104 protein-coding genes (1 of these 104 running past the window's edge) are annotated in these 97,626 nt (G+C 69.1%); 66 read left to right on the top strand and 38 right to left on the bottom strand.

What is annotated here, in order from left to right; all coding sequences use genetic code 11:
* The 3 genes from infB to A5756_RS08795 all read left to right on the top strand — a co-directional run.
* Positions 1 to 2,426 (top strand): translation initiation factor IF-2 (gene infB / locus A5756_RS08805; protein ID WP_066950682.1); only part of this gene is annotated, 2,426 nt, incomplete at its 5' end.
* Positions 2,426 to 2,893: a 30S ribosome-binding factor RbfA gene (rbfA, locus tag A5756_RS08800; protein WP_066950570.1), complete on the top strand. Its 468-nt coding sequence runs from the start codon at positions 2,426 to 2,428 to the stop codon at positions 2,891 to 2,893. The genes infB and rbfA, both read left to right, overlap by 1 nt.
* Positions 2,868 to 3,878: a bifunctional oligoribonuclease/PAP phosphatase NrnA gene (locus tag A5756_RS08795; protein WP_156659344.1), complete on the top strand. Its 1,011-nt coding sequence runs from the start codon at positions 2,868 to 2,870 to the stop codon at positions 3,876 to 3,878. Before rbfA ends, A5756_RS08795 begins: the two co-directional genes overlap by 26 nt.
* On the opposite strand, the gene A5756_RS08790 is transcribed toward A5756_RS08795, so the two are convergent.
* Genes A5756_RS08790 through A5756_RS08780 form a run of 3 tightly spaced genes read right to left on the bottom strand, consistent with a single transcriptional unit; the run spans position 3,875 to position 5,629 of the window.
* Complete coding sequence (locus A5756_RS08790; RefSeq protein WP_066950565.1) at positions 3,875 to 4,468, bottom strand: hypothetical protein; 594 nt, start codon at positions 4,466 to 4,468, stop codon at positions 3,875 to 3,877. The two genes, A5756_RS08795 and A5756_RS08790, sit on opposite strands and share 4 nt — an antisense overlap.
* Positions 4,469 to 4,490: 22 nt before the next feature.
* Positions 4,491 to 4,862: a hypothetical protein gene (locus A5756_RS08785; protein WP_066950563.1), complete on the bottom strand. Its 372-nt coding sequence runs from the start codon at positions 4,860 to 4,862 to the stop codon at positions 4,491 to 4,493.
* A 17-nt stretch (positions 4,863 to 4,879) separates the two neighbouring features.
* Complete coding sequence (locus A5756_RS08780; RefSeq protein ID WP_066950560.1) at positions 4,880 to 5,629, bottom strand: enoyl-CoA hydratase; 750 nt, start codon at positions 5,627 to 5,629, stop codon at positions 4,880 to 4,882.
* Positions 5,630 to 5,673: 44 nt separating this feature from the next.
* Here A5756_RS08780 and A5756_RS08775 point away from each other — a divergent pair, with 44 nt between their 5' ends.
* Positions 5,674 to 5,943 (top strand): DUF2277 family protein, encoded by a 270-nt coding sequence (locus A5756_RS08775; RefSeq protein ID WP_066950557.1) that lies wholly within the window; start codon positions 5,674 to 5,676, stop codon positions 5,941 to 5,943.
* Positions 5,940 to 6,500, top strand: a complete 561-nt coding sequence (locus A5756_RS08770) for a DUF1802 family protein (protein ID WP_066950555.1) — start codon at positions 5,940 to 5,942, stop codon at positions 6,498 to 6,500. The genes A5756_RS08775 and A5756_RS08770 overlap by 4 nt, the downstream gene beginning before the upstream one ends.
* Here the strand turns inward: A5756_RS08770 and A5756_RS08765 are convergent.
* Positions 6,459 to 8,177, bottom strand: a complete 1,719-nt coding sequence (locus A5756_RS08765; RefSeq protein WP_066950552.1) for a CocE/NonD family hydrolase — start codon at positions 8,175 to 8,177, stop codon at positions 6,459 to 6,461. The genes A5756_RS08770 and A5756_RS08765 overlap by 42 nt on opposite strands.
* Positions 8,178 to 8,205: 28 nt before the next feature.
* Positions 8,206 to 8,790 (bottom strand): DUF3558 domain-containing protein, encoded by a 585-nt coding sequence (locus A5756_RS08760; RefSeq protein ID WP_066950550.1) that lies wholly within the window; start codon positions 8,788 to 8,790, stop codon positions 8,206 to 8,208.
* A 148-nt stretch (positions 8,791 to 8,938) separates the two neighbouring features.
* Here A5756_RS08760 and A5756_RS08755 point away from each other — a divergent pair, with 148 nt between their 5' ends.
* From A5756_RS08755 to A5756_RS08740, 4 genes are all read left to right on the top strand, one after another.
* A complete protein-coding gene (locus A5756_RS08755) occupies positions 8,939 to 9,916 on the top strand; it encodes a metallophosphoesterase (protein WP_066950548.1) in 978 nt (325 codons plus the stop codon).
* Positions 9,913 to 10,590, top strand: coding sequence for a 4'-phosphopantetheinyl transferase (locus A5756_RS08750; protein WP_066950545.1), 678 nt, complete (start codon positions 9,913 to 9,915; stop codon positions 10,588 to 10,590). The genes A5756_RS08755 and A5756_RS08750 overlap by 4 nt, the downstream gene beginning before the upstream one ends.
* Positions 10,587 to 11,486, top strand: a complete 900-nt coding sequence (gene truB, locus A5756_RS08745; RefSeq protein ID WP_066950542.1) for a tRNA pseudouridine(55) synthase TruB — start codon at positions 10,587 to 10,589, stop codon at positions 11,484 to 11,486. The genes A5756_RS08750 and truB overlap by 4 nt, the downstream gene beginning before the upstream one ends.
* 79 nt (positions 11,487 to 11,565) lie before the next feature.
* Complete coding sequence (locus A5756_RS08740) at positions 11,566 to 12,756, top strand: lipid-transfer protein (protein ID WP_066950538.1); 1,191 nt, start codon at positions 11,566 to 11,568, stop codon at positions 12,754 to 12,756.
* A 51-nt stretch (positions 12,757 to 12,807) separates the two neighbouring features.
* On the opposite strand, the gene mntR is transcribed toward A5756_RS08740, so the two are convergent.
* The gene (gene mntR / locus A5756_RS08735; RefSeq protein WP_066950535.1) at positions 12,808 to 13,500 is read right to left on the bottom strand and encodes a manganese-binding transcriptional regulator MntR; all 693 of its coding nucleotides are present in this window, start codon (positions 13,498 to 13,500) and stop codon (positions 12,808 to 12,810) included.
* A gap of 101 nt (positions 13,501 to 13,601) precedes the next feature.
* On the opposite strand from mntR, the gene A5756_RS08730 reads away from it, so the two are divergent.
* Positions 13,602 to 14,579 carry a bifunctional riboflavin kinase/FAD synthetase gene (locus A5756_RS08730; protein WP_066950532.1) on the top strand — a complete coding sequence of 326 codons (978 nt, stop codon included), beginning with the start codon at positions 13,602 to 13,604 and terminating at the stop codon, positions 14,577 to 14,579.
* Between the two features lie 12 nt (positions 14,580 to 14,591).
* Here the strand turns inward: A5756_RS08730 and A5756_RS08725 are convergent, their stop codons facing one another.
* Both A5756_RS08725 and A5756_RS08720 read right to left on the bottom strand, forming a co-directional pair.
* A complete protein-coding gene (locus A5756_RS08725) occupies positions 14,592 to 15,077 on the bottom strand; it encodes an SRPBCC domain-containing protein (RefSeq protein WP_066950529.1) in 486 nt (161 codons plus the stop codon).
* A gap of 3 nt (positions 15,078 to 15,080) precedes the next feature.
* Entirely contained in the window at positions 15,081 to 15,422 is a 342-nt protein-coding gene (locus A5756_RS08720) for a helix-turn-helix transcriptional regulator (protein WP_066950526.1), read from the bottom strand.
* A gap of 167 nt (positions 15,423 to 15,589) precedes the next feature.
* Here A5756_RS08720 and rpsO point away from each other — a divergent pair, with 167 nt between their 5' ends.
* The 4 genes from rpsO (at position 15,590) to A5756_RS08700 (ending at position 20,825) form a co-directional block, all read left to right on the top strand.
* Entirely contained in the window at positions 15,590 to 15,859 is a 270-nt protein-coding gene (gene rpsO / locus A5756_RS08715; RefSeq protein WP_066950523.1) for a 30S ribosomal protein S15, read from the top strand.
* A 311-nt stretch (positions 15,860 to 16,170) separates the two neighbouring features.
* Entirely contained in the window at positions 16,171 to 18,435 is a 2,265-nt protein-coding gene (locus A5756_RS08710; RefSeq protein WP_197505397.1) for a polyribonucleotide nucleotidyltransferase, read from the top strand.
* Complete coding sequence (locus tag A5756_RS08705; RefSeq protein ID WP_066950674.1) at positions 18,413 to 19,795, top strand: pitrilysin family protein; 1,383 nt, start codon at positions 18,413 to 18,415, stop codon at positions 19,793 to 19,795. Before A5756_RS08710 ends, A5756_RS08705 begins: the two co-directional genes overlap by 23 nt.
* Positions 19,796 to 19,799: 4 nt before the next feature.
* Positions 19,800 to 20,825: a nitronate monooxygenase gene (locus tag A5756_RS08700; RefSeq protein WP_066950508.1), complete on the top strand. Its 1,026-nt coding sequence runs from the start codon at positions 19,800 to 19,802 to the stop codon at positions 20,823 to 20,825.
* Here A5756_RS08700 and ald read toward each other — a convergent pair.
* Positions 20,822 to 21,937 (bottom strand): alanine dehydrogenase, encoded by a 1,116-nt coding sequence (gene ald, locus A5756_RS08695; protein WP_066950505.1) that lies wholly within the window; start codon positions 21,935 to 21,937, stop codon positions 20,822 to 20,824. The genes A5756_RS08700 and ald overlap by 4 nt on opposite strands.
* Before the next feature lie 100 nt (positions 21,938 to 22,037).
* Between ald and A5756_RS08690 the strand changes: the two genes are divergently transcribed.
* Both A5756_RS08690 and A5756_RS08685 read left to right on the top strand, forming a co-directional pair.
* The gene (locus A5756_RS08690; RefSeq protein WP_066950502.1) at positions 22,038 to 22,499 is read left to right on the top strand and encodes an SRPBCC family protein; all 462 of its coding nucleotides are present in this window, start codon (positions 22,038 to 22,040) and stop codon (positions 22,497 to 22,499) included.
* A gap of 9 nt (positions 22,500 to 22,508) precedes the next feature.
* Positions 22,509 to 23,969 (top strand): NAD(P)/FAD-dependent oxidoreductase, encoded by a 1,461-nt coding sequence (locus A5756_RS08685; RefSeq protein WP_066950500.1) that lies wholly within the window; start codon positions 22,509 to 22,511, stop codon positions 23,967 to 23,969.
* Here the strand turns inward: A5756_RS08685 and A5756_RS08680 are convergent.
* Together A5756_RS08680 and A5756_RS08675 are read right to left on the bottom strand one after the other, a co-directional pair.
* Positions 23,956 to 24,405, bottom strand: coding sequence for a GNAT family N-acetyltransferase (locus A5756_RS08680; RefSeq protein ID WP_082960008.1), 450 nt, complete (start codon positions 24,403 to 24,405; stop codon positions 23,956 to 23,958). The genes A5756_RS08685 and A5756_RS08680 overlap by 14 nt on opposite strands.
* A gap of 59 nt (positions 24,406 to 24,464) precedes the next feature.
* Positions 24,465 to 25,040 (bottom strand): TetR/AcrR family transcriptional regulator, encoded by a 576-nt coding sequence (locus A5756_RS08675; protein WP_369817318.1) that lies wholly within the window; start codon positions 25,038 to 25,040, stop codon positions 24,465 to 24,467.
* Positions 25,041 to 25,208: 168 nt separating this feature from the next.
* Between A5756_RS08675 and A5756_RS08670 the strand changes: the two genes are divergently transcribed.
* Together A5756_RS08670 and A5756_RS08665 are read left to right on the top strand one after the other, a co-directional pair.
* On the top strand, positions 25,209 to 26,216 hold the full coding sequence (locus A5756_RS08670) for a Rieske 2Fe-2S domain-containing protein (RefSeq protein WP_066950495.1): 1,008 nt from the start codon (positions 25,209 to 25,211) through the stop codon (positions 26,214 to 26,216).
* On the top strand, positions 26,213 to 27,295 hold the full coding sequence (locus A5756_RS08665) for a dihydrodipicolinate reductase (RefSeq protein WP_066950492.1): 1,083 nt from the start codon (positions 26,213 to 26,215) through the stop codon (positions 27,293 to 27,295). The genes A5756_RS08670 and A5756_RS08665 overlap by 4 nt, the downstream gene beginning before the upstream one ends.
* Before the next feature lies 1 nt (position 27,296).
* On the opposite strand, the gene A5756_RS08660 is transcribed toward A5756_RS08665, so the two are convergent.
* Positions 27,297 to 28,643 carry an HNH endonuclease signature motif containing protein gene (locus A5756_RS08660; RefSeq protein ID WP_066950489.1) on the bottom strand — a complete coding sequence of 449 codons (1,347 nt, stop codon included), beginning with the start codon at positions 28,641 to 28,643 and terminating at the stop codon, positions 27,297 to 27,299.
* A gap of 103 nt (positions 28,644 to 28,746) precedes the next feature.
* Between A5756_RS08660 and dapB the strand changes: the two genes are divergently transcribed.
* Genes dapB through A5756_RS08645 form a run of 3 tightly spaced genes read left to right on the top strand, consistent with a single transcriptional unit; the run spans position 28,747 to position 30,399 of the window.
* Complete coding sequence (gene dapB, locus A5756_RS08655; RefSeq protein WP_066950665.1) at positions 28,747 to 29,484, top strand: 4-hydroxy-tetrahydrodipicolinate reductase; 738 nt, start codon at positions 28,747 to 28,749, stop codon at positions 29,482 to 29,484.
* Positions 29,485 to 29,491: 7 nt separating this feature from the next.
* Entirely contained in the window at positions 29,492 to 29,947 is a 456-nt protein-coding gene (locus A5756_RS08650) for a hypothetical protein (RefSeq protein WP_066950487.1), read from the top strand.
* Positions 29,944 to 30,399 (top strand): flavodoxin family protein, encoded by a 456-nt coding sequence (locus tag A5756_RS08645; RefSeq protein ID WP_066950485.1) that lies wholly within the window; start codon positions 29,944 to 29,946, stop codon positions 30,397 to 30,399. Before A5756_RS08650 ends, A5756_RS08645 begins: the two co-directional genes overlap by 4 nt.
* 5 nt (positions 30,400 to 30,404) lie before the next feature.
* Here the strand turns inward: A5756_RS08645 and A5756_RS08640 are convergent, their stop codons facing one another.
* Positions 30,405 to 31,238 carry a thioesterase family protein gene (locus A5756_RS08640; RefSeq protein WP_082960006.1) on the bottom strand — a complete coding sequence of 278 codons (834 nt, stop codon included), beginning with the start codon at positions 31,236 to 31,238 and terminating at the stop codon, positions 30,405 to 30,407.
* A gap of 39 nt (positions 31,239 to 31,277) precedes the next feature.
* Between A5756_RS08640 and A5756_RS08635 the strand changes: the two genes are divergently transcribed.
* Positions 31,278 to 32,813 carry a class I adenylate-forming enzyme family protein gene (locus A5756_RS08635; RefSeq protein WP_197505750.1) on the top strand — a complete coding sequence of 512 codons (1,536 nt, stop codon included), beginning with the start codon at positions 31,278 to 31,280 and terminating at the stop codon, positions 32,811 to 32,813.
* Positions 32,810 to 36,049 (top strand): carboxyl transferase domain-containing protein, encoded by a 3,240-nt coding sequence (locus A5756_RS08630; protein ID WP_066950478.1) that lies wholly within the window; start codon positions 32,810 to 32,812, stop codon positions 36,047 to 36,049. The genes A5756_RS08635 and A5756_RS08630 overlap by 4 nt, the downstream gene beginning before the upstream one ends.
* Here the strand turns inward: A5756_RS08630 and A5756_RS08625 are convergent, their stop codons facing one another.
* Positions 36,050 to 36,397: a PE-PGRS family protein gene (locus tag A5756_RS08625; RefSeq protein WP_066950657.1), complete on the bottom strand. Its 348-nt coding sequence runs from the start codon at positions 36,395 to 36,397 to the stop codon at positions 36,050 to 36,052.
* Between the two features lie 89 nt (positions 36,398 to 36,486).
* Here A5756_RS08625 and A5756_RS08620 point away from each other — a divergent pair, with 89 nt between their 5' ends.
* The 4 genes from A5756_RS08620 (at position 36,487) to A5756_RS08605 (ending at position 40,950) form a co-directional block, all read left to right on the top strand.
* Positions 36,487 to 37,257, top strand: coding sequence for an SDR family oxidoreductase (locus A5756_RS08620; protein ID WP_066950475.1), 771 nt, complete (start codon positions 36,487 to 36,489; stop codon positions 37,255 to 37,257).
* 2 nt (positions 37,258 to 37,259) lie between these two features.
* Positions 37,260 to 38,453 carry an acyl-CoA dehydrogenase family protein gene (locus A5756_RS08615; protein ID WP_066950472.1) on the top strand — a complete coding sequence of 398 codons (1,194 nt, stop codon included), beginning with the start codon at positions 37,260 to 37,262 and terminating at the stop codon, positions 38,451 to 38,453.
* On the top strand, positions 38,450 to 39,541 hold the full coding sequence (locus A5756_RS08610; RefSeq protein ID WP_066950468.1) for an acyl-CoA dehydrogenase family protein: 1,092 nt from the start codon (positions 38,450 to 38,452) through the stop codon (positions 39,539 to 39,541). Before A5756_RS08615 ends, A5756_RS08610 begins: the two co-directional genes overlap by 4 nt.
* A gap of 194 nt (positions 39,542 to 39,735) precedes the next feature.
* Positions 39,736 to 40,950 (top strand): glycosyltransferase, encoded by a 1,215-nt coding sequence (locus A5756_RS08605; protein ID WP_066950653.1) that lies wholly within the window; start codon positions 39,736 to 39,738, stop codon positions 40,948 to 40,950.
* Here A5756_RS08605 and A5756_RS08600 read toward each other — a convergent pair.
* A complete protein-coding gene (locus tag A5756_RS08600) occupies positions 40,939 to 41,688 on the bottom strand; it encodes a dienelactone hydrolase family protein (RefSeq protein WP_066950465.1) in 750 nt (249 codons plus the stop codon). The two genes, A5756_RS08605 and A5756_RS08600, sit on opposite strands and share 12 nt — an antisense overlap.
* A 42-nt stretch (positions 41,689 to 41,730) precedes the next feature.
* On the opposite strand from A5756_RS08600, the gene A5756_RS08595 reads away from it, so the two are divergent.
* From A5756_RS08595 to A5756_RS08555, 9 genes are all read left to right on the top strand, one after another.
* Positions 41,731 to 42,531, top strand: a complete 801-nt coding sequence (locus A5756_RS08595; protein ID WP_066950462.1) for a thymidylate synthase — start codon at positions 41,731 to 41,733, stop codon at positions 42,529 to 42,531.
* Positions 42,528 to 43,025 (top strand): dihydrofolate reductase, encoded by a 498-nt coding sequence (locus tag A5756_RS08590; RefSeq protein WP_066950459.1) that lies wholly within the window; start codon positions 42,528 to 42,530, stop codon positions 43,023 to 43,025. The genes A5756_RS08595 and A5756_RS08590 overlap by 4 nt, the downstream gene beginning before the upstream one ends.
* An 86-nt stretch (positions 43,026 to 43,111) precedes the next feature.
* Entirely contained in the window at positions 43,112 to 43,813 is a 702-nt protein-coding gene (locus A5756_RS08585) for a DivIVA domain-containing protein (protein ID WP_066950456.1), read from the top strand.
* Between the two features lie 18 nt (positions 43,814 to 43,831).
* A complete protein-coding gene (locus A5756_RS08580) occupies positions 43,832 to 45,079 on the top strand; it encodes a winged helix-turn-helix domain-containing protein (RefSeq protein ID WP_197505402.1) in 1,248 nt (415 codons plus the stop codon).
* Positions 45,079 to 46,452: a type I restriction-modification system subunit M gene (locus A5756_RS08575; protein ID WP_066950453.1), complete on the top strand. Its 1,374-nt coding sequence runs from the start codon at positions 45,079 to 45,081 to the stop codon at positions 46,450 to 46,452. Before A5756_RS08580 ends, A5756_RS08575 begins: the two co-directional genes overlap by 1 nt.
* Positions 46,449 to 47,510 (top strand): restriction endonuclease subunit S, encoded by a 1,062-nt coding sequence (locus A5756_RS08570; protein WP_066950450.1) that lies wholly within the window; start codon positions 46,449 to 46,451, stop codon positions 47,508 to 47,510. Before A5756_RS08575 ends, A5756_RS08570 begins: the two co-directional genes overlap by 4 nt.
* Before the next feature lie 10 nt (positions 47,511 to 47,520).
* Positions 47,521 to 48,273 carry an FAD-dependent thymidylate synthase gene (gene thyX, locus A5756_RS08565; RefSeq protein WP_066950644.1) on the top strand — a complete coding sequence of 251 codons (753 nt, stop codon included), beginning with the start codon at positions 47,521 to 47,523 and terminating at the stop codon, positions 48,271 to 48,273.
* A gap of 81 nt (positions 48,274 to 48,354) precedes the next feature.
* Complete coding sequence (gene dapA, locus A5756_RS08560; RefSeq protein WP_066950447.1) at positions 48,355 to 49,257, top strand: 4-hydroxy-tetrahydrodipicolinate synthase; 903 nt, start codon at positions 48,355 to 48,357, stop codon at positions 49,255 to 49,257.
* Positions 49,258 to 49,276: 19 nt separating this feature from the next.
* Entirely contained in the window at positions 49,277 to 50,953 is a 1,677-nt protein-coding gene (locus A5756_RS08555) for a ribonuclease J (RefSeq protein ID WP_066950444.1), read from the top strand.
* Positions 50,954 to 50,959: 6 nt separating this feature from the next.
* On the opposite strand, the gene A5756_RS08550 is transcribed toward A5756_RS08555, so the two are convergent.
* From A5756_RS08550 to A5756_RS08540, 3 genes are read right to left on the bottom strand one after another with little or no spacing between them, the layout of a single operon-like run.
* Positions 50,960 to 51,832: an SAM-dependent methyltransferase gene (locus tag A5756_RS08550; protein WP_066950441.1), complete on the bottom strand. Its 873-nt coding sequence runs from the start codon at positions 51,830 to 51,832 to the stop codon at positions 50,960 to 50,962.
* 4 nt (positions 51,833 to 51,836) lie between these two features.
* On the bottom strand, positions 51,837 to 52,658 hold the full coding sequence (locus A5756_RS08545; protein ID WP_066950641.1) for a mycofactocin-coupled SDR family oxidoreductase: 822 nt from the start codon (positions 52,656 to 52,658) through the stop codon (positions 51,837 to 51,839).
* The gene (locus A5756_RS08540; protein ID WP_066950438.1) at positions 52,655 to 52,969 is read right to left on the bottom strand and encodes a putative quinol monooxygenase; all 315 of its coding nucleotides are present in this window, start codon (positions 52,967 to 52,969) and stop codon (positions 52,655 to 52,657) included. Before A5756_RS08540 ends, A5756_RS08545 begins: the two co-directional genes overlap by 4 nt.
* Positions 52,970 to 53,146: 177 nt before the next feature.
* Between A5756_RS08540 and A5756_RS08535 the strand changes: the two genes are divergently transcribed.
* On the top strand, positions 53,147 to 55,627 hold the full coding sequence (locus tag A5756_RS08535; protein ID WP_156659342.1) for a DNA translocase FtsK: 2,481 nt from the start codon (positions 53,147 to 53,149) through the stop codon (positions 55,625 to 55,627).
* A gap of 10 nt (positions 55,628 to 55,637) precedes the next feature.
* On the opposite strand, the gene A5756_RS08530 is transcribed toward A5756_RS08535, so the two are convergent.
* Positions 55,638 to 56,153, bottom strand: coding sequence for an amino-acid N-acetyltransferase (locus A5756_RS08530; RefSeq protein ID WP_197505395.1), 516 nt, complete (start codon positions 56,151 to 56,153; stop codon positions 55,638 to 55,640).
* A 56-nt stretch (positions 56,154 to 56,209) separates the two neighbouring features.
* Between A5756_RS08530 and pgsA the strand changes: the two genes are divergently transcribed.
* From pgsA to A5756_RS08510, 4 genes are all read left to right on the top strand, one after another.
* Complete coding sequence (pgsA, locus tag A5756_RS08525; protein WP_066950429.1) at positions 56,210 to 56,809, top strand: CDP-diacylglycerol--glycerol-3-phosphate 3-phosphatidyltransferase; 600 nt, start codon at positions 56,210 to 56,212, stop codon at positions 56,807 to 56,809.
* 114 nt (positions 56,810 to 56,923) lie between these two features.
* On the top strand, positions 56,924 to 57,262 hold the full coding sequence (gene clgR, locus A5756_RS08520) for a transcriptional regulator ClgR (RefSeq protein ID WP_066950425.1): 339 nt from the start codon (positions 56,924 to 56,926) through the stop codon (positions 57,260 to 57,262).
* A 127-nt stretch (positions 57,263 to 57,389) separates the two neighbouring features.
* The gene (gene pspA / locus A5756_RS08515; RefSeq protein ID WP_066950423.1) at positions 57,390 to 58,220 is read left to right on the top strand and encodes a phage shock protein PspA; all 831 of its coding nucleotides are present in this window, start codon (positions 57,390 to 57,392) and stop codon (positions 58,218 to 58,220) included.
* A 10-nt stretch (positions 58,221 to 58,230) separates the two neighbouring features.
* A complete protein-coding gene (locus A5756_RS08510) occupies positions 58,231 to 59,040 on the top strand; it encodes a hypothetical protein (RefSeq protein ID WP_066950419.1) in 810 nt (269 codons plus the stop codon).
* A 4-nt stretch (positions 59,041 to 59,044) separates the two neighbouring features.
* Here A5756_RS08510 and A5756_RS08505 read toward each other — a convergent pair whose 3' ends face one another.
* Positions 59,045 to 59,476 (bottom strand): limonene-1,2-epoxide hydrolase family protein, encoded by a 432-nt coding sequence (locus A5756_RS08505; protein WP_066950415.1) that lies wholly within the window; start codon positions 59,474 to 59,476, stop codon positions 59,045 to 59,047.
* 53 nt (positions 59,477 to 59,529) lie between these two features.
* On the opposite strand from A5756_RS08505, the gene A5756_RS08500 reads away from it, so the two are divergent.
* From A5756_RS08500 to A5756_RS08490, 3 genes are read left to right on the top strand one after another with little or no spacing between them, the layout of a single operon-like run.
* On the top strand, positions 59,530 to 60,696 hold the full coding sequence (locus tag A5756_RS08500; RefSeq protein WP_066950411.1) for a glycosyltransferase: 1,167 nt from the start codon (positions 59,530 to 59,532) through the stop codon (positions 60,694 to 60,696).
* A 32-nt stretch (positions 60,697 to 60,728) separates the two neighbouring features.
* Positions 60,729 to 60,992, top strand: coding sequence for a hypothetical protein (locus A5756_RS08495; RefSeq protein ID WP_066950408.1), 264 nt, complete (start codon positions 60,729 to 60,731; stop codon positions 60,990 to 60,992).
* A gap of 19 nt (positions 60,993 to 61,011) precedes the next feature.
* Entirely contained in the window at positions 61,012 to 61,230 is a 219-nt protein-coding gene (locus A5756_RS08490; RefSeq protein WP_197505401.1) for a DUF3046 domain-containing protein, read from the top strand.
* A 14-nt stretch (positions 61,231 to 61,244) separates the two neighbouring features.
* Here the strand turns inward: A5756_RS08490 and A5756_RS08485 are convergent, their stop codons facing one another.
* Both A5756_RS08485 and A5756_RS08480 read right to left on the bottom strand, forming a co-directional pair.
* The gene (locus tag A5756_RS08485; RefSeq protein ID WP_066950636.1) at positions 61,245 to 61,871 is read right to left on the bottom strand and encodes a flavodoxin family protein; all 627 of its coding nucleotides are present in this window, start codon (positions 61,869 to 61,871) and stop codon (positions 61,245 to 61,247) included.
* Positions 61,872 to 61,915: 44 nt separating this feature from the next.
* Positions 61,916 to 62,578 (bottom strand): (2Fe-2S)-binding protein, encoded by a 663-nt coding sequence (locus tag A5756_RS08480; protein ID WP_066950399.1) that lies wholly within the window; start codon positions 62,576 to 62,578, stop codon positions 61,916 to 61,918.
* Positions 62,579 to 62,910: 332 nt separating this feature from the next.
* Between A5756_RS08480 and recA the strand changes: the two genes are divergently transcribed.
* The 4 genes from recA (at position 62,911) to A5756_RS08460 (ending at position 66,619) form a co-directional block, all read left to right on the top strand.
* The gene (gene recA, locus A5756_RS08475; protein WP_066950396.1) at positions 62,911 to 63,951 is read left to right on the top strand and encodes a recombinase RecA; all 1,041 of its coding nucleotides are present in this window, start codon (positions 62,911 to 62,913) and stop codon (positions 63,949 to 63,951) included.
* Entirely contained in the window at positions 63,917 to 64,429 is a 513-nt protein-coding gene (recX, locus tag A5756_RS08470; RefSeq protein ID WP_066950393.1) for a recombination regulator RecX, read from the top strand. The genes recA and recX overlap by 35 nt, the downstream gene beginning before the upstream one ends.
* Before the next feature lie 61 nt (positions 64,430 to 64,490).
* A complete protein-coding gene (gene miaB, locus A5756_RS08465; RefSeq protein ID WP_197505751.1) occupies positions 64,491 to 65,996 on the top strand; it encodes a tRNA (N6-isopentenyl adenosine(37)-C2)-methylthiotransferase MiaB in 1,506 nt (501 codons plus the stop codon).
* Complete coding sequence (locus A5756_RS08460) at positions 65,993 to 66,619, top strand: hypothetical protein (protein ID WP_066950386.1); 627 nt, start codon at positions 65,993 to 65,995, stop codon at positions 66,617 to 66,619. The genes miaB and A5756_RS08460 overlap by 4 nt, the downstream gene beginning before the upstream one ends.
* On the opposite strand, the gene A5756_RS08455 is transcribed toward A5756_RS08460, so the two are convergent.
* Positions 66,616 to 67,977 carry a DUF349 domain-containing protein gene (locus A5756_RS08455; RefSeq protein ID WP_066950382.1) on the bottom strand — a complete coding sequence of 454 codons (1,362 nt, stop codon included), beginning with the start codon at positions 67,975 to 67,977 and terminating at the stop codon, positions 66,616 to 66,618. The two genes, A5756_RS08460 and A5756_RS08455, sit on opposite strands and share 4 nt — an antisense overlap.
* A 234-nt stretch (positions 67,978 to 68,211) precedes the next feature.
* On the opposite strand from A5756_RS08455, the gene A5756_RS08450 reads away from it, so the two are divergent.
* The 8 genes from A5756_RS08450 (at position 68,212) to A5756_RS08415 (ending at position 78,348) form a co-directional block, all read left to right on the top strand.
* On the top strand, positions 68,212 to 69,114 hold the full coding sequence (locus A5756_RS08450; protein ID WP_066950379.1) for a DMT family transporter: 903 nt from the start codon (positions 68,212 to 68,214) through the stop codon (positions 69,112 to 69,114).
* A 204-nt stretch (positions 69,115 to 69,318) separates the two neighbouring features.
* Positions 69,319 to 70,287 carry a DMT family transporter gene (locus A5756_RS08445; RefSeq protein ID WP_066950375.1) on the top strand — a complete coding sequence of 323 codons (969 nt, stop codon included), beginning with the start codon at positions 69,319 to 69,321 and terminating at the stop codon, positions 70,285 to 70,287.
* Positions 70,288 to 70,320: 33 nt separating this feature from the next.
* Positions 70,321 to 71,010, top strand: a complete 690-nt coding sequence (locus A5756_RS08440; RefSeq protein ID WP_066950372.1) for a hypothetical protein — start codon at positions 70,321 to 70,323, stop codon at positions 71,008 to 71,010.
* 7 nt (positions 71,011 to 71,017) lie between these two features.
* Entirely contained in the window at positions 71,018 to 71,950 is a 933-nt protein-coding gene (gene miaA / locus A5756_RS08435) for a tRNA (adenosine(37)-N6)-dimethylallyltransferase MiaA (RefSeq protein ID WP_066950631.1), read from the top strand.
* A gap of 22 nt (positions 71,951 to 71,972) precedes the next feature.
* Complete coding sequence (dapF, locus tag A5756_RS08430) at positions 71,973 to 72,839, top strand: diaminopimelate epimerase (RefSeq protein WP_066950627.1); 867 nt, start codon at positions 71,973 to 71,975, stop codon at positions 72,837 to 72,839.
* 52 nt (positions 72,840 to 72,891) lie between these two features.
* The gene (hflX, locus tag A5756_RS08425) at positions 72,892 to 74,319 is read left to right on the top strand and encodes a GTPase HflX (protein ID WP_066950368.1); all 1,428 of its coding nucleotides are present in this window, start codon (positions 72,892 to 72,894) and stop codon (positions 74,317 to 74,319) included.
* Positions 74,320 to 74,412: 93 nt separating this feature from the next.
* Positions 74,413 to 75,573 carry an acyl-CoA dehydrogenase family protein gene (locus A5756_RS08420; RefSeq protein ID WP_066950365.1) on the top strand — a complete coding sequence of 387 codons (1,161 nt, stop codon included), beginning with the start codon at positions 74,413 to 74,415 and terminating at the stop codon, positions 75,571 to 75,573.
* A 582-nt stretch (positions 75,574 to 76,155) separates the two neighbouring features.
* Positions 76,156 to 78,348: an LGFP repeat-containing protein gene (locus A5756_RS08415; RefSeq protein ID WP_066950362.1), complete on the top strand. Its 2,193-nt coding sequence runs from the start codon at positions 76,156 to 76,158 to the stop codon at positions 78,346 to 78,348.
* 23 nt (positions 78,349 to 78,371) lie between these two features.
* On the opposite strand, the gene lexA is transcribed toward A5756_RS08415, so the two are convergent.
* A complete protein-coding gene (gene lexA, locus A5756_RS08410; RefSeq protein WP_066950360.1) occupies positions 78,372 to 79,070 on the bottom strand; it encodes a transcriptional repressor LexA in 699 nt (232 codons plus the stop codon).
* Positions 79,071 to 79,360: 290 nt separating this feature from the next.
* On the opposite strand from lexA, the gene A5756_RS08405 reads away from it, so the two are divergent.
* From A5756_RS08405 to A5756_RS08395, 3 genes are all read left to right on the top strand, one after another.
* The gene (locus A5756_RS08405; RefSeq protein WP_066950357.1) at positions 79,361 to 79,855 is read left to right on the top strand and encodes a LysM peptidoglycan-binding domain-containing protein; all 495 of its coding nucleotides are present in this window, start codon (positions 79,361 to 79,363) and stop codon (positions 79,853 to 79,855) included.
* A 103-nt stretch (positions 79,856 to 79,958) separates the two neighbouring features.
* Positions 79,959 to 80,423, top strand: a complete 465-nt coding sequence (nrdR, locus tag A5756_RS08400) for a transcriptional regulator NrdR (RefSeq protein ID WP_046184812.1) — start codon at positions 79,959 to 79,961, stop codon at positions 80,421 to 80,423.
* Positions 80,424 to 80,461: 38 nt separating this feature from the next.
* On the top strand, positions 80,462 to 80,944 hold the full coding sequence (locus A5756_RS08395; RefSeq protein WP_066950354.1) for a peroxynitrite isomerase: 483 nt from the start codon (positions 80,462 to 80,464) through the stop codon (positions 80,942 to 80,944).
* Between the two features lie 13 nt (positions 80,945 to 80,957).
* Here A5756_RS08395 and A5756_RS08390 read toward each other — a convergent pair whose 3' ends face one another.
* From A5756_RS08390 to A5756_RS08380, 3 genes are read right to left on the bottom strand one after another with little or no spacing between them, the layout of a single operon-like run.
* Positions 80,958 to 81,644, bottom strand: a complete 687-nt coding sequence (locus A5756_RS08390; RefSeq protein WP_066950351.1) for a PhzF family phenazine biosynthesis protein — start codon at positions 81,642 to 81,644, stop codon at positions 80,958 to 80,960.
* A 36-nt stretch (positions 81,645 to 81,680) separates the two neighbouring features.
* A complete protein-coding gene (locus A5756_RS08385; RefSeq protein ID WP_066950348.1) occupies positions 81,681 to 82,712 on the bottom strand; it encodes an alpha/beta fold hydrolase in 1,032 nt (343 codons plus the stop codon).
* Positions 82,713 to 82,757: 45 nt separating this feature from the next.
* The gene (locus A5756_RS08380; protein WP_066950344.1) at positions 82,758 to 83,732 is read right to left on the bottom strand and encodes a proteasome assembly chaperone family protein; all 975 of its coding nucleotides are present in this window, start codon (positions 83,730 to 83,732) and stop codon (positions 82,758 to 82,760) included.
* 198 nt (positions 83,733 to 83,930) lie between these two features.
* Here A5756_RS08380 and A5756_RS08375 point away from each other — a divergent pair, with 198 nt between their 5' ends.
* Positions 83,931 to 84,770: a serine protease gene (locus A5756_RS08375; RefSeq protein WP_066950342.1), complete on the top strand. Its 840-nt coding sequence runs from the start codon at positions 83,931 to 83,933 to the stop codon at positions 84,768 to 84,770.
* Here A5756_RS08375 and sthA read toward each other — a convergent pair.
* On the bottom strand, positions 84,767 to 86,182 hold the full coding sequence (gene sthA, locus A5756_RS08370; RefSeq protein ID WP_066950339.1) for a Si-specific NAD(P)(+) transhydrogenase: 1,416 nt from the start codon (positions 86,180 to 86,182) through the stop codon (positions 84,767 to 84,769). The two genes, A5756_RS08375 and sthA, sit on opposite strands and share 4 nt — an antisense overlap.
* Before the next feature lie 111 nt (positions 86,183 to 86,293).
* Here sthA and A5756_RS08365 point away from each other — a divergent pair, with 111 nt between their 5' ends.
* Positions 86,294 to 87,352 carry a DUF4192 domain-containing protein gene (locus tag A5756_RS08365; protein ID WP_066950623.1) on the top strand — a complete coding sequence of 353 codons (1,059 nt, stop codon included), beginning with the start codon at positions 86,294 to 86,296 and terminating at the stop codon, positions 87,350 to 87,352.
* A gap of 8 nt (positions 87,353 to 87,360) precedes the next feature.
* Here the strand turns inward: A5756_RS08365 and ideR are convergent, their stop codons facing one another.
* The 3 genes from ideR to A5756_RS08350 all read right to left on the bottom strand — a co-directional run bounded on the left by ideR (position 87,361) and on the right by A5756_RS08350 (position 89,688).
* The gene (gene ideR / locus A5756_RS08360) at positions 87,361 to 88,050 is read right to left on the bottom strand and encodes an iron-dependent transcriptional regulator IdeR (RefSeq protein ID WP_066950336.1); all 690 of its coding nucleotides are present in this window, start codon (positions 88,048 to 88,050) and stop codon (positions 87,361 to 87,363) included.
* A 126-nt stretch (positions 88,051 to 88,176) separates the two neighbouring features.
* Complete coding sequence (sigB, locus tag A5756_RS08355) at positions 88,177 to 89,166, bottom strand: sigma-70 family RNA polymerase sigma factor SigB (protein ID WP_082948083.1); 990 nt, start codon at positions 89,164 to 89,166, stop codon at positions 88,177 to 88,179.
* Positions 89,167 to 89,274: 108 nt separating this feature from the next.
* The gene (locus A5756_RS08350) at positions 89,275 to 89,688 is read right to left on the bottom strand and encodes a DUF3099 domain-containing protein (protein ID WP_369817315.1); all 414 of its coding nucleotides are present in this window, start codon (positions 89,686 to 89,688) and stop codon (positions 89,275 to 89,277) included.
* A 45-nt stretch (positions 89,689 to 89,733) separates the two neighbouring features.
* Between A5756_RS08350 and A5756_RS08345 the strand changes: the two genes are divergently transcribed.
* Entirely contained in the window at positions 89,734 to 89,973 is a 240-nt protein-coding gene (locus tag A5756_RS08345) for a DUF3039 domain-containing protein (RefSeq protein ID WP_066950325.1), read from the top strand.
* Here the strand turns inward: A5756_RS08345 and A5756_RS08340 are convergent.
* Positions 89,970 to 90,965, bottom strand: coding sequence for a YihY/virulence factor BrkB family protein (locus A5756_RS08340; RefSeq protein WP_066950322.1), 996 nt, complete (start codon positions 90,963 to 90,965; stop codon positions 89,970 to 89,972). The two genes, A5756_RS08345 and A5756_RS08340, sit on opposite strands and share 4 nt — an antisense overlap.
* Positions 90,966 to 91,030: 65 nt before the next feature.
* The gene (locus tag A5756_RS25360; RefSeq protein WP_082960005.1) at positions 91,031 to 91,216 is read right to left on the bottom strand and encodes a hypothetical protein; all 186 of its coding nucleotides are present in this window, start codon (positions 91,214 to 91,216) and stop codon (positions 91,031 to 91,033) included.
* A 136-nt stretch (positions 91,217 to 91,352) separates the two neighbouring features.
* Here A5756_RS25360 and A5756_RS25355 point away from each other — a divergent pair, with 136 nt between their 5' ends.
* The gene (locus A5756_RS25355; protein WP_067789657.1) at positions 91,353 to 91,709 is read left to right on the top strand and encodes a DUF952 domain-containing protein; all 357 of its coding nucleotides are present in this window, start codon (positions 91,353 to 91,355) and stop codon (positions 91,707 to 91,709) included.
* On the opposite strand, the gene A5756_RS08335 is transcribed toward A5756_RS25355, so the two are convergent.
* The 3 genes from A5756_RS08335 to ppgK all read right to left on the bottom strand — a co-directional run bounded on the left by A5756_RS08335 (position 91,658) and on the right by ppgK (position 94,667).
* Positions 91,658 to 92,071, bottom strand: a complete 414-nt coding sequence (locus A5756_RS08335) for a RidA family protein (RefSeq protein WP_066950319.1) — start codon at positions 92,069 to 92,071, stop codon at positions 91,658 to 91,660. The two genes, A5756_RS25355 and A5756_RS08335, sit on opposite strands and share 52 nt — an antisense overlap.
* 101 nt (positions 92,072 to 92,172) lie before the next feature.
* A complete protein-coding gene (locus tag A5756_RS08330) occupies positions 92,173 to 93,681 on the bottom strand; it encodes an RNA polymerase sigma factor (RefSeq protein ID WP_082948085.1) in 1,509 nt (502 codons plus the stop codon).
* 176 nt (positions 93,682 to 93,857) lie between these two features.
* Positions 93,858 to 94,667, bottom strand: a complete 810-nt coding sequence (gene ppgK, locus A5756_RS08325) for a polyphosphate--glucose phosphotransferase (RefSeq protein ID WP_066950316.1) — start codon at positions 94,665 to 94,667, stop codon at positions 93,858 to 93,860.
* A 103-nt stretch (positions 94,668 to 94,770) separates the two neighbouring features.
* Here ppgK and A5756_RS08320 point away from each other — a divergent pair, with 103 nt between their 5' ends.
* Positions 94,771 to 95,649, top strand: coding sequence for an inositol monophosphatase family protein (locus A5756_RS08320; RefSeq protein WP_066950313.1), 879 nt, complete (start codon positions 94,771 to 94,773; stop codon positions 95,647 to 95,649).
* An 8-nt stretch (positions 95,650 to 95,657) separates the two neighbouring features.
* On the opposite strand, the gene cei is transcribed toward A5756_RS08320, so the two are convergent.
* A complete protein-coding gene (gene cei / locus A5756_RS08315; RefSeq protein ID WP_066950310.1) occupies positions 95,658 to 96,311 on the bottom strand; it encodes an envelope integrity protein Cei in 654 nt (217 codons plus the stop codon).
* Between the two features lie 193 nt (positions 96,312 to 96,504).
* On the opposite strand from cei, the gene A5756_RS08310 reads away from it, so the two are divergent.
* A complete protein-coding gene (locus tag A5756_RS08310; protein WP_007171590.1) occupies positions 96,505 to 96,807 on the top strand; it encodes a DUF4193 domain-containing protein in 303 nt (100 codons plus the stop codon).
* A gap of 13 nt (positions 96,808 to 96,820) precedes the next feature.
* On the opposite strand, the gene A5756_RS08305 is transcribed toward A5756_RS08310, so the two are convergent.
* Positions 96,821 to 97,306: a DUF3093 domain-containing protein gene (locus A5756_RS08305; RefSeq protein WP_066950306.1), complete on the bottom strand. Its 486-nt coding sequence runs from the start codon at positions 97,304 to 97,306 to the stop codon at positions 96,821 to 96,823.
* 25 nt (positions 97,307 to 97,331) lie between these two features.
* Here A5756_RS08305 and dut point away from each other — a divergent pair, with 25 nt between their 5' ends.
* Positions 97,332 to 97,626: the 5' portion of a dUTP diphosphatase gene (gene dut / locus A5756_RS08300; RefSeq protein ID WP_066950303.1), read on the top strand. It continues 170 nt past the right edge of the window; only the first 295 of its 465 coding nucleotides appear in the window; its start codon is at positions 97,332 to 97,334; its stop codon lies beyond the right edge, outside the window.

Genomic DNA, 97,626 nt, shown 5'->3' with positions numbered 1-97,626 from the left:
CCCCCCCCCCCCCCCCCCCCCCCCCGCGCCCCGGGGGGGGGGGGGGGGGGGCGCCCCCCCCCCCGCCCGGCGGGCCCCCCCCCCCGCCCGGCCCCCACCCCGGCATGACGCCGGGTCCGCGCCCGGGTCCGGCGCCGAAGCCCGGCGTCCGCACCCCGCGCGTCGGCAACAACCCGTTCTCTTCCGCGCAGCCCGTCGACCGGCCGATCCCGCGCCCGGTGCCCCGCCCCGGGGCGCCCCGGCCCGGGGGCACGCGCCCCGGCGCCTCGCCCGGCAACATGCCGCCCCGTCCCGGCGGTGCCGCAGGTCAGGGCCGCCCGGCCCGGCCCGGTGCCCCGCGACCCGGCGGTGGCCGGCCCGGCGGTCCCGGCGGCCGTGACGGCGGCGGCGGCAACTACCGCGGCGGCGGCGGCGGAGTCGGCGCCCCGCCCGGGGGTGGCGGCGCGGGAGGTTTCCGCGGCCGTCCCGGTGGCGGTGGCGGCGGCGGTCGTCCCGGTCAGCGCGGCGGCGCCGCCGGCGCTTTCGGCCGTCCCGGCGGTGCGCCCCGGCGCGGCCGCAAGTCCAAGCGGGCGAAACGCGCCGAGTACGAGAACATGCAGGCGCCGGTCGTCGGCGGCGTGCGGTTGCCGCACGGCAACGGCGAGACCATCCGGCTGGCCCGCGGCGCGTCGCTCTCCGACTTCGCCGACAAGATCAACGCCAACCCGGCCTCGCTGGTGCAGGCGCTGTTCAACCTCGGCGAGATGGTGACCGCCACCCAATCCGTCGGTGACGAGACGCTCGAGCTGCTGGGCAGCGAGATGAACTATGTCGTCCAGGTGGTCAGCCCGGAGGACGAGGACCGCGAGCTGCTGGAATCCTTCGACCTGACCTATGGCGAGGACGAGGGCACCGAGGAAGACCTGCAGACCCGGCCGCCGGTGGTGACCGTGATGGGTCACGTCGACCACGGTAAAACCCGGCTGCTGGACACCATCCGGAACGCCAGTGTGCGCGAGGCCGAGGCCGGGGGCATCACCCAGCACATCGGCGCGTACCAGGTGTCCGTCGACCTCGACGGCACCGAGCGGCCGATCACCTTCATCGACACCCCGGGTCACGAGGCGTTCACCGCCATGCGTGCCCGCGGCGCGAAGGCCACCGACATCGCGATCCTGGTGGTCGCCGCCGACGACGGCGTGATGCCGCAGACGGTGGAGGCCATCAACCACGCGCAGGCGGCCGACGTGCCGATCGTCGTGGCGGTCAACAAGATCGACAAGGAGGGCGCCGACCCGGCGAAGATCCGCGGCCAGCTCACCGAATACGGCTTGGTGGCAGAAGATTTCGGCGGCGACACCATGTTCGTCGACATCTCCGCCAAGGAAGGCACCAACATCAAGGCGCTCGAAGAGGCGGTGCTGCTGACCGCCGACGCCGCCTTGGACCTGCGGGCCAACCCCGACATGGAGGCCCAGGGTGTGGCGATCGAGGCGCACCTGGACCGCGGCCGCGGCCCCGTCGCCACGGTGCTGGTGCAGCGGGGGACGCTGCGCGTCGGCGACTCGGTGGTGGCCGGCGACGCATACGGTCGCGTCCGCCGCATGGTCGACGAGCACGGCGACGACGTCGAGGAGGCGCTGCCGTCGCGGCCGGTGCAGGTCATCGGCTTCACGTCGGTGCCCGGCGCCGGTGACAACTTCCTGGTCGTCGACGAGGACCGCATCGCCCGCCAGATCGCCGACCGGCGCAGCGCGCGCAAGCGCAACGCGCTGGCGGCGCGGTCGCGCAAGCGGATCAGCCTGGAGGACCTGGACTCGGCGCTGAAGGAAACCAGCCAGCTGAACCTGATCCTCAAGGGCGACAACGCCGGTACGGTCGAGGCGCTCGAGGAGGCCCTGATGGGCATCCAGGTCGACGACGAGGTGGAGCTGCGCGTCATCGACCGCGGCGTCGGTGGCATCACCGAAACCAACGTCAACCTGGCGTCGGCGTCGGACGCGGTGATCATCGGCTTCAACGTGCGCGCCGAAGGCAAGGCGACGGAGCTGGCCAACCGCGAGGGCGTCGAGATCCGGTACTACTCGGTCATCTACCAGGCGATCGACGACATCGAGAAGGCCCTGCGCGGCATGCTCAAGCCGATCTACGAGGAGAAGGAGCTGGGTCGCGCCGAGATCCGTGCGATCTTCCGGTCCTCGAAGGTGGGCATCATCGCAGGCTGCATGATCAGCTCCGGGGTGGTGCGGCGCAACGCGAAGGCCCGCCTGTTGCGGGACAACGTCGTGGTCACCGAGAACCTCACGATCAACTCGCTGCGACGGGAGAAGGACGACGTGACCGAGGTCCGCGAGGGCTTCGAGTGCGGTATGACCCTGGGCTACTCCGACATCAAGGAAGGCGACATCATCGAGTCTTACGAGCTCGTCGAGAAGGAGCGCGCCTGATGGCCGACCCGGCCCGGGCGCGCCGATTGGCCAAACGCATCAACACGATTGTCGCCTCGGCGATCGAGTTCGAGATCAAGGATCCGGGCCTGGACGGGGTGACCATCGTCGACACGAAGGTCACCGCCGACCTGCACGACGCGACGGTGTTCTATACCGTGATGGGCCGCACCCTGGACGACGAGCCGGACTACGCCGCCGCGGCGGCCGCACTGGAACGGGCCAAAGGCGCGCTGCGCACTCTGGTGGGGGCGGGCACCGGCGTGCGCTTCACGCCCACGCTGACCTTCACCCGCGACACCACGTTGGACACCGTGGCGCGGATGGACGAGTTGCTGGCGCAGGCCCGCGCCGCGGACGCCGATCTGGCGCGGGTTCGCTCCGGGGCCAAGCCGGCCGGGGAGGCCGATCCCTACCGGGGGTCTAGTGACGAGGACGCCGGTGACGACGACCGACGCGAAGACTGAGCTGGCCCGCGCCGCGGGAGCCGGGGTGCGCATCGACGCCCGCGGCGCGGTCGAATTGCTTTCCGGCGCCGCGACTATCGCGGTGGTCGCCCATGTCCACCCCGACGCCGACACCATCGGCGCGGGCCTGGCGCTGGCTCTGGTGCTGGACAAGTGCGGCAAAAGCGTCGAGGTCGGTTTCGCCGAGCCGGCGATGCTGCCGGAGTCGCTGTCGTCGTTGCCCGGTTGTCACCTGCTGGTCGGTGCTGACGCGATGCGGCGCGACGTCGATCTGGTTGTCACCGTTGATGTTCCGAGCGTCAAGCGGCTGGGCGCGCTGAGCGACCTGGCAGGTCCCGGCCGCGAGTCGCTGGTGATCGACCACCACGCCTCCAACGAGCTGTTCGGGACCGCGAACTTCGTTGACGTGTCGGCGGATTCGACCACGATGATGATCGCCGACATCCTCGACGCGTGGGACAAGCCGATCGAACCGGACGTCGCGCACTGCATCTACGCCGGGCTGACGACCGACACCGGGTCGTTCCGCTGGGCGACCCCCCGCGCGCTCCGGCTGGCGGCCCGGCTGGTGGAGACCGGAGTCGACAACGCCGCCGTCAGCCGAACGCTGATGGACAGCCATCCCTTCACCTGGCTGCCACTGCTGTCACGCGTGCTGGGCTCGGCGCACCTGCTGCCCGAGGCGGCCGGTGGTCGTGGTCTGGTGTATGCCATTGTCGGACACCAGGATTGGGTCACTTCACGCCCCGAGGAAGTCGAAAGCATCGTCGACATCGTGCGCACCACGCAGCAGGCCGAAGTGGCCGCGGTGTTCAAGGAGGTCGACCCGCAGCAGTGGTCGGTGTCGATGCGCGCCAAAGCCGACGTGGACCTGGCGGCGGTCGCGTCCGCGTTCGGCGGCGGCGGCCACCGGCTGGCCGCCGGCTATTCGACGAGCGGGCCGATCGACGACGCGGTCGCGTCGCTGCGTGCGGCCCTGGGCTAGAACGCCCAGCTGCCCGCCCGCTGCAGCACGAACCCGTGGTCTCCACTGGTGGTGTCCAGGCAGGCGACGAGGTTGTCGGCTCCGACGGCGCACGTGACGTTCAGGTAGGTCAGCTTCTGTCCCGCTCCCAGCAACTTGCCGCCCGGCGGCAGGGCGGCCGGGTTGCCGTCGCATCCGCCGTAGGACATGCGGCTCAACTGGTAGCCCGGTCCCTTGAACTCGGCGGAACCCACCAGGCAATCGCCCGGGTGCGGGCGCCCGCCGAGAACGGGAACGTCGTCGATGCCGGGCATGTCGCCCTTGCACTTGATGTCCTGTGACGGCTGCGGCGCAGGCGCCGGGCCGCCATAGAAGTCACACACCAGGCTGTATGGGGTGGAGAAGCTGATCCGCGGCGGGGTGCTCGGGCCACTGCTGATGACGTAGCCGTCCGCCGGGACGGGCGTGAAACCGTCCAGGTTGGGAAATCCCGCCGGCGGCTGCGCGGCCGCGCGCGGCGCTATGCCCGCCACCGTGATCGCCATTGTGACCGCCGCGAGCGCCACGGCGCACGCGAGCAACCTCCCGAGGACGTCCACGACCAAACGCATCAGCTGATCGTATTGGTTGCCGTCAGTTCACCCACAAGCCAGCGGCGATGAGAAGTGAAACAACGCCGATGACCAGGCCCAACGCCGGCCATTTCCACATTCCGGCCCGACGGCGCGTGCCGGCGACCAGTGCCCCGACGCATGACACCAGCAGTGCCAGTGCAATCCCGCCCACGATGACGACGGTCCCGGCGAAGGTGCGATGGACGAAGTGCGTGACGGCTGGGCTGTCACAGTTGTCACTGCAGATCGGCAGCATCAGCCACACCGAGGACAACAACGCCAGGGCGACTGAGACGGCGCTGAACGCCAGCTCCGCGACGAAGAGCAACACCGTCGCGACGATGTCCGCGGTCGGTCGTCGCCACGGTGCGGGCGGCGGAAATTGGATCATCGACAAGGCCGCCGCGACTAGCGGACCTGCGCCCGCCCCCGCTGCAGCACCGCCTCGCGGTTCGCGGCGATGTCGTCGCCGCTGGTCCGGAACTGGCGGGCCGCCATCGCTTCCAGCCACAGCCCCGCGCTTGTCTGCGAGTCGTCGATCCGGTGATAGGACGCCAGCAGCGTGCGCACCGCGTCCTGGTTGTTGCCGACGATCGACGCCGCCACTCCGCGGGCGGCGGGCAGCAGCTGGTCGTGCGGCACCACCTCGGTCACCAGCCCGGCGCGCAGCGCGTCGGTGGCCGACAGGTAGTCCCCGGTCATGCTCATCCGGCGGGCCAGGCCGACCCCGATCTTCTGCGGCAGCCGCACGCTCAGCCCCCAGGTGGGCAGCAGGCCGACCCGGGCGTGAGTGTCGGCGAAACGGGCGTTCTCCGACGCGATCAGGATGTCGCAGTACAGGGCCAGCTCCAGCCCGCCGGTCACCGCGGCGCCGTTGACCGCACCGATGACCGGCTTGCTCAGCGGTGGCCACCGAGGCGAGATGTCCGGCAACGCCGAGGAACCGCCCAACTCCTTGAGATCCAGGCCCGCGCAGAACACCGGGTCGGCGCCGGTGACGATGACGACGTCGACGGCGTCGTCGGTTTCCGCCTCGGCCAGCGCCCCGAAGAACCGATCCCGCAGCGCCGAAGACAGCGCGTTGCGGGACTGCGGCCGGTTGAGGGTCAGGGTGCGCACCCGCTCGTCGGTTTCGATCAGCAGGATGTCGTCGCTCATGAGATCACCGTAATAGGGTCGCCGGCCGCGCCTATCGTTGAGGCATGTGCCGGAACATCACCGAGTTGCGCGGGCTGCAGCCGTCGGCCACCGCCGAGGAAATCGCGGCGGCGGCCCGCCAGTATGTCCGCAAGGTCAGCGGGATCACCCGACCGTCGGCCTCGAACGCCGACGCCTTCGAGGCGGCGGTTACCGAGGTCACCGAGACAACGACGCGGTTGTTGGCGGCACTGCCCCCGCGGCGTCAGCCGCCCAAGACCGTCCCGCCGTTGCGCCGGCCCGACGTCGTCGCCCGGCTGGCCGAGGCGCAGTGACGCTCACCGCGACCACGCCCGCCCTCAAGGAGTGGAGCGCCGCCGTGCACGCCCTGCTGGACGGTCGCCAGCGGGTGCTGCTGCGCAAGGGCGGCATCGGGGAGAAGCGGTTCGAGCTGGCCGCTTCCGAGTTCCTGCTGTTCCCGACGGTCGCGCACAGCCACGCGGAGCGCGTGCGGCCCGAGCATCGCGACCTGCTCGAGGCGGCCGCCGCCGACAGCGCCGACGATCGCCTGGTGATCCGGTCGGCAGCGAAAGTCGTTGCCGCCGTGTCGGTTAACCAACCCGACCGGCTAGGGGAAATCGAGGACCTGCACATCTGGACCGCCGAGTCGGTGCGCGCCGACCGGCTCGACTTCCGCCCCAAGCACAAGCTCGCCGTGCTGGTGGTGTCGGTGCACCCGTTGGCCGAGCCGGTGGAGATCACCCGCACGCCCGACTACGGCGGCTGCAAAAGCTGGGTGGAGCTGCCGATGCGGGCGCCGCTGGCCCCGCCGGTGCACGACGAGGCCGCGCTAGCCGAGGTCGGCGCCCGCGTCCGCCGCGCCGTTGGCTGACAGGTCGAGCGGGCCGACGGGCAGCAACAGCCGGGAGCGTCCGTAGCGCACGGTGTGGGTGGCAGGCTCGGACTGTCGTCCCGTCAGAATCGGTTCGTCGGTGCCCAGGTTGCGCGCGTAACGGGGAAACCAGCTCCCGGCGATCAGCAGACGGATGCGGGAGCCGGCTCGGAAGCGATGGGCGATGCCGTCGAGTTCCACGCGGACGGTCCCCTTCGACGACTTCTTGGCGGTCCGCAACCGCCGGTAGCCGTCGCTGACGTTCTTCGACCGGCCTTTGGCGTCGACCTCGCTCACCCGGACGAAGAGGTCGACGTGGGGAGTGTCGGCGCCGTGCGCCAGCTCGACGGCCGGGCTCCCGTAGACGCACAGGTCGTGAGTGAGGGTGAGGCTGGTGAAGGCCAGCACGTCGTCGCGCGACGCGAGCCGGCTGTCGTCGCGGTAGCCGCCGTTCGGCGACAGCAACGGGCCGCCCGTGGTGGGTGTCGGGTCGGTGGGGTCGTAGCGGAATGACGCCGGCGCCTGCCGCGCCAGGTCCGTCGGTGCGGTCTCACCGAGGTGGCCGCCGGGCCGAAGATACAGCTCGCGCTCGGTGGTGGCGGGCGGCCAGTCGGCCACGTTGCGCCAACTCTGGCCGGTGACGTACGCGTGGACCCGGCTGGGGCGTCGCGGGGCGGGCGCGCCGCCGAGGTGGGCGCCCAGCCAGTCCAGCGACTCCCGGGTGCAGGTACTCAACCCGGTGGTGAGCAGCTGGGTGTGGGTCCAGGGGCCCATGGTCAGCGCGACGTCGACGCCGCGGCCGCGCAGCTGCTCGTATTGCTGCAGCGTCTGCCTGACGAAGATGTCCTGCCAACCGCCGATCAGCAGCACGGGCACGTCGGCCCGGTCCAGGGCGTCGCCGCAGCGCAGGGCGTCCCAGAACGGATCGTTCGGGTCGGTGTGCTCGACCCACGACTCGAACCACGGCGCGCCCGCACCGAGCAGCGCCCGGGCCGTGTCGCCCACCGGCAACCCGAGGGCCGCCTGTGTCACCCTGCTGCGGTTGCGCAGCTGGCGCAGCGCCGACCGGGCGCGCACCGGGTCTTCCTGGTGCGCGACCATGTCGCTCCAGCCCAGGAAGTCGTTGATCGCGAACGAGCCGGTGCCCCACACCGAGGCGTTGAAATCGTGCGGCCCCACGATGACGACCGCCGCGGCCAGTTCCGGCGGGGGATCGGTCATCAGCGCCCACTGGGTGAACCCGAGGTAGGACAGCCCGATGGTGGCGAAGCGGCCGGTGAACCAGGGCTGCTCGCGCAGCCAGGCCACCGTGTCGGCGCCGTCGGCGGCCTCGTTGGCCATCGGTTCGAAATCTCCGCCCGACCCGAACGTTCCGCGGACGCTCTGCAGCACGACGTGGTAACCCCGGGCCGCGTACAGCGCGCCGAACACCAGGGAGAACGGGAAGGAGCGCCCGTAGGGCCCCCGGGCCAGCAGGGTACCGGCCGGGGAGTCGGTGTTCGGCGTGTAGTGATCGGCCACCAGGTCGACCCCATCACGCATGGGCACCCGGACGCGTTCGACGGTGTACTCGGTGGTCGCCGGCGGCAGGCCCAGCAGCCGGCCCACGGCCTTCCCACCGAGGTGTCGCAGGGCGTGCAGCGGGGGCTTGGCGGGTCGCGTCGAGGTGATACTCACGGTGCCCAGGTTAAGGCCCGCGTGGACTTCAGAACTTGTAGTAAGGCGCGAGGTCGTTGGCCCGCTGCAGATTGGTGGACATGCAGTCGACCTCGGGATTGGAGTAAACGGTCGAGTAGTAGAGCGCCTGCTGCAGCACGCCGTAACTGGTCTTGAACGCGACCATGCAGGAGTAATACCAGTAGCTGTTGTGATACGTCGGCTTGAGCACCCAGTACTGCGCGGCGCGGTGGCCGGCGATGGTGGTCTCGACGGCGTCGGGAGGCAGCGTCTCCTCGTAGGTGCGCCAGATGATGGGCTCGACCGCCACCTGGTAGTTGCCCGCGTCGAAGTGGCAGCGCAGGCCGTCTTCGTGCTCGGGCGGTGTGAACCCCAGCCCGAGCCGCTGGATGACGTCGAACGGGATGTCCTCGCACGCGTCGAATGGGCGCGGGTCGGTGGTCGCCACGATCGGGCTCTTCATCGTGGTCTCCATCGGCGCCGCCGTCGAGCGCAGCTCGACGCGCCCGCCCCCGGTAGGCCCCGGCGCGGCACCCTGCCACCCGGCCGTTCCGGCGATGGCCGCCGCGACCACGGCACCGATCGCCCCGATCAGACGCACCTTGGCGAACACGACACCCCCTGACGGCTCCCTGGCTCCTGCCGGGAGTGTACAAGTCGCCTCCCGCGCGGTCACCGTTAAACGAGAACACGTTCCAATGCCGGCGAGCAAGGCGCGGCCCCAACCGGGCCCGCACCGCGGGTCATTAGGCTGGTTAATCGTGGCTGGGCAAAATGCGGGGCAGGAATCGACCAACGGCGGGCAACCCACGCTGTGGGCCGTCTCCGACCTGCACACGGGTCACCTCGGCAACAAGCCGGTCACCGAGTCGCTGCACCCGTCCTCGCCGGACGATTGGCTGATCGTCGCCGGCGACGTGGCCGAACGCACCGACGAGATTCGCTGGGCCCTCGACCTGCTGCGCCGGCGCTTCGCCAAGGTGATCTGGGTGCCCGGCAACCACGAGTTGTGGACCACGACGCGGGATCCGGTGCAGATCTTCGGGCGGGCCCGCTACGAGTACCTGGTCCACATGTGCGACGAGATGGGCATCGTGACGCCCGAGCATCCCTTCCCGGTGTGGACCGAGCGCGGCGGCCCGGCCACGATCGTGCCGATGTTCCTGCTCTACGACTACAGCTTCTTGCCCGAGGGGGCGGCGAGCAAAGCCGAGGGCCTGACCATCGCGCGGGAGCGCAACGTGGTCGCCACCGACGAATTCCTGCTGTCGTCGGAGCCGTACCCCACCCGCGAAGCGTGGTGCCAGGAGCGGCTCGCCACCACGCGGACCCGCCTCGAGCAACTCGACTGGATGACGCCGACCGTCCTGGTGAACCATTTCCCGCTGGTCCGCGAGCCCTGCGACGCGCTGTTCTACCCGGAGTTCTCGCTGTGGTGTGGGACGACCAAGACCGCCGACTGGCACACCCGCTACAACGCGGTCTGTTCGGTCTACGGTCACCTGCACATTCCGCGCACCACCTGGTACGACGACGTGCGCTTCGAGGAAGTGTCGGTGGGATATCCGCGGGAGTGGCGGCGCCGCAAGCCGCACAGCTGGCTGCGCCAGGTGTTGCCCGACCCGCAATACGCGCCGGGCTACCTCAACGACTTCGGCGGCCATTTCGAGATCACTCCCGAGATGCGGCAGCAGGCCGCGCAGTTCCGGGAACGGTTGCGGCAGCGGCAATCACGATGACGGACAAGCTGGTTTCCTCGGTACTGCCCGACATGGGCGAGCTCGCTTATTCGGAGCTGTATTCCGACCCGCCCGACCTCGTTCCCCTGCCCGAAGAGGAGCCGCTGATCGCCAAGTCGGTGGCCAAGCGGCGCAACGAGTTCGTCACCGTCCGGCACTGCGCCCGGGTCGCGCTGGGCGAGCTCGGCCTGCCGCCGGTGCCGATCCTCAAGGGCGAGAAGGGCGAACCGTGCTGGCCCGACGGCGTGGTGGGCAGCCTCACCCACTGCACCGGCTATCGCGGCGCGGTCGTGGGTCGCACCGAGGCGGTGCGCTCGGTGGGTATCGACGCCGAGCCGCACGACGTGCTGCCGGACGGCGTGCTGAACGCGATCAGCCTGCCCGAGGAGCGACACGAGATCACGACGTTGCCCGCAGGCCTGCATTGGGACCGAATCCTGTTCTGCGCCAAGGAAGCAACGTACAAGGCCTGGTTCCCGTTGACCAAGCGCTGGCTAGGTTTCGAGGACGCCCACATCGTGTTCGACCTCGACCCGCCGGACGGGGAGACCACCGGGGTGTTCGTGTCCAAGATCCTGATCGACGGGCAGACCCTCGACGGCCCACCGCTTACCGCGCTGAGGGGCCGGTGGTCGGTCGAGCGGGGACTGGTGCTGACCGCCATCGTGCTATGAGTGCGGGGCCCGGCCCGGGATTGGTCGTCGTCGACAAGCCGGCCGGGATGACCAGTCACGACGTGGTGGGGCGCTGCCGCCGTATCTTCGCCACCCGCCGGGTGGGACACGCCGGGACGCTGGACCCGATGGCCACCGGGGTGCTGGTGATCGGCGTCGACCGCGCCACCAAGATCCTCGGCCTGTTGACGGCGGCCGCCAAGTCGTACACCGCCACCATCCGGCTGGGCCAGACCACCTCCACCGAGGACGCCGAAGGGGAAGTGCTGCACAGCGTCTCGGCCGCGCACCTGACGCGCGAGGCGATCGCGGCCGCGGTCGCCGGCCTGCGCGGGGACATCCAGCAGGTGCCGTCGGCGGTCAGCGCGATCAAGGTGGACGGGCGGCGCGCCTATCGGCTGGTTCGCGAGGGCCAGAACGTCGAACTCGAGGCCCGGCCGGTGCGCATCGACCGGTTCGAGGTGCTCGATGTTCGGCCCGGATCCGACGTCGACGGCGTCATCGATGTTGATGTGGAGGTCGACTGCTCGTCGGGAACCTACGTTCGCGCGCTGGCCCGCGACGTCGGCGCCGCGCTCGGCGTGGGCGGGCACCTGACCGCGCTGCGGCGCACCCGGGTCGGCCGCTTCACCCTGCAGCAGGCCCGCTCGCTCGACGACCTGGCCGAGCGGCCCGGCCTGTCGTTGACCCTGGACGAGGCGTGCCTGCTGATCTTCCCGCGCCGCGACCTGACCGCCGGGGAGGCCGAGGCGGCGGCCAACGGGCGAGCGCTCGCGCCTACCGGCATCGACGGGGTTTACGCCGCCTGCGACGCCGCCGGCCGGGTGATCGCGCTGCTGCGCGACGAGGGCGCACGCACCAAGTCGGTGGTCGTGATCCGCCCGGCGACGCTGTAACGGGCTTGGAGGGTCCCCACCGAGGGGCCGGCGGGGTTAAGTTGCACACTGGGGGTCTGGCCGTTGGAAAGGGACAAAGATGTCTAACAAGGTGTACGTCGTCGGCGTCGGCATGACGAAATTCGAGAAACCGGGCCGCCGCGAAGGCTGGGACTACCCGGACATGGCGCGCGAGTCCGGGACCAACGCGCTGGCCGACGCGGGGGTCGACTACCGCGAGGTGCAGCAGGGCTACGTCGGCTACGTCGCCGGTGATTCGACGTCCGGGCAGCGGGCGCTCTACGAGCTGGGCATGACCGGGATCCCGATCGTCAACGTCAACAACAACTGCTCGACCGGCTCGACCGCGCTGTTCCTGGCGGCCCAGGCCATCCGCGGCGGGATCGTCGACTGCGCCATTGCGCTCGGATTCGAGAAGATGCAACCCGGCTCGCTGAGCGGCGGCGCCGAGGATCGCGAATCGCCGATGGGCAAGCACGTCAAGGCGATGGCCGCTATCGACGAGTTCGCGATGCCCGTCGCGCCCTGGATGTTCGGCGCCGCCGGCCGCGAGCACATGCGCCAATACGGCAGCACCGCAGAGCATTTCGCCAAGATCGGCTACAAGAACCACAAGCACTCAGTCAACAACCCGTTCGCGCAGTTCCAGGAGTCCTACACGCTCGAGGACATCCTGGCGGCGCGGATGATCTCCGACCCGCTCACCAAGCTGCAGTGCTCGCCCACATCCGACGGCTCCGGCGCGGCGATCCTGGCCTCGGAGAGCTTCGTCGACAGCCACGGGCTGGCCGGCCAGGCCGTGGAGATCGTCGGCCAGGCGATGACGACGGACTTCGCGTCGACGTTCGACGGGAGCGCCAAGAACCTGATCGGCTATGACATGAATGTGCAAGCGGCGCAACAGGTCTACGACCAGTCCGGGCTGGGCCCGGAGGACTTCCAGGTGATCGAGCTGCACGACTGCTTCTCGGCCAACGAGCTGCTGCTCTACGAGGCGCTCGGCCTGTGTGGCCCGGGCGAGGCGCCGAAGCTGATCGACAACGGCGACACCACCTACGGCGGACGCTGGGTGGTCAACCCGTCGGGCGGCCTGATCTCGAAGGGGCATCCGCTGGGCGCGACCGGGCTGGCGCAATGCGCCGAGCTGACCTGGCAGCTGCGCGGCACCGCCGACAAGCGTCAGGTCGACAACGTCAGCGCCGCACTGCAACACAACATCGGGCTGGGCGGCGCGGCCGTCGTCACCGCGTACCAGCGCGCCGAACGCTGACCACGCGGCGGCGACCCGCTTCGCCCGGCTTCGCCGCGCTCGCGATCGCCGCTAGCCCACCACCCAGACCGCCCGGGCGGCCGGGCTGCCCAGGTCGACCGTCGTCTCCGCGCCGTCGCCGCCTTCGATCGCTACCGAGATCATGCCGGCGAATTCCCGGCGGGTCAGGACCCGCAGCCGCGAATCGAGGTTGATGCCGACGTCGGCGAAATAGCGCAGCATCTCCGGGTCGGCGTCGGAGATGCGGGCCACCGTTCCGGTGTCCCCGTCGCCGCACGCCCACAGCTGGCGGGCCGGCGGCGTGGGCACCTGCCCGTCGGAGGCCGGGATCGGGTCCCCATGCGGGTCGCGTTGCGGGAACCCGAGCTTGGCGTCGATGCGGGCCACCAGCCGATCCGACACCGCGTGTTCGAGCACCTCGGCCTCGTCGTGCACCTCGTCCCAGCCGTAGCCGAGCTCGTTGACCAGGAAGGTCTCCAGCAGCCGATGCCGGCGCACCATCGCCAGCGCCGCCCGCCGGCCCGCCTCGGTCAGGGTCACGGCCCCGTATTTCTCGTGGTCGACCAGGCCCTGCTCGGCGAGTTTGCGGATCGACTCCGAGGCCGTGCTGGCGGAGACCCCGATCTTCTCGGCCAGCATCTTGGTGCTGACCTTCTCCCGGGACCACTCCTGGGCATTCCAGATGACCTTGAGATAGTCCTGGCCGACCGCGGTGAGACCGCCACGCTCTTCGTCAGCCCTCACACCGAGAAAGTTTAGGCAACCCAAGCCTGATCGTGTGCTCCTCGACACCCCCGCGCCGGCGGATCTCCCGGCGGACCGCGGCGGGCCGTAGGCTTGCGGTCGTGCAGCGGTGGCGCGGCCAAGACGAGATTCCCACGGACTGGGGCAGATGCGTGCTCACCATCGGCGTGTTCGATGGCGTGCACCGGGGCCACGCGGAGATAATCGCGCATGCCGTCAAGGCCGGGCGCGCCCGCAACGTGCCGACCGTGCTGATGACGTTCGATCCGCACCCGATGGAAGTCGTCTACCCGGGCAGCCATCCCGCGCAGCTGACGACGCTGACGCGCCGCGCCGAACTCGTCGAGGAGCTTGGCATCGACGTCTTCCTGGTGATGCCGTTCACCAGCGACTTCATGAAACTCACGCCGGAGCGCTACGTCCATGAGCTCCTGGTGGAACACCTGCACGTGGTCGAGGTCGTGGTGGGGGAGAACTTCACCTTCGGCAAGAAGGCGGCCGGCAACGTCGAGACCCTGCGGCGCGCTGGCGAGCGATTCGGCTTCGCGGTCGAGTCGATGTCGCTGCTCAGCGAGCACCTGAGCAACGAGACCGTGACGTATTCGTCGACGTATATCCGGTCCTGCGTGGACGCCGGTGACGTGCTGGCGGCCATGGAGGCGCTGGGCCGTCCGCACCGCGTGGAGGGCGTCGTCGTCCGGGGCGAGGGGCGGGGCATGGAGCTGGGTTTCCCGACCGCCAACGTGGCGCCGCCGATGTATTCGGCGATCCCGGCCGACGGCGTGTATGCCGCCTGGTTCACCCTGCTCGGGCACGGACCGGTGACCGGCACCGTCGTCCCGGGCGAGCGCTACCAGGCCGCGGTGTCGGTGGGCACCAACCCGACCTTCTCCGGACGCACACGCACCGTCGAGGCCTTCGTCCTGGACACCACCGCCGACCTCTACGGCCAGTACGTGGCGCTGGACTTCGTCGCCCGCATCCGCGGTCAGCGCAGGTTCGACTCGGTGAAGGAGCTGATCGACGCGATGGGCAACGACACCGACCGGGCGCGCACGATGCTCTCGGCGCAGGACTGAACCGCCGCAGCTTCAGGAAGCAACCAGGTCGTCGATCTGGTTGATCGCCGACGTGGAGCCCTCGACGACGCCCATGTCCAGCACTCGCTGAAGATCCTCGGCGGATCCGAAGGTGCACACGTAGATCGCGCGCGTGCCGCCGCCGTGCTCGGTGAAGGTGTAGGTGTTCTCCGCGACCGGCATGTCGGGGTTCGGGTTGAAGTCCAGGTCGGCAAACCCGTCGAGAAAAGAGAAGCTGTTCGGCTCGTCGATGGCGGTGATCTCCCAGTAGCCGGCGTACTTCTCGCCGTCCGGACCCGTCATGAAGTAGGTCGTGCGGCTTCCCGGCGTGAGGCTGTGGCTCACCACGGTCGCCGGATGCGACGGTGGTCCCCACACCTTCTCCAGCTGACGCGGATCGGCGTAGATCTGCCAGATGCGCCGCACCGGGGCGGCGAAGTCGGCGGTGATGGTCAGGGTCAGGGCGTCCGGGTCATGCTTGACGTCGGTCACGGGCATGGGTCAGTCCTCCTTGGTTGGGTCGTTCGAGATGAGTTCGTCGATGCGGCCGATGCGGCCCCGCCAGAGGAGCTCCAGCTCGGTGAGCATGCCGGCGACCGACCGCACCGCCGCCACGTCACCGCTGGCCAACTGCTCGCGACCGCGTCGGCGTTTGGTGATCAGGCCGGCCTTCTCCAGCACGACCACGTGCTTCTGCACGGCCGCAAAGCTCATGTCGTATTTCAGGGCGAGCGAGGAAACCGAGTGTTCCCCGGCCAGCGTCCGGCGCATGATGTCGCGCCGGGTCCGGTCGGCGAGCGCGTGAAAGAGGGCGTCCACCCGATCCTCTTCGTCTACGGCCACCCGCCAAACCTACAACCAAATGGTTGTAGGTTGTCAAGGGCTGGGTGCTGGCCTGCGATTTCGGCGGACATCGCAGCCGCTGATAGACTCGCCCCCCACGGCGTGTGCTGCAGTCCGCGGCGGCCACGTACGAGATTTTTCGCGGTACCGATTGATGGAGATGTTTCGTGGCGCTGACCGCCGAGCAGAAAAAAGAAATCCTGGGCACCTACGGCCTGCATGACACCGACACGGGTTCCCCCGAGGCGCAGGTCGCGCTGCTGACCAAGCGGATCGCCGACCTGACCGAGCACCTGAAGGTCCACAAGCACGATCACCACTCCCGGCGGGGCCTGCTCCTGCTGGTCGGGCGGCGTCGCAGGCTGCTCAAGTACGTCGCCCAGATCGACGTCGCGCGGTACCGCTCGCTGGTCGAGCGCCTCGGTCTGCGCCGCTGACCCGGGCCTGCTTTCGGGCCAAGTCCGCCCGTGTAGAGTGGGAGCGTTCTGGGCCGGGTTCGGCCCGAGCGAACGGTGCGGCCACGCAGATCCGCGTGCGCCGTTCCAGCGCGTCATGACGGGAGCAGCCCAGTCTGTATCGGGCGGTCTTCGGTAGTGGCTGCCGGGCTTCTCTGGATCTGGGGCAGGTCGGCCGCTTCGATCGATGGCCGTAGCCGTATTCAGACTTTTCCTCTCGTAGGAAGCTCTCGGGTTACTCGCGCGTGACGACGCGAAATAGCTAAATACCCAGAGAGGCCGTACGGACACCTATGTCTGTCGCTGAAATTGAAGAAGGCGTGTTCGAGTCGACCGCCGTTATCGACAACGGGAGCTTCGGCACCCGCACCATCCGTTTTGAGACCGGCCGGCTGGCCCAGCAGGCCGCCGGCGCCGTCGTCGCCTACCTCGACGACGAGAACATGCTGTTGTCGGCGACCACCGCCAGCAAGAGCCCGAAGGAGCACTTCGACTTCTTCCCGCTGACCATCGACGTCGAGGAGCGGATGTATGCCGCCGGGCGGATCCCCGGCTCGTTCTTCCGCCGCGAGGGCCGGCCCTCCACCGACGCGATCCTGACCTGCCGCCTCATCGACCGGCCGCTGCGCCCGTCGTTCGTCTCCGGGCTGCGCAACGAGATCCAGGTCGTCGTGACGATCATGAGCCTGGACCCCAACGACCTGTACGACGTGGTGGCGATCAACGCCGCCTCGGCCTCCACCCAGATCTCCGGCCTGCCGTTCTCCGGTCCGGTCGGCGGTGTGCGCGTCGCCCTGATCGACGGCACCTGGGTCGCCTTCCCCACCGTCGAGCAGCTCGAGCGTGCGGTGTTCGACATGGTGGTGGCGGGCCGCAAGGTCGACGGTGACGTCGCCATCATGATGGTCGAGGCCGAGGCCACCGAGAAGGTCATCGAGCTCGTCGAGGGCGGCGCCCAGGCGCCGACGGAAACCGTGGTGGCCGAAGGCCTGGAGGCGGCCAAGCCGTTCATCGCCGTGCTGTGCACCGCGCAGGAGGAGCTGGCCGGAGCGGCGGCCAAGCCGACCGCCGAGTACCCGGTCTTCCCCGAGTACGGCGAGGACGTCTACTACTCGGTCGCCTCGGTGGCGACCGACGAGCTGGCCAAGGCGCTGACCATCGGCGGCAAGGCCGAGCGCGACCAGCGCACCGACGAGCTGAAGGCCGAGGTGCTGACGCGGCTCACGGGGGACTCGGGGACGTACGAGGGCCGGGAGAAGGAGGTCGGCGCCGCGTTCCGCTCGCTGACCAAGAAGCTGGTCCGGCAGCGCATCCTGACCGACCACTTCCGCATCGACGGCCGGGGCATCACCGACATCCGCGCGCTGTCGGCCGAGGTCGCCGTGGTGCCGCGGGCGCACGGCAGTGCGCTGTTCGAGCGCGGCGAAACCCAGATCCTGGGTGTGACCACGCTGGACATGGTCAAGATGGCCCAGCAGATCGACTCGCTGGGACCGGAAACCTCCAAGCGCTACATGCATCACTACAACTTCCCGCCGTTCTCCACCGGAGAGACCGGCCGGGTCGGTTCGCCCAAGCGGCGTGAGATCGGGCACGGCGCGCTCGCCGAGCGGGCCTTGATGCCGGTGCTGCCCAGTGTCGAGGAATTCCCGTACGCGATCCGTCAGGTCTCCGAGGCGCTGAGCTCCAACGGCTCGACCTCGATGGGATCGGTGTGTGCGTCCACGCTGTCGTTGCTGAACGCCGGCGTGCCGCTCAAGGCTCCGGTCGCGGGCATCGCGATGGGCCTGGTCTCCGACGACGTCGAGGTCGACGGCAAGACCGAGCGCCGATTCGTGACCCTGACCGACATCCTGGGCGCCGAGGACGCGTTCGGCGACATGGACTTCAAGTGCGCCGGCACCAAGGACATCGTCACCGCGCTGCAGCTGGACACCAAGCTCGACGGCATCCCGTCGCAGGTGCTCGCGGGGGCTCTCGCCCAGGCCAAGGACGCCCGGCTGACCATCCTCGAGGTCATGGCCGAGGCCATCGACGCGCCCGACGAGATGAGCCCCTACGCGCCGCGGGTCACCACCATCAAGGTCCCGGTGGACAAGATCGGCGAGGTCATCGGGCCCAAGGGCAAGGTCATCAACGCCATCACCGAGGAGACCGGCGCGCAGATCTCCATCGAGGACGACGGCACGGTGTTCGTCGGCGCCACCGACGGGCCCTCGGCGCAGGCCGCGATCGACCGGATCAACGCCATCGCCAACCCGCAGCTGCCGACCGTGGGCGAGCGGTTCCTCGGAACCGTGGTCAAGACAACCGATTTCGGCGCGTTCGTGTCGCTGCTGCCGGGACGCGACGGTCTGGTCCACATCTCCAAGCTGGGCCGGGGCAAGCGCATCGCCAAGGTCGAGGACGTGGTGAACGTCGGCGACAAGCTGCGGGTCGAGATCGCCGACATCGACAAGCGCGGCAAGATCTCCCTCGTCTTGGTCGAGGAGGACAGCGCTGCCCCAGCCGATGCTCCGGTGGCCGCGCCTGCCGATGCCGCGACCGCCAGCAACTGACCTACCCCGGCCGCGCCCGACTCGTGCGGGCGCCCTGCGCCGGGGTAAGCAGATCGCCGAGGCGGAGCCGGACCGCCAATCCGCACTGCGCCGCAGCACGCTTCCGGGCGGTCTGCGGGTAGTCACCGAGTACCTGCCGTCGGTGCGTTCGGCTTCGGTCGGGGTCTGGGTCGGCGTCGGATCGCGCGACGAGGGCGCCACCGTGGCGGGGGCGGCGCACTTCCTCGAGCATCTGTTGTTCAAGTCGACCCCCACCCGGAGCGCCGTGGACATCGCGCAGGCGATGGACGCGGTCGGCGGGGAGCTGAACGCATTCACCGCCAAGGAGCACACCTGCTACTACGCGCACGTGCTGGACAGCGACCTGGAGCTGGCCGTCGACCTGGTGGCCGATGTGGTGCTCAACGGCCGCTGCGCGACCGAAGACGTCGAGCTGGAACGCGACGTGGTGCTCGAAGAGATCGCGATGCGCGACGACGATCCCGAGGACGCGCTGGGGGACATGTTCCTGGGCGCGATGTTCGGTGACCACCCGGTCGGCCGGCCGGTGATCGGCACCGCGCAGTCGGTGTCGTCGATGACCCGGACCCAGCTGCACTCCTTTCATGTCCGGCGCTACACCCCGGAACGCATGGTGGTCGCCGTGGCCGGCAATGTCGACCACGACGAGGTGGTGGCGCTGGTGCGTGAGCACTTCGGGCCGCACCTGGTGCGCGGGCGCCGGCCCATCGCCCCGCGCAAGGGCGCCGGACGGGTGACCGGCCGGCCCGGCTTGATGCTGGGCAATCGGGACGCCGAGCAGACCCACGTCTCGCTGGGCGTACGCACCCCGGGACGTAGCTGGCCCCATCGCTGGGCGCTGTCGGTGCTGCATACCGCGCTTGGTGGGGGGCTGAGTTCCCGCCTGTTTCAAGAGGTTCGCGAGTTGCGCGGGCTGGCCTACTCGGTCTACTCGACGGTGGACATCTTTGCCGACAGCGGCGCGCTGTCCGTCTATGCCGCCTGCCAGCCCGAGCGGTTCGCCGAGGTGATGCAGGTGACCAACGAGGTCCTCGAGTCGGTGGCCCACGACGGCATCACCGAGGCCGAGTGCCGCATCGCCAAGGGGTCGTTGCGCGGCGGCCTCGTCCTCGGCCTGGAGGATTCCAGCTCCCGGATGAGCCGGCTGGGCCGCAACGAGCTGAACTATGGCCACCACCGCAGCATCGAGCACACCCTGCGCAAGATCGACCAAGTGAGCGTCGAGGAGGTCAACGCGGTTGCCCACCGGCTGCTGAGCCAGCCCTACGGGGCCGCCGTCCTGGGTCCGTATGCCTCCAAACGGTCACTGCCCCAACAACTTCGGGCGATGGTAAATTAGCCCCGTGGTACTGGGCTTTTGGGACATCATGGTGCCCATCGTGGGTGCGCCGATGGCCGGCGGACCGGGCACGCCCGAGCTGGCCGCGGCGGTGTCCAACGCGGGTGGGCTCGGCTTCGTCCCCGGCGGCCACCGGAGTGCGGAGCGCTTCGCCGAGGACATCGCGGCCGCGCGCAAGGCCACCACCGGGCCGCTGGGCGTCAACCTGTTCGTTCCGCAACCCAGCGTCGCCGACTGGATGGCGCTGGACTACTACGCCGAAGAACTCGAGGAGATCGCCGACTACTACCAGGTCGAGGTCGGCCACCCGCATTACGGTGACGACGACGACTGGGAGCGCAAGCTCGAGGTGGTCGCCGACGTGCGGCCCGAGCTCGTGTCGTTCACCTTCGGAGTCCCGCCGCCCGACGTCATCCGGCGGCTGGGGGCGCTGGGCCTGCTGGTGATGGTCACGGTGACGTCGGCGTACGAGGCCGGGATTGCCGTCGCCGCGGGCGCGGACAGTCTCATCGTGCAGGGGCCCGACGCGGGCGGGCACCGGGGCACGTTCGCGCCCGACATGGAGCCCGGTAACGAATCGCTGCACCACCTGATCGATCGCATCCGGCACGCGCATGAGGTGCCCGTCGTCGCCGCGGGCGGACTGGGCACCGCCCGGGACGTTGCCGCCGTGTTGCACCGCGGCGCGGTGGCCGCCCAGATCGGCACCGCGCTGCTGCTCAGCGACGAAGCGGGCACCAGCACCGCGCACCGTACCGCCCTGAAGAATCCGGTCTTCGGCACCACCGTTGTCACCCGCGCCTTCTCGGGCCGGTACGCGCGCGGCCTGGAGAACAACTTCACCCGCCTGCTCGACAACGTCGCGCCGCTGGGCTACCCGGAGGTCAACCAGATGACCTCCCCGATCCGCGAGGCGGCGGCCGCCATGGAGGACCCGAACGGGATACCGCTTTGGGCCGGAACGTCGTTCAAGGAGGCCCAGCCGGGGCCGGCGGCCGACATCATCGCCGGCCTGGTGGAAGCCGACTAGGCCAGGACGCTCGCCGGATCGGTGAACGGCAGCCCCAAGTCGGTGGCCACCCGTTCGGACAGCAGCCCGCCGTTGTGCGTCGAAAGTCCCTTCGCCAGAGCGGGATCCGACCGACACGCCGCCTGCCAACCGCGGTCGGCCAGTTCGAGCACGTACGGCATCGTCGCGTTGGTCAGCGCCACGGTGGACGTCTTGGGCACCGCGCTGGGCATGTTCGCCACGCAGTAGAACTGCGTGTCGTGCACGGCGAACGTCGGGTCGTCGTGCGTGGTCGGCCGGGAATCCGCGAAGCATCCGCCCTGGTCAATGGAGATGTCCACCAGCACTGCACCCGGCTTCATCTGCGCGACAAGCGAATTCGAAACCAGTTCCGGGGCCTTGGCGCCCGGCAGCAGGACCGCCCCGATCAGCAGGTCGGCCCGCGTGATCGTGCCCTCCAGCTCGTACGTCGACGAGTAACGCGTGCGGACCTGTCCACCGAACTCCGCGTCAAGCAGTCGGAGCTTGCCGATGTTGAGGTCGAGCACCGTCACGCTCGCGCCCATGCCGTTGGCGACCCGGGCGGCGTTGTAACCGGCCGTGCCGGCACCGATCACCACGACGTCGGCGGGTTTGACGCCCGGGACCCCACCCATCAGCACACCGCGCCCGCCGTGGGACCGCATCAGGTGATAGGAGCCGACCTGCGCCGAGAGCCGACCGGCGACCTCGCTCATCGGGGCCAACAACGGAAGGCTGCCGTCGGCGGCCTGCACAGTTTCATAGGCGATTGACGTTGTGCGGGAAGCCAATAACGCATCGGTGCAGGAGCGGGAGGCGGCCAAGTGCAGATAGGTGAACAGCACCTGATGCTGCCGCAACAGGCCGTATTCGGCCGGAATCGGCTCCTTCACCTTGAGCAGCAGGGCGGCGTCGGCCCACACCTGTTCGGCCGAATCGGCCAGTTGGGCCCCCGCCGCCTTGAACTCCTCGTCGGGAATCGACGACCCCTCCCCGGCGCCGGCCTGGACGAGCACCTCGTGGCCGCGGCGGGTCAGTTCGGCGACGCCCGCGGGCGTGATTGCCACCCTGAACTCGTTGGCCTTGGTCTCGGTCGGTACGCCGACTCGCATGGTTGCCCCTTGCTTTAAAAGGTTCGCCCTTCAGTGTGGAGAAAGTTCGGATGGGCCGCAATCGAGGTGAAACCGCGCGAGCGCTGGCTATGATCGGCCCATGACTGACCCCTGCGTGTCGGATACCGTGCAGGTCGACGCCCGCCCGGACGTGGTGTACCGGCTCATCACCGACCTGCCCACGCTGGCCTCGTTCGCAGAGGAGGCGGTGGCGATGGAGTGGTGCAAGGGCGATGCGGCGCGTCCCGGGGCGGTCTTCACCGGGCACAACGAAAGCAGCAAACGGCGCTGGAGCACCAAGTGCACGGTCACCGACGCGGAACCGGGCCGCCTCTTCGCGTTCGATGTGCGGCACTCCGTGCTTCCGATCGCGCGCTGGCAATACGACATCGTCGCGGCCGATGGTGGTTGCCGGGTCACCGAAAGCACCTGGGATCGCCGGCCCGGCTGGTTTCGCAAGATCGCCGGCAAGGCCACCGGTGTCCCAGATCGCGTGGCCGCCAACACCGAACACATCCGGCTCACCTTGCAGCGCCTCAAGCAGCGCGCCGAGTCCGAGTAGCCGGCGACCATGCGACGCGATCCCGCCGTAGCCGTCGTAGGAGGGGGCATGTCGGGCATGTGCATCGCAATCGCGTTGCTGCGCAGCGGGATAACCAATGTCACCATTTATGAGAAGGCCGACGAGGTCGGCGGGACCTGGCGCGAGAACACCTACCCGGGTCTGGTGTGTGACATCCCTTCGCGGGTCTACCAGTACACGTTCGCCCGAAATCCCAACTGGTCGCACCTTTTCTCGCCCGGCCGCGAAATCCAGGCCTATTTCCGCGACGTCGCCGACCGCTTCGGGTTGCGCGACCGCATCCGGTTCGACACCGAGATCTCCCATGCGCGCTTCGAGGGCGGACGCTGGCGGCTGCGCACGGATGCCGGGGAGGAATCGAGCGTCGACTTCCTGATCTGCGCCACCGGCGTGCTCCATCACCCCCGCCTACCCTCGATCCCCGGCCTACAGGACTTCGGCGGGCGGGCTTTTCACTCGGCGCGGTGGGATCATTCCGTCGAATTGCGCGGTCGCCGGATCGCGATCGTCGGCAACGGGTCGACGGGCGTGCAGCTCGTCTGCGGCCTGACCGGCGTGGCGGGCCGGGTCATGCTGTTCCAGCGCACCCCGCAGTGGGTGCTTCGGCTGCCCAACCCCCGGTACAGCAGGTTTACCAACATCACCCACAACAGGTTCGGCTGGCTCGACCGGATGGCCTACCGCTGCTACAGCTTCGGCTTCGACCTGTTCGCCGCCGGCCTCACCAAGCCGGGCCTGCGCCGAAAGATCATGGGGGCGCTGTGCCGCGCCAGCCTGCGCGAGGTCCGCGACCCCGAGCTGCGCCGCGCCCTGACCCCCGACTACACGCCGATGTGCAAACGGCTGGTGATGTCCAATGGCTTCTATCGCGCCATCCAGCGCGACGACGTCGAACTGGTCACCGCCGCTATCGATCACGTGGAACCGCGCGGCATCGTGACCGGCGACGGCGTCCTGCACGAGGCGGACATCATCGTGCTCGCCACCGGATTCGACACCCACGCGTTCTTCCGGCCGATGCGGCTGATCGGCCGAGACGGCATCGCCGCCGACGACGTGTGGCGTGACGGCCCGCGGGCCTACCAGACCGTGGCGCTGCCGGGCTTCCCCAACTTCTTCATGATGCTGGGTCCGCACAGCCCGGTCGGCAACCTCGCGCTCACCACCGTCGCCGAATCGCAGGCCGACCACATCCTGCGGTGGATTCAGCGCTGGCGGCGCGGCGAATTCGACACCGTCGAGCCGACCGGGCCGGCGACCGACAACTTCAACGCCAAGCTGCGCGCCGCGATGCCGAACACCGTGTGGACCACCGGTTGCCAGAGTTGGTATCTGAACAAGGACGGGGTGCCCGAGGTGTGGCCCTTCACGCCGCGCGCACACCGCGCCATGCTGGCGAACACCGATCTCGAACAGTACGACTTGCGCCGTCACGTCACCGCCGGCTGAGCCGGTAGCCCAGATGGGCGACCTTGATGCCGGGCAAAGGCGCCCAGTCCATTGTGCGTCCGTCGGCGTGAAAGCCGTTCTTCTCGTAAAAGGTTCGCGCTTGGGTGTTGCGCTCCGCGCACCACAGGACGACGTCAACCGACGGGCTTTCGGCCAAAGCGGTGGCGAGCAGGCGCTCGCCGACACCGCGCCGTTGGCATTCCGCCGCGATGTACAGCGAGTCGAGTTCGACCTGCTCGGGATTGGCAGGGTCCGGTCCGAAGATGGTCATTCCGATTGTCGCCGAACCTGATTCGGCGACCCACATGCCCCAGTTGCGGCGCTGCATGATTCGCGGGTACGCCAGCACCGCCCAGCGCCGCGGCGATCCGAGGACGTCGAGGGTGGCGTCCGGCAGGATGCCGGCCCAGGACTGCCGCCAGACCGGATAGTGCATCTCGGCGACGTTCGCGAGATCGGCCGGTCCGGCTTGGCGGATCGTGACGCCGCCCACCGTCACCGGCGGGATTGCTCCAGATAGGCGGCCAGCGCGCTGGTCAGGCCCCGCCGCGCCATGTCCAGGTCGGCGTACGAGCCGAGTTGGCGCTCGGACACCAGCCCGCGCATCGCGCCGGGGATCAGGGCGGCCACCTCGCGCACCCGGTCCGGGTCGACGTCGAGACCGGCGAAGGCATTCTGGCAGGTCTCCAGCCAGCTCTTGCCCCAGGAGAACAACTCGGCGGCGGTGCGCGGGAAGAGCCGCTCGAGCTCGTCGGGGTCGCGGGGGAGCGCCGCACGGAGGTTCTCGATCGCGCGGGAATCCGGCGACGCCAACCCCGTGTAAAGGGTGTCGATGATGGCGCCGACCCGCTCGCGCAGGGGCGCGTCCGGTGAGATCGGCGTTGACAGGGTCGAGAAGGTTGCGGCGCGACGCTCGGCGGTGCGGTGCAGTACCGCCGCCCAGAACCCGTCGGTGTCGCCGAACTGGTACTGCACGGCGCCCCAGGTCGCGCCGATCTCCTTGGCGATGCGATTGGCCGACACCGAGCCCGGGTCGCCGGAGGCCAACGACTTGAGTGCGGCTTCGAGCATGCTCTCGCGCGTGGCGTTGCCACGCCGGTTGGGGCGCCGGTTCGCGGTTCCGGCCCCGCTCACCTGCCGCGTCATCTGCCGAGCGTATCGCACCACCGTAGTTTCATAGAGGGTACTTTGATTTCGTGGGGGCGCGGCCTATCATTCGTTCTCAAGGAGGGATCCCCCATGGCTAAGCCGCCGTTGTCGATGGAACCAACCGGCTGGTTCCAGGTCGCCTGGTCCGACGAGATCGGTATGGGCGACGTGCACAAGATGAAGTACTTCGGCCAGGAGATGGTCGCGTGGCGGGCCGAATCCGGGCAGCTCACCGTGATGAACGCCTACTGCGAACACCTCGGCGCGCATCTCGGTTACGGCGGCACGGTCGTCGGCGAGGTGCTGCAGTGCCCGTTCCACGGGTGGCAGTGGAGCCAGGAGGGCCGCAACGTCCGCATTCCGTACCAGGATCGCCCCAACCGCGGTCGGCGTATTCGCACCTACCCCGTGGTGGAACGCAACGAGTCGGTCTACATCTGGCACGACGTCGAGCGTCGCGAGCCGTACTTTGACGCGCCGGACGTGTTCGGCGCGTTCAGCGACGGCAGCAACCCGGACGACTACTACCCCCAGCGGCGGTTGTACCGGCCGGCCCTGGAGCTCCATCCCCAGTACGTGCTCGAAAACGGTGTCGACTTCGCACATTTCAAGTTCGTGCACAACACGCCGATCGTGCCGGTGTTCACCCGCCACGACTTCGCCGAGCCGGTGTCGTTCGTCGACTTCACCATCACTTTCGAAGGTGACGACGGGCAGAAGATCGAGGACGTCAACAGCGGCGTCGAGGCCATCAACGGCGGGCTGGGCATCGCGGTGACCAAGAGCTGGGGGATGATCGACAACCGCACCATCTCCGCGGTCACCCCGGTCGACGAGTTCACCTCCGATGTCCGCTTCATGGTCTACATCGGCCGCACCCCGGGCAAAGATCCGGCCCGCGCCGAGCTCAAGGCGATCGAGTTCGGCCGTGAAGTGATCCGGCAGTTCGAGCAGGACATCGAGATCTGGCAGCACCAGCGCTACTCCGACCCCCCGGCGCTGGCCACCGACGAGTACGAGGGCTTCACCGCAATCCGCAAGTGGGCCAGGCAGTTCTACCCCGAGGCATTCGCAACGCAGAAAGGCTCAACGGAATGAGTACAGCACCGATCCGCGTCTTCCAAGTGGCCACCGGGAATGTCGGCTCGGAGATGATCAAGCGGATCGCCACCCAGCCCGACCTCGAACTCGTTGGCGTGCACTGCTATTCGCCGGAGAAGGTCGGGCGCGATGCCGGCGAGCTCGCCGGTGTGGCGCCCAACGGGGTGAAGGCCACCGGTTCGATCGAGGAGATCATCGCCGCCAAACCGGACGTGCTCACCTTCCACGGTGTGTTTCCCGACGAGGACCTCTACTTACAGGTGCTTGAGGCCGGCATCAATATCGTCACCACCGCCGACTGGATCACCGGCTGGCACCGCGACAAGAACCATCCGCACCCGTCGGGCAAGCCGGTGAGCCGGCTGCTCGCGGAGGCCTGCGAAAAGGGCGGCGCGACGTTCTACGGGACCGGGATGAACCCGGGCCTGAACCAGATACTGGGCGTGGTGTGTTCGGCCGACGTCGCCGATATCGAGAACGTCACCACCATCGAGTCCGTGGATGTGTCGTGCCACCACTCCAAGGACACCTGGATCGAGGTGGGCTACGGCCAGCCGGTGGACGATCCGGAGATCCCGTCCAAGCTGGAGAAGTACACCCGAGTCTTCGCCGACAGCGTGCTGATGATGGCCGACTGCTTCGACCTGACCCTCGACGAGGTGAAGTTCAGCTACGAGCTGGGCGCCTGCACCAAGGACGTCGACCTGGGCTGGTATACCCTGCCCAAGGGCTCGCTGGGCGGCAACTACATCAGGTACCAGGGCATGGTGGACGGGATTCCCCGGGTCGAGACGCACCTGGAGTGGCAGATGACGCCGCACACGGATCCGAGCTGGAACATCAAGGGCTGCTACATCACCCAGATCAAGGGCGACCCGTGCATCTACAACAAGCACATGATCTTCCCCAAGTCCGGGGTGGACTTGTCGAATCCCGACAACTTCGCCTCCATCGGGATGACCGTCACCGGCATGCCCGCGCTGGCCTCGATCAAGTCGGTAGTGGCGGCGCCGCCGGGGCTCATCACCAGCGCCGACCTGCCGCTGCGCGGGTTCGCCGGGCGGTTCGCGATTTAGGTCAAGGGTCCGAGAGGCGCTCGGGGTGGTGATAGTCGTTGGTGCGCTGCCCGCGGTCGTTGTGCGGCGGTGGTATCCATTCGGTACGCCCGTTGGGTAGCTTCCTTGTGCGCCAGCCCTTTTCGATCAGCTTGTGGTGTGGAGTGCAGGCGAAGGTGAGCTTGTCGGCATCGGTCACACCGCCGGTGGACCAGTCGTCGAGATGGTGAACCTCGCACCAGTAGCCCGGCGCGTCGCAGCCTGGGTGCGTGCAGCCGCGGTCCTTCGCATACAGCACCACGCGCTGATCCGGTGTGGCGATTCGCCGCGTCCGCCCGAGATACAGTGGGCGGCCGGAGTGTTCGTCGAACACGGCCAGATAGTGGTAGGCATGGCTTGCCATCCGGATCACGTCGCGCATCGGCAGCACCGTACCGCCGCCGGTCACCGCGCGCCCGGTGCAACCCGTCAGCTCCTGCAGCGTGGTGGAGACGATGACGGCGACCGGTAGACCGTTGTGCTGGCCGAGCTTCGGATCGCCCAGCTGACCGCGGACCAGGGCGTTGATCGCGTCATGCTGGCGCTGCGCGTGGCTCCGCGCGTCACCGTTCGCGCGCTGCTCGCTGGGCTCCCCCTCGACACAGGGAGTTTCGTCGTCCGGGTTGCACATGCCGGGGGCCGCGAAACGCGCCAGCCAGGCGTCGAGGTTGGCGCGCAACTCCGGGGAAGCGACCAGCTTGCCGACGCTCATCCCGTCGAGCCGTTGCGCGCCCCAGCTGAAGCCGCGCTGCCGGGCGCGGTCGGTGTCGGAGAATTTCCCGTCGGGGTTGATCCACAGGGCGCACTGGTGCGCGACCTTTTGCAGCTGGTCGGGGCGCAGTTGCGCCGCCTGCGACGCCAGGAAACGTTCGGCCGCATCCACCGCCTCGGCGGGCGCGGCGTCCGGCAGGTCGCGCACGAACGCCTGAATCACCCGCAGGTGCTGCCCATCGAGAAGGCCGCTCCGCCACGCCGCTGCGGTGGCCGGCAGCTCCGGCGGCAGCTCCTGGCCGGTGAGGGTCAGGCGCGGCGAGAGTTGCCTGGCGTCTCGAACCCGACGGCACGCGTCGGCATAGCTGATCCGTAGCCAGTCGGCGACGACCTTATGAACCGGACCGCCGACGTCACCGGGATCCTCTTTCACCAAGCCGGCGATCACGTCGGTGCCGACCGCGATCTGGCGCCGGTGGGAGTTCTCCATGGCTTCCAGCACCCGCAGCCGGACGGCGGAGCTCAACCCAGCGAAGTCCAGGTTGCCGATCCTCGCGACGGCCGCATCCAGCGCATCGAGCGCGGCGCTCACGTCGGCCGGAAGAGGAATCGAATGCATGTTCGAATACTATTCGGCTCCGGAGCCTGCGGCCACGAAACTGCGGGCTGCTGTGGATAAACACCCGACTGTGGATGAAGCGGCCCGGTCTAGGGTGAAGCTCATGCGGGTAGGCGTCTTGGGAGCTAAGGGCAAAGTCGGTTCGGCGATGGTGGCGGGCGTGCAGGCCGCCGAGGACTTGACCCTGTCCGCGGAGGTGGACGCCGGTGATTCGCTGAGCATGTTCACCGACTCCGGCACCGAGGTGGTCATCGATTTCACCCACCCGGACGTGGTGATGGGCAACCTAGAGTTCCTGATCGGCAACGGGATTCACGCCGTCGTCGGCACCACGGGCTTCACGCAGGAGCGCCTCGACCAAGTGCGGTCGTGGTTGGCCGACAAGCCTGACACGAGCGTCCTCATCGCCCCCAACTTCGCGATCGGCGCGGTGTTGTCGATGCACTTCGCCAAGCAGGCGGCGCGCTTCTTCGAGTCGGTCGAGGTGATCGAACTGCACCACCCGCACAAGGCCGACGCCCCGTCGGGCACGGCAGCGCGCACCGCCAAGCTGATCGCCGAAGCGCGAAAGGGCTTGCCGCCCAACCCCGATGCCACCAGCACCGGCCTGCCCGGCGCCCGCGGCGCCGACGTCGACGGCATCCCGGTGCACTCGGTGCGGCTGGCCGGGCTGGTCGCCCACCAGGAGATCTTGTTCGGCACCGAGGGGGAGACGCTCACCATCCGCCACGACAGCCTGGACCGCACCTCGTTCGTGCCCGGCGTGCTGTTGGCGGTGCGGCGCGTCCGGGAACGGCCCGGCCTCACCGTGGGCCTCGAGCCCCTGCTCGACCTGCAGTGAACCTGCGATGAACACCGCCCTGCGCACCCAGTTCCTCATCGCGTTCCTCTGCGTGGCGATGCTGGTTTACTTCGTGCTGCTGGGGCGGCTGGCCGTCGCGATGATCGCCTCGGGCCGGGCGGCCGCCGTGGGCCTGGGCCTGGCGGTGCTGATCATGCCCCTGATCGGACTGTGGGCCATGGTGGCGACCCTGCGGTCCGGGTTCGCCCACCAGAAGCTGGCCCACCTGATCGCGGCCGACGGCATGGAGCTCGACACCGCCGCGCTGCCGCGACGGGCGTCGGGCCGCATCGAGCGCGAGGCCGCCGACGCACTGTTCGCCTCGGTGCGCACCGAAGTCGAGGACCACCCCGACGACTGGCGGCGCTGGTACCGGCTGGCCCGCGCCTACGACTACGCGGGGGACCGCAGGCGGGCGCGGGAGGCCATGAAGACGGCGCTGGAATTGCAGGGCCGCCAATGACCAAGACGCTGCTGATCGTCCACCACACGCCGTCCCCGCACTGCCACGAGATGTTCGAGGCGGTCGTCTCGGGTGCCACCGACCCGGAGATCGAGGGCGTCGAGGTCGTCCGGCGCCCGGCGCTGACCGTCTCGCCGGCCGAGATGCTCGAGGCCGACGGCTATGTGTTGGGCAGCCCGGCGAACCTGGGCTACATGAGCGGGGCGCTCAAGCACGCCTTCGACTGCGCCTACTACCAGCTGCTCGACTCGACGCGCGGGCGCCCGTTCGGCTTGTACCTGCACGGCAACGAGGGCACCGAGGGCGCCGAACGCGGCGTCATGTCGATCACCACCGGGCTCGGTTGGACGAAAGCCGCAGAGACCGTGCTGGTTTCGGGCAAGCCGGACAAGAGCGACCTACAGGCGTGCTGGGAACTCGGGGCTACGGTCGCTGCCCAGTTGATGGAATGAGCCGTCTAGGCGAAAGCCGGCTTGAACGCCTCGGCCGGCTGGGCCAGGGCCAGCGCCGAGGTCGTGCCGATCGGCCCGTGCCGGTCGAACAGGGTGGCCGCGCCGGTCGCGACACCGGCCGTCCCGTAGTGGCTCTGCGCCGCCAGGCCCAGGTATTCACCATCGGGCAGGCGGCTCGCGGTGACCGTGTAGTCGGCGTTGATGTAGCGCAATCCGCCGGTGCCCCAATGGGTCAGCGAACTCGTGATGTCGCCGACGAAGGCCAGGCGGGTGAACGGGGTCAGCGGGTGGCCGTGCACCATCGAGCGAAAGATCCGCGTCCAGGCGAACTTCTGGGAATGGGACTGTTCCCACTCGCCGGCCGCGATGCCCGGGCTGCCCGCGGCGGTGGCCCCGTAGCCCCAGATCAGGAACGGCATGTCGGTTCCGAAGCCCTCGGAATCGGCCGGAAGCGGCGGCATTTGAAGGGGCGCGGACCACACCGTCCCGTCGGGATGATCCCCTCGGCGCAGGAACAGCGCGCTGGCCCGCGCGACGGTGTTGCCGTTCTGCACCAGCACCCCGTCGACGAGCTTGATCCGCCGGCCTTCCCGCTGTACCGAGGTCCGAATCTGCACCGGCTCGGGCAACGCCGGACGCAACAGGTCGACCGTGAGGCGGGCCGGCTGGAAGTCGGGTTCGATGCCGGATTGCTCTATGCCCCAACCGAGCAGGCCACCGACGATCTGGCCGCCCATCGCCGCACCCCACGGCCCTCCCGTCAACCGGCCGGGCACATAGCAGTCACCGTCGACAGTGAAGAACGCCTCGGGCATGATGGCGGGATCGTCGATCGTCACCGCTATCACGATAGGACACGCCGATAGTAAGGACCGGGCATGCCTCCAGTGATCGAAATTCCGCGCGACCATAACCCGTTCCCCACGACCGGTGTGTCCCGCGACGCCGACGGCGTCCCGCATTACGACGATTTACCCGCCACGCTGCTGGACATGCTCGCCGAACAGGTCGACCGGCGCCCGGACAGCGAGGCGCTGGTCGAACTCGGTGCCGGTCGGTTGACCTATCGCCAGCTCTGGGACCGCGCCGCGCGCGTCGCCGGAGGGCTGCGCGCCGCCGGGCTGCGACCGGGTGACCGTGTCGCGGTGCGTTACCCGGCCGGCATCGACTGGGTGCTGGCGTTCTGGGGCACCATGATGGCGGGTGGCGTTGCGGTGGCGGTCAATACGCGCTCGGCGCAACCGGAAGTCGAGTTCGTCCTCTCCGACAGCGGGGCGACGGTGGACCTCGCGGCGGACACCCCGCTGCCCGACGGCCAGCCCTACGTGACCGAGCGACTCGGCGCCGCCGACGTCGCCGCGCTGTTCTACACCTCGGGCACCACCGGCCACCCCAAGGGAGTGCCGACCACTCACCAGGCCTTCCTGACCAACACCGAGAACGGGATCCGCTGTCTCGACCAGCCCCGAGACCTGGGCGAAGCAATGCGCACGCTCATCTCGGTGCCGCTGTTCCACGTGACCGGTTGCAACACACAGCTTTTGGTTGCGGCCCGACTGGGCGGGGCCTCGGTGATCATGCCCGCCCTCAACCTGGACGCCCTGATCGCCACCCTGGGCGCCGAGCGCATCTCCGTCATGGTCACCGTTCCGGCGGTCTACGCATTGATGCTGCGGCAGAACGCCTTTGCCGACGCCGACGTTTCCAGCGTCCGCTGGGTGGGTTACGGCGGCGCCCCGATCGCCCCGTCGTTGGTGCGGGCGGTCCAGGACGCCTTCCCGCAAGCCACGGTCTTCAACGGCTACGGCATGACCGAGACCGCGTCGCTGATGACGGTGCTGCCCAGCCGGGATGCCGTCAAGCACGCCGACTCGGTCGGCTACGCGGTCCCGTCCGTAGACCTCGGCCTTATTCCGTTCGGCGGCGACGAGTCGGGCGTCGGTGAGTTGGTGGTGCGCGGGGCCAACGTGACCGCCGGGTACTGGAACAGGCCGGAAGCGACCGCGGCCACCATCGTGGACGGCTGGCTGCACACCGGCGACGTCGTGCGGGTCGACGAGGCGGGCCGGGTGCACATCGTCGACCGGCTCAAGGACATCATCAACCGCGGCGGTGAGAACGTCTCCAGCGTCGAGGTGGAGGCCGTGCTGCTGGCGGCACCCCAGGTGCAGGACGCGTGCGTGCTGGCGGTTCCCGACGACGTCATGGGCGAGAAGGTGGGCGCGGTGTTGGTCGGCAGTGCGGACGGGATCGACGTGCCGGCGGTGCTCGACCACTGCCGCGAGCAACTCGCCGACTTCAAGGTGCCGCAATACGTCACGGTGGTCGACGGCGCGCTGCCGCGCAACGCCGGCGGCAAGCTGCTCAAGGGCAAGCTGCGCGAACAGGTGCAGTGGGGAGAGCCGCTGCGATGAGCGCGACCCTGCTGGTCGCCAACCGCGGCGAGATCGCGCTTCGAATCATCCGCACGGCAGTCGAATTGGGCATGCGAACGGTCGCGGTCTACGCCGAAGACGATGCCGAAAGCCCGCACGTGCATGCCGCCGACGAAGCGATCGGCCTCCCCGGCACCGGTGCGCGGGCCTACTTGGACCAGCCCGCCATGCTGGCCGCGGCCAAGAGTTCCGGCGCGGAGCTGATCCACCCCGGATACGGGTTCCTCAGTGAGAACCCCGAATTCGCCCGCACCTGCGCCGGCGCGGGCTACGCATTCGTGGGACCGGACGCGGACGCGCTCGAACTGGTGGGCAACAAGTCCGCCGCCCGCGGCGCCGCCATCGCCGCCGGAGTGCCGGTATTGCCCGCGACCGACGGGCCGAGCAGCGTCGCCGAGATCGAAGCGTTCTTCGAGGCCCAGGGCGGCGCCATCATGATCAAGGCGCTCGCCGGCGGGGGTGGGCGGGGAATGCGCACCGTGCGCAGCGCCGACCAGATCGGCAGCGCCTACCAACAGTGCGCCGCGGAGGCGCAACTGGGCTTCGGCGACCCGGCGCTATTCGCCGAGGCGCTGCTCGACGGCGCGCGGCACATCGAGGTCCAGGTCGTCGCCGCGCCGGCCGGGCACCAAACCCGCGCGCTCGCGCTCGGCGACCGCGACTGCAGCATCCAGCGGCGTTACCAGAAGCTCGTCGAAATGGCTCCCGCCCAAGGGCTTTCCGATGCATTGCGGCGCGGCTTGCATCAGGCCGCGGTCGTGCTGTGCGCGCGGGTCGGGCTGCGGGGACTGGCCACCGTCGAATTCCTGGTCGCCGGTGAGGAATTCGTCTTCCTCGAAGTGAACCCGAGAATCCAGGTGGAGCACACGGTCACCGAGGAGACGACCGGATTCGACCTGGTGGCCATCCAGTTGGCCATCGCCGGGGGTGCCTCCTACTTTCAGCTCGGGCTGCCGGCCGGGATCGCCTCCGACGGCAACGAAATCATCGGGGAGCCCGCGGCGCATCGCGGCATCGCCATCCAGGCCCGGGTCAACATGGAGACTTTCGCCCCCGACCTCTCCGTTGTGCCCGCGGCCGGCACGCTCACCGCGTTCTCGCCGCCGAGCGGGCCGGGGATCCGCGTCGACACCTACGGCAGGACCGGCCTGGTCGTCACCCCACAATACGATTCACTGCTGGCGAAGGTGGTCGCCCATGTGCACGGGTCGTCGCCGCAGACGGCGTTGCGGAAGGCCCGGACCGCGCTCGCCGAGTTCGGCATCGAGGGGGTCCGCACCAACATCGAGTTCCTCCACGCGCTGTTGGATGACCCCGCCGTTCAATCCGGTTGCGTGAGCACCGGTTTCGTCGACGAGAGGTTGCCCGAGCTGGCGGCGGCGGCCGCGTCGCACCAGCACGACGTCCGTGCGGTTTCGGTCGAGCTCTATCCCGGCGAGGACGTGCTGCGTGCCCAGCTGGCCGGCACGGTGGTCGAGGTGGTGCCCGAAGGCGCCGAACACCCGGCGGGTAGCCAGCTCGTCGTCCTCGAAGCGATGAAGATGCAGCATGTGCTCGTCGCGCCGGACGCGCTGCGGACGGTCCGCAATCTGGTGACGCCCGGGCAGGTCGTCGGAACCGGTGACCCGTTGCTGGTGTTCGCCCGCACCGCTGCCGACGCAAGGGACGACTCATCCACGGCCGCAACGGATCTCGATCGGCCGCGCGCCGACCTCGACGAGGTGCGCAGGCGGCATCTGTTCACCCTCGACGAGGGCCGCGAGGCCGCGGTCGCCAAGCGGCACAAGCAAGGCCGTCGCACCGCGCGGGAGAACATCGCCGATCTGGTCGACCCCGGCAGCTTCGTCGAATACGGCGCGCTGGCCATCGCGGCGCAGCGCAGCCGGCGTTCGGAAGACGACCTCATCGTCAACACCCCGGCCGACGGCCTGGTCGCCGGCCTAGCCACCATCGGCGCGGACCGTTTCGGGCGAGCGGCGGCCGAGGCCGTCGTGGTCTCCTACGACTACACCGTGCTGGCGGGCACGCAAGGCATGCGCAACCACGCCAAGACCGACCGCGTGTTCGACCTGGCCGCCCGCAAACGGCTGCCGGTGGTGCTGTTCGCCGAGGGCGGCGGCGGGCGGCCGGGGGACACCGACGTCGGCGGCGCCGCCGGTCTGGACGTGCCGACCTTCCGGATGCTGGCCGCGCTGAGCGGCCGGGTGCCGCTGGTATCGATCGTCTCGGGCCGGTGCTTCGCGGGAAACGCCGCGCTGGCCGGGGTGTGCGACGTGATCATCGCGACCCCGGACGCCAACATCGGGATGGGCGGACCGGCCATGATCGAGGGCGGCGGGCTGGGGGTTTACCCGCCGGAGGCGATCGGGCCGATCGGCGTGCAGCGGCGCAACGGCGTGGTCAGCCTGGTCGCCCGCGACGAGGCGCACGCGGTCTCGATGGCCAAGCAGTACCTGTCGTATCTCCAGGGCAACGTGGATGATTGGGCGGCGCCCGATCCGCGGCTGGCCCGGCATGTGGTGCCGCAGAATCGGTTACGCGCCTATGACGTGCATCGGGCCATCGAGGCGATCGTCGACACCGGGTCCGTGCTGGAACTGCGTCCCGACTACGGCGTCGGCATCGTCACCGCCCTGGTCCGGGTCGAAGGGGCGGCCTACGGGCTGATCGCCAACAGCACGCATCACCTCGGCGGCGCCATCGACGCGGAGGCGGCCGACAAAGCCGGCGATTTCCTCGCCCTGTGTGAATCGTTTGGGCTGCCGGTGGTTTCGCTCTGTGACACCCCGGGCTTCATGGTCGGCCCCGAGGCGGAGAAGGACGCGGCGGTCCGGCGGTTCGGACGGATGTTCGTTCTGGGTGCGCGCTTGACGGTGCCCGTCGGAATGATCATTTTGCGCAAGGGATACGGGCTCGGGGCGATGGCGATGGCCGGCGGTTCCTTCCGCGCCCCGCAGTTCACCATCGCCTGGCCGACCGGGGAGATCGGCGGGATGGGGCTCGAGGGCGCCGTGCGCCTCGGGTTCAGCAAGGAGCTGGCGGCCGAGGGTGACCCCATCAGGCGCCAGGCGTTGTTCGACAAGCTGGTGGCGGCGGCCTACGAGCACGGCAAGGCGCTACGCGCGGCCACCACCTTCGAACTTGACGACGTCATTGACCCCGCGGACACCCGGGCCTGGATCGCCAGGCTCCGGGAGCCGCGTTTCTCGGGCTGATCAGGCGTGGCCGGAACCGCAGCCGACGCCGGGCAGGCAGCCCTGGCCGCCGGGGATTCCGCCGGGTCCGGCGTTTTGGCCGCCGGAGCCGCAGCCGACGCCCGGGACGCAGCCCTGGCCGCCGGGACCGCCGCCCGGGCCGCTGTTCTGCCCGCCCGAACCGCAGTTGCCGTTGGCGTCACAGCCTCCGCCGCTGGGATCGTCCTTGAACACCACGTGCGTGGGCGCCGCGGACTGCGCAGGTGCGGAAGCCAGGGAATCGGTTACGGCGATCGGCGCGACCGCGATTGCTGCTGCCGCAGCCCCGCCCACCACCAGTCTTTTCGTGAGGGTTAATTTCGTGGACATGCGGTTCGCATACCACGCTGACACACGTGTAAACACATCCATATAGCGAACGGTAAACCGTTGGCTTTCGCGACGGAAGGCGCAGCTCGATGACCTCACTGGATCTGACCGGCCGAACCGCGATCGTCACCGGCGCATCGCGCGGGATCGGGCTCGCGATCGCCCAACAGCTCGCGGCCGCCGGGGCCAACGTGGTGCTCACCGCCCGCAAGCAGGAGGCCGCCGACGAGGCCGCGGCGCAGGTGGACGGCAACGCGCTGGGCGTCGGCGCGCACGCCGTCGACGAGGACGCCGCCCGGCGCTGCGTGGACCTCACATGCGAGCGTTTCGGCAGCGTGGACATCCTGATCAACAACGCCGGCACCAACCCGGCGTACGGCCCGCTGATCGACCAGGACCACGCCCGTTTCACCAAGATCTTCGACGTCAACCTCTGGGCGCCGCTGCTGTGGACCTCGCTCGTCGTCAAGTCGTGGATGGGCGAGCACGGCGGCGCGATCGTCAACACCGCCTCCATCGGCGGCCTGCACCAATCGCCGGCCATGGGCATGTACAACGCCACCAAGGCGGCGCTGATCCACGTCACCAAGCAGCTGGCGCTGGAACTGTCGCCCCGGGTCCGGGTCAACGCGATCGCCCCGGGGGTCGTCAGGACCCGGTTGGCCGAGGCGCTGTGGAAGGACCACGAGGACCCGCTCGCGTCGTCGATCGCGCTCGGCCGCATCGGTGAGCCCATCGACGTGGCCGCCGCCGTGGCCTTCCTGGTCTCCGACGCGGCGAGCTGGATCACCGGCGAGACGATGGTGATCGACGGCGGCCTGCTGCTCGGTGCGGCACAGGGCTTTCGACCGCAGGGCTAGCCATGAGCTCCGATGAATTGGCGACGGACCTGAAGGCGCGGGTGCAGGCGCTGCTGGACGAGCATGACCCGGCCGCCACCGATCCGCGCGAATTCCTTGGCGCGCAGTACGACGCGGGCCTGGCCTGGGTGCACCTGCCGCACGGCTTCGGCGGGCTGGACCTGCCGCGAAAGGCCCAGGAACTCGTCGACGCCCAGCTGGCGGCCGCCGGCGCCCCGGTGGGAGGCACCGCGAAGAACTTCATCGGGATGGGCATGGCGGCGCCCACCATCGCGGCGTTCGGGACCGACGAGCAGAAACGAAAGTTCCTGCGCCCCTTGTTCACCGGTGAGCAAGTGTATTGCCAGTTGTTCAGCGAACCCGGCGCGGGCTCTGACCTGGCCGGGTTGGCCACCCGAGCGGTCCGCGACGGTGACGACTGGATTGTCAACGGGCAGAAGGTCTGGACATCGATGGCGCAGCACGCGCAGATGGCCATCCTGGTTGCCCGCACCGACCCGACGGTGCCCAAACACTTTGGCCTGACGTACTTCCTGTGCGACATGACGCAGCCCGGTGTCGAGGTGCGCCCGCTGCGTCAGATCACCGGCGAGGCGGAGTTCAACGAGGTGTTCCTCACCGATGTTCGGGTGCCCGACGCGAACCGGCTCGGCCCGGTCGGCGGCGGCTGGCGGGTCGCGACCACCACGCTCAACAACGAGCGCGTCGCGATCGGTACGCGCGCCGGAACGCCGCGCGAGGGCGGGATCATCGGGAAGGTCACCAAGGCGTGGCGGGATGACCCCGGGCTGCGCAATCCCGCGATGCACGACGAGCTGATGAAGCTGTGGGTCGACGCGGAAGTCCTTCGCCTGGCCGGCGAGCGGCTGCGGCAGCAGGCCCAGGTGGGTCAGCCCGGACCGGAGGGCGCCGGCATGAAAATCGCCTTCGCCAAGCTGGCGCAAGCCATTTCGGGCTTCGACATCGAGCTGCACGCCGAGGCGGGGCTGCGGTACGACGACTGGACCATGCGCAGGACCGAAGTCGTCGATCTGGTCGGGCGCGAGCCCGGATACCGCTATCTGCGGGCTCGCGGCAACTCGATCGAGGGCGGCACCTCGGAGATCCTGCGCAACACCATCTCCGAGCGCATTCTCGGCCTGCCGGGCGAGCACCGCGTCGACAAAGACGTCGCCTGGAAGGACCTGGACCGGTGAGTGACCTGCTGTACTCGGACACCGAGGAGGCCTTGCGCGACAGCGTTCGGCATCTGTTCGCCGACCGCTGCCCGCCCGAATCGGTCGCCCGCGCCTATGACCCCGAACCGCAAGACTTCTCAAGCGTCTGGCGGACACTGGCCGTCGAGCTCGGGGTGGCCGGCCTGCTGGTTCCGGAGTCGCTTGGCGGGGCGGGGGCGGGTGCCCGCGAGGCCGCGGTCGTCATGGAGGAGATCGGCCGGTCCGTCGCGCCGGTGCCGTTCTTGTCCAGCGCGGTGCTGGCCACCGTTGCGCTGTTGCAGGCCGGCGATACCGAGACCGTGTCCGCGCTGGCCGAGGGCGAGCTGACCGCGGCGTTGGTGGTGCCGCTCTCGACCGCGCCCGGGGATCCGCCCGGGGCGGTGGCCGGCGGCGCAGACGGGCTGAGCGGATCGGTCACCAGCGTCGCCGGCGCCGCGCAGGCCGACGTGCTGGTGGTGTCGGTTGCCGGTCCGGACGGACACGAGCTGCATACCGTCTCGCGCACCGCGGCCGGTGTGGAGGTGTCGCCATTGCTGGCGCTGGACATGACGAGGCCCCTTGCGAATGTGCGCTTTTCGGCGGTCGCCTCGTCTCGCGTCGGGCCGGCCGCCGGGGCGGTCACCGAGGCGCTGCGTACGGGGGCGGCCCTGCTCGCGTCCGAACAGCTTGGCGTCGCCCTTTGGTGTTTCCAGACCACGCTGGAATATGCCAAGCAGCGCAAGCAGTTCGGCCGCGCGATCGGCTCGTACCAGGCGATCAAACACCGGTTGGCCGATCTGTATTTCGAAATCGGCGCCGCGACGGCGGCGGCCCGCTACGCCGCCGACACGTGTGCCCGCGGGGACGAAGACGCGGCCGTCGCGGCCGCCGTCGCGCAGGCGTATTGCAGCGGCGCCGCCGTGCATGCGGCCGAGGAGTGCGTGCAGCTGCACGGCGGCATCGGCATGACGTGGGAGTATCCGGCGCACCTTTATCTCAAGCGCGCCAAGAGCGACCAGTTGATCTTCGGCACCGCCTACCGTCACCGCGCCCGGCTGGCCGAATTGGTGGGCCTGCCCCCGACCTAGTTGGGCTCGGATTGATTTTTTCCCCGCGGCCCGCCGCGGAGGGCAAACTCCGTTATTTTGCCGCGGTATTCGCGGAGTCATCGGAATCTCCTTCCTGATCGACGCGGGCCACGGGCCGCCGTTTCATGCGAAGGTGTCGGTCCGCGGTGGGCGACGAGGCGGCCGACCGCACGCCGGAGGTGAAGAACGTCGGAATGCGGGTGTTGCTGTCCACTCACGATTCGCGCGGGGCGGTCGAACCGCTTGCGGCGCTCGGGGTTCAGTTGCGGGCGCTCGGCGCGCAGGTTCGGGTGTGCGCGCCGCCGGACCGGGAATTCGCGGAATTGTTGGCCGGCAACGGCCTGTCGCTGGTGCCATTCGGCGATTTGTGGCGTGCGATGGCGGCCGGCCTCACGCCGTCCGAAGACGACCTCCGCCGGCACCTGGACGGGCTGGTGGCCGCGCAATTCGACACGGTGGCCGCCGCGGCCGACGGATGTGACCTGCTGGTGGCCACCGGCTTCCCGCCGGTCGCGGCGGGCGCGCGGTCGGTGGCCGAGCGCCTGGGCATTCCCTACGTCTACGTGAGCTACCAACCGACCATCCTGCCGTCACCGCACCACCTGCCCCCTACGTATGCCGGCCAGTTTCCGCCCGGCTTGATCGACAACCGGGTGCTGTGGCGGAGGGACGCCCAGCAGATGAACACGCTGCTCGGCCCGACGCTCAACGACCACCGCGCGTCGCTGGGTCTGCCGCCGGTGGATGACATCCGCGACTACGCCCTCACCGAGCGTCCATGGCTGGCGGCTGATCCCACGCTGGGCCCGTGGCCGGAGCGAAGCGGGCTCGATGTGGTCCAGACCGGGGCGTGGCTGCTGCCCGACGAACGTCCCCTCCCTGCCGACGTGGCGGAGTTCCTCGACGCCGGCTCGGCGCCGGTGTACGTGGGCTTCGGCAGCATGCCGATGCGCGCCGCGACCGACCTCTCCCGGGCGGTGGTCGAGGCCGTCCGCACCCATGACCGCCGGGCGATTCTCTACCGGGGCTGGTCCGGCCTGGCCCCGGTGGACGACGGCGACGACTGCCTCGCCGTCGGTGAGCTCAACCACCGGGCGCTCTTCGCCCGCGTCGCCGCAGTCGTGCACCACGGCGGCGCGGGCACCACGACCACTGCCGCGCGGGCCGGTGTGCCGCAGGTGGTACTGCCGCAGGGGGCCGATCAGCCGTATTGGGCGGGCCGGGTGGCGGACCTGGGCATCGGTGTCGCGCACGACGGCCCGGCGCCCACCGCCGAGTCGCTGTCGGCCGCGCTCGAGACGGCCCTGTCGCCGGATATCCGTGCGCGGGCGGGTGCCGTGGCCGCAAAGATCCGCACCGACGGCGCGGCGGTGGCCGCAACGCTGCTGCTGGACGGGTTAGCGCGGTAACGCGGAACCGAAGACCTCGGTCATGGCCTGCCAGTGCCGCTCCGCCGCGGCCGGGTCATACGGCGCGTTGTCCGGAACCGCGAACCCGTGGGCCGCCGGATACCACTCGATGGTGTGCTGCACGCCGGCGGCGGTCAGCGCCTTGTCGAGCTGCTCGGCGTGGTCGTGCGTGAAGGACGCGTCATCTTTGGCGCCACCCACATACACCGTCGCGCGCATCCGGTCGGCCAGCAGGTGCGGACTGTCCGCCGTGTCGGTCACCAGGCCGCCGCCGTGGAAGGACGCCACAGCGGCGACGCGCTCGGGTACCCGACCGGCGACCACCAAGGACGTACGGCCGCCCATGCAATAGCCACACACGCCGAAGCGCTCCCCGGACACCTCCGGCCGGGCCGACAGGTAGTCGAAGAAGGCGACGGCGTCGCCGGCCATTTTGTCCGGGGTGATGCTGCCGATCATCCCGAACAGCCGCCTGCGTTCCTTCTCGTCGGCGAACACGGTGGCCATGTCGAACGGGGCCCACTCGCCGCTGCGGTAGTACACGTCGGGAAGAAGCACGGCGTAGCCGTATCCGGCCAATTTGGCCGCCATTTGTTCGAAGGTGTGGCGCAATCCGCCGGCGTCGGGGTACATGACCACGCCGGGCCACGGAACTTGGGATTCCGGACCATCGGGGGTGAACAAGTGGACGGTGCAGGTCCCGTCAGCGGTGGCGATGGTGTCGATGATGTTCGGCATGGGACCCGTTCTACTCCTGGCCCCGGGAGCTAAGCTGGCCGCGTGCCGATCCCGACGCCATACGAGGACCTGTTGCGCCTGGTGCTCGAGCGGGGCACGGCCAAAGCCGACCGCACCGGCACCGGGACCCGCAGCCTGTTCGGCCGGCAGTTGCGCTACGACCTGTCGGCCGGCTTCCCGCTGCTCACCACCAAGAAGGTGCATCTGAAGTCGGTCATCTACGAGTTGCTGTGGTTCCTGCGCGGCGACTCGAATGTCGCCTGGCTGCACGAGCACGGCGTCACCATCTGGGACGAATGGGCAAGCGAGACAGGCGATCTCGGGCCTATCTATGGCGTGCAGTGGCGGTCCTGGCCGACGCCGACGGGTGAGCACGTCGACCAGATCACCGCGGCGCTGGACTTGCTGCGCAGCGACCCAAACTCGCGGCGCATCATCGTGTCGGCGTGGAACGTCGGCGAGATCCCGCAGATGGCGCTGCCGCCGTGCCACGCGTTCTTCCAGTTCTACGTGGCCGACCGCCGGCTCAGCTGTCAGCTGTATCAGCGCAGCGCCGACCTCTTCCTCGGTGTGCCGTTCAACATCGCCAGCTACGCGCTGCTCACCCACATGATGGCCGCCCAGGCCGGTCTGTCGGTCGGTGAGTTCGTCTGGACGGGCGGCGACTGCCACATTTACGACAACCACGTCGAGCAGGTGCGCACCCAGCTCAGCCGCGAGCCGCGGCAATATCCGGAACTTTTACTGGGACACCGGGATTCGATCTTCGACTACACCTACGACGATGTCGTCGTGAAGAACTACGACCCGCACCCCGCGATCAAAGCCCCCGTCGCTGTATGACCGACCTCGGCCTGGTGTGGGCGCAGTCGACGTCGGGCATCATCGGCCGTGGTGGCGACATCCCGTGGCGAGTACCCGAGGACCTGGCCCGCTTCAAAGAGCTGACCATCGGGAACACCGTGGTGATGGGCCGGCGCACGTGGGAGTCGCTGCCTGCCAAGGTCCGGCCGCTGCCCGGTCGCAGGAATGTCGTACTCTCGCGCCGGAGGGACTTCGTGGCCGACGGCGCACAGGTCGTCGGATCGCTCGAGGCGGCTCTTGCCGGTTCCGAGACCGAGCCCGAGACGTGGGTGATCGGTGGCGAGCAGGTCTATCTGCTCGCGCTGCCCCACGCCACGCGGTGTGAGGTCACCGAGGTCGAAGTCGACCTGCGGCGCGACGACGACGACGCGCTGGCGCCTGTGCTCGACGACGCCTGGCTGGGTGAGACGGGGGAGTGGCAGGTCAGCCGCACGGGGCTGCGATACCGGCTGCACAGCTACCGTCGGGCATAGGCGTGGGCCTGCGCGCCCGTGACATACTCGGACGCGGGGGTCGGTCTCTCCGCGTCACCACACGTTGCCAGGAGGGGGAATTGGCAGTGATAACCGAACCCACGAAAGCGTTCACTCGCATGTTCAGGGGCTACGACCCGGCCGCGGTCGATGCCCACATCGAGATGTTGACCACCAAGCAGCAGTTGCTGCTCGACGATGTCGAGAGCCTGAGGTCCCGGCTGAAGGAAGCCGGCGACCAGACGGCCGCGCTGCGCAAGGAGGTCGCCGTCCTCACCGACACCTCACCCTCACCCCACGCGGTGCAGCGCCGGATGGCGAAGATGCTGCAGCGTGCGGTCGAGGAGGTTTCCGAGATGCAGGCCGAGGCGCGGAGCGAGGCGGACGCGCTGATCGCAGCGGCCGAGGCCGAGGTCGAGGCCGCGCAGCGAAAGCACGAAGAGGAGTTGGCGGCGATGGCCGAGCAGCGGAAAGCCATGGAAACCGATTACCAGGAAGCCAAGAAGCAGCTCGAAGCCGAACTGGCCGGGATGCGCGCCGACACCGAAGCGGCGATCGACAAGGCGTGGCGCGACGCCCAGCGCGAGGCCGATCACTACCGTGAGCAGGCCCGGCGCGCGGCGGACGAGGCGATCAAGCAACGGATCAACGTCCTCGAGCAGCTGATGGGCGTGTACCGCGACCTCGAAGCGGTCCCGGCCGCTCTCGAGTCGGCCTACCAGGAGCAGAAGAACGCGCCGGAGCCGAGCGTCGTGGTGCCGCTGGACGGGAAAGTCAGCACGGGCTAGCCGCGTCGCCGCCGGGCGCTGTCGCACCCGAGCGGTATTCTCGGCGCCGTGTCGATCCGGACCCCCAGGCTGTCGGCCGCGCAAGCCCGACGGATCGCCGTTGCGGCCCAAGGCTTTAGCGAGCAACGGCCCGCCGGTCCGATCACCCGCGCGCACCTGAAGCGGCTGATATCGAGAATCCAAGTGCTGCAACTGGATTCGGTTTCGGTCGCGGTGCGCGCCCACTACGCGCCGGTGTTCAGCCGGCTCGGCCCCTACGACCGCGACGTGCTGGACCGCGCCGCCTGGGGGCCGCGCGCGTCGCGGCTGCTGGCCGAGTACTGGGCGCACGAGGCCGCGCTGATGGCCGTCGACGACTGGCCGCTGCTGCGCTGGCGGATGCGCCAGTACCGGCACGGCCGCTGGGGCGTGCACATCGTCAAGGCCAATCCCCAGCTCGCTGACAAGATCGTCGCCGCCGTCGCCGAGCTCGGGCCCAGCACTGCCGGACAGATCGAGGCCCATCTCGAGGCCGAACCGCGTGGGCCCAGAGGAAGCTGGTGGGGCAGCCGCAGCGACACCAAGTGGGTCGCCGAGGCGCTGTTCGCGTCCGGCGTGCTCACGACGGCCACCCGGGTGGGCTTCGCACGGCACTACGACCTGGTGGAACGGGTGCTGCCGGCGAGCGTGCTGGCGCGCGACGTCGACGACGAGGAGGCCGTCCGGGAACTCACGCTGCGGGCGGCCACCGCGCTCGGCGTGGGAACCGAGGCCGACATCCGCGACTACTTCCGGCTGTCGGCCCAGCAGGTCAAGCCGGCGGTCGCCGACCTGGTGGCCGCGGGGGAGGTCGAGCGGGTCGACGTCGAAGGCTGGCCCGCGCCGGCCTATCTCCGCACCGGGCGCGCGGTGCCGCGAGCCGACCGGGGGACCGCGCTGTTGTGTCCGTTCGACCCGCTGATCTTCTTTCGGCCCCGGGTTGAGCGGCTGTTCGGATTTCACTACCGCATCGAGATCTACACCCCGGCCCACAAGCGCCAGTACGGCTACTACGTGTGGCCGCTGCTGATGGACGGGCAGCTGGTGGCGCGGGTCGACCTCAAGGCCGATCGGGCCGGCGACACGCTGCGCGTCGTGGGCGCGTTCGGCGAACCCGACGCGCCGCGACCGCGCGTCGTCGAGGCGCTGGCCGGCGAATTGCAGTCGATGGCGTCGTGGCTGGGTCTGGGCGGGTTCAGCGTCGCCACCCGGGGCGACCTGGCCGCCGATCTGCGGGCGGCCGGCTGATGCGGGCGACGGACAAAGAGCTCAAAAACACGCTGTGGAAGGCGGCCAACAAACTGCGCGGCTCCCTATCTGCCGGCCAGTACAAGGACGTCGTTCTCGGGCTGGTGTTCCTCAAGCATGCCTTCGATGCGCAGTGGAAGTTGTTGGTGCACAACGCGGAATCGCCCGACATCGGCCGGCTCGTCGACGACGCGATGGAGGTCGCGACGCTGCCGCGGCTATACGAGAAGCTCGACCCTCGCCGTCTCGGTGAGCTGCTGGGCCTGCTGGACACGGCGCGATTCGGTGAGCTTGGCCACGCCCGTGACGTGCTGGGCGAGGTGTACGAGTACTTTCTGGGCAATTTCGCGCGCGCGGAAGGGCGCCGCGGCGGCGAATTCTTCACCCCACCCAGCGTGGTCGGCGTGATCGTCGAGGTTCTGGAACCTTCGAACGGGCGGGTGTATGACCCGTGCTGCGGATCGGGCGGGATGTTCGTGCAGACCGAGCGGTTCATCGCCGAACACGACGGCGACCCCGCCGGAATCACGATCTGCGGTCAGGAAAGCGTCGAACAGACCTGGCGGATGGCGAAGATGAACCTCGCCGTGCACGGCATCGACAACTCCGGGCTGGGCGTGAGGTGGGCCGACACGTTCGTCGACGACCAGCACGCCGGCGTGCAGATGGATTACGTGATGGCCAATCCGCCCTTCAACATCAAGGATTGGGCCCGCGACGAGCGTGACCCGCGCTGGCGCTTCGGTGTCCCACCCGCCGGGAACGCCAACTACGCGTGGATTCAGCACGTCCTGTCCAAACTGGCCCCGGGTGGGAAGGCCGGCGTCGTCATGGCCAACGGTTCGATGTCGTCGAACGTGGCCGGGGAAGGCGAAATTCGCGCGCGGATCGTCGACGCCGACCTGGTGTGTTGCATGGTCGCGCTGCCCGGGCAGCTGTTCCGCAGCACGTCGATCCCGGTGTGCCTGTGGTTCTTCGACACCGACAAGGGCGAGCGGTCCGGGCAGGTGCTGTTCATCGACGCCCGCGGGCTCGGCCACCTGGTGGACCGCACCGAGCGGGCGCTGACGCACGAGGAGGTCGTCCGCATCGGCGACACGTATCACGCGTGGCGCGGATCGGAATCGGCTGCCGCGAAAGGCCTTACCTATCGAGATGTTCCGGGGTTCTGCGGCTCCGCGTCGCTCGACGAGATCGCCGCGGCAGGCTACCCGCTCACGCCGGGACGGTATGTCGGGGCGCCCGACCCCGAGGGCGACGGCGAGCCGGTGGAGCAGAAGATCGCCCGGCTGACCGGCGACCTGCTCGCGGCACTTGACGAATCCGCCCGCCTGGAAGGCGTTGTGCGCCAACAATTGGAGCGCCTGACTTGACCACCACACTGGGTGACCACCTGGCCTTCAGCACCGGCGGCAGTGCGCCGCCGCCGGCACCCGGCGCACGCTTCCGTGTGTACGGCGCCAACGGGGCGATCGGTTACACGGCCGAACCCAACGCGGCCGGCCCGCTGATCGTCCTCGGGCGCGTCGGGTCGCGGTGCGGCAGCCTGCGGTACTGCGCCTCCGACGTCTGGGTCACCGAGAACGCACTGGTATGCCGGGCCAAAGACCCACGCGAGACACGGTATTGGTACTACGCGCTGCAAACCTGCCGGCTGGGCGATCACCGCGGTGGATCGGGGCAGCCGCTGCTCAGCCAGCGCATCCTGCGTGACGTTGCGGTGCGCAGCGTGGGCGCGCCGCAGCGCCAGGCGATCGCCGAACTGCTCGGCTCCCTCGACGACAAAGTGTCCGCCAACGAACGGGTGATCGAGACCGCCGAGAACGTGATGGTCGCCATCGCGGAGTCGGCCCACGAACGCGTGCCGCTGTCCAGCCTCGCCGGCCGGTCGACGGTGTTCCTCGACGTGGCCGAGTTCGACGACGTGGTCGCGCACTTCAGCCTTGCGGCCTTCGACGACGGGGCGCGGCCGCGCCCCGTGGGCGCCGAATCCATCAGGAGCGGCAAATTCCTGCTGTCGGAGCCGTGCGTCTTGTTCGCCAAGCTCAATCCCCGGATTCCGCGAATCTGGAACGTGCTGACCTTGCCGCCCCAGATGGCCGTGGCCAGCAGCGAGTTCGTCGTCCTGAAACCGAGCGGCGTCGACGCCTCGGCTTTGTGGTCGGCCGTGCGGCAACCCGACGTCTCCGAACGGCTGCAACGTCGGGTGGCCGGGACTTCGGGGAGCCATCAGCGCATCCAGCCGCGCGATCTGTTGGACGTTATGGTCCCCGACGTCCGGCGCCTGCCGACCGCGGCCCTGCAGACGATCACCGAGATGGGGGCGCTGTGCGACGCGCGTCGCACCGAGAACGCGCGGCTGTCCGCCGTCCGCGACGCGCTGCTGGCCCCGCTGATATCGGGTGAGCTTCGGGTGCGGTCGCCACGTTAAGGTGAGCGCCGTGGCCGAGACCGCGCCGCTACGCGTGCAACTGATCGCCAAGACCGAGTTCCTGGCGCCGCCGGACGTGCCGTGGACCACCGACGCCGACGGTGGCGCGGCGCTGGTCGAGTTCGCCGGCAGGGCGTGCTATCAGAGCTGGTCGAAACCCAATCCCAAGACCGCGACGAACGCCGGCTACATCAAGCACATCATCGACGTCGGGCACTTTTCGGTGCTCGAGCACGCCAGCGTGTCGTTCTACATCACCGGCATTTCGCGATCGCTCACGCACGAGCTGATCCGGCACCGGCATTTCTCCTACTCGCAGCTGTCGCAGCGCTACGTGCCGGAGGGCGACTCGCGAGTCGTCGTGCCCCCGGGCATGGAGGACGACCCCGAACTGCGCCGGATCCTGACCGAGGCCGCCGACGCCAGCCGGGCCACCTACGCCGATTTGCTGGCCAAGCTCGAGGCGAAATTCGCCGACCAACCCAACGCCGTCTTGCGGCGCAAGCAGGCGCGCCAGGCCGCCCGGGCGGTGCTGCCGAACGCGACCGAGACCCGCATCGTCGTGACGGGCAACTACCGGGCCTGGCGGCACTTCATCGCCATGCGCGCCAGTGAGCACGCCGACGTGGAAATCCGGCGGCTGGCCATCGAGTGCCTGCGTCAGCTCGCCGACGCCGTGCCCGCGGTGTTCGCCGACTTCGAGATCTCGACGCTGGCCGACGGGACCGAGGTAGCCACCAGCCCGCTGGCGACCGAAGCCTGAGGCTGACCACCCCCGCCGCCCCGGCAACGCACGTCCGCGCCGTTGCCAAATACCTTGCCGCCGCCAGGTAACCTAAGGACCGTGAGCACCGTCGGATTCGACGCCCCGGCCCAGTTGGGAACCGTGCTGACCGCGATGGTGACACCGTTCGCTCCCGACGGCTCCCTCGATACCGCCGCCGCGGCACACCTGGCGAACCACCTGGTGGACGCGGGGTGTGACGGCCTCGTGGTCTCCGGCACCACCGGCGAGTCGCCGACCACCACTGACGACGAGAAGCGGGAACTGCTCCGCGTCGTGCTGGAGGCGGTGGGCGACCGCGCCCGGGTGATCGCGGGCGCGGGCACCTATGACACCGCTCACAGCGTCCGGCTGGCCAAGGCCTGCGCGGCCGAGGGCGCCCACGGATTGCTGGTGGTCACGCCCTACTACTCGAAGCCGCCGCAGAGCGGCCTCATCGCGCACTTCACCGCCGTCGCCGACGCCACCGACCTGCCGGTGCTGCTCTACGACATCCCGCCGCGCTCGGTGATCCCGATCGAGACCGAGACCATCCGTGCGCTCGCCGCCCATCCGAACATCGTGGGAATCAAGGACGCCAAAGCCGACCTGCACAGCGGCGGTCAGATCATCGCCGAGACCGGGCTGGCCTACTACTCCGGGGACGACGCGCTGAACCTGCCGTGGCTGGCCATGGGCGCCACCGGCTTCATCAGCGTGATCTCCCATGTGGCCGCGGGTCAGCTCCGAGAGATGTTGTCCGCCTTCGCTTCCGGCGACATCGCCACCGCGCGGAAGATCAACGTCTCCGTCGCCCCGCTGTGCAACGCGATGAGCCGGCTGGGCGGCGTGACGATGTCCAAGGCGGGTCTGCGTCTGCAGGGCATCGAAGTCGGCGATCCCCGGCTGCCGCAAATGCCGGCGTCGCCCGAGCAGATCGACGCGCTGGCCGCCGATATGCGCGCGGCTTCGGTGCTCCGGTGAGCCAGAGGGTGGCCCGTAAGTGGATGTAGACCTCGCCCCTCCTGGTCCCTTGACCACTGGTGGGTTGCGGGTCACCGCGCTCGGTGGCATCAGCGAAATCGGCCGGAACATGACGGTTTTCGAGCATCTCGGCCGGTTGCTGATCATCGACTGCGGGGTGATGTTCCCCACCCATGACGAGCCCGGGGTGGACCTGATACTTCCGGACCTGCGCCACATCTCCGACCGGCTCGACGACATCGAGGCGCTGGTGCTGACCCACGCGCACGAGGACCACATCGGCGGCATCCCGTTCCTGCTCAAGCTGCGCCCCGACATCCCGGTCGTCGGGTCGAAGTTCACTCTGGCGCTGGTCGCCGCGAAATGCCGCGAGCACCGGCTCAAGCCGGTGTTCGTCGAGGTCAGCGAACGCCAGCGGAGCACCCACGGCGTCTTCGAGTGCGAATACTTCGCCGTCAACCACTCGATCCCGGATGCGCTGGCGATCGCCGTGCACACCGGCGCGGGAACCGTCTTGCACACCGGCGACATCAAGCTCGACCAGCTTCCCCTGGACGGCCGGCCCACCGATCTGCCCGGCATGTCGCGGCTCGGCGACGCCGGTGTGGACCTGTTCTTGTGCGACTCGACCAACTCCGAGATCCCCGGCGTCGGACCGTCGGAGAGCGAAGTGGGACCGACGCTGCACCGCCTGATCCGGGGCGCCGAGGGCCGGGTGATCGTGGCCTGCTTCGCCTCCAACGTCGACCGGGTACAGCAGATCATCGATGCCGCGGTCGCATTGGGCCGGCGGGTGTCGTTCGTCGGGCGGTCCATGGTGCGCAACATGGGCATCGCCCGCGAGCTGGGGTTCCTGCGGGTGGCCGATTCCGACGTGATCGACATCGGCGCCGCCGAGATGATGCCGCCCGAGCGGGTGGTGCTGATCACCACCGGCACCCAGGGCGAGCCCATGTCGGCGCTGTCGCGGATGTCGCGCGGCGAGCATCGCAGCATCACGCTCACCGCGGGAGACCTGATCGTGCTGGCGTCGTCACTGATCCCCGGCAACGAGGAGGCGGTCTACGGCGTGATCGACGCGCTCGCCAAGATCGGGGCGCGCGTCGTCACGAACGCCCAAGCACGCGTGCATGTTTCGGGCCACGCGTATGCCGGCGAGCTGTTGTTCCTCTACAACGGTGTGCGGCCGCGCAACGTCATGCCGGTGCACGGCACCTGGCGGATGCTGCGCGCCAACGCCAAGCTGGCGGCCAGCACCGGGGTGCCGGAGGAGTCGATCCTGTTGGCCGAGAACGGCGTCAGCGTCGACCTGGTCGCCGGCACGGCGTCGATCGCCGGGGCGGTTCCGGTCGGCAAGATGTTCGTCGACGGGCTGATCAGCGGCGACGTCGGCGACATCACGCTGGGGGAACGGCTCATCCTGTCGTCGGGCTTCGTCGCGGTGACCGTCGTCGTCCAGCGCGGCACCGGGCGCCCCGTGGCCGCGCCGCACTTGCATTCGCGCGGCTTCTCCGAAGACCCCAAGGCGCTGGAGCCCGCCGGGCGCCGGGTCGAGGCGGAGCTGGAACTGCTTGCCGCGGACAACATCACCGATCCGGGCCGCATCGCGCAGGCCGTGCGCCGCACCGTCGGCAAGTGGGTGGGCGAGGTGTACCGCCGGCAACCGATGATCGTGCCGACGGTCATCGAGGTCTGACCCGCCCTAGAGCTTCTCCGCGTAGGCCGACCATTCCAGTTGCGAGGCCTTCAGCTTGCGACCCGTGGGCTCCACGTAACGCTCGAGGAGTTCGTCGGGCCCGGCCTGCTCCAGCAGCCGCCAGCCGTATTCGCCGACGAACTCGCCGACCTCCTCGGGTTGTAACCCGAAGTGCCACAACTGCCTGCGCTGGCGGACGCTGCGATAGAGCGTGCGAGTGCCGTATCGATTCGTACCGTCGATGAAATCCCGCCGGACGTAGGTGAATACCAGACGGCTGCCCGGCGCGGCCGCGCGCAACCCCTCCAGCGTCCGGCGAACGGTTGCTTCGGTCAGGTACTGGGTGACTCCTTCGCAGATGAAGAAGGCCCGGTAATCGGTGCGGTAGCCGTGCTCGGCCAGGGCGGTCAGCAAGTCGTCGCGCGCCAGGTCCAACGCCACCTGCCGCACCGACATCGGCGGCCCGCCCAGCACCCGCCGGACCGTCTTCACCTTCCTGGCGACGTTGACCGGCAGGTCGACTTCGAAGACGGGGATGCGGACTTGGCGGGTCAGCAGGTAGGCGCGGGTGTCCAATCCGGCGCCGAGGATGACGACCGCGTCGACGCCCTCGAGCGCCTCGGCCAGCTTGTCGCCGATGAAACGCTTGCGGCAGGCCAGGTTCGCCCACAGGCCGCGGCCGGTCCACTCCGATCCGCGGACCATCAAGCGGCGCACGGGGGCCACGCGGGTGGCCGCGACGAGCCAGCGCAGCGGCGCCGGCAGAAACAGTTCCGCGAGGTCGTCGTCCACCAGGCGGCGGCCCGGTGGCTCGTTCTGTTCGACGGCGGCCAACACCATCGGGCCGAAAGCGGTCTGCGCGGCGGGATTTCGTGCCATTCGACTACTTGTTCAAAAAGCCCGCATCGACCGGCAGCGTCACCCCGGTGATGTAGCGGGCCTGGTCGCTCACCAGCCACGCCACCGCGTTGGCGACGTCCTCGACGTCCAGCACCTCCACCGGCATGGCGTTGCCCATGGCGCCCGGTGTGTCGGTCGCGGCGGCCATCTTGGCCAGCCATTCCCGGGTGAACTCGTTGTTGATCATCGGGGTCTCGACACCGGAAGGATGGATCGAGTTGACCCGGATATACTGTGTGGCAAGCAGATTCGCGTATACCCGCATCAGCCCCACCACGCCGTGCTTGGCGGCGGCGTAGCCGACGGAACCGGCGTCCGGGCTGCCGACGCCGGCGAGTCCGGCGCTCGAGCTGATCAGCACGATCGAGCCGCCGGTGCCCTGCTTGACCATGGTCGGGATGGACACCTTGATGGTGTTGTAGACGCCGGTGAGGTTGACGTCGATGACGTCGCGCCAGCCGTCGTCGCCGGACTGCATCGGTGCGATACCTGCGTTGGCCACGACGATGTCGAGCCGGCCGAACTCGTCCAGGCCCGCCTGCAGCGCGGCCGACAGCGAGGCCCGGTCGCGCACGTCGCCGCGGGCGGCCACGATCCGGGCGCCGGTGTCCTCGACCAGCTTGACGGTTTGCGCGAGGTCGTCCTCGGTGGCCAGGGGATAGGGCACGCTGGCGATCTGGTCGCACAGGTCGACCGCGATGATGCTCGCGCCGTCGGCGGCGAGCCGCACGGCGTGGGCGCGTCCCTGGCCGCGCGCCGCGCCGGTGATGAAGGCGATCTTGCCTTCGAGGGGCCGCGTCATCAGGACCGGAGCTGACCCTTGTCCGGGTCGCCGGCGGGAACCGGCTGCAGCATCTTGATGTCCGGCGCCCCGGCGAGGTGGTCGCCGGCCGCGGTGAACATCTTGGTGACGGCGGGAGCGGTGCTGTGGGCCTTCAGCGCCTCGGGATCGGCCCACTGCTCGACGAAGACGAAGGTCTCGCCCGATTGGTGCAGCGAGTACAACTGGCAGCCGGGTTCGTTGTGCACTTCCTCCACAGCCTGCGTAAGGATGTCGCGGACTGCGTCGACCGATTCGGGTTTAACGGTCATTGTGGCAACGACGACGACGGGCATGCTGGGGCCTCCTGGGGGCTACGGGGTGGTGACGCGCATGACTTCTGTTATCTAAATCACCGGTTGCCACCCTACCCACGCAGCCGAGTGGCCCACCCGTCAGATGGCTCACATGACCAAACCGTTACCAGTGTGGCGGGTGGTGCAGATGATGGCGGTGCGACTACCCTTGCCGACATGGCTAACAAGACCGCCGCCCGCTCCAAAGCCAGAACGAGCAGGTCAAAGGCCCCTTCACGAAGTGGGTCGGGTCGCGGGCGGCCGGCGGCGCCCCGTAAGCGGCCGAGGAGGCCCGCCAAACGGCGCAACCACTCGCTGCTGCTGGCCGCCGGGCTGACCGGCGGGCGCGCCCTGCGCGCCACCTGGCTGATGGCGGCGCGCAGCACCGGCGGCGCCGCCCGATCGATCGGCCGGGCCCGCGACATCGACCCGGGGCACCGCCGCGACGGGATCGCGCTGATGCTGCTCGGCCTTTCCGTCGTGGTCGCCGCGAGCTCGTGGTTCAACGCCGCCCGGCCGGTCGGCGCGTGGGTCGACACGCTGTTGCGCACCTTCATCGGGGCGGGGGTCCTGGCGCTCCCGGTCGTCACCGCCGCGGTGGCGGTGACGCTGATGCGCACCCAGCCCAACCCCGATGCGCGGCCCAGGCTGATCCTGGGCGCCACCCTGATCGCGCTTTCCGTGCTCGGCCTGCGGCACCTGTGGTCGGGCTCGCCCGAGGACCCGGAAGCGCGGCGCCGCGCGGCGGGGTTCATCGGCTTCGCCATCGGCGGCCCACTGTCCGACGGGCTGACCGCGTGGATCGCCGCGCCGTTGTTGTTCATCGGCTTCATGTTCGGCCTGCTGTTGCTGACGGGCACCACCATCCGGGAGGTGCCCGACGCCGTCCGCGCCATGTTCGGCGCCCGGTTGCTCGGTGATGACGAGTACTACGACGACTTTGACGACTACGCGGATTCCGATGCGGTCCAGGACTTTTCCGACGACTTCTACGACGAGAGTTCGCTCGACCCCGAAGACGGGCCGCCGGCCTGGCCGGCTGACCCGGCCCCCGCCCTGCGCGACAACGAGGACGACATCCCCACCACGCCGGAGCCGGCCATCGGGAAGAGTCGCCGCCGCGACAAGAAGAAGACCGAGGTGCTGGACCGCGTCGTCGAGGGTCCGTACACCCTGCCGTCGATGAGCCTGCTGGTGGCGGGCGACCCGCCGAAGAAGCGCAGCGCCGCCAACAACGTCATGGCCGACGCCATCGGCGAGGTGCTCACCCAGTTCAAGGTCGACGCGGCCGTCACCGGCTGCACCCGCGGGCCGACCGTCACCCGCTACGAGGTCGAGCTCGGGCCGGGCGTGAAGGTGGAGAAGATCACCGCGCTGCAGAAGAACATCGCCTACGCGGTGGCCACCGAGAGCGTGCGCATGCTGGCCCCGATCCCCGGCAAGTCCGCCGTGGGCATCGAGGTGCCCAACACCGACCGGGAAATGGTGCGGCTGGCCGACGTGCTGACCGCGCCGTCGACCCGCCGCGACCACCACCCGCTGGTGATCGGGCTGGGCAAAGACATCGAGGGCGACTTCATCTCGGCCAACCTCGCGAAGATGCCGCACCTGCTGGTCGCGGGGTCCACCGGCTCCGGCAAGTCCAGCTTCGTCAACTCCATGCTGGTGTCGTTGCTGACCCGCGCCACCCCCGAAGAGGTCAGGATGATCCTGATCGACCCGAAGATGGTGGAGCTCACCCCGTACGAGGGCATCCCGCACCTGATCACCCCGATCATCACTCAGCCCAAGAAGGCGGCCGCCGCGCTGGCGTGGCTGGTCGAGGAGATGGAGCAGCGCTACCAGGACATGCAGGCGTCGCGGGTGCGCCACATCGACGACTTCAACGAAAAGGTGCGGTCGGGGGCCATCACCGCGCCGCTGGGCAGCCAGCGCGAATACCGGCCGTACCCGTACGTCGTGGCGATCGTCGACGAGCTGGCCGACCTGATGATGACCGCGCCGCGCGACGTCGAGGATGCGATCGTGCGGATCACCCAGAAGGCCCGCGCGGCCGGCATTCACCTGGTGCTGGCCACCCAGCGCCCGTCGGTCGACGTGGTCACCGGGCTGATCAAGACCAACGTGCCGTCGCGGCTGGCGTTCGCCACGTCGTCGCTCACCGACAGCCGGGTGATCCTGGACCAGGCCGGTGCCGAGAAGCTGATCGGCATGGGCGACGGCCTGTTCCTGCCGATGGGCGCGAGCAAGCCGCTGCGGTTGCAGGGCGCCTACATCACCGACGAGGAGATCCACGCCGTCGTCAACGCCTGCAAGGATCAGGCCGAGCCCGAATACACCGAGGGCGTCACCGCCGCCAAGACCACCAGCGAACGCACCGACGTCGACCCGGACATCGGTGACGACATGGACGTGTTCCTGCAGGCCGTCGAGCTGGTGGTGTCCAGCCAATTCGGCTCGACCTCGATGCTGCAGCGCAAGCTGCGCGTCGGCTTCGCCAAGGCCGGCCGGCTGATGGACCTGATGGAAACCCGCGGCATCGTCGGGCCCAGCGAGGGATCCAAGGCGCGCGAGGTGCTGGTCAAGCCCGACGAGCTGGCCGGGACGCTGGCGTTGATCCGGGGTGGCGGCGACGCCGACGGCGGCGACCCCGACTAGCGCCGAAGATTCACAGCACCAGCAGCATCCGGGAGTTGCCCAGGATGTTGGGCTTGACGTAGCTCAGGTCCAGGAACTCGGCGACACCGATGTCGTAGGAGCGGCACATCTCCTCGAACACCTCGGCGGTGACCGGCGTGCCCTCGATCTCGGTGAACCCGTGCTTGCCGAAGAACTCGGTCTCGAACGTCAGCACGAACAGCCGCTTCAGCTGCAGCTCGCGTGCGACCTCCAGCAACCGGTCGACGATCGCGTGGCCGATGCCGTGGCCCGTCATCGCCGGGTCGACCGCGACGGTGCGGATCTCGCCCAGGTCGGACCACATCACGTGCAGGGCGCCGCAACCGACCACGTCGTCGCCGCATTCGGCCACCCAGAACTCCTGGACGGCCTCGTATAGCGTCACCAGGTTCTTCTCGAGCAGGATCTTCCCCGCGTAGGTGTCGACGAGCTGTTTGATCGCGGGGACATCGGACGTTCGCGCGCGGCGCACCACCGCTCGGCAGTCCTGCGGACTTTCAGTCACGGCTAACAGTATCGGCATCGGGGACGGGTGCACTGGTCAACAGTTATTCTGTTGCGGTGTCGGGGCAGCCGCAAACGGGACCGTTGATGGGACCGCCGGGCCGCGTCCATATCGCGAACCTCGCCAACACGCTGACGCTGTTGCGGCTGGTGTTGGTCCCGATCTTCCTCCTCGCGCTGTTCGCCAAAGATGGTCACGAGACCGCTTTCCGGATCGTGGCTTTCGTGATTTTCGCGGTTGCCGCGATCACGGATCGCCTGGACGGCCTGCTGGCCCGCAACTACGGCATGGCGACCGAATTCGGGGCGTTTGTCGATCCGATCGCGGACAAGACGCTGGTCGGGTCGGCGCTGATTGGTCTGTCGATGCTCGGCGAGCTGCCGTGGTGGGTCACGGTCGTGATCCTGGTCCGCGAGTTCGGGGTCACGGTGCTGCGGCTGGCGGTCATTCGCCGGGGGGTCATCCCGGCCAGTTGGGGCGGCAAGGTCAAGACCGTGGTCCAGGCGGTGGCGATCGGCCTGTTCATCCTGCCGCTGGCCGGGCCGTTCCGGGTGACGGCGGCGGTGGTGATGGGTGCGGCCATCGTTCTGACGATCGTCACCGGCATCGACTACGTGGTGTCGACCGTTCGGGAAGTGCGCCGGACGACCGACTGATTTTTACGGTCGCCGAACGGGAACCAAGACCCCGCCACCCGCGTTTCACGTAGTGAGCATCTGCCGCGGTCGATTTCGTGCCGAGCGGGGCTGACTGGACGAAGGAGGGCAGGGATGCCGTCATTAGTGCGCGAGGTCATCGGCGACGTGCTGCGCGAGGCCCGGGTGACACAGGGCCGGACGCTGCGCGAGGTGTCCGATTCGGCGCGGGTGAGCCTCGGATACCTGTCCGAGGTGGAACGCGGGCGCAAGGAGCCCTCCAGCGAGCTGCTCAACGCGATCTGCGAGGCATTACGGGTGCCGCTGTCGTCGGTGCTCACCGACGCCGGCGAGCGGATGGCTGGCCAGGAACGGGCGGCCCACGGTGCGTCCGTCGATGGCGCCCGCGGTCCCAGCATCGACGCCGGCACCAAGGTCGTCATCCCGCCGGTGGCGTCCCTGGCGATCGCCTGAGCGCAGCCCGGCGCGGCGATCCAGCGCCAGGGGTAGGGCGATCGGCCCCGACCCACTAAATTGAGCGACAAGCGACGGCCCATCCAGGGACCATCCGGCCTACAAGAAGCGAAGGTGGAGCTCACTCATGGCCAATCCGTTCGTCAAAGCGTGGAAGTACCTGATGGCGCTGTTCAACGCGAAGATCGACGAGCACGCCGACCCCAAGGTGCAGATCCAGCAGGCCATCGAGGAAGCGCAACGCACGCATCAGGCGCTGACGCAGCAGGCGGCGCAGGTGATCGGTAACCAGCGCCAATTGGAGATGCGGCTGAACCGGCAACTCGCCGACATTGAAAAGCTGCAGGTCAACGTTCGGCAGGCCCTGACGCTCGCCGACCAGGCCACCGCGGCCGGTGACGCCGCCAAGGCCACCGAGTACAACAACGCCGCCGAGGCGTTCGCGGCCCAGCTGGTGACCGCCGAGCAGAGCGTCGAGGACCTCAAGACGCTGCACGACCAGGCGCTGAGCGCGGCCTCGCAGGCCAAGAAGGCGGTCGAGCAGAACGCGATGGTGCTGCAGCAGAAGATCGCCGAGCGCACCAAGCTGCTCAGCCAGCTCGAGCAGGCCAAGATGCAGGAACAGGTGAGCGCCTCGCTGCGGTCGATGAGCGAGATCGCCGCCCCTGGCAACGTGCCCAGCCTCGACGAGGTGCGCGACAAGATCGAACGCCGCTACGCCAACGCGATCGGCTCCGCCGAACTCGCACAGGGTTCGGTGCAGGGCCGCATGCTCGAGGTCGAGCAGGCCGGGGTGCAGATGGCCGGTCACTCCCGGCTGGAGCAGATCCGCGCGTCGATGCGCGGCGAAGCGCTGCCGGCCGGTGGGACACCCGCCGCCGGGGCCACTCCGGAGGCGAAGCCCGCGTCCGCCGAGACCACCGGGGGCGCGGTCACCGAGAAGCCGTTTGGCCAGTAACGCGGGTGTCGTGGCGGTGAGCGAGACGCGGCGCGGGCTCTGGCGCACGTTGCTGGGGCGCGGGTTGGCCACGGCCGCCGACCTTTCCGATCTGGTGGCCCAGAAGATCAGCGCCGCCGCGGATCCGCGTGCGCGGCTGCTGCGGCGGCAACGTCGCGCACTGCGGTGGGGCCTGATCTTCGCCGCCGGTTGCGTGTTCTGGGCGTTGGTGACGATGCTGCTGGCGGCCTGGGGATGGTTCGCGCTGCTGCTGGAGATCACCGGCGCCGTCTCGGTCATCATGGCCATCCCGGCGACGCTGTTGTTGTTCCGCTACCGGTGGCTGCGCTCCGAGCCGCTGCCCACGCCCCGGCCGGCGAACGCGCGCCGGCTGCCGCCACCGGGGTCGGCGGCGCGGCCCGCCATGTACGCGCTGGGCGCCTCCGAACGCGGATTCCTCTCGCTGCTGAACGTGATCGAGCGCGGCTCGATGTTGCCGACCGCCGAGATCCGTGACCTGACCGCGGCGGCCGGCAAGACCTCGGCGGCCATGGCGGCCACCGCCGCGGAGGTGGTGTCGATGGAGCGGGCGGCGCAGTCCAGCGAATCATCGCGGGCGTATCTGGTGCCCACCATCAACGCGTTCACCGCGCAGTTGAGCGCCGGCGTCCGTCAGTACAACGAGATGGTAACCGCCGCAGCCCAACTGGTGTCTTCGGCCAACGGCGATCAGTTGGCCGCCTCGCAGCGCTACCGCGCCGAGCTGGCCGGGGCAACCGACCGGCTGGTCGGCTGGGCGCAGGCGTTCGACGAACTCGGCGGCTTGCGCGGCGCGAGCTAGCGGGCTAGAACGTCGCTTTCAGCGACGGCAGCACCACGGCGGCCAGGCCGCGAAGGGTGGCCTTGAACATGTCGAAGAAGTCAAAGTAGTCGCGCCACAACGTGATTCGCCCATCGTGGACTTCGAACACGCCGCACACCCAGAACTGCAGCCGCAACGGGCCGAAGATCAGGGCGTCGGTGCGCTCGGTGAGCACCGCCCCGCCGTCGGCGGCGATGCGGTGGATCTTCACCTCGAAGGCGGCGCGGCCGTCCATCTGGCGAAACAGCTTCATCGCCCTGGCGCGGCCGTGAATCGTCGGCAGCCCGACATTTTCGTAGACGAGGTTGTCGTCCAACGCCGCGTCGGCGGCGTCGTAATCCGCATCCTGCAGGGCGTTCAGAAAACCCTCGACCGTGCGGGTGTTCGCAACGGTTGTCCCAGTCAGCTCGGTCATGGGTGCCAGCGTAGGCGAGCGTTTCGCCGGCGCGCTGTGGCAGGGTAAGGCCGATGCGCGTCGCCGTGGTCGCCGGGCCTGATCCCGGGCACTCGTTTCCCGCGATTGCGCTGTGCCAACGCTTCGCCCACGCCGGAGACGAGCCCACGCTGTTCACCGGCGCCGAGTGGGTCGACACGGCCCGCTCCGCCGGCATCGACGCCGCCCCGCTGGACGGGCTGGCCGCCACCGACGACGACGCCGACGCCGGGGCCCGAATCCATCGGCGCGCGGCGCGGATGGCCGTCCTCAACGTGCCGGCCCTGCGCGACCTCGCGCCTGACCTGGTGGTGTCCGACGTCATCACCGCCGGGGGCGGCATGGCCGCCGAGCTGTTGGGCATCCCGTGGATCGAGCTCAACCCGCATCCGCTCTACCTGCCGTCGAAGGGACTGCCGCCGATAGGGAGCGGACTGGCGCCGGGCACCGGCATTCGCGGCCGGCTCCGCGACGCCACCATGCGGGCGCTCACCGCGCGCTCCTGGCGCGCGGGCCTGCGGCAGCGCGCGACCGTGCGGGTCGAGATCGGACTGCCTGCCCGCGATCCCGGGCCGCTGCGGAGGCTGATCGCCACCCTGCCCGCCCTCGAGGTGCCGCGGCCGGACTGGCCGGCGGAGGCCGTGCTGGTGGGTCCGCTGCACTTCGAACCGACCGATCGGGTGCTGGAAATCCCGCCGGGCTCCGGACCCGTGCTGGTGGTTGCGCCGTCGACCGCGATGACCGGGACCGAGGGGCTGGCGGAGGTCGCGCTGGCTCACCTGCGGCCGGGGGAGACGCTGCCGGCCGGATCGCGGCTGGTGGTCTCGCGGTTGGGGGGAGCGGATCTGCAAGTGCCGCCGTGGGCGGTGGTCGGGCTCGGCAGCCAGGCCGAGTTGCTGCGCCACGCCGACCTGGTGATCTGCGGCGGTGGGCACGGCATGGTGGCCAAGACGCTGCTGGCGGGGGTGCCGCTGGTCGCGGTGCCCGGTGGCGGGGATCAGTGGGAGATGGCGAACCGGGTGGTCCGGCAGGGCAGCGGGCGGCTGATCCGGCCGTTGACCGCCGAGGCGCTGGTGGCTGCGGTGAACGAGGTGCTGTCGTCGCCCCGTTATCGGGAAGCCGCCCAAGCCGCCGCCGCTAGCATCGTCGGCGTGGCCGATCCGGTCCGGGTGTGCCACGAAGCGCTCGCTCCGGCGGGATGATCGGACGGGTTCGCGAAGGGAGGGCGTCGGCAATGAGAACGATCGCCGCGGGCTGCCTGCTTCTTGCCTTGCTGTTCGGCTCGGGCGTGGCCCGCGCCGACAGCGGCGACGAGCAGCAGGCATGCCAGCTGATGGACGACCCGGCGGCCGCTGAGCAGGGCTATGCGCCGGCCGAATACGCCTTCATGCAGTTGCGCTCCCGAATGTCGGCGCAGCGGGCGCGCACGACCATGTCCGAGGCCGTCCAGGACTTCTGCCCCAACCACCTGATCGACCTGCCGGCCAGTTGGCGGTAATGCGGCCGGTGTCCGATCGCTGCCCGGTGGGTATCTTGCTGGCGTGCGGCTAACGGAATTCAACGAGCGCGTCGTCCTGCGATTCGGTGCGGCGTACGGCTCTTCGGTGCTGGCGGACCATGTGCTGAGCGGTTTCGACGGCCGTACCGCCGCCCAGGCGATCGAGGACGGGGCCGAGCCCCGCGACGTGTGGCGGGCCCTGTGCGTCGACTTCGACGTGCCGCACGACCAGTGGTGACGCGAGCCGCAACCTCATTCGTAGGGCGGGTACTCGTTCTGCCGCAATAGAGCCGCGAGGTGAACGGCGTTGCGGGCCGCCGTTTCCGTGGTGGTGGCCACCGCTTCCGGCACATCGTCCAAGTCGTTGAAATTCGTCCCCTGCATGGCCTCGCCGTTCCAGTACGTACACCCCTGAGCGGGAATCGAGAATCCGATGTCGTTGAGCGCCTGGAAGAGGTCGGCGACGATCTTGTGCGCGCCGTCTTCGTTTCCCACGACCGCCGCCAGTGCTACTTTGCCCACCATCCGGGGCCGTCCGGCGTCGTCCTTATCGGAGATGGCAGCGTCGAGGCGCTCCAGGACGCGCTGCGCGACGCTGGACATGTGGCCGACCCAGGTGGGCGTCGCCAGCACCAGGATGTCCGCCGCGGTGATCTTCTCCAGCAGCCCCGGCCACTCGTCGCCCGGACCCATGTCGGCTTCCACGCCGGGCAGCAGCGCCAGGTCCACGCAGCGCACCTTCTCGCCGTCGACGCCCGCGCTGCGCAGTTGGGCCATCACCTGATCGGCGATCAGCTCGCTGCTCGACGGCTCCGGGCTCTTCTTCAACGAGCAGGTCAACGCGAGGGCGCGCAGGGATTGCGGTGCGGCTGTGGACATGATGCTCGAATACCCCTGCACCACAAGCGCAAACGACGCACCGGCTAAGTCCGGTCCGACGGTGGCGCCTCGAACACGCAATCGCCGCAGACCGACCGACCCGGCAGGCGATAGAAGAGGCAGCAACTATGACGTTTGAAGCCCAGGCGTGGGCCGGTGACGCCCGATCCGGCCAGCGCGCCGGTACCGAGCAGCGCATGGGTCATCTCGGCGATCCGCGGGCCGAGGTCGGACCGCACCGCGAGCAGGGCCCGGGCGGCGCCGGTCAGCGCGGAGGCGACATTGCCCGCCAGCAGCGCGGGCGCCAGCTTGACCCGCAGCCCGGCGGCGAGCGGCTCCATGTGCTCTTGCACCACCACCAGGTACAGCACGTCGGATGAGTTCGCGGGGATCCCGACGGGCGCGGGCAGCCGCAGTTGCGCCCCGTCGTCGGCGCGTTGCAAGTCGTTGAGGTCGGGGACGACGCCGTGACCCAGCGCGCATGCGAGCACGGGTGACCACAGCCGGGTGGCGTGGCCGAGGTGAACCAACGAGGCGGCGACGCGCAGGTCCGTCGTGCGATACCGCCTGGCGGTGGCGTCGATCAGGTCGGTGAAGCCGTCGGCGTAGGACCGCCCGACCGGGTGCCAACCCGCGGCATCACCCACGGGCAACGTGAAAAACCCTTTGTAGCAGGCTATTTCGGCCAGCTCAGCGGAGATGTCCATGTATGCGCAAACCAAGCCTTTAAGGGAGATCCGCCCCGGTTGTGGTGAGGAGCGCCGACGGTGGCTCCCCGGTGGGGACAGCCCGGTCCCGGTCACAGTGGCTGGACCGCGCCGGATTCACCCCGGTTTCCTCGGGCTTATGCCCCGTCGGCGCCTTTCGGTAGCAGATGTTGCCATACGGGTGACGGGCTCGGCGTGTCCACTTGAATCGAACAGGTGTTCGGCTACTGTGGAGAACGTTCGGTGAGTCAACTTGTCGGTGGCCTTCTCTAGTGTCACGGCCAACCGACCGACACCGGTCACCGAACACACCGAATCATAGGAGAGGCACCATGACGCAAGCCCCCGACCGCGAGAAGGCTCTCGAACTGGCGATGGCCCAGATCGAAAAGAGCTATGGCAAAGGCTCGGTGATGCGTCTCGGCGACGAGATGCGTCAGCCGATCTCGGTCATCCCGACCGGATCCATCGCACTGGACGTGGCCCTGGGCATCGGCGGCCTGCCCCGCGGCCGGGTCGTGGAGATTTACGGCCCGGAGTCTTCGGGTAAGACCACCGTCGCCCTGCACGCGGTGGCCAATGCCCAGGCGGCCGGCGGCGTCGCGGCGTTCATCGACGCCGAGCACGCCCTGGACCCGGACTACGCCAATAAGCTGGGCGTGGACACCGATTCCCTGCTGGTCAGCCAGCCCGACACGGGGGAGCAGGCCCTCGAGATCGCCGACATGCTGATCCGCTCCGGCGCGCTGGACATTTTGGTCATCGACTCGGTGGCGGCGCTGGTGCCGCGCGCGGAGCTCGAGGGCGAGATGGGGGACAGCCACGTCGGTCTTCAGGCCCGGCTGATGAGCCAGGCGCTGCGGAAAATGACTGGCGCGCTGAACAATTCGGGAACCACCGCGATCTTCATCAACCAGCTGCGGGAAAAGATCGGGGTGATGTTCGGCAGCCCGGAAACCACCACGGGCGGTAAGGCTTTGAAGTTCTACGCGTCGGTGCGCTTGGACGTGCGCCGGATCGAGACGCTCAAGGACGGCACCAACGCGGTCGGTAACCGTACCCGGGTCAAGGTCGTCAAGAACAAGGTGTCGCCGCCGTTCAAGCAGGCGGAATTCGACATCCTCTACGGCAGGGGAATCAGCCGCGAGGGTTCGCTGATCGATATGGGCGTGGAGCAGGGCTTCATCCGCAAATCCGGTTCCTGGTTCACCTACGAGGGTGAGCAGCTCGGTCAGGGCAAGGAGAATGCCCGCACCTTCCTGATGGAAAACGGCGAGGTGGCCAACGAGATCGAGAAGAAGATCAAGGAGAAGCTCGGCATTGGCGCGGTCGTGACCGATGACGACGTCCTGCCCGCCCCCGTCGATTTCTGAGCCCTCTCGCGAGGAGCAGGCGCGGACGCTGTGCCTGCGCCTGCTCACCGCGAGGGCGCGCACCCGGGCCGAGCTGCACGGCCAGCTGGCGAAACGTGGTTACGCCGAGGACATCAGCGCTACCGTGCTCGACCGGCTCGCCGCCGTTGGCCTGGTCGATGACGGCGACTTCGCCGAGCAGTGGGTGCGGTCCCGCCGGGCGAAGAGCAGGCGGGCCCTGGCCGCCGAACTGCGCACCAAGGGTGTCGACAGGGACGTGATCGCCACCGCGCTGTCCGGGATCGACGCCGGTGCCGAGCGGGACCGGGCCGAGCAGTTGGTGCGGGCCAAGCTGCGCCGGGAGACGCTGGACGGCGATGACGCGCGCGTGACCCGCCGGCTGGTCGGGATGTTGGCGCGCCGTGGCTACAGCCAGAACCTGGCGTGCGAGGTCGTCCTCGCCGAACTGGCCGCCGAGCGGGAGCGCCGCCGGGTCTAGCCCGGTGACGTGCGGTTTCTCGCCCGCCGACCGGTCGCCGTACCATGGCCCCGTGACTTCGATGGTGGCCCGAGACGTCTCGGGGGCGCGTACCTACCAGGTGCGCACCTACGGCTGCCAGATGAACGTCCACGATTCCGAGCGGTTGGCGGGTCTGCTGGAAGCGGCCGGCTACCAGCGGGCGGTCGAGGGTGCCGACGCCGACGTGGTCGTCTTCAACACCTGCGCGGTCCGCGAGAACGCCGACAACAAGCTGTACGGCAACCTCAGCCACCTGGCGCCGCGCAAGCGCGGCAACCCCGAGATGCAGATCGCGGTCGGGGGTTGCCTGGCTCAAAAAGACCGGGATGCGTTGCTGCGCAAGGCGCCCTGGGTGGACGTCGTCTTCGGCACGCACAACCTCGGATCGCTGCCCACGCTGCTGGAACGGGCGCGGCACAACAAGGTCGCCCAGGTGGAGATCGCCGAGTCGCTGCAGGAGTTTCCGTCGTCGCTGCCGAGCGCACGCGAATCGGCTTACGCCGCTTGGGTTTCCGTTTCGGTCGGGTGCAACAACAGCTGCACCTTCTGCATCGTGCCCTCGCTGCGGGGCAAGGAGGTCGACCGCAGCCCGGCCGACATCCTGGCCGAGGTGAAGGCGCTGGTGAACGACGGCGTACTCGAAGTCACGCTGCTGGGCCAGAACGTCAACGCCTACGGTGTGTCGTTCGCCGACCCGGCGCTGCCCCGCGACCGCGGCGCCTTCGCGCGCCTCCTGCGAGCCTGCGGCGACATCGACGGTCTGGAACGGGTGCGGTTCACCTCCCCGCATCCGGCCGAATTCACCGACGACGTCATCGAAGCCATGGCGCAGACGCCGAATGTCTGCCCCGCCCTGCACATGCCGCTGCAGTCGGGCTCCGACCGGGTGCTGCGGGCGATGCGGCGCTCGTACCGCGCCGAGCGCTACCTCGGCATCATCGACCGCGTGCGCGCGGCCATGCCGCACGCCGCCATCACCACCGACCTGATCGTCGGATTTCCCGGTGAGACCGAGGAGGACTTCGCGGCCACCCTGGACGTGGTGCGGCAGGCCCGGTTCGCGGCCGCGTTCACTTTCCAATACTCCAAGCGGCCCGGTACCCCGGCCGCCGAGCTCGCCGGGCAGCTCCCGAAAGCCGTTGTGCAGGAACGCTATGAGCGGCTGGTCGAGCTGCAGGAACAGATCTCGCTGGAGGGCAATCGCGCGCTTGTCGGCCACACTGTCGAGCTGCTGGTCGCCGCCGGCGAGGGACGCAAGGACACCCGCACGGCGCGGATGACCGGACGCGCCCGCGACGGCCGCCTGGTGCACTTCAGCTTGGACGAATCCGGGGCCGACCGAATCCGACCGGGGGATCTCGTCACCGCGGTGGTCACCCAGGCCGCGCCGCACCACCTCATCGCCGACGCCGGCATCCTCAGCCATCGCCGCACCCGCGCTGGGGACGCGCACGCCGCCGGGCAGCGCCCGGGTGGCATCGGGCTCGGCATGCCCCCCGTCGGACCGCCGGCCGACCCAATCGAACCCCTTGGATGTGCCCGATGAACGAAGAACACCCCGACCTCGACGCCCTGCGCACCGAAATCGAGGCCGCCGAGCGCCGCGTGGCACGCGGATTCGACCCGGGCCCACGGGGTTTCGTCGTGGCTATCCTGGTCTTCGTGCTGCTGGGATCGTTCATCCTGCCGCACACCGGCGCGGTGCGCGGCTGGGACGTGTTGTTCAGCAGCCACGGCGCCGGCGCGGCCGCGGTGGCGCTGCCGTCGCGGGTGTTCGCCTGGCTGGCGCTGGTGTTCGGCGTCGGCTTCTCGATGCTGGCGTTGGTCACGCGGCGCTGGGCGCTGGCCTGGATCGCGCTGGCGGGTTCGGCGCTGGCCGGCGCGGCGGGACTGTTGGCCATCTGGTCGCGCCAGACGGTGGCCGCGGGGCACCCGGGCCCGGGGGTGGGGCTGATCGCGGCCTGGATCGTCGTCCTCACGCTGACCTATCAATGGGCCCGGGTGGTGTGGTCGCGCACCATCGTGCAACTCGCGGCCGAGGAGCAGCGGCGCCGCGTCGCGGCGCAGCAGCAGTCGATGACGCTGCTCGACAGCCTGGACGATGGGTCCGCCGCCCCGAACGGCCGGGGAGGGCCGAACGACGCGCCCCCCAGGGATCCCGAAGCCTAGGGCTTGCGGGTCAGCGCCTCGGCGGCCGCCTGCGCCCACTGCCGCCACTGCTCGGCGTTGACCCTGGCCTCTTCGGCCTCTTTAGTTCGGCCCGCCGCCGCGGCCTTCTCGGCCTGCTGCTCGAATTGTTCGGCGCGGGTGCGGAACTGCTCGGCGCGGGCCTGCGCCTGCGGATCCGACCAATCGGCCTCGCCCGCGTCGCGCACCTTCTTCTCGATCGCGCGCAGCCGGCGCTCCAATTCGGCGGACCGCTCCCGCGGCACCTTGCCGATCGCGTCCCACTTCTCGGCAATCGACCGCAGCGCCGCCCTGGCCGCGTCGTGGTTGCTCGTGTCGATCTTCTCCGCCTCGGCCAGCAGCGCCTCCTTGGCGGTGGCGTTGGCCCGCAGCTCCGCGTCCTTCTCCGCCGTCGCCGCGTTGCGGGCCGCGAAGAAGATGTCCTGGGCCGCCTTGAACCGCCGCCACAGGGCGTCGTCGACGTCGCGGGCCGCTCGGCCCGCCGCCTTCCACTCCGTGAGCAGCTTGCGGAACTCCGCGCTGGTGGCGGTCCAGTCCGTCGAATCGGACAATTCCTCGGCCCGTTCGCACAGCCGTTCCTTGGCCTGCCGGACTCCCACCCGTTCCCGGTCCAGCTCGGCGAAGTGCGATCCCCGCCGCCGGTTGAAGGCCTCCCGGGCCGCCGAATAGCGCTTCCACAGCGCGTCGTCGACCTTGCGGTCCAGGCCGTTGATGGTCTTCCACTCGTCAAGGATGGCCCGCAGCCGGTCGCCGGCCGCCTTCCACTGCGTCGAGTTGGCGCCCAACTCCTCGGCCTCGGCGGCCAGCGCCTCCTTGCGTGCGGTCTGGGTGGCGCGATGCTCGTCGCGGCGGGAGCGCTCCTCGGCGACGGTGCTCTCGACCTGGTCGATGAGGCCGGTCAGCCGGCGCGCGAGCGCGTCGATGTCGCCCAGGACGGACGCCGTCGGCAACGTTTCGGCCAGTTCGGTGGCGTGGGCTTTGATCTTGCGGGCGTCACCGGTTCCGGCCGCGAGCCGCTCCTCCATGAGGGTGATCTCGGTGCTCAGGTCGTCGAAGCGACGGCCGAAGTGGGCGAAGGCGGCTTCTCGGTCGCCGGCCTGCCAGGAGCCGACGATGCGCTCGCCGGCGGCGGTGATCAGCCAGACCGTCCCGTCGTCGTCGACCCGCCCGAACTGATGCGGATCGCTGCGCGGGGGCGCCGGTATGGGATGGGCGGTGGGCCGCGGCCCCGGACTGAGCGGCCGGGGCCCGGGACGTGGTCCCGGACGTGGCACCGGGCGCGAAACCGGTTGGGCCACCGGGTCAGCCGGGTCTCCGCCGTGTGGTTCGTCAACCGTCATGCGCTCGTCACCTACCCTTCGCGCGTTCGCTATTCCGCGCGCACCTGCCGCGCGTAGCGGCACCGTCTGCTGCGGCCGTCGGCCGGGCCGTCTCGGCTCTCCCAACAGCTGCTTAACAGTATTCAAGCAGCTTGGCTGCCCCTGCGCCGCCACCCTGGTGTTCTCGTTCCGGATGCGTTCGCCCGGACGCAGCGGTATGACAGTTGTCCGTACCCCGACTCGGACGGAGAACGCATGGCCAAGGCGGACATCGCCGCGTTGCTCGCGTTGGCGTCCGCACTCTGCGTGGCGATCGGCGACGTCCTGCAGCAGCGCGCGACGCACCGGATCACCGACACGTCGGTCGGGCAGCTCGAACTCTTCCGCAGGCTGCTGGGCAACCGGCGCTGGCGGTGGGGCGCCCTGATGCTGGTGGTCAGCATCGTGCTGCAGGCCGCCGCACTGGACCAGGGTTCGGTGTTGCTGGTGCAGGCGTTGCTAGTCCTGTCCCTGCTGTTCGCGTTGCCGATCAGCGCCAGGCTGGCCGATCGCGCGGTGACCGCCCGGGAGTGGGCCTGGGCCGTCGTGCTGACCGCCGCGGTGACCGTGATCGTTACCGTCGGCAACCCGCAGGCGGGCCGTTCGACCGCGCCGCTGCGGACCTGGGCCACCGTGGCGGCGGTGTTGGTTCCGTTGCTGGTCGGATGCGTGGTGGCCGCCCGGATCTGGGGCGGCGCCCTGGCCGCGGCGCTCCTCGCATTCGTCTCCGGTTCGCTCTGGGCCGTCTTCGCGGTGCTCGCCAAAGGCGTCGTCCATCGGGTCGGCGACGGTGGGTGGGCGGTGGTCCGGACACCCGAGCTGTACGCCTGGCTGCTGGTCGCGCTGGCGGGGTTCGCTTGGGAGCAATCGGCCTTTCGGGCCGGCTCGCTGACCGCGTCCATGCCGACGCTGGAGGTATCCCAGCCGGTCGTGTCGGCCGTGCTGGGCGTCGTCGTCCTCGGCGAGACCCTCGGTACCGGGCGCGCCGGAATGCTGGCGCTGGCGGTGGCCGCGCTGGTGATGACGGCCGCCACCGTCGAACTCGCTCGCGTCGACGCCTCCGCGACGCGCGATAGGGTCGCGGCGCGGCTCGGGGACATAGCCGCACAACCGGCATAGCCTGGCCGCCGGTGTAACCGAATCGCGGCGGTACGCACAGGGCCTACTTATGTTGATGAAGTATCAACAGTGGATGAACCGGTCAAAGAGCAGTGACGTGCTGCACGTCATAGAGTTGTTGCTGAACTGATCGCGAATTTTTGGTGTATTTCCCCGCACCCCAGGGAAAGCTGGTCGGGGCAGTTGTGAGGTGAGGGGTCGCACGTGTCAAAGGTTGATGTCGCGGCGCTGATAGCGCTGTGTGCGGCGTTGGCGTCCGCGGTCGGCGATGTGATCCGCCAGCGCTCTGCGCAGGAGATCACGGACAAGAAGGTCGGCCATCTCGAGCTGTTCCGCATGTCGCTGCGGGACACCCGGTGGTGGTTGGGCGGCCTGGCCGCGATCGTGAATTACAGCCTGCAGGCCGGGGCCCTGGCGTGGGGCTCGGTGGTGTTGGTGACCGCGCTGCAGGTGACCGCGTTGCTGTTCGCCCTGCCGATCTACGCGCGGCTGACCAAGCGCCGGGTGACCCGCTGGGAGTGGGTGTGGGCGGTGATACTGGCCGGCGCCCTGGCGGTGGTCATCATCGTCGGCGACCCGGCCTCCGGCCATCAGCGCGCGCCGGTTCAGACGTGGGCCATCGTCGCCGCGGTGATGGTGCCGCTGCTGGTGGCGTGCGTGGTGGCCGCGCGGATCTGGTCGGGCAGCCCGTTCGCGGCCGCGCTGCTCGCGGTGGTGGCGGGTTCGGCCCTGGCGTTGTTCGCGGTGCTCACCAAGGGGATCGTCGAGATCGGCGAGGACGGCCCGCTGGCCGTGCTGACCGCGCCCGAGTTCGTCCCGTGGCTTCTGCTGGCGCTGACCGGGATGATCTTCCAGCAGTCGGCGTTCCGCGCCGGCGCGCTGACGGCCTCGATGCCGACGATGACCGTGGCGAAGCCCGTGGTGGCTGGCCTGCTCGGCATCTTCGTGCTCGGCGAAACGCTGAACGCCGACGGTCCCAAGGCCTTCGTGCTGGTAGCGGCGATCGCGGTGGTGATCGTGGCAACTGTCGCTCTGGCCCGCGGCGAGGCCGCCACCATGGTCGCGGAGGTGGGGCGCGACGACGGAAGCATCGCGCCGGACGCGTGGTCATCCGAGGACGGTGACCCCGGCCCTTTTAACACCGGCCCCGTCGTCGTGGCGGCCGAGGCCTGAGCGGACGCGTCGGCGAACCATTAGTTTGGTGGCGTGCTCAGCGGGATTGCCATCGTTCCTTCGGCTCCGCTGCTGGTGCCCGAGCTCGCCGGAGCGGCCGCCGCGGAGGTGACCGACCTGACGGCCGCGGTGCTGGCGGCGGCCGCCCTATTGCCCGCGCGCTGGACCGTCATCGGGACCGCCGGGCGTGACGACGTTTTCGGCCCCGACACGGCCGGCTCGTTCGCGGGTTTCGGCGCCGACGTGCGGGTCGGGTTTTCCCCGCAAGCCCCGTCCGGGCCGCCCGCCGAGCTGCCCGTGTGCGCGTTGCTGGCCGGCTGGGTCCGGGCCCAGGCCCGGCCCGACGCGACCGCGCAGGCCCGCGTCTACTCCGCCGACCACGACGCCGAGACCGCGCTGGCCCAGGGGCGACGCTTGCGCGCCGACATCGACCGATCACCGGAGCCGATCGGCGTGCTGGTCGTGGCCGACGGCGCGAACACCCTGACGCCGGCCGCCCCCGGCGGATTCGACCCGGGCAACGCCGGCGCGCAGGCCGCCCTCGACGACGCGCTGGCGACGGGCGACGTCGCGGCCCTGACGCGGCTGCCTCGGCAGATCCTGGGCCGGGTCGCCTTTCAGGTGCTGGCCGGCCTGTCCGAACCCGGGCCGCGATCGGCCAAGGAGCTGTACCGGGGTGCGCCCTACGGCGTGGGCTACTTCGCCGGCGCCTGGCAGCTCTGAGGTGGCCGTGCGACCGCTGGCGATCATCGGCCCCACCGGAACCGGCAAGTCACAGCTGGCGCTCGACTTCGCAGAACGGGTCGAACGGCTCGAGGGCCCCGCCGAAATCGTGAACGCCGACGCGATGCAGTTCTATCGCGGAATGGACATCGGGACGGCCAAGCTTCCCGTCGACCAACGCCGCGGCATCCCACATCACCAGCTCGACGTCCTGGACGTCACCGAGACCGCGACCGTCGCCCGCTACCAGCGCGCGGCCGCGGCCGACGTCGAGGCGATCGCCGCCCGCGGCGCCGTCCCCATCATCGTGGGCGGCTCGATGCTCTACATCCAGTCCCTGCTCGACGACTGGTCGTTCCCGGCGACCAATCCCGCCGTGCGGGCGCGCTGGGAACAGCGGCTGGCCGAGGTCGGGGTCGGCGGGCTGCACGCCGAGCTGGCCCGCCGCGACCCCGCCGCCGCAGCGGCCATCCTGCCCACCGACGCGCGGCGCACCGTGCGGGCGCTCGAGGTGGTCGAGCTGACCGGCCGGCCGTACGCCGCGTCCGCACCCCGAATCGGCCCCCCGAGGTGGGACACCGCCATCGTCGGACTCGATTGCGACACAACGATTCTGGACGAGCGGTTGGCCCGCCGCACCGACGCCATGTTCGACCAGGGCCTGGTCGGCGAGGTGAGTGCGCTGCTGGGCGGGGGCCTGCGCGACGGGGTCACCGCGTCGCGCGCCCTGGGCTACGCCCAGGTGATCGAGGCGCTCGACGCCGGGGGCGGCGCGGATCGACTGCGCGAAGCGCGGGAACAGACCTACGTGGGCACCCGACGCTACGTGCGACGGCAGCGGTCGTGGTTCCGCCGCGACCACCGGGTCCACTGGCTGGACGCCGCGGATAGCAAGCGGCTCGTCGACGAAGCCCTGCGAGTCTGGCGCCACGTATCCTGAGCAGGTGAATCGCGCGGCGCACCTGACTTTCGCCAAGGGCCACGGCACGGAGAATGACTTCGTGTTGTTGCCCGATGTCGACGCGGCGCTCACACTCACCGCGCCCCGGGTGGCCGCCTTGTGCGACCGGCGGCGCGGGCTGGGCGCCGACGGGGTGCTGCGGGTGACCACCGCCGGTGCCGCCCATTCGGCCGGCGTGCTCGACCGGCTGCCCGACGGCGTGGACTCGGCCGACTGGTACATGGACTACCGCAACGCCGACGGCTCCGTCGCCCAGATGTGCGGCAACGGCGTCCGGGTGTTCGCGCACTACCTGCGGGCCAGCGGGATGGAGTCCCGGGACGAGTTCGTGGTCGGGTCGCAGGCCGGCCCCCGGCCGGTCACCGTGCACCGCGTCGATGCGACGTATGCCGACGTCACCGTCGACATGGGCAAGGCCAACACGCTGGGCGCGGGCGAGGCGACGGTCGGCGGGCGCCGGTTTTCCGGCCTGGCGGTCGACGTGGGCAATCCCCACCTGGCGTGTGTGGATCCCGACCTGACCGCCGAGGAGCTGACGAGGCTCGACGTGGCGGCGCCGGTCAGCTACGACCACGCCCAGTTTCCGGAGGGGGTCAACATCGAAGTTCTCACGGCACCGGCCGGTGGCGCGGTGCGGATGCGGGTGCACGAGCGGGGCGTGGGTGAGACCCGCTCCTGCGGCACCGGCACGGTCGCGGCCACGGTGGCCGCACTGGCCGCCGGCGGGGCGGACACCGGCACCCTCACGGTCCGGGTGCCGGGCGGCGACGTCGTCGTCACCGTCACCGATGCCACCAGCTACCTGAGAGGGCCCTCGGTGCTGGTGGCGCAGGGGCGGCTGAGCGGGGAATGGTGGGACGCGCAGTAGCGTTAATTCGAGTGCACGACGCCGATCCGCCGTGCATCATCGTGTATTGCCTATGACATATCCAGAATCTCCCAATTTCGCTCCCGCAGTAGCGGAGCCAAGCACCGGCGAACTCGCCCTGGAAGAACGGTCGGCGCTGCGCCGCGTCGCCGGTCTCTCCACCGAACTCGCCGACGTATCCGAAGTCGAGTACCGCCAGCTCCGGCTGGAACGCGTAGTGCTGGTCGGTGTGTGGACCGACGGCACCGCCGCCGACAGCGAGGCCAGCATGGCCGAGTTGGCCGCCCTGGCCGAGACCGCCGGTTCCCAGGTGCTCGAGGGGCTCATCCAGCGCCGCGACAAGCCCGACCCGTCGACCTACATCGGCTCGGGCAAGGCCCAGGAGCTACGCGAAGTGGTGCTGGCCACCGGCGCCGACACCGTGATCTGCGACGGTGAACTGTCCCCGGCGCAGCTGACCGCGCTGGAGAAGGCGGTGAAGGTCAAGGTCATCGACCGCACCGCGCTGATCCTGGACATCTTCGCCCAGCACGCCACCAGCCGGGAGGGCAAGGCGCAGGTATCGCTGGCCCAGATGGAGTACATGCTGCCGCGGTTGCGCGGCTGGGGTGAGTCCATGTCCCGGCAGGCCGGTGGCCGCGCCGGCGGCAGCGGGGGAGGCGTGGGCCTGCGTGGTCCCGGTGAAACCAAGATCGAGACCGACCGCCGCCGCATCCGTGAACGCATGGCCAAGCTGCGCCGCGAGATCAAGGACATGAAACAGGTCCGCGACACCCAGCGCAGCCGCCGCCTGCACAGCGACGTGCCCTCGATCGCCATCGTCGGCTACACCAACGCCGGCAAGTCGAGCCTGCTCAACGCGCTGACCGGCGCGGGAGTGCTGGTGCAGGACGCGCTGTTCGCCACGCTGGAACCCACCACCCGCCGCGCCGAGTTCCCCGACGGGCGGCCGCTGGTGCTCACCGACACCGTCGGGTTCGTCCGGCACCTGCCCACCCAACTGGTCGAGGCGTTCCGCTCCACGCTGGAGGAGGTCGTCGACGCCAGCCTGTTGCTGCATGTGGTCGACGGCTCCGACGCCAACCCGCTGGCCCAGATCAACGCGGTTCGCGGGGTGATCTCCGACGTCATCGCCGACCACAACGGCGACCCACCCCCGGAGCTGTTGGTGGTCAACAAGGTCGACGCCGCGAGTGGGTTGACCCTGGCCAAGCTTCGTCACGCGCTGCCCGGCGCGGTCTTCGTCTCGGCCAGGACCGGCGAGGGCATCGACGCGCTCCGGCGCCGGATGGGCGAGCTGGCCGTTCCGGCCGATACCGCGGTGGACGTGGTGATTCCCTATCACCGCGGTGACCTGGTGGCCCGGCTGCACGCCGACGGTCGCGTGCAGCAGGAGGAGCACAACTCCGACGGCACCCGGATCAAGGCCCGCGTACCGGTGGCGCTGGCCGGGCGCCTGCAGGAGTTCTCGACGCGCTGATCTGCCCGGCGACCGGACCCCGCCGGCCGCCGACCAACCGTCTGGTTGGTATATGTTGGGCGACAGAGTTTCCAGTCGCCGGAGGTCATTCACATGGGCAGTGCCGTCAAGTACCAGCGCACTCTTTTCGAGGCGGAGCACGACCTGTTCCGTGAGTCCTACCGGGCCTTCCTCGATCGCCACGTCGCGCCCCATCACGACGAATGGGAGAAGGCGAAGATCGTCGACCGGGGCGTGTGGCTCGAGGCCGGCAAGCAGGGCTTCCTCGGCATGGCGGTGCCCGAGGAGTACGGCGGCGGGGGCAACCCCGACTTCCGGTACAACACGATCATCACCGAGGAGACCACCGCCGGTCGCTATAGCGGGATCGGCTTCGGCCTGCACAACGACATCGTGGCGCCGTACCTCCTGGCCCTGGCCACCGAAGAGCAGAAGCAACGCTGGCTGCCGAAGTTCTGCAGCGGCGAGATCATCACGGCGATCGCGATGACCGAGCCGGGAACCGGCAGCGACCTGCAGGGCATCAAGACCCGCGCGGTCGCCCACGGCGACCACTTCGTGCTCAACGGTGCAAAGACGTTTATCACCAACGGAATCAACGCCGACTTGGTGATTGTGGTGGCGCAGACCGATCCCGACAAAGGGGCGCAGGGCTTTTCGTTGCTTGTCGTCGAACGCGGCATGGAGGGTTTTGAACGCGGCCGGCACTTGAACAAGATCGGGCTGGACGCGCAGGACACCGCCGAGTTGTCGTTCACCGATGTCAAGGTGCCCGCTGAAAACCTGCTGGGGCAGCAGGGCATGGGATTCATCTACCTGATGCAGAACCTGCCGCAGGAGCGGATTTCGATCGCCATCATGGCCGCCGCGGCAATGGAGCAGGTGCTGGAAGAAACCCTGCAATACACCAAGGAACGCAAGGCATTCAACAAGCCGATCGGCAGCTTCCAGAACAGCCGCTTCGTGCTCGCGGAGCTGGCGACCGAGGCGACGGTGGTGCGCATGATGGTCGACGAGTTCATCCGGCTGCACCTGGACGAGAAGCTGACGGCGGAGCAAGCGGCGATGGCCAAGTGGTACTCCACCGAAAAGCAGGTGCACCTGATCGACCGTTGCCTGCAACTGCACGGCGGCTACGGCTACATGCGCGAATACCCGGTCGCCCGTGCCTATTTGGACGCGCGGGTGCAGACCATCTACGGCGGAACGACCGAGATCATGAAAGAGATCATCGGGCGCAGCCTCGGGGTCTAGCGCTAACACGTTGGTCGACAACGCCATCGGGCCGGCCAATTCGCACCCCGACGGCAAACCTCATCAATGCCCGGCGCGCGAGGCGATTTTTCGGGTAGATCGTTGAAGAGTTAATGGCTTCACGTACCGTCGGCACATGTGTTCGGGGTACGTCGCCCGCGTAATGGCGCATCGTCGAGCCGAAAAGCGCGACGCCGCTGACGACCCCGGTAGGTCCGGCAACTCCCGCGGGCGCGGAATCGCAACGCGCGACGGCGGCCGTGCGCTATTGCGCAGGCGGGCGTCGGGTTCGGATACCCATGCGTCGCGCGACCGATGCTGCTGTCGGTCGCGATTTGAGCGTGGCTCTGCATCATTTCGACATCGGCGTGGTATCCGTTTTTGTAATATTCGTGATTTGACTTCGCATTTTTCGTCCGCGGGAGCAAAGTTATGCGCGCCCGGTGGTAATGCGGATCGGAACGGGGTTGTTTCCCCGCGGTCGGACTACGGCCCGCCTGCCGGCTGTGCAGGCACGGGCCTAGTCGCTGACAGGGGCATGGCCGTCGGCTGGGAGGCTTGGTGAACGGGCAGAGAGGTCACATGCGCAGGCTGGTCGCGAGCGCGCTGGTCACCTTGACCGCCACGGCAATAGCCGCCGCCTTGCTGGCGCCGCCGGCAGCGGCGTCTCCCATCGGCGACGCCGAGGCGGCCATGATGGCGGCCTGGGAGAAGGCCGGGGGCGACGGTTCACCCTTGGGCGCCCGGAAGGGCGATGTGTACCCCGCCGGGGATGGTTTCGCGCTGGACTTCGACGGCGGCAAGATGTTCTTCACCCCGGCGACCGGCGCCAAATTCGTCTACGGGCCGATCCTGGACAAATACGAGATGCTGGGCGGGCCCGCGGGCAGCGATCTGGGGTTTCCCGCCATCAACGAAGTGCCCGGGCTCGCCGGACCCGACAGCCGCGTGAGCACCTTCTCCGCCAGCGACAAGCCGGTGATCTTCTGGACGCCCGAGCACGGCGCGTTCGTGGTGCGCGGCGCGATCAACGCCGCCTGGGACAAGCTGGGCAGTTCGGGCGGCGTCCTCGGCGTCCCGGTCGGCGACGAAACGTACAACGGCGAGGTGTCCGCCCAGAAGTTCAGCGGCGGCCAGGTCTCGTGGAACAGGCAGACGAAACAGTTCTCCACCGACCCGCCCGCATTGGCCGACCAGTTGAAGGGCCTGCAGGTGGCGATCGATCCCACCGCGGCCATCAACATGGCCTGGCGCGCGGCCGGCGGGCCCAATGGGCCGTTGGGGGTGAAGAAGGGTGCGCAATATCCGATCGGCGGCGACGGGATCGTCCAGGACTTCGCCAACGGCAAGGTCTATTTCAGCCCCGCCACCGGCGCGAACGCCGTCGAGACCAACATCCTGGCCAAATACGAGTCGCTCGGCGGACCCGCCGGCAGCGACCTGGGTTTCCCCACCGCCAACGAATCCGACGGCGGCATCCCGTCGAGCCGTATGGTCGCGTTCTCCGGCGCCGACAAACCGGTGATCTTCTGGACGTCGGAGCGCGGCGCGTTCGTGGTGCGCGGCGCCATGAAAGCGGCATGGGACAAGCTCCGCGGACCGACCGGCAAGCTGGGCGCGCCCGTCGGTGACCAGGCGGTCGACGGCGACGTCGTCTCGCAGCAGTTCGCCGGCGGCAAGATCTCGTGGAACCGGGCGAAGAACACGTTCAGCACGGATCCCGCCAACCTTGCGCCGCTGCTGTCCGGCCTGCAGGTGTCGGGCCAGACCCAGCCGAGCAACTCGGCGATGCCCACCCACGCCAAGAAGTTCACGTGGCAGTGGTGGTGGCTGCTGGCCGCCATCCCGGTGCTGGTGCTGATCGCCTTGGCCGGATTGCTGGCGGTCGGTTGGCGTCGGCGTCGCGCCATTCGCGAGGATGCCGGCTACGAGCCTCCCCGCGACCTCGATGCCGGTTACGACGCCGGCGCCGAGCGGCAGTGGGGACGCGACGACGTCAGCACCGAGCATTTCGCGGGTGAGCAGGAAGCGCCCGAGGCGGCCGGCCGGGTGAGCTGGCGGCGCGGCGGCGCCGATGAGGATTCATTCGAGCAGGACCCCGACGCGGTGGACACCGACTCCTTCTCCGCGGTCTCGCCGGCGGTCCTGTCGGAGGCCGGCTACCCCGAAACGGAGACCGAGTACGTCGAATCCGATTACGGCGCATCCGATTACGCCGAGGGGGATTACGCGGACGAGGATTACGCCGAGGTCGAGTACGCCGACGATGAGCGGGAGTCCGCCTACCCGGACGCCGCCCGTGGCGACGATGACTACGTGGAGGCCGAATACCTCGACGTCGCCGTGGCGCCGACGCCCCCGGACCCCGAATTCGACGCGGGTGGCCCCGACGTCGGCGCCCCCGAGGGCGATTATCCGGATGTTGCGGTCACGCACGTCCCGGCGGACGTCGCCGAGGCCCCCACTCCAGAAGCCGCCGCTCCGGAAGCCGTCGTGACGGCCGCGGCCGCGGCCGCTGCCGAGCAGCGCAGCGGGCGGCACGCGGCCACGGATGACGAGGACACCGCCGGAGGGGCCGGCCCGGCCGGGCGCCCGACCATCCACCTGCCGCTCGACGATCCCTATCAGGTGCCCGACGGATACCCGATCAAGGCGAGCGCCCGCTTCGGTCTGTACTACACACCGGGCAGCGAGCTCTACCACGACACGCTCGCCGAAATCTGGTTGTCCAGCGAAGAAGTGGCGCAGGCCAACGGCTTCGTCAAGGCGGACTGAGCCGACCAAAAGTCCGCGACGGGCTAGACCTTGCGGATCACCGTGACGACCTTGCCGAGCACGGTCGCGTCATTGCCGGGAATGGGGTCGAACGCGGGGTTGTGCGGCATCAGCCATACCTGACCGCCCGCGCGCTTGAACGTCTTCACGGTGGCCTCCCCGTCGAGCATGGCAGCGACGATGTCGCCGTTGTCGGCGACGTTCTGCTGGCGCACCACCACCCAGTCGCCGTCGCAGATCGCCGCCTCGATCATGGAGTCGCCGACAACCTTGAGCAGGAAGAGCGTGCCCTCGCCGACCAGCTCGCGCGGCAGCGGGAAGACGTCCTCGACCGCCTCCTCGGCGAGGATGGGGCCACCTGCAGCAATGCGCCCGAGGACCGGAACGAACGTCGGCTCCGGCAGGGCGTCCGAGCCGGCGACATCGGTGGTGCGGGCCGTCACCTCTTCGTCCGCGCCGCGGACATCGACCGCCCTTGGGCGGTTCGGGTCGCGACGCAGGTATCCCTTGCGTTCCAGGGTGCGCAGTTGATGAGCCACCGACGAGGTCGACGTCAGACCGACGGCGTCGCCGATCTCCCGGATGCTCGGCGGGTAACCGCGACTGGTGACCGACGCGCGAATGACGTTCAGGATCGTGCGTTGCCGTTCGGTCAGCGCTGAATCCACGGCGTGCAGCCGACCGCCCGCGCCGGCCGATGAAGTGTCGTTGCTGTCGCTCATGGCACTGAATGTAACCCCACGGCGGCCGAGAATCAAACATGTGTTCGACTAGCGTGTCGCCCTGCCGGCGCAGCCGCGAGATCGCCCGCCGAAGTCGTTAATCACAAAGGTGTAACTCTTCGGCAGATCGGGTATTTCAGCCGCATGTCAGCTCTAGCGACCGCGGCCTTGTCGGTGGCGTGGTCTAGCGTTCGACTCGTGCGACACGCTTCGCTCACATGTTCGGATTTCGAACACACGAGCGATACAGTCGAACAGCTGAGCGAATCAAGTTGACCGGAGGAACGCAGATGACAACGATCCACACGCTGGCGCCGCGTACCAGCAGCCCCCGGCGTCCGGTCAACGGACCGGTCCACGGGCTTCGTTACGGCCGGGACGGGCTGGCCGGTTCCCGCCGGCCCGGTCCGTCGAGGCCGGCGGGCGCGCCCACGCGCTATTCCGGCACCGGCGTCGCGATGTCCGCCGCGCCGCACCGCAAGCGGCCCGTCACGGTGGCGACCACCGTCTGGTTGGCTTTGGCGGCCGGAGCGATCACCCTGTGGCTGGGCCTGGTCGGGAACGTCGGTCAGGTGCTCAACGGCGACGCCGGAAGTTCGGCTGCTCACGTACCCGACCGGTTGGCCGTGGTTCGCGTCGAGGCGGGGGAGTCGCTGCAAGACGTCGCTCACCGGGTGGCGCCCGACGCGCCGGCGCGCCAGGTTGCCGACCGCATCCGCGAACTCAACGACATGATCTCACCGACGCTGGTGGCGGGCCAAACGCTGATCGCCCCGGTCGGCTGACCGCCGCCCTCGCGGGGGCCGGCTGCATTCGCCGCGCAGGTGAGCGCACGGGTACGCTCGTGCTGCGGTACCTGGTGTTTGTCGGCACGGCGAAGGAGCGGCCATGCATTGCCCGTTCTGCCGGCATCCCGATTCCCGGGTGATCGACTCGAGGGAAACCGATGAAGGGCAGGCCATCCGGCGCCGCCGATCCTGCCCGGAGTGCGGGCGGCGTTTCACCACCGTCGAGACCGCGGTTCTCGCGGTGGTCAAGCGCAGCGGCGTCACCGAACCCTTCAGCAGGGAGAAGGTCATCAGCGGTGTCCGCCGGGCCTGCCAGGGCCGCCAGGTGGACGACGACGCGCTGAACCTGCTGGCTCAGCAGGTCGAGGACACCGTGCGCGCCGCGGGGTCCCCGGAGGTCGCAAGCCACGAGGTCGGGCTGGCCATCCTCGGCCCGCTGCGCGACCTCGACGAAGTGGCGTACCTGCGGTTCGCGTCGGTATACCGCTCCTTTGAGTCCGCGGACGATTTCGAGCGGGAGATCCAGGCGCTGCGCGAACACCGCCAAGTGACGACACCGAGCTGACAGCCCGGCCCAAGCCGCCCGGGCCTAGGCTCGGTTCCATGCCCACCGACTTGCATCCCGATCTCGAGGCACTGGCACCACTCCTGGGAACCTGGGCTGGCCAGGGTGCGGGCGAGTACCCGACGATCCAGCCCTTCGACTACCTCGAAGAAGTGGTCTTCTCTCACGTCGGAAAGCCGTTTCTGGCCTACGCGCAAAGGACCAAGGCGCCCGACGGCAAGCCGTTGCACGCCGAAACCGGATACCTTCGCGTGCCGCAGCCCGGTCACGTCGAGCTGGTGCTGGCGCATCCGAGCGGCATCACCGAAATCGAGGTCGGCACGTATTCGGCCGCCGGCGGCCAGATCGAAATCGAGCTGTCCACAACGGACGTCGGGCTCACCCCGACCGCCAAAGAGGTGACCGCGCTTGGCCGTTCCTTCCACATCGATGGCGACGAGCTGTCGTATTCGGTGCAGATGGGCGCGGTCGGGCAGCCCTTGCAGCACCATCTCGCCGCGGTGCTGCGCCGGCAGCGCTGAACCGGGCCCGGGGTCAGTTCAGGTGCGTCACACCGTCATTGACGACGCGCCCGGCCACCCCCACCCAGCCCTCGGCGTTCCACGTCGTCTCGATGACCGATCCCTTGCCCTGGGTGATGTGTAGGTCGCGGCTGAGGTAGTCGGTGATCCGCATCGCCGCCGAGCCGGTTGCCTCGTCTTCCGGCACACCGAGGTTGGCGGCAAACATGCGGGCGCGTACCGATCCTGCGGCCCGGTCGGTCCACGCCCACAGGTAGTGCGCCGTGTCGTCGGAAAAATCTCCCGGGTCGGCGGCGAGAAGGTCCTCGGCTGAACCGAATTCGTGCAGGGCGACCTCGGGAGCCCAGTCCGACCGTGCGCTGATGCCCGCGCTTTCCGCCCCATAGCTCACCTGCACGATGCCGGCCGTCACCTGCAGCGTGTTGATCGGCGTTCCGTTCTCGCGCAGCCACCACGCCGCGCCGACCGTCGGGTGCCCGGCGAACGCAATCTGGATCAGTGGGGTGTAAATGGTGGCGTGCGCCGTCGCTGATCCGGCAGCGGGAAGATCGACGAAAACCGTTTCGCTATAGCCCAATTGAGTTGCGAGCCGTTGCCGAGCCGCGGGCTCGACCTGGGCGGCATCCACGACACCGAGCGGATTGCCGAAATTCCCCTCCGGATCGGTGAACACCCGCAACACGGTGACGTCGATACCCATGGCCCGACTGTACGGCCCGTGGCGCGGCCGCGGGGTTCAGGTAGCGCTGCGCTCGTCGGATCCCATGGCGTTCAGCACGGCGACGCGGGTGGGGGCGGGGCCGGTGACGGCCTTCTCGCCGCCGCCGCTGCGGAGCAGCTCGCGCAGGGCGGCCTGGTCGTAGTCGGCGGGCGCGGTGGTGTCGATGAAGCGTTCGACCACGTCGATGAAGCGAGCCGGGTCGTCGTGGAAAGGGAAGTGGCCGGAGCCCTGGAAGATTTCCAGGCGGGAGCCGGGCATCGCGGCGTGCGCCATCCAGGCATGACGAACCGGGACGACCACATCCTTGGTGCCCCAGACGATCTGCACCGGAATGGCTTCGGTCAAATAGCACCGATCGAGCATGGTGACGATCTGCCCGCGCCAATCCACCACCGCCCGCAGCGTCCGGCTGAACGCCGCCGACGCCGTCGGCTCCGGCAGGTCGTCGAGGATCCGCAGGACGTTGGGCAGGTCGCGACCCAGGCCGGTCGATCCGATCGCCAGGCCCGCGATCCGTCCCGCCAGCTGCACCGCCGGCAGCACCAGGGGAAGCCGCAGCAAGGCCAGCGCCTCGCTGCCCATCGGCAACGAGGCCAACCGCAAGGCGACGTTGACATCCTTGGTGACGCCGCCGGCCGCGACCAGGATCAGCCGGTCGACCAAATGCGGGAACTGGTAGGCGAATTGCATGGCCACGCCGCCGCCCAGCGAATGGCCGACAACCGTGACCCGCTCGATGTCGAGCACGCTGAGCAGGTCGCGCATCCCGTTGGCATAGGCCGCGACCGAATAGTCGGCGCGTGGCTTGTCGGATCGCCCGTGGCCCAACAGGTCCGGGGCGATGACCGTGAACCGCTGGGCGAGGTTGGCCTGCACGGTGTTCCAGGTCGTCGAATTGTCACCGATGCCGTGGACCAGCAGGATTGGCGGCCCGTCACCGGCGATGCGGTAGGCCCGCTTGTAGCCGTGGATGGTGCGGAACTCCAGCCGCGGCGCGCTGACCTCCCGCACCGGGCGGAGAGTGCTCTTGCGCTTCCGCTCGGTCATGTCGCCACCTTTGGTGTCGGGCCGGGCTGAGGCCGGGCGGAAAGGTCAGGCCTGGTCGTCGTCGCCGCGCTTCTTCTCCGCCTCCTGGGCGAGGAATCGCTCAAACTCTGCACCAAGCTCGTCGCCGCTAGGCAGGTCCTCGTCGCGAGTTAGTAACGACCTGTTCTCCTGAGCGTCGATGAAGGCATCGTACTGGCGCTCGAGCGCGGTCACCACTTGAGCAACCTCCGCGCTCGCCTCGACCTGCTCGTCGATCTTGCTCCGGATCACCGCCGCGGCTTCGGTCAACGCCGTCAGCGGCAGCTCGAGCGACGCGATCTTGGCCACTTGCTCGAGCAACGCCTCTGCGGCCGCCGGGTAGTCGGTTTGCGTCAGGTAATGCGGCACATGCACGGTGTAGCCGACGACCTCGTGGCCGTGCTGTGCCATCCGATATTCCAGCAGATTCGACGCGCTGCCGGGGACCTGGATCTCCGAAATCCACGGCGTGAACTCGGCGATCAACTCGGGGTTGTTGGAGTGCGCGGTCATCGTGATGGGCCGCGTGTGCGGAACCGCCATCGGCACGGTGCCCAGGCCGATGGTCTGGCGAACGTTGAGACGCTCCGCCAGCAGGCGGACCGCGGTGATGAAGCGCTCCCACTTCAGGTCCGGTTCCATTCCGGCGAGTAGCAGAAACGGCGTGCCGATGGTGTCGCGCAACGCGTACAGGCTCAGCTCGGGGTCGTCGTAGTTCGTGAAGTGATCGGTCTTGAAGGTCATCAGCGGCCGCCGCGACCGGTAATCCAGCAATTCGTCGATGGCGAAGGACGCCACCAGCTCGGAGTCCAAGGCCGCTTTCAGATGCGACGAGGCCAGCCGGATCGCGTGACCGGCATCCGAAAATCCTTCCAACGCGTGCACCAGCACCGGGCCTCGCCCGTCCGACGTCGACAGCTGGGGCGCGGGCAACTCGAGCTCGTACATGCCGGCCTGTCCCGGCTGGTAGTGCTGCTCCTGCGGGTCCTGATCGTGAGCCATCGGAATCGCCTCCTCTCGGGGGGTTCTCCAGCGTGCCCTACCAGTGTCCCCCGAATCGATGGGCACCAATATCAAACAGCGATGTGAAGTTCGCGTTTAATCCACAAGTGAACATGGCGGGGGGTCGCTCGTGAGTTTTGCCGGCGAGCCGGGTGGCACGCGACGCGTCGAAATCTGCTCTCTGTGCAGGTGTCAGGCATGATGAAACCGATGCGCGTTCCGACCGTGATGCTGTGCCTGGTGGTCGCCGTGGCGACGTCACTGACGTCGTGCAAACGGCCGCCGGGCGATCATGCGTCGGCCCCTCCGGCGGCCCCGCCGCACAGCAGTGCGCCGGTGCAGCGGCTCGGTCAGCCCCAGCAAAAGGCGGTGGCGGGGCCGGTGGACCCGGACAAGCGGGTCGGCGCCATCTTCATCGACGGCGGTCCGCTGCACGTGTGCACGGGCTCGGTGGTGCATTCCGCGGGCGGCAACCTGATGATGACCGCGGCGCACTGCCTGGCCGGGGCCACCAAGATCACCTTCGTGCCGGGTTTCGTCGGCAACGCGCCCCCCGCGCCGGCCGACGTGTGGAAGGCCGATGCCGTCTACCTCGACCCCCGCTGGACCGCCAGCAAGGATCCCAACGCCGACTACGCGATCGCGCGGTTGAGTAACGACGCCGGGGGTTCGGTGGAGTCGCACGCCGGCCTGGCGCTGACGCTGGGCACGACGCCGCCGCCCGGTAGCCACGTCACCGTGATGGGCTATCCGGCCGGTGTGGGTGGCGCTCCCATCGGGTGTCAGGCGAGCACGTCGTTGACCGAGGCCGGATTTCCCTCGTTTCCGTGCGAGGGGCTGGTGGACGGCACCAGCGGTGCGCCCTGGGTCAGCGGTACCACGTTGACTGGGGTGATCGGTGGTTTCGAGCGCGGTGGGTGCGCCGCGAACGTGTCGTATTCGGCGCCGTTCGACGCGCAGACCGCGCAGCTGTTGGCCCGCGCCGATGCCGGCGGCCCCGGCGACCCGGTTCCCGGGGAGCTCGACGACAGCTGTTAGGCGCGGAACTGGTTGAGCGCGCGCACTTTGTTCATCACGTCGAGCGCGGCCACCTTGTAGGCCTCGGAGAACGTGGGGTAGTTGAAGACGGCGTCCACCAGGTACTCGACGGTGCCGCCGCAGCCCATGACGGCCTGCCCGATGTGCACCATCTCGGTGGCGCTGGTGCCGAAGATGTGCACGCCCAGCAGCTTGAGATCGTCGGTGGACACCAGCAGCTTGAGCATGCCGTAGGAGTCGCCGGCGATCTGGCCGCGGGCCAGTTCGCGGTACCTGGCCACGCCGACCTCGTAGGGGACCGCGTTCTTGGTCAGCTCGACCTCGGTGGCACCAACGTAGGAGACCTCGGGGATTGAGTAGATGCCGATCGGCTGCAGTTCGGTGATGCCGTCGGTCTGCTCCCCGAACGCGTGGTAGGCGGCCAGCCGGCCCTGTTCCATCGATGTCGCGGCCAGCGCGGGGAAGCCGATCACGTCGCCGACGGCGTAGATGTGCGGCACCTTGGTCTGGAAGAAGTCGTCGACGAAGATCCGGCCGCGGTTGTCGGCCTCCAGCTCGGCGTTGTGCAGGTCGAGGTGGTCGGTTTGGCCCTGCCGCCCGGCGGAATACATCACCGTCTCGGCGGGGATCTGCTTGCCGCTTGCCAGGGTGGTGACGGTGCCCGCCGAGCCGACGTCGACCGCGGTCACCTCCTCGCCGAACCGGAACGTCACCGCCAGGTCGCGCAGGTGGAACTTCAGCGCCTCGACCACCTCGGGGTCGCAGAAACCCAGCATGTCGCTCTGCTTCTCCACGACGGTGACCTTGGTGCCCAGCGCGGCAAACATGGAGGCGTATTCGATGCCGATCACCCCGGCGCCGACCACCACCATCGAGGTGGGCAGCGATTTGAGGTCGAGGATCCCGTCGGAATCGAGCACCCGCTCCTCGTCGAACTCGACGCCGGACGGCCGCGCCGGCCGGGTGCCGGTGGCGATGACGATGAATTTGCCGCTGACGGTTAACTTTTCGCGACGGGACGGGTCTTCGACCTCGATGGTGTGCGGGTCGACGAACCGGCCGTGGCCCAGCAACAGGTCGATGCGGTTGCGCATCAGCTGGCTGCGCACCACGTCGACCTCCTTGCCGATCACGTGCTGGGTGCGCGCCAGCAGGTCGGCCGGGGTGATCTTCTCCTTGACCCGATAGCTCGCGCCGTACAGTTCCCGTTGACTCATCCCGGTCAGGTAAAGGACGGCCTCGCGCAACGTCTTTGACGGGATGGTGCCGGTCTGGACGCACACCCCACCGAGCATCTGGCCGCGTTCGACGATTGCAACCGACTTGCCGAGCTTGGCCGAGGCGATGGCGGCCTTCTGGCCGCCGGGCCCCGAACCGATGACCACCATGTCGTACTCTTGCGCCGAACTCATGGGCTAACAGTAGATCAGCAGAACTCACAGTGCTGGGTTCATTCACAGGCCCGGGATTGCATCCGTTCTCCCGAGCGCCGGATGACGGTGCGGCCCGTCAGCGTGGTGCCCATGACGACGCATCGACCTGACTTCAAACTGAACCGGCCCGGCGCACTCATCGCCGCGCTGCCTGCCGTCCTCGGCTTCGTTCCCGAAAATTCATTGGTACTGGTGTCTTTGGATGGTGGCGACCTTGGAGCGGTGATGCGGGTCAACCTCTCCGACGAGCTCGCGGGGCGGGTCGGACACCTCGCGGAGGTCGCCGCCGCGGCCCGGCCCGACGCCGCGATCGCGGTGATCGTCGACGCGGAGGGGGCGCACTGCCCCTGCTGTAACGACGATCACCGGCTGGTGTGCGATGCGCTCGCAAAGTCGTTGTCCGAGCACGACATCGAGCTGTGGGCCGCACACGTGGTCGACCGGGTCGCCCTCGGTGGGCGCTGGCACTGCGTGGACGGTTGCGGCTCGAGCGGTCTCGTCGACGATCCGTCGGCGTCGCCGCTGGCGGCCGCGGCGGTGCTCGACGGCAGGCGGCTGTACGCGCGGCGCGCCGACCTGCAGGCCGTCATCGCGATCGAGGACACGGCGCGCAGCGCCAAATTGACCGCGGTGATCGACCGGCAGGAGACCAGGCGCCGGACCGCGCACCGCGCGGATCCGGCCCGCTGCGCCCGCGCCGACGTGAAGCACGCGATGGCGGCCGCATCCCGTGTCGCCGCCGGCGATGCGCTGACCGCAGGCCAGCTGGCGAAGCTGGGCTGCGCACTCGTCGACGCGCAGGTGCGCGACATCCTCTACGCCCTGGCGGTCGGTGAGCGTGCCGACGAGGCGGAGTCCTTGTGGGCGCTGCTGGCTCGCACCCTGCCCCCGCCCTGGCGGGTGGAGACGCTGGTGCTGCTCGCGTTCAGCGCCTACGTCCGCGGCGACGGACCGCTGGCCGGGATATCGCTGGAGGCCGCGCTGCGCTGCGAGCCCGGGCATCGAATGGCGGGCATGCTGGACACGGCGTTGCAGTCCGGCCTGCGGCCCGAGGACATCCGGGAACTGGCGCTTACCGGCTACCGGCTGGCCAAAGAGCTCGGCGTGCGGTTGCCGCCGCGACGGCCGTTCGGGCGCCGGGCGTGCTAGCCCTTACGTCAGACTTTCTCGACCTTGACGGCGTGCGCCATCTCGTGCGGCAGGGTGACGTTCTCGTGGCCCGGGATGACGATGGTGACCCCGGCGGGCCCGGTCTCGACGGTCACCCGGGCGTTGGGGACGACGCCGGCGTCCTTCAGGCGGGTGATCAGGTCGATGTCACCTTGCACGTGTTCGGTCAGCTGGCGGACGACCACGGCCACCGGCGAACCGGGCGGCAACTCGGTCAGCCGGACGAGGTTGGCGTCGTCGGCGCCGGACTCGGGGCCGACGCCCAGGTCCAACAGCCCCGGGATCGGGTTACCGAACGGGGAGGTGGTCGGGTGGTTGAGCACCTTCACCAGCCGCCGTTCGACGTCCTCGCTCATCACGTGCTCCCACCGGCATGCCTCGGCGTGCACTTCCTCCCAGGGCACCCCGATGACGTCGACGAGCAATCGCTCGGCGAGACGGTGCTTGCGCATGACGGAGATGGCCAGCGCCCGGCCCTTGTCGGTGAGCTCCAGGTGGCGGTCGCCGGCGACATGGAGCAGCCCGTCGCGCTCCATGCGGGATACGGTCTGGCTGACTGTCGGCCCGCTCTGGTCGAGGCGTTCCGCGATGCGCGCACGCAGCGGGGTCACGCCCTCTTCTTCGAGGTCGTAGATGGTCCGCAAGTACATCTCGGTGGTGTCAACCAGGTCGTTCATTCAGCACCTTCCATCGACGCCGAGTCTACTTGGCCAGCTGCGCGAATGGGTGTAACGCTGCCCCGACAAGCAGTATGCCCGCCGCGTGCGCGGCGGGCATACCGTCTGCTACCTAGCTGGGGGGTCTTAGCTTGCGTACGACCGTAGCCGGTCGGCGCGCTCGCCGTGGCGGAGTTTGGACATTACATCCCGCTCGATCTGCCGGACCCGCTCGCGGGAGAGGCCGAACAGCTTGCCGATCTGATCGAGGGTGCGCGGCTGGCCGTCGTCCAGGCCGAAGCGCAGCCGGATCACCTGGTGCTCGCGCTCGTCGAGAGTGGCGAGCACGCTGCGGATGTCGGTGTGCAGCAGCTCGGCGATCACCGCGTTCTCGGCGGACATCGCCTCGGCGTCCTCGATGAAATCGCCCAGCGGGGCCTCTTCTTCGGAGCCGACCGGCATGTCCAGGCTTACCGGGTCGCGGCTGTGCTCGAGCAGGTCGTTGATCTTCTCGACCGGGATTCCGGACTCGGCCGCGAGTTCCTCGTCGGTGGCCTCGCGTCCCAGGTTCTGGTGCATCTCCCGCTTGATTCGCGCCAGCTTGTTGACCTGCTCGACCAGATGCACCGGCAGCCGGATGGTGCGGCTCTGGTCGGCCATGCCACGGGTGATGGCCTGACGAATCCACCATGTGGCATAGGTGGAGAACTTGAATCCCTTTGTGTAGTCGAACTTCTCCATCGCGCGGATCAAGCCCAGGTTGCCCTCCTGGATGAGGTCCAGCAGCGGCATACCGCGACCCGTGTAGCGCTTGGCCAGCGACACCACCAGGCGCAGGTTGGCTTCCAGCAGGTGACGGCGCGCGGCCTGTCCATCGCGCGCGACGGCCTCGAGGTCACGCCGGCGGTTCTCGCCGAGGCGCTTGCGAGTTTCGAGCAGATGCTCGGCGTAGAGCCCGGCCTCGATGCGCTTGGCCAGTTCAACCTCGCCCGCAGCGTTCAGCAGCGCCGTCTTACCGATGCCATTGAGATACACGCGCACGAGGTCCGCGGCGGGGCTTTGAGCATCCAGATCGCCGTCAAATCTGCTCGTGCTGGCGTTCGCCATAGCGACCTCCCGTTCGGCTTGTACTGTCATCGAGTTCAACGACAGATCAGCTCTGAGAGTTCCCGGCGTTTTGTGATCTCACACGTCTTGACGTGCGGGAATGTGCCGTCGACCTGAGAATGTCCTGAGAAGTGCGGACTATTCCCAGCCCTGCGGTCCGGTGGGCCAGCTCGAGGGGGGATGCCGGGGCGGTTCGATCGCCGGCCGCTCGGCGCTCGGGAAGAGCGGCGTGCGCCGCCGGGCATCGTCGAACCGCCGCGGTTCGTCGGGGCTGCGCGGTGGCCGGTCGTTGGCGATCAGGACCGCCATCCATGGCAACGGGATCGACACGGCCACGATCGCCAGTGAGATCAGACCGTTGTGCCACGCGCCGTACGCCAGCGCGGCCAGGATGAGCGCCGGGATCCGGAACCCCATCAGCGTCAAGTATTTCCGGACCCGCGCGCGGTGCTGCTCTTCGTAGGAGGGTGCTGCGGCGGTGATGAGCACCGGCCGGCCCTCATCGTCGAACCCCAGATCGGATTCGCGCTTCATTTCTCCACTCTCCCACACCTGACCAATTCCGGCAGAAGCGAGTTACGGGGCACAATGTCAGGTATGGAGACCCAGACGATCGAACGCACCGAGACCGACGAACGCGTCGACGACGGGACGGGCAGCGATACGCCGAAGTACTTCCACTACGTCAAGAAGGACAAGATCGCCGAGAGTGCGGTCATGGGCAGCCACGTGGTGGCGTTGTGCGGGGAGGTCTTTCCCGTCACCAAGGCGGCCAAGCCGGGCTCGCCGGTCTGCCCCGATTGCAAGCAGATCTACGACCGGATGAAGAAGGGCTAGGTCGGCCGCGACGGCTCGGCCGTCAGCGTCGCGGTGTCGGCGGGCGCCGGCTCCGGTGCCGAAGCCGCCGGCCGCTTGAGCGCCGTCACCCGGGATTCCAGCCACTTGCGCAGCCGGTGGGCGTGAGTCTTCGGCGCCGGGAATTCCTCTTGGATCGCCGCGTTGAGTTCGGCGCCGAGCATGACCGCGAAACCGCCGAAGAACGCAAAAAGCAGGAACGCTATCGGTGTGGCCAGCGCGCCGTAGGTGTAGCCGGTGCTGGTGATCCACCGCAGGTAGATCCGAAGGCCCAGCGTCGCGACCAGGAAGACCGCCGTAGCGAGCACGGCGCCGAAGATCAGCCGGTGCGTCGGCAGGGGCTCGGGTAGTGCCACCCGGTACAGGATGACCACCCCGACCAGCAGGCCCAGGATCAGCGCCGGGTAATACCCGTAGCGCAGGACGTTGGCCAGGCTGTCCGGGATGTGTTCGCTCAACTTGCGCGGCCCCACCACCAGTACCGGCGCGGCGACCACCACGAACACCAGCATCACCACGTAGAGGAACAGGGCGAAGAGCCGCTGCCGCACGGGGTGCCGCAGCGGGGTCTGGTCGTGCGCCTCCACCACTGCGTCGACGTAGGCCGAGATCGCCGACGATCCCGCCCACATCGAGATCAGGAAGCCGACCGAAACCACCTCGCCACGCGCGTTGGCGGTGACGTCACGGATGGTCGGCTCGATGATCTCGTTGACGACGCTGGGCGAGAAGAAACTGCGGATCGCGGAGATGATGCTCTTCTCGACCGCCGTCAACGTGTCGGGCCCGAACAGCGGCGCCACGTACGCCAGGCTTCCCAGGATCCCCAGGAGCAGTGGTGGTAGCGACAGCGCCGACCAGAAACCCGCCTGCGCGGACTCGGAAAAGATGGAATCGTCCCAGCTTTTCCAGAGAGTCCTCAGACTGAGTCGCCTGATGTGATGGCGGGACGGTTTTGCGACTTGATCGCTCATACCCGTCCAGCATTACCGAAGACTGCCCCACAAGCCCACATTGGCCGTGGGTGAGTTGAGCCAAACTAGCTTCCGCTGACCTCCAGGACGGCGGCAAGCTCGGTCAATTTCGCCTCGTGCTCGTTGGCGTGATGCTGGCAGAAGAGAAGCTCAGCTCCGGAAGGCAGCTTGGCGCGGACTCGAGCGGCGGCACCGCAGCGATCGCAGCGGTCCGCACGGGTTAGCTCGGGACTGGTCAGAGTTGCATTCATGGCTTCTCCGTTCTTGCTTTCATTCACTCTCTCAGACGTATGGGGTTTTCGCGTTGTTCCCTGATCGTTATCGGGTGTGTCGTTTCTCACGGCCTGTAAACGTTTCGTTTCCGACGCATCTCTAATGTGTTCATCCATGACTTCCGCTCCTGACCTGCTGGTACATCTGTGTGGGGTCGACGAGTGGGCCCGTGCCCGCGCGTGCGGTGAGCTCCACGCGTCCGGCGGCCAGTTCATCCATCTCTCGACGCCGGAACAGGTTCACCTGCCGGCGAACCGGCTCTACCGGGGCCGCGATGACTTGGTGCTACTGCACATCGATCCGGCGCGGCTGCACTCCGAAGTGCGTTGGGAGCCAGGAGCTGCAACGGATCCGGAGTCGATGCTGTTCCCGCATCTGTACGGTCCGCTGCCCACGGATGCTGTGATCAGAGTCACGGCCTACCGCCCGGGCCCCGACGGAACCTTCCCGCCGGTCGCGGGATCCACGTAGGCGTCGGCCTCGATCTCGACCAACAGCTCGGGCGCTATCAGCGCGGACACCTCCACCATGGTGGCCGCGGGACGGATGACGCCGAAGACCTCCGCGTGCACCGCCGCTACCTCGCGCCAGCGGGAGATGTCGGTGACATAGATCCGGGTGCGGACCACGTCGGTAAGCGCCGCTCCCGCCTGCCGCAGTGCAATCTCGATCCGGCGCAAGGCATCTCGGGCCTGGGCCGCGATGTCGCCAGCGGGTCCCGCGCCTGTCGTTCCGGCTACCGACACGTGCGGGCCGACCCGCACCGCGCGCGAATAGCCGACGGCCGCTTCGAACTCGGAGCCGGATGACACCACTGTGCGGCTGGCTGACATGGGAGTCACCGTACGACGGCCACGCCGGCGGCGCGACGCATTTTCTGGGGGCGCTGAGCGTCCTTGCGCGGCAACGGGTCCGGCGAGGACGCTCGGGGTTACTAGTCGAGGTAGTCGCGCAAGACCTGGGAACGGCTGGGGTGGCGCAACTTTGACATCGTCTTGGACTCGATCTGGCGGATGCGCTCGCGGGTGACGCCGTAGACCTGGCCGATCTCGTCGAGGGTGCGCGGCTGGCCGTCGGTGAGGCCGAAGCGCAGCCGTACTACGCCGGCTTCGCGCTCCGACAGCGTCTCCAGCACCGACTGCAACTGGTCTTGCAGCAGGGTGAACGACACCGCGTCGACGGCCACCACGGCCTCGCTGTCCTCGATGAAGTCACCCAGCTGGCTGTCGCCCTCGTCGCCGATGGTCTGGTCCAGCGAGATCGGCTCACGGGCGTATTGCTGGATCTCCAGCACCTTTTCGGGCGTGATGTCCATTTCCTTGGCCAGCTCTTCAGGCGTGGGCTCGCGGCCCAGGTCCTGCAGCAGCTCGCGCTGGATGCGGCCCAGCTTGTTGATCACCTCGACCATGTGCACCGGGATGCGGATGGTGCGGGCCTGGTCGGCCATGGCGCGGGTGATGGCCTGCCGGATCCACCACGTCGCGTAGGTGGAGAACTTGTAGCCCTTGGTGTAGTCGAACTTCTCGACCGCACGGATCAGGCCCAGGTTGCCTTCCTGAATGAGGTCCAGGAACGCCATCCCGCGGCCGGTGTACCGCTTGGCCAGCGACACCACGAGGCGTAGGTTGGCTTCCAGCAGATGGTTTTTCGCGCGGTCGCCGTCGCGGCAGATCCACATCATGTCGCGACGCTGAGCGGCCGGCAGCTTGTCGCCGCGCTCGGCCATCTCGGCCATCAGCTGCGTGGCGTACAGGCCGGCTTCGATCCGCTTCGCCAGCTCGACCTCTTCCTCGGCGTTGAGCAGCGCGACCTTGCCGATCTGCTTGAGGTACGCGCGAACCGAGTCCGCGGATGCGGTGAGTTCGGCGTCCTTGCGCGCCTGACGCAGCGCCTCGGACTCGTCTTCGTCCCAGACGAAATCGCCGGAGGCTTTGTCCTTTTCGGAGGGCTCGGCGATTTCCTCGTCCTCGTCGGCGGGAGCCGCGACGGCCACGACGGGCGGGGTGGTTGCCTCTTCCTCGCTGTCGTCGGTGTCGGGCGGGTCGACTTCGGCGTCCTCGCCGTCGGCCGCGACGTCGTCTTCCTCCAGGTCGTCGAGGCTCAGGTCGGCGGCGTCGATCTCGAGGTCTTCGCCGGGCTCGGCGTCGAGCTCCGCGTCGTCGAGATCTTCGACGGCCTCCAGGTCGACCTCGGCCTCCGCCGGCGCACCCTTGGCCGCTTTGGTCCCGCGGCCCGATGGTGCCTTGGCGGCGCGGGTCTTCTTGGTGTCGGCGGCGGAGCCGGCCTCGGCCGCGCTTGCCGGCGCCTTGGCGGCGCGTTTCGCGGGAGCGGCGGACCCATTAGCGGCCTTGGCCGCCGAGCGCTTGGCGGGGGAGGACGGAGACTTGGTGGCGGTCCGTTTCACCGGCGCATCGGTTGCCGGGCTGGCCTTGGTCGGTGCCACTTACACCCCTTCGTTTGGGCTCACCTTCGGTGGGTAATGGGCATGGTTAACCGAAAGTGTCTGCTATGTCGATGTCGGCGTTGGATCAGCGTGGGTGTTTGCACGCTAACGTTCGGGCGGTCGCCGATGACCATTGTAACGACAGTGAGCGGCCGAACGGCTCTGCCGGGCGAAAATCAGTGCGTCACGTCCGAGGTGGAGGCCATGGCCGCGCCGACGATTCCGGCGGTGTTGAGCAGGGCAGCCGCCACCACCGGGGTGCGATTTTCGAGCAGCGGTAGCCACTTGTCGGCCTTGCGGCTGATGCCGCCCCCCGCGATGAACAGGTCCGGCCACACCGCGTTCTCGATGGCCACCAGCACCCGGGTGACCTGCTTGGCCCACCTTTCGAAGCTCCAACCGTTCTTCTCTTTGACCGACGACGCCGCGCGCTGCTCGGCCTCTTTGCCGCCGACCTCGAGATGCCCGAACTCGGTGTTGGGTATCAGGACGCCGTTGTGGATGACCGCGGAGCCGATTCCCGTGCCGAACGTCAGCAACACCACCAGACCCGACTGATTTCTGCCCGCGCCGTAGTGCTCCTCGGCCAGCCCCGCGGCGTCGGCATCGTTGAGCACCGTGACGTCCTGGCCGTCCAACTCCGCGCTGATGATGTCGCGCGCGTTACAGCCGATCCACGATTTGTCGACGTTGGCCGCCGTCTGGGCGACACCGTGGGTGACGACCCCGGGATAGGTCACCCCGAGTGGACCGGTCCAGCCGAACGCGTTGACCACCTCGGCGATGGTCTTGGCAACCGCCGGCGGCGTTGCCGGCTGCGGGGTGAGCAGCTTGATCCGCTCGCCGATCAGCTGCCCGGTGTCCATGTCGACGATGCCGCCCTTGATGCCGCTGCCGCCGACGTCGATGCCGAATCCCCGACGCTGTGGGGTGCCGACGGCGGCGCCGGTGCCGGGCGTATCCGTGGTCGAGTCCGTGCTGGTCATCGAAGCTCCTGGACGTGGCTGAGGCTGTCCGCCCACCTTAGCCCGGCGCCGGTGCGGCTACGGGGCATCTGCGGGGCCGTGCCGCCTGTGATGCGATAGACGGGTGACCCGAGGAGATGACGAGCCCGCCCGGCTGCGCACGGTGGCCGAATCGCTGGCCACGGAGGCCGCCGCGTTCGTGCGGCGCCGCCGCGCCGAGGTCTTCGGCGAGGCCGCGGCGGCCTCGCAACTTCCGGGCAACGGCGCGGTGCGGTCGAAGAGCACCCCCACCGATCCGGTGACCGTCGTCGACACGGAGACCGAACGCCTGTTGCGGGACCGGCTGGCCGAATTGCGGCCCGGTGACCCGATTCTCGGCGAGGAGGGCGGCGGCCCGGCCGACCCGGCGGGGACCCCCGCGGGCGCGGTGACGTGGGTGCTCGATCCCATCGACGGCACGGTGAACTTCGTCTACGGCATCCCGGCGTACGCGGTGTCGGTCGGCGTGCAAGTCGACGGCGTGTCGGTCGCGGGCGCGGTCGCCGACGTCGTCGCCGGCCGGGTGTACTCGGCCGCGACCGGCCTGGGCGCGCATGTCATCGACGATCAGGGGGTGCGGACGCTGCGGTGCGCCGCGGTCGACGATTTGTCGATGGCGCTGCTGGGCACCGGGTTCGGGTACTCACGGCAGCGACGGGCGACGCAGGCGGCGCTGTTGGCGCGGCTGCTGCCGGTGGTTCGCGACGTCCGCCGGATCGGTTCGGCGGCGCTGGATCTGTGCATGGTCGCGGCGGGCCGGCTCGACGCGTTCTACGAGCACGGCCTGCAGCCGTGGGATTGCGCCGCCGGCGCGCTGATCGCCGCCGAGGCGGGGGCGCGGGTTTCGTTGCCGGCGAACGACATTGAGGGCGCCGGCCTGGTGCTGGCCGCCGCGCCGGGAATCGCCGACGAGCTGCTGGCCGCCCTGGACGAAATCGACGGCCTCGACCCGATTCTCGATTGACGCCGCCGTCAGCAGCTGCTGGCGTGAATCTTCGTGAGCAGCGCGGGGTCTGACGGCTCGGTGGCCCCGGGACGCAGCGTGGCCAACACGGCATCGATGTCGTCGTTGTGGGCCAGCGCGGTGAAGTCCGTACCCAACGCCAGGTCGACGGAGTCGTCGGCGCGGCTGTCGTTGAACAGCTCCATGCACGGCGCCACCAACCAGACCGCTGCCGCGGTGGCCTGCCCCGCCGTCCCGAACCGGATCTGGCCCTGGCAGGTCAGCCGCGTGCCGGCATACAGAGGATCGTTAGCGGCCGTCGGCTGGGCAAACCCGAGGTCTTTGAGGGCGCCTGAGACGTCGCCGGCCTGCCCGCCACGGCCGCTGGCGTTGAGCACGCGGACCTTGGTGTCGCTGAGTTTGGCGGGTGTGACGTCCATCATCGCGCTTCGCGACACCTGCTCACCGAGCTGAGCCGGCGCCCCGGACCCGGCCCCTTTCGGCGGCGGGTTGCACACCGCGACCTCGTGCACCTTCGCCGGCCGGGTCAGTGCGATCGTCCACACCACGGCCGTCACCACCACCAGGAAAACGACGACGACGATGGCGGGGCGGGGATTGCGTCGCCGGAAGGGCCGGCCGTGCTTGTCGAAGGCGGTACCCTCGGTGATTTGTGCGACCACAGGTGCACTCTAGTCACACCCTAAACGCACTGTTCAAAGGCGAACGCAAGGGCAAAGATGGGTGTGTGACGTAAATCACACATAACCGGGCGGCCATCCGGGCACGAATCATTTGGTGGATGCGTTCGACGCTGGTACAAAGCGATGCCTGAGACACGAGGCATGAAGAGGCAATAGGGCAGGGGAAACGAATATGCCTACCGACTACGACGCTCCACGGCGTACCGAGACCGACGACGTCTCGGAAGACTCGCTGGAGGAGCTCAAAGCGCGACGCAACGAGGCGGCTTCGGCCGTGGTGGACGTCGACGAATCCGAAACCGCTGAGTCTTTCGAGCTGCCCGGCGCCGATCTGTCCGGGGAAGAACTGTCAGTTCGCGTCATTCCGAAGCAGGCCGACGAATTCACCTGCTCGAGCTGTTTCCTGGTGCAACACCGCAGCCGGTTGGCCAGCGAGAAGAACGGCCTGATGATCTGTACCGACTGCGCGGCCTGACCGGGCTTCGGGATCAGCTGCGCAATGCCGAAAGCACCCGCTCGGGGTGGCGGCAACTCACCAGCCAGTACGGCGTCGGGTCGTCCGGGTCATCGAGGACGACCAGGATCATCGGCCCGATCCATGCCCGATGCAACACGAAAGCGGCCGGGTCGAGTTGGCGGCCCAGGGCCGCGGACTTGGCCGACGGGGCGACCGCAGCGGACCGGGCGATCACGGTGACCGGCAGGTGCGCCTCGCCGGCCCACAGTTCGACCCCGCCAGGGACGTTCGGGTCGGCGGTCACCCGGATCTCGACGCGGCCCAGCCACAGCAGGGCTCCGGCCGCCACCGCGAAGAGCGTTGCGTACGGCAACCAGGAAGGCCGGGGGGCGACACCCATGTTGACTTCGAAAGCGATCAGCCCCGCCAGCCCGAAGGCCAGCGGCCACCACCACCATGGCACCCACAGTCGTTCGCGATATCGCACACTGTGCGGCGCGACGCGCGTACCGGACACGCAGTCAAGGGTAATCTGTGGCCCCGTGTCGACCAGTCTCGCCATCGTCCGTCTTGATCCCGAGCTTCCTCTGCCCACGCGCGCCCACCAAGGCGACGCCGGGGTGGACCTCTACAGCGCGGAAGACCTCAAGCTGGAACCCGGGCGACGCGCCCTGGTCCGCACGGGCGTGGCCGTGGCGATCCCGTTCGGGATGGTCGGGTTGGTGCATCCCCGTTCGGGATTGGCGTCGCGCGTGGGGCTTTCGATCGTCAACAGTCCGGGAACCATCGACGCGGGCTATCGCGGCGAGATCAAGGTCGCGCTGATCAACCTCGACC

It is taken from the genome of Mycobacterium sp. 852002-53434_SCH5985345 (assembly GCF_001667155.1).
GTDB lineage: Bacteria > Actinomycetota > Actinomycetes > Mycobacteriales > Mycobacteriaceae > Mycobacterium.
Note: the sequence above shows the minus strand (reverse complement) of the source record. Positions and strands in the feature narration are given on the sequence as shown.

Excerpts from the sequence above, each read along its gene's own strand:
- A5756_RS08345 (WP_066950325.1), top strand. The coding sequence starts at position 89,734 with ATGGAGACCCAGACGATCGAACGCACCGAGACCGACGAACGCGTCGAC.
- A5756_RS08485 (WP_066950636.1), bottom strand. The coding sequence starts at position 61,871 with ATGTCCACAGCCGCACCGCAATCCCTGCGCGCCCTCGCGTTGACCTGC.
- A5756_RS08680 (WP_082960008.1), bottom strand. The coding sequence starts at position 24,405 with ATGCACTATCCGGTCTGGCGGCAGTCCTGGGCCGGCATCCTGCCGGAC.
- A5756_RS08660 (WP_066950489.1), bottom strand. The coding sequence starts at position 28,643 with ATGCATTCGATTCCTCTTCCGGCCGACGTGAGCGCCGCGCTCGATGCG.
- A5756_RS08620 (WP_066950475.1), top strand. The coding sequence starts at position 36,487 with ATGACCTCACTGGATCTGACCGGCCGAACCGCGATCGTCACCGGCGCA.
- A5756_RS08375 (WP_066950342.1), top strand. The coding sequence starts at position 83,931 with ATGATGAAACCGATGCGCGTTCCGACCGTGATGCTGTGCCTGGTGGTC.
- sigB (WP_082948083.1), bottom strand. The coding sequence starts at position 89,166 with ATGACAGTACAAGCCGAACGGGAGGTCGCTATGGCGAACGCCAGCACG.
- sthA (WP_066950339.1), bottom strand. The coding sequence starts at position 86,182 with ATGAGTTCGGCGCAAGAGTACGACATGGTGGTCATCGGTTCGGGGCCC.
- rbfA (WP_066950570.1), top strand. The coding sequence starts at position 2,426 with ATGGCCGACCCGGCCCGGGCGCGCCGATTGGCCAAACGCATCAACACG.
- A5756_RS08405 (WP_066950357.1), top strand. The coding sequence starts at position 79,361 with ATGACAACGATCCACACGCTGGCGCCGCGTACCAGCAGCCCCCGGCGT.
- A5756_RS08390 (WP_066950351.1), bottom strand. The coding sequence starts at position 81,644 with ATGGGTATCGACGTCACCGTGTTGCGGGTGTTCACCGATCCGGAGGGG.
- A5756_RS08415 (WP_066950362.1), top strand. The coding sequence starts at position 76,156 with ATGCGCAGGCTGGTCGCGAGCGCGCTGGTCACCTTGACCGCCACGGCA.
- A5756_RS08365 (WP_066950623.1), top strand. The coding sequence starts at position 86,294 with ATGACGACGCATCGACCTGACTTCAAACTGAACCGGCCCGGCGCACTC.
- A5756_RS08670 (WP_066950495.1), top strand. The coding sequence starts at position 25,209 with ATGGCTAAGCCGCCGTTGTCGATGGAACCAACCGGCTGGTTCCAGGTC.
- A5756_RS08710 (WP_197505397.1), top strand. The coding sequence starts at position 16,171 with ATGTCTGTCGCTGAAATTGAAGAAGGCGTGTTCGAGTCGACCGCCGTT.
- A5756_RS25355 (WP_067789657.1), top strand. The coding sequence starts at position 91,353 with ATGACTTCCGCTCCTGACCTGCTGGTACATCTGTGTGGGGTCGACGAG.
- truB (WP_066950542.1), top strand. The coding sequence starts at position 10,587 with ATGAGTGCGGGGCCCGGCCCGGGATTGGTCGTCGTCGACAAGCCGGCC.
- A5756_RS08420 (WP_066950365.1), top strand. The coding sequence starts at position 74,413 with ATGGGCAGTGCCGTCAAGTACCAGCGCACTCTTTTCGAGGCGGAGCAC.
- A5756_RS08600 (WP_066950465.1), bottom strand. The coding sequence starts at position 41,688 with ATGCCGAACATCATCGACACCATCGCCACCGCTGACGGGACCTGCACC.
- A5756_RS08775 (WP_066950557.1), top strand. The coding sequence starts at position 5,674 with ATGTGCCGGAACATCACCGAGTTGCGCGGGCTGCAGCCGTCGGCCACC.
- nrdR (WP_046184812.1), top strand. The coding sequence starts at position 79,959 with ATGCATTGCCCGTTCTGCCGGCATCCCGATTCCCGGGTGATCGACTCG.
- ald (WP_066950505.1), bottom strand. The coding sequence starts at position 21,937 with ATGCGAGTCGGCGTACCGACCGAGACCAAGGCCAACGAGTTCAGGGTG.
- A5756_RS08500 (WP_066950411.1), top strand. The coding sequence starts at position 59,530 with ATGCGCGTCGCCGTGGTCGCCGGGCCTGATCCCGGGCACTCGTTTCCC.
- miaB (WP_197505751.1), top strand. The coding sequence starts at position 64,491 with ATGGTGGCCCGAGACGTCTCGGGGGCGCGTACCTACCAGGTGCGCACC.
- A5756_RS25360 (WP_082960005.1), bottom strand. The coding sequence starts at position 91,216 with ATGAATGCAACTCTGACCAGTCCCGAGCTAACCCGTGCGGACCGCTGC.
- A5756_RS08740 (WP_066950538.1), top strand. The coding sequence starts at position 11,566 with ATGTCTAACAAGGTGTACGTCGTCGGCGTCGGCATGACGAAATTCGAG.
- A5756_RS08540 (WP_066950438.1), bottom strand. The coding sequence starts at position 52,969 with ATGCCCGTCGTCGTCGTTGCCACAATGACCGTTAAACCCGAATCGGTC.
- ideR (WP_066950336.1), bottom strand. The coding sequence starts at position 88,050 with ATGAACGACCTGGTTGACACCACCGAGATGTACTTGCGGACCATCTAC.
- A5756_RS08310 (WP_007171590.1), top strand. The coding sequence starts at position 96,505 with ATGCCTACCGACTACGACGCTCCACGGCGTACCGAGACCGACGACGTC.
- A5756_RS08590 (WP_066950459.1), top strand. The coding sequence starts at position 42,528 with ATGACCGACCTCGGCCTGGTGTGGGCGCAGTCGACGTCGGGCATCATC.
- A5756_RS08675 (WP_369817318.1), bottom strand. The coding sequence starts at position 25,040 with ATGCTCGAAGCCGCACTCAAGTCGTTGGCCTCCGGCGACCCGGGCTCG.
- A5756_RS08615 (WP_066950472.1), top strand. The coding sequence starts at position 37,260 with ATGAGCTCCGATGAATTGGCGACGGACCTGAAGGCGCGGGTGCAGGCG.
- A5756_RS08550 (WP_066950441.1), bottom strand. The coding sequence starts at position 51,832 with ATGGCACGAAATCCCGCCGCGCAGACCGCTTTCGGCCCGATGGTGTTG.
- A5756_RS08665 (WP_066950492.1), top strand. The coding sequence starts at position 26,213 with ATGAGTACAGCACCGATCCGCGTCTTCCAAGTGGCCACCGGGAATGTC.
- hflX (WP_066950368.1), top strand. The coding sequence starts at position 72,892 with ATGACATATCCAGAATCTCCCAATTTCGCTCCCGCAGTAGCGGAGCCA.
- A5756_RS08750 (WP_066950545.1), top strand. The coding sequence starts at position 9,913 with ATGACGGACAAGCTGGTTTCCTCGGTACTGCCCGACATGGGCGAGCTC.
- A5756_RS08535 (WP_156659342.1), top strand. The coding sequence starts at position 53,147 with ATGGCTAACAAGACCGCCGCCCGCTCCAAAGCCAGAACGAGCAGGTCA.
- A5756_RS08505 (WP_066950415.1), bottom strand. The coding sequence starts at position 59,476 with ATGACCGAGCTGACTGGGACAACCGTTGCGAACACCCGCACGGTCGAG.
- A5756_RS08705 (WP_066950674.1), top strand. The coding sequence starts at position 18,413 with ATGCCGCGACCGCCAGCAACTGACCTACCCCGGCCGCGCCCGACTCGT.
- A5756_RS08685 (WP_066950500.1), top strand. The coding sequence starts at position 22,509 with ATGCGACGCGATCCCGCCGTAGCCGTCGTAGGAGGGGGCATGTCGGGC.
- A5756_RS08460 (WP_066950386.1), top strand. The coding sequence starts at position 65,993 with ATGAACGAAGAACACCCCGACCTCGACGCCCTGCGCACCGAAATCGAG.
- A5756_RS08380 (WP_066950344.1), bottom strand. The coding sequence starts at position 83,732 with ATGGCTCACGATCAGGACCCGCAGGAGCAGCACTACCAGCCGGGACAG.
- lexA (WP_066950360.1), bottom strand. The coding sequence starts at position 79,070 with ATGAGCGACAGCAACGACACTTCATCGGCCGGCGCGGGCGGTCGGCTG.
- clgR (WP_066950425.1), top strand. The coding sequence starts at position 56,924 with ATGCCGTCATTAGTGCGCGAGGTCATCGGCGACGTGCTGCGCGAGGCC.
- A5756_RS08690 (WP_066950502.1), top strand. The coding sequence starts at position 22,038 with ATGACTGACCCCTGCGTGTCGGATACCGTGCAGGTCGACGCCCGCCCG.
- recA (WP_066950396.1), top strand. The coding sequence starts at position 62,911 with ATGACGCAAGCCCCCGACCGCGAGAAGGCTCTCGAACTGGCGATGGCC.
- A5756_RS08790 (WP_066950565.1), bottom strand. The coding sequence starts at position 4,468 with ATGCGTTTGGTCGTGGACGTCCTCGGGAGGTTGCTCGCGTGCGCCGTG.
- A5756_RS08645 (WP_066950485.1), top strand. The coding sequence starts at position 29,944 with ATGACCAAGACGCTGCTGATCGTCCACCACACGCCGTCCCCGCACTGC.
- dapB (WP_066950665.1), top strand. The coding sequence starts at position 28,747 with ATGCGGGTAGGCGTCTTGGGAGCTAAGGGCAAAGTCGGTTCGGCGATG.
- A5756_RS08650 (WP_066950487.1), top strand. The coding sequence starts at position 29,492 with ATGAACACCGCCCTGCGCACCCAGTTCCTCATCGCGTTCCTCTGCGTG.
- A5756_RS08450 (WP_066950379.1), top strand. The coding sequence starts at position 68,212 with ATGGCCAAGGCGGACATCGCCGCGTTGCTCGCGTTGGCGTCCGCACTC.
- A5756_RS08455 (WP_066950382.1), bottom strand. The coding sequence starts at position 67,977 with ATGACGGTTGACGAACCACACGGCGGAGACCCGGCTGACCCGGTGGCC.
- ppgK (WP_066950316.1), bottom strand. The coding sequence starts at position 94,667 with ATGACCAGCACGGACTCGACCACGGATACGCCCGGCACCGGCGCCGCC.
- A5756_RS08395 (WP_066950354.1), top strand. The coding sequence starts at position 80,462 with ATGCCCACCGACTTGCATCCCGATCTCGAGGCACTGGCACCACTCCTG.
- A5756_RS08785 (WP_066950563.1), bottom strand. The coding sequence starts at position 4,862 with ATGATCCAATTTCCGCCGCCCGCACCGTGGCGACGACCGACCGCGGAC.
- A5756_RS08340 (WP_066950322.1), bottom strand. The coding sequence starts at position 90,965 with ATGAGCGATCAAGTCGCAAAACCGTCCCGCCATCACATCAGGCGACTC.
- A5756_RS08605 (WP_066950653.1), top strand. The coding sequence starts at position 39,736 with ATGCGGGTGTTGCTGTCCACTCACGATTCGCGCGGGGCGGTCGAACCG.
- A5756_RS08625 (WP_066950657.1), bottom strand. The coding sequence starts at position 36,397 with ATGTCCACGAAATTAACCCTCACGAAAAGACTGGTGGTGGGCGGGGCT.
- A5756_RS08495 (WP_066950408.1), top strand. The coding sequence starts at position 60,729 with ATGAGAACGATCGCCGCGGGCTGCCTGCTTCTTGCCTTGCTGTTCGGC.
- pspA (WP_066950423.1), top strand. The coding sequence starts at position 57,390 with ATGGCCAATCCGTTCGTCAAAGCGTGGAAGTACCTGATGGCGCTGTTC.
- A5756_RS08385 (WP_066950348.1), bottom strand. The coding sequence starts at position 82,712 with ATGACCGAGCGGAAGCGCAAGAGCACTCTCCGCCCGGTGCGGGAGGTC.
- A5756_RS08725 (WP_066950529.1), bottom strand. The coding sequence starts at position 15,077 with ATGCCCGTGACCGACGTCAAGCATGACCCGGACGCCCTGACCCTGACC.
- A5756_RS08635 (WP_197505750.1), top strand. The coding sequence starts at position 31,278 with ATGCCTCCAGTGATCGAAATTCCGCGCGACCATAACCCGTTCCCCACG.
- recX (WP_066950393.1), top strand. The coding sequence starts at position 63,917 with ATGACGACGTCCTGCCCGCCCCCGTCGATTTCTGAGCCCTCTCGCGAG.
- A5756_RS08575 (WP_066950453.1), top strand. The coding sequence starts at position 45,079 with ATGCGGGCGACGGACAAAGAGCTCAAAAACACGCTGTGGAAGGCGGCC.
- A5756_RS08780 (WP_066950560.1), bottom strand. The coding sequence starts at position 5,629 with ATGAGCGACGACATCCTGCTGATCGAAACCGACGAGCGGGTGCGCACC.
- A5756_RS08630 (WP_066950478.1), top strand. The coding sequence starts at position 32,810 with ATGAGCGCGACCCTGCTGGTCGCCAACCGCGGCGAGATCGCGCTTCGA.
- A5756_RS08480 (WP_066950399.1), bottom strand. The coding sequence starts at position 62,578 with ATGGACATCTCCGCTGAGCTGGCCGAAATAGCCTGCTACAAAGGGTTT.
- A5756_RS08335 (WP_066950319.1), bottom strand. The coding sequence starts at position 92,071 with ATGTCAGCCAGCCGCACAGTGGTGTCATCCGGCTCCGAGTTCGAAGCG.